Genomic DNA, 112,386 nt, shown 5'->3' with positions numbered 1-112,386 from the left:
TGGCGCTCAAGCTGTTCAGCGGCATCGAGAAGTTCGAGATCATGGCCATCCCGCTGTTCATCCTGGCCGGTAACTTCCTGACCCACGGCGGCGTAGCCAAGCGCATGATCAAGTTCGCCACCAGCCTGATCGGCCACTGGCACGGCGGCCTGGCGCTGGCCGGCATCATCGCGTGCGCCATGTTCGCGCTGGTGTGCGGCTCGTCGGTGGCGACGGTGGTGGCGATCGGCTCCATCATCCTGCCGGCCATGGTCAAGCAGGGCTATCCGAAGCGCTTCGGCGCCGGCGTCATCATCACAGCCGGTTCGCTGGGCATTCTGATGCTGCCGTCGATCCCGAAAGTGATCTACGCCATTTCAACCAACACCTCGATCGGCGCGCTGTTCCTGGCCGGCCTGTTCCCCGGCATCCTGCTGACGGTGATGCTGTGCACCACCACCTGGGTGCTGGCCAAAAAGAACGGCTATCCGCGCATGCGCAAAGCCACCTGGGGCGAGCGCCTCAAGGCGTTCAAGGACAGCGTGTGGGGCTTGATGCTGGTGGTGATCATCATCGGCGGCATCACCAAGGGCATCTTCACGCCGACCGAGGCGGCGGCGATGAGCGCGGTGTATTCCTTCATCATTTCGGTGTTCGTCTACAAGGACATGCCGCTGAAGAAGACGCCGGAAGTGCTGAAGAAGTCGGCCAGCCTGAGCGCGATGCTGTTGTACATCATCACCAACGCCGTGCTGTTCTCCTTCCTGATGGCGCACGAGAACATCCCGCAGGCGATGGCGGACTGGATCCTGGCCAAGGACCTGGGCCAGGCCGGCTTCCTGTTCTTCACCAACATCCTGCTGCTGTTGGCCGGTAACGTGATGGAGCCGTCGTCCATCATCCTGGTGATGGCGCCGATCCTGCACCCGGCCGCGATCCGCCTGGGCATCGACGCCGTCCACTTCGGCATCATGATCGACGCCAACATGGAAGTGGGCCTGTGCCACCCGCCGGTCGGCCTGAACCTGTACGTGGCCAGCGGCATCTCGAAGATGAGCATCTCCGAACTGACCGTGGCCGTGATGCCGTGGCTGTTGACGATGTTGGTGTTCCTGGTGATCGTCACCTACTGGCCGGGACTGTCGCTGTGGCTGCCGAAAGCGATGGGCCTGATGTAACACCAGCCCCGCACGGCGGCATGCAAGGGACGGACCCCGTACGGGGTCCGTCCCTGCCTGGCCCTGCGGGGTAACGCCAGAGCTCAATCAGCACAAAAAAGCCCCGTGTGGTCTTGGCGCACACGGGGCTTTTTTTCGTTTAAAACGAGCTAAATTATTTAGCTGCTTCCTTGTTGATCGCCGAGATCAGGTCCTTGCCGATACGGCCCTCCATATCCTTCTGCACCGGCAGCAGCGCCTTGCGCCACTCGGCCTGCTCCTTCACGCTGAGCGTGTAGATATCGGTCTTGCCGGCCTTCCTGATAGCCTCCAGCGCCTGGTCGTTGTCGCGCTGGGAGATGGCTTTTTCAAACGTGGTCGCCTCCTTCATCGCCCTTTCCAGCGCGGTGCGGATGTCGGCCGGCAGGCCATCCCAGAACTTCTTGTTGACGATGACCGCATAACCCAGGTAACCGTGATTCGACACGGTCACATACTTCTGCACCTCGTGCATCTTCTGGGTATACATATTCGACGGCGGATTCTCGGTGCCGTCGACCACGCCGGTCTGCAGCGCCTGGTACACCTCGGAGAAGGCCAGCACCTGCGGGTTCGCACCCAGCGCGCGCATCTGCGCGTCCAGCACCTTGGACGACTGGATACGCATCTTCAGTCCTTTGAAATCGGCCACGCTATGCAGCGGCTTGTTGGCCGACATGAGCTTGAAGCCATTGTCCCAGAACGCCAGGCCGGTGATCCCCTTCGGTTCCAACTTCTTCATCAGGCCCTTGCCGATTTCGCCTTCGGTGACGTTATACAGCGCAGTCTTCGACGGGAAGATATACGGCAGGTCGAACGCCTCGAACTCCTTCACGCCCAGCGGGCCGAATTTGGCCAGCGACGGCGCCAGCATCTGCACGGCGCCCAGCTGCAGCGCTTCCAGTTCTTCCTTGTCCTTGTACAGCTGACTATTTGGATAGACTTCGACCTTGACGCGGCCGTTGGTCGCCTTCTCGGCCAACTGCTTGAAACGCTCCGCGGCCTGACCCTTCGGAGTATCGGTGGCGACCACGTGGCTGAATTTGATGACGATAGGTGCCTGAGCATAGGCGTTACAGCTCAGAGCAACGCTCAGGGCCAGTAGAACAGCTTTCAATTTCATGAAGTCTCCAGAAGGGAATTAAAATACGCTATTGTTCTAGTTTGACCGATTCTTACCAATAGTGGCAAGGGTATCAACTGTGGAAAACCACAATGGCGCCGCCACTCCAAGGCCTTACCCTGAGCGTCCATGACAGCCACACCAGTCCAGATCCCGCCGCGCCGCGCCCATTACAGCTCATCGCTGCGCTGGCTGCTGCCCATCCTGCTGGTGCTGTTCTTTCTGGCGATCTTGATCTGGCTGCCATGGCAGGCGCGCCAGATGGAAAGCAACGAGCGCCAGGAACAGCTGATCGCCGACACCTTGTGGGTCGAGCAAACCATCCGCTTCCAGCTGGGCCGCGACGAGGAAAGCCTGCGCGGCCTGGGCGCCGAGATCAGCGCCGGCCGGCTGCGGCCGGAGCAGGTGCACGATCGCCTGGCGCGTCTGCTGAAGAACGGCCACGAGCTGCTGCGCGTGATCTGGCTGCGGCCGGACGGCACGCTGGCCGCCAGCAGCGATCCGCAAGCGACGCGGGTCGAACTGTCGGAAGCTTCCAAGGCGACCATGGAGCTGGCCCGCAAGACCCGCCACGCCACATACACCCAACCGGAAGCGCAAACGCCCAATCTGTCGGCCGCTCCCGCCGCGGTGCTGATGGACTACCATGTGCCGCTGTTCCGCGGCGACGAATACATCGGCGACCTGGTGGCCACCTACCAAACCAGCGCGCTGCTGGAAGAGATGGTGCCGTGGTGGTTCGCGCAGGACAACCAGGTCTCGCTGATCGACCGCGACGACAAGGTGCTGGCGCGCCGCGCCGCCGCCGGCCCTGGCCACGGCGTCTACACCCACAAGCGCGCGCTGGACCTGCCCGGCGCCACGGTCACGCTGGTGACGGACAGCGTCAAGAGCGAACCGCAGCTGCTGCCCAACCTGCTGGTCGGCTCGGTGATCCTGCTGTCGCTGGGATTGTTATGGAGCCTGCTGGCGTTGTGGGGCCACATCTCGCGGCGGCTGGAGGCCGAAGGCGCGCTGCGCCAGCAGATGTCGTTCCGCACCGCGATGGAAAACTCGCTGGTCACCGGCCTGCGCGCGCGCGACCTGGAAGGCCGCATCACCTACGTCAACCCGGCGTTCTGCCAGATCGTCGGCTACCCGGCCGAGGAGCTGGTCGGCATGCTGCCGCCCATGCCCTACTGGGCGCCGGAAGCGATGTCCGAATACCAGACCCGTTTCGCCTCGGTCCTGGCGGGCAAGGTCACGCCGCAGTTCGAAACCATCTTCCAGCGGCCCGACGGCGAGCGCGTGCCGGTGCTGATCTTCGAAGCGCCGCTGGTCGACAAGGACGGCAACCAGACCGGCTGGATGGGATCGATCCTCGACATCTCGGACCGCAAGCGCATCGAGGAGCTGAACCGCCAGCAGCACGAAAAGCTGCAGGCCAGCGCGCGCCTGGCGACGATGGGCGAGATCTCGTCGATGCTGGCGCATGAGCTGAACCAGCCGCTGGCCGCCATCTCCAGCTACACCACCGGCGCGCTCAATGTGCTGGCACGCGCCGACAGCAGCGGCGCGGCGGTCGATTGCGGCATCCTCAAGCCGGCGCTGGAACAGGCCAGCGCGCAGGCGCAGCGGGCCGGCCAGATCATCCGCAGCGTGCACGAATTCGTCAAGAAGAGCGAACCGCAGCGGCAGGAGATCGGCATCGCCTCGCTATTGGACGGCATCAGCGCGCTGATCGAGCTGCAGGCGCGCCAGGCCTACGTGTCCTTCAACGCCAGCATCCCGGCCGACCTGCCGCCGGTGCGCGCCGACCGCGTGATGATCGAGCAGGTGCTGCTCAACCTGACCCGCAACGCCATCGAAGCGATGGCGCACATACCGCCGCAGCGACGCATGCTCAACGTGGTGGCGGCGTATGATGCGACCAGCGCGCAGGTCAGCGTGGCGGTGATCGACCAGGGGCACGGCATACCGGAGGACGTGGCGCAGCGCTTGTTCTCGCCGTTCTTCTCGACCAAGGCGGAAGGCATGGGCATGGGGCTCAACATCTGCCGCACCGCGATAGAATTCCACGGCGGCTCGCTGACCCACAGCGCCAATCCGCAAGGCGGAACCATATTTACCTTCGTGCTGCCGGCGGTACTGGCGACAGCAGAACAGGAGACTTGAAGAATGCTGCATATCGTCGATGATGAAGCGGTCGTGCGCGACTCCCTCACCTGGCTGGCCACGTCGCGCGGCATCCCCACGCGCGCGTACGACTCGGCGCTGAAGCTGCTGACGCACACCGAGGCCGGCCAGTTCGACGCCGACGGCGACTGCGTGCTGCTCGACGTGCGCATGCCGGACATGAACGGCGTGGCCGCATTCGATCAGCTATCCACGCGCGGCCTGACGCAGCGCATGCCGGTGATCTTCCTGACCGGTCACGGCGACGTGCCGATGGCGGTGGACGCGCTCAAGCGCGGCGCCTTCGACTTTTTCGAGAAGCCCTTCAACGACAACCAGCTGATGGACCGCGTGCAGGAAGCGCTGGCCAACTCGCGCCAGGCCGGCGCGATGGCGGCGGTGCACGCGCGCCTGGCCACGCTGTCGGCACGCGAGCGCGAAGTGCTGGACCTTATTTTGGCGGGGAAGATGAACAAGGTGGTGGCGGACCAGCTGGGCATCAGCATGCGCACCGTCGAAGTCCACCGCGCCCACATCTTCGACAAGATGCAGGTCAAAACCGCCGTCGAGCTCGCTGGCTTGCTAAAATAAAACCGGGGTCAAGTCTGACATTCGGACACGAGCTCTACCGTAGAAGGCTTTTACGGTAGAGCTCGTGTCCGAATGTCAGACTTGACCCCAGCTGTTTATTGCGCGGCGATCCACTCGTCCACTACCTGCTCCAGCACCGGCAGCGGCACGTTGCCGGTTTCTAGCACCACGTTGTGGAAGGCCTTGATCGAGAACTTGTCGCCCAGCGCTTTTTGCGCCTTGGCGCGCAGGTCGAGGATGCGCATCATGCCGATCTTGTAGGCGCAAGCCTGCCCCGGCATCGCCACGTAGCGCTCCACCTCCGCAGCAGGGATGCCGTAGTCTATGCCCTGCTGGCGCGTCCACTTCATCGCATGCAGGCCCGTGTCCACCACCAGCCGGCGTGCACGGAACAGTTCCGCGTCCAGCTGACCCAGATGGCCGACTACGTCGCCGTCGTACCAATTGTTCTCCGCCGCCAGCTGCTCCGCATACAGCGCCCAGCCTTCGCCGTACGCCGAACCCACCGCGAACACGCGGTCGCGCCGGTAGCGCGGCAGCTTGTCGTTCTCCTGCTGTAGCGCGACCTGGAAGTGGTGGCCCGGCACGCCCTCGTGATACACCAGCGTGCGGATGCCGACAATGCGGAACTCAGGCCCCGGCATCGGCGCCCAGAAGATACCCGGCCGCGTGCCGTCCTTGGCCGGTCCGGTGTAGTGCGCCGCCGCGGTCTTCTCGGTGAACGGCGGCTCGCGCTTGACCACCACCGGCGCTTTCGGCGTGACGTCGAACAGCTCCTTCGCGCGCGCTTCCGCATCGCGCAGCACGCCGTCGTAGCGGACCAGCAGCGCCGGGCGCGGATCGGCATCCTTCGGCTGCGAGTCCTTCTCCAGCTGCGCCATGCGCTCCTTGATGCTGCCGTTGGTATAGCCCAGCGACACCAGCAAACCATCCATCTCCTTCTCGATGCGCGCCACTTCCTGCAGGCCGATGTTGTGGATCTGTTCCGGCGTGTAGTCGGTGGAGGTCATCTGCTTGAGCAGCAGCGCGTAGGCCTTGTCGCCATGGGGCAGGCGCCACAGGCCGGCGTCGTTGGTGGTGCGCGGCAGCTGGTCCTGCAGCATCGCGCGGGCGCGCTGGAACGCAGGGATAATCGATTGCTTGACGATGGCTTCAGCCGCCGCCGCAAACCTGGCCTGCTGTTCCGGCGACACGTCCTGCAAGCCGCTCATGCGCTGCTTCAGCGTCGCGACGAAGACATTGTTCTCCGGCGCGCCGTCGAGGAAGCGGTCCAGCTGCCCGATCGAGGATTGCGTCAGGAAGGTCGGCATCACAATACCGTGCCTCGCAGCGCCGCGCGCCTGCACGATGCCGGTATCCATCTTGCCGGCCACCGCCTTCAGGCGAACCAGATAGTTCTCCACGTCGCGCTGGTTGCGGATCGGGTGCGTCTGCGTCAGGAAGTTCACCAGCTGCACATGCAGGCCGCCGAACTGGTTGAACACGAAGTTGTAGTCCATGTAGGGCCAGGCATCCACGGTGCCGCGCAAATTCCAGGCGATGCTGGCGGCGCTGGCGCGCTGCTGCGACGTCAGCGCCTGCTGGTCGATCTTCGCCAGCTGCGCCAGCGCGGTCTTGGCGGCGGCCACTTCGCCGGCGCGGTAGACGATGGTATTGGGCGTGAGCTTGCGGTCCAGTCTATCCTGCTCCTTGGCGCTGAAGTACTGCTTCTGCGTGGCCTGTTCAGGATCGTTGCGCACCTTGGCGTTGGCGACCTTGTCGGCCCAGTCATCGAAGCTGACGCCATGCGCGGCCAGCGTGAAGGACGCGCCGGCAAGCAGCGAGATGAATCTGGTTGAAGTATGCATGGACGTGGGCCTTTTAAAAGAACCGCACGAGTGTAGCGCAGTTCAAGCGTGGCAGGCCAGCGCCCATTCGACGTGCTCGCGCACCAGTTCCGACGGGTGCTCGCGGCGCGCCGTCAGCGCCGCCACGATGGCCGCATCGCCTTTGGCGCCGGCCGCCGCCGCGTTGCCCAGGCCGACCGCGATATTGCGCAGCCAGCGCTCGTGGCCGATGCGGCGTATCGGGCTGCCCTCCATCTTGCGGTTGAATTCGTCCTCGGTCCAGGCGAATAGTTCGACCATCGATGCGCTGCCCAAGCCGTGGCGCTCGTCGAAGTCCGGCAGCACCGCGCGCTGCGCGAACTTGTTCCACGGGCAGGCGGTCTGGCAATCGTCGCAACCGTAGACGCGGTTGCCGATCAGCGGCCGCATCTCCACCGGGATCGCGCTTTTCAGTTCGATCGTCAGGTAGGACACGCAACGCCGCGCGTCCAGCCGCCCCGGTCCGAGGATGGCCTGGGTCGGGCAGATATCGATACACGCCGAGCACTGGCCGCAATGCCGGCCGGTCGGCTCGTCGACCGGCAGCGGCAGGTCGACCAGGAACTCGCCCATGAAGAACATCGACCCGGCGGTACGCGACAGCAGCAAGGTGTGCTTGCCGCGCCATCCCAGGCCGGCCTTCTCGGCCAGCGGCAGCTCCATCACCGGCGCCGAATCGGTGAAGACGCGGTAGCCGAATTCCCCGATCTCCGCCTTCACCTTGTCGGCCAGCTGCTGCAGGCGCGCGCGCAGCACCTTGTGGTAGTCCCTGCCCCTCGCATAGACCGAGATCACGGCGGCGCCGGGATCGGCCAGCCGGGCCGCCTCCCGCAAGCGCCAGTCGTTGTCGCCCCCCGTTTCCGTGTCCCTCGGCAGATAGTCCATGCGGGCGCTGATCACCCGCACCGTGCCCGGCACCAGCTCTGCAGGACGGGCGCGCATCATGCCGTGGGTGGCCATATAGTCCATTTCGCCGTGCATGCCGGCGTCCAGCCACGCCTGCAGGCCCGCCTCGGCATGACTGAGGTCGATGTCGGTGATGCGGATTTCGGCGAAGCCCAGCTCCACACCCCAGCGCTTGATGCTGAGGGCAAGTTCGGCTAAATTGGTTACTGGCAGGGACATCGGTAGCAGGTGGCGGTTACAATGGCTGGCGATCCAACCAACACGACATTCTAATTGATGCAGCACTTCCAAGCCCATCTCCATGACGAAGCCGGCACCGCCGCCCTGGGCACGGCCCTGGCGCGCGCCCTGGCGCCCGGCCTGGTGATCTACCTGCACGGCGACCTGGGGGCCGGCAAGACCGCCCTCACCCGCTCCCTGCTGCACGCCGCCGGCCACGTGGGCACGGTCAAAAGTCCAACCTACACCTTGTCCGAACCGTATGCGATACAGCTCGACGGCCGCAGCGTCAGCGTGATCCATTTCGACCTGTACCGCATGGGCAGCCCGGAGGAATTCCTTGACGCCGGCTTCCGCGAAGACTTCAACGGCGACAACATCTGCATCGTCGAATGGCCCGAAAAGGCCGACCGCGTGCTGCCTGCCGCCGATATCAACCTGTTTCTGACTGTGGCCGGCAACGGCCGTGATGTAGAATTGCAGGCGTCCACCGCACTGGGTAACTCATGCCTTCAACGCCTCAAATTCGCCCCGAACATGTGAACAAGGGCGTAAAAAGCCCGCCTGTTTCGCGCCGCACCGTCCTCAAGGCCGGCGCCACGCTGCTGCTGTCCGTGGTGGCGCCGATCCGTGCCTACGCCGCGCAAATCCTGGCGGTGCGGGTCTGGCCGGCGGAGGACTACACCCGCGTCACGCTGGAAAACGACGCCGCGCTCAAGGCCACCCACTTCATCGTCAAGGACCCGGAGCGCATGGTGGTCGACATCGAAGGCCTGGAACTGAACCCGACGCTCAAAAGCCTGGTCGCCAAGATCCAGTCCAACGACCCGTACATCAAGCAGGTGCGCGTGGGCCAGAACCGGCCCAACGTGGTGCGCCTGGTGTTCGACCTGAAGGAAGAAATCACGCCGCAGGTGTTCACGCTGGCCCCGGCCGGCAACTACAAGCACCGCCTGATCTTCGACCTGTATCCGGTCAAGCCGGTCGACCCGATCGCCGCGATGATCGAAAAAGGCGACTGGTCGGGCGATGGCAAACTGCCGCCGTCCAGCGCGGCCGCCACCGGCAGCGCGCCCAAGGGCGACATGCCGCCGCTGAAGCCGGCCGAAGCCGACGCCCTCGCCACCGCGCCGCAAACGCCGCTGGAAGCGCTCAAGCCCAACACCAAGGCCGAGCCGCGCGCGGAGCAGGCCCACGCCCCTGAAAAAACCGACAAGAACGGCAAGCTGATACGCATGCTGACCGTGGTGCTGGACCCAGGCCACGGCGGCGAAGACCCCGGCGCGTCGGGCAAGAACGGCAGCCGCGAGAAGGACATCGTGCTGGCCATCGCCAAGCGTCTGAAGGACAAGATCGAGGAATTCCCGAACATGCGCGTGATGCTCACGCGCGACGCCGACTACTTCGTCCCGCTCGGCACCCGCGTCGACAAGGCCCGCAAGGTGCAGGCCGACCTGTTCGTCTCCATCCACGCGGACGCCTTCGTGCAGCCGACCGCGCGCGGCTCGTCGGTGTTCGTGCTGTCGGAAAAAGGCGCCAGCTCGTCGGCGGCGCGCTGGCTGGCGGACAAGGAAAACCTGGCCGACACCATCGGCGGCGTCAACGTCAAGACCCAGGACCGCCAGCTGGCCAGCGTGCTGCTGGACCTGTCGACCACGGCGCAGATCAACGATTCGCTCCGGCTGGGCAAATCGGTGCTGGGCGAGATCGGCGGCATCAACCGCCTGCACAAAGGCTCGGTCGAGCAGGCCGGCTTCGCGGTGCTGAAGGCGCCGGACATTCCGTCGATCCTGATCGAGACCGCCTTCATCTCCAACCCGGAAGAGGAAGCCAAGCTGCTCGACGACGGCTACCAGAACCAATTGGCCGATGCCATCGTCAAGGGCATACGGCGTTATTTCGCGAAGAACCCACCGCTGGCAAAGAACCGGCTGACATAACTAAAACGGACGAGACATGGCTGTAGTACTCAACACGGAATACGGCGCACTGCCGGCAGTACAGATCACAGCGGCCGACGGCAGCCAGGCGACGGTGTCGCTGTTCGGCGCCCACCTGCTGTCATGGAAAACCGGCGATGGCAAGGAGCGGCTGTTCGTCAGTTCGCAGACGCCGCTCGACGGCAGCAAGGCCATACGCGGCGGCGTGCCGGTGATCTTCCCGCAGTTTAATGTGCGCGGCCCCGGCCTGCGCCACGGCTTCGCCCGCGTCAGCACCTGGCGCCTGACCGGCAGCGGCGGCGACGGCGGCCAGTCCTTCCTCGAATTCAGTCTGAATCAGGACGACCTGGCGCCCGAACACGCGCAAGCCTGGCCGCACGCCTTCGAACTGACGCTGCGCTTCACCCTGCACGGCGACTCGCTCGATGCGCAATTGAAGGTGCATAACAGCGGCGCGCAGGAGTTCCCGTTCGGCGTCGCGCTGCACACCTATTACGACGTCGGCCAGCTGGCGGCGACCAGCATCAGCGGCCTGCAGCACATGCGCTGCACCGACCATCACCAGGAAACGCTGACGCAGCAGCACCCGGCGCTGCACTTCACCGAGAAGCTGGACCGCCTCTACCAGTCCACGCCGACGCTGACGCTGAACACGGCCAACGCCACGCTGCGCCTGGAGCAGCAAGGCTACGACAACTGGGTGGTGTGGAATCCCGGCCAGGACGACGCCAAGGCGCTGGTGGACCTGGCCGATGACGAGTACCTGCGCTTCGTCTGCATCGAACCGGCGCGCATCGATCAGCAGCAGCTGGCCGCCGGCGCCACGTGGACCGGCAACCATCGCATCACGGCAGACTAACTGCCAACCCCGCGTGCCTGAGCGATACGCATGCCGTACCGCTTAGGGGTCAGACCCCGCATGGGGTCTGACCCCGGCTGGCCGTGCGGGGTAAATGCACGCGCATTAGTTGGACTCTTTGACGATGCGGCCGGAACCCGGCTGGATAGGCCGCGCATTCAAGGGATAAAGGCGGCTGAACAGCGCCATCTGCGCCGGCGAGGCCTGCACCGGCTCCTTCATCACCAGCCACAACACGCCCTCGGAACACGGCGGCGTGGTCAGCGAACCCATAAAGGTGAAGTAGTCGCGGCGCGCCGGAATCAGGTCCAGCGGATCGAGCACGGTCGACGGCGCCAGCGTTTCCAGCTTCTCCAGCGGCAGGTTGTTCCACACCGTCTGGATCACCGGCTGCGGCTTGCCGCGCTCCAGCAGCAGCGCCAGCACGGCCAGCTTGCCCTCGCCATCCTTGTGCACCAGGTGCATCACCATCTCATAACCCTTGCCGTTGATGCGCTCCTCCGACGGCCGGTGGAAGTGGAACTGGATCAGCTCATACATCCGGTTGTTCACCGTGATGAAGTTACCGCCGCCGACCATGACCTGCACCGTATGGCCGTTGTCGGTCACGTTGAACGAGGAAGGATGGTAGTCGAAGGTGATCTGTTCCAGCTCGACCTTCATGCCGTCGCGGATATCGATCGGCGACTGGCGGTTGCCGGTGCTGCACTTGGCCCACTCGGGATTGATCTTGCCCCAGTTGGCCGGGCCGTCCTCGCCCTCGTAGGACCAGTGGTTGCTGTACACCTTGGGCACGACCGGCGCGGCGGCGGCGACCTTTTTGGCCCTGGCCGCCGCGGCGGCGCGGGCCTGCTGGTTGGCGCGCATGATGGCCAGGCGGGCCGCGATCTTGGCCGACAGGTCGGACTCCGCCTCGGCCTCGCGTTCGCGCTCGGAGAGCTTGCGGGGCGGCGTGGAACCGCCGGATGCGGAGGCGCTGGAAGACCCAGGACTGCTCGGACGGATCGACGCAATCGCCCCCGCAGCGCCACCCACCGAGGATTTCGTCGATGGCGAAATCAGCGGATCGTTTGCAGCGCTGGCGGTCGCGAGGACGCAGCAGCAGGCAATCAGGGTGAGGAGAGGTCGCATGTGTATCCAGGAAGAAAAGAATTACACACTGGTATACGGATGCATTTGGGCAAAACTTGAGCGGGCCGGACCTCTCTGTAGAACTTTATTTACAAATCATCACGCTCAGCGGCCCAGCATGCGGCGCGACAGCTTCCACATGCCACCCAGCGCCATCGGCACCACGGCCACGCCGACGCCGAACAGCACGATCTCGGTCAGGTGTTCGCGCACGATGGCGATATTGCCGAAGAAGTAGCCGGCCGTGGTCAGCAGCGCCACCCACAGCGTGGCGCCGGTGACGTTGTACATCTGGAAACGGACATGGGTCATGTCCGACACACCGGCCACGAACGGCGCGAAGGTGCGCACCACCGGCACGAAACGCGCCAGCACGATGGTCTTGCCGCCGTGTTTTTCAAAGAAATCGTGGGTGCGGCGCAGCGCGTCCTTGTTGAGCCAGCGGTAATCGTGGGTGAACACGCGCTGCCCGATGGCCTCGCCTATCCAGTAATTAAGGGTGTTGCCGGTGACGGCCGCCGTGATCAGCAGCAGCATCAGCAGGAACAGATTCATCTCGCCCAGCGCGCACAGGGCGCCGGCAATGAAGAGCAGCGTATCGCCGGGGAAGAAGAACAGCACCACCAGCCCGGTTTCGCAGAAGATGATCGCGAACAGCACAGCGTAGACCAAGGTTCCGTATTGCTGAATCAGCACTTCCAGTGTTTTGTCGACATGAAGGATCATGTCAAAAAATTGCATAAAATCCATATTCTTCCCATAAAGTCTGCGCCGGAATCATACACCACCCTTGCCCCGGTCGCGGAAGTTTCCAGACCGATGCCATCCAGTTTACAATCCCCCGAGCGCCCGCAACAAGCAGGCGCGACCAACCAAGGAGATAATGGATGTCCCTGACCCACCCGTTCCGCGCCCTTCCCCTCTCCGCCCTGGCGATCAGCCTGGCCACTTTGGCGCATGCCGCCGACCTGCCTGTCAAACCCAGCGCCGGCGACATCGTCAAGCTATCCAAGCCGTCCGACTGGCGTCCGCTGGACCCGAACAACACCTTGTACATGGAGCTGCCCACCGGCCGCGTGGTGATCGAGCTGGCACCGGATTTCGCGCCGCAGAACATCGCCAACATCAAGACCATGGTCAAGGAGCGGTATTTCGACGGCCTGGCCATGCTGCGCTCGCAGGATAACTACGTGGCGCAGTGGGGCGACCCGAACGCCGAGACCACGCCCAAGTCGCTGGGATCGGCCAAGGCCAAGGTGGCGGGCGAGTTCACGGTGCCGATGGCGAACGACAAGCACTTCGTGCGCCAGCCGGACGCGGACGGCTACGCGCCGCAGATCGGCCATTCGAACGGCTTCCCGGTCGGCCGCGATCCCAAGGCCAAGACCACTTGGCTGGCGCATTGCTATGGCACGGTCGGCGTGGGCCGCGACAACGACACCGACAGCGGCAACGGCGCCGAGCTGTATGCCGTCACCGGCAACGCGCCGCGCCATCTGGACCGCAATATCACGGTGGTGGGCCGGGTGGTATCGGGCATGCAGCTGCTGGCGGGGCTGCCGCGCGGCGGCGAGGCGATGGGCTTCTATGGCGCCAGCGAGACCCGCCTGCCGATCAAATCGGTGCGGCTGGAGGCGGAAGTGCCGGAGGCGGAACGCAGCCACCTGGAAGTGATGCGCAGCGATGCTCCTATTTACAAGGACGTGATCGACGCGGCGCGCAACCGTGGCGGCCCGTGGAACAAATTCACGCCGCATTACGTTGAGCTGTGCAATGCGCCGATTCCCGTGCGCGAGCATCCAAAGGACTGAACGGCCGTCGTTCCCGCGAAAGCGGGAATCCATGCTGAGTTGACTGGCCGGCGTTCTATGGGTTCCCGCTTTCGCGGGAACGACGGCTGGTGGGCGGTTATAATCTCATGATGAACGCGCCCGACACTTCCCCCCGCACGCCCCGACCCATCCAGGCCCTGCCTGACCAGCTGATTTCGCAGATCGCCGCCGGCGAGGTGGTCGAACGGCCGTCCGCCGTGGTCAAGGAGCTGCTGGAAAACGCGCTCGACGCCGGTTCCACCCAGATCACCGTGCGGCTGGAGGAAGGCGGCGTCAAACGCATCGCCATCACCGACAACGGCCGCGGCATCCCGCCCGAACAAATGCCGCTCGCGCTGGCGCGCCATGCCACTTCCAAGATCGCCTCGCTGGACGACCTGGAAAACGTCGGCACGCTGGGCTTCCGCGGCGAGGCACTGGCCTCGATCGCCTCGGTGGCCGCCGTCACGCTGACCTCGCGCACCGCCGACGCCGCCCACGCATGGGAAATCGTCGGCTCGCACAACGGCACGGTGGCGCCATCGTCCGGCGCCCAGGGCACCACGGTCGACGTGCAGGACCTGTACTTCAACACGCCGGCGCGCCGCAAGTTCCTCAAATCCGAGCAGACCGAATTCGGCCACTGCGCCGAAGTCGTGCGCCGCATCGCGCTGGCGCGGCCGGACGTGTCGTTCTCGCTCAGCCACAACGGCCGCACCATCGACCACTGGAACGTCAGCGAGATGGCCAAGCGCAGCGCCCACATCCTCGGCGACGGCTTTGCCGAGGCGCGCCTGCCGATCGACGAAAGCGCCGGCCCGCTGCGCCTGCACGGCTACGCCGGCCTGCCGACCGCCTCCAAGGCGCGCGCCGACGGCCAGTTCTTCTACGTGAACGGCCGCTTCGTGCGCGACAAGGTGCTGGTCCACGCCGTCAAGGCGGCCTACCAGGACGTGCTGCACGGCGACCGCTTCCCTTCCTACGTGCTGGCGCTCGACCTCGATCCTGCGCTGGTGGACGTCAACGTCCACCCGTCGAAGATCGAAGTGCGCTTCCGCGACAGCCGCGCGGTGCACCAGTTTGTGTTCCATGCGGTGCAGCGCGCGCTGGCGCAGACCTCGGCCACCGCGCACGGCAGCGTGCCGTCGCCGCTGCCGGCGGCCGAAAGCCTGGGCAGCTCGACCTGGCGCGGCGAGCAGACTTCGTTCGGGCCGTTGCTGGCGCCGGACTACGCACCGACTTTCTCGCCATCGCCATTCGGCTCGCGCGACGGCGGCGGCGCTAGCGGCGCAGGCAATGCGGGCGCAGGCTTCGGCGCGCCGCGCTTCGGCAGCGGCACGGAAGGCGGCGTCGCCCAGAGCACGGAAAAATACGGTGCCCTGTTCGGCGGCTCCGGCCCCGTCACCGGCTACCGCGCCGAATCGGACATGGCGCTGCCGCAGGCCAGCCCGTTCACCGTCTCCCCTGCCGCGATGGCACAGGAAGAGTTCCCGCTCGGCTTCGCGCTGGCGCAGCTGCACGGCATCTACATCCTGGCGCAGAACAACAAGGGCTTGGTGCTGGTCGACATGCACGCCGCGCACGAGCGCATCCTGTACGAACAACTGAAGACAGCATTGGACAGCCGCGTCGCCGGCGAGGAGATGCAGGTGCAGCCGCTGCTGATCCCCGTCACCTTCTACGCCGACGCGATCGAAGTGGGCACCGCCACCGAACACCAGGAGACCTTGCAGGCATTGGGCTTCGACATCGCCGCGCTGTCGCCGACCACGCTGGCGGTGCGCTCGGTGCCGGTGCTGCTGAAGAACGCCGACGCCCAGACGCTGGCGCGCGACGTGCTGCGCGACGTGCGCGAATTCGGTGGCTCACGGGTGCTGATCGAGCGCCAGAACGAGCTGCTCGGCACACTGGCCTGCCACACGGCGGTGCGCGCCAACCGCATCCTGTCGACGCAGGAGATGAACGCGCTGCTGCGCCAGATGGAAATCACCGAACGCGCCGACCAGTGCAACCACGGCCGCCCGACCTGGGTGCAGGTGGAAATCGGCGCGCTCGACAAGCTGTTCCTGCGCGGTCAATAAGATGAGCACTCACGCTTCAAAACCGCTGGCGGTCGCCATCATGGGGCCTACGGCGTCGGGCAAGACGGCGTCCGCGCTGGCGATTGCGCAGCGCATTCCGTCGGAGATCATCTCGGTCGATTCCGCGCTGGTGTATCGCGGCATGGACATCGGCACCGCCAAGCCCACACGCGAAGAACGCGCCGCCGCGCCGCATCACCTGATCGACATCATCGATCCGCTCGATTCGTATTCGGTAGCGCAGTTCCGCAACGATACGCTGCGGCTGGTCGACGAGATCGTCGCGCGCGGCAAGCTGCCGCTGCTGGTGGGCGGCACCATGTTGTACTTCAAAGGACTGGCCGACGGCCTCGATGACCTGCCCGGTGCCGACCCGGCACTGCGCGCGGAACTGGAAGACGAAGCGGCCCGCGTCGGCTGGCCGGCCATGCACGCCAAGCTGGCCTTGCTCGATCCCGAAACCGCCGCGCGCCTGGCACCGGCGGATGCGCAACGCATCCAGCGCGCGCTGGAGATCTGCGCCCTGAGCGGCAAGCCCATGTCGGAGCTGCTGGCGTTGAAGGAAAAGACCGAGCTGCCGTTCGAGCTGCTGTCATTCGCGCTGGAGCCGTCGGACCGCGCCGTGCTGCACGAGCGCATCGCGCGCCGCTTCGACATCATGCTGGAAGAGACGCCTGACGGTAACCTGATCACCGAAGTGGAAGTGCTGCGTCGGCGTGGCGATCTGCATCCCGGCCTGCCGTCGATGCGCTGCGTCGGGTACAGGCAGGCGTGGGAATACCTGGACGACACCATCGACTACAAGACGATGCGCGAGACCGGCATCATCGCCACGCGCCAGTTGGCCAAGCGCCAGCTGACGTGGCTGCGCTCCATGCCGGAGCGCGTGGTGCTCGACTGCCTGGGTGCCGATCCGGCCAGCGCGATGCTGGCGCAGATCGCCGAGAAGCTGGGTTGAGGTTTTACCCCGCACCCCCAAGCGGGGTCGGACCCCGCGGGGTCCGACCCCTAAGTGGTATCGCGCGCGCCTCGCAAAAAGCTTGCGGGGTTGACTACGCTTTCGGCGGCGCCGAATCCATATAAATAATTTCCCACAAATGGCCGTCGAGGTCCTGGAAACCGTGGCCGTACATGAAGCCATGATCCTGCGGCTCCTTGTAGGCGCTGCCGCCGGCCTCGATGGCCTTGGCAACCATGGACGTGACCTGGTCGCGCGATTCCACCTGCAGGCACACCAGCACTTCAGTTGAGGTGCGGGCATCGCAGATCGGCTTCGGTGTGAAGCTCTTGAAGCGCTCCTCGACCAGCAACATGACGAAGATATTCTCCGCCACGATCATGCAGGTGGCGCCCTCGTCGGTGTACTGCTGATTGAAGGAGTAACCCAGATGCGTGAAGAACCTGACCGAGGCCGCCAGGTCGCGCACGGGCAGGTTCACAAAGATATTGGTCGCCATATTGTCTCCGTTAGAAAAATGCTCACATCCAGCGAAACAGCATACCAATTTGACTATCTTTTGGCGACGCGATTCAAAATTTTCAAAAAAATTTCGGAACCATCGTTGACAGCTTAGGCTCCAACCCCCATAATGCTGGGCGTTGCAGGTGATATAGCTCAGTTGGTTAGAGCACAGCATTCATAATGCTGGGGTCGGTGGTTCAAGTCCACCTATCACCACCAAGAATTCGGAAGCCGTTGACCCGCAAGGTTCAACGGCTTTTTCATTCTGTATTCCCCATCAGGGAGACAGTTCGATGAAGCTGTGGCGCGATCTTGGCAAGGTCTTAATCGTGGCGGCGGTGTTTGCCGTCTGTTTCGACATGCTCGCCAAAGTCATTGGCTCTGACTCGCCCTGGCTCGGGCTGCTGCTGATGTTCTACTTCATGGCACTCGCCAACTTGGCAGGACCTTTGTTTGCGGTCCGAATACCCAAGGCGCTTCGGTCAGTGAATCCCGAGAACCGCGCCTATCGCTGGTTCGGAGTGCCCGCTTTCGGCGCGCTTGTCCGGAGCACACCTCTTCGTTATCTCAACGGTTCCGTTTATCTTGCAGACGGGCGGCGCAGTATCGCCACATTGAGTCGCCGTGCGGAGTTTTCGGAGGCCATCCATTTCTGGGCTGCGGTCTGGTTTACGCCATACATTGCATACACCCTGTTCCGTGGCCTGTATCTTGAAGCAGTGCTGTTTTTAATGGTGCAGCTTATCGTCAACGTCTACCCCATCCTGCACCTGCGCATCGTTCGCGCGCGGCTGGGCCGGATCAACCGCAATGGCATACCTCTTGCATAGTCATTCATGCGCTCTCGCCCACTCCCCAACAGGATCACGCCGACCATGACAATGACCTCTGCATATCACCTCCCCGCCCTGCTGCTTGCCGCAGCCCTTGCCAGCCCGGCCGCCTCCGCCTCCGCTCCCCACCCCGTAAAAGTTATGTTGATCAGCATGTTCTCGCAAGAAGCGGCGGTCTGGACCGACAAGCTCAAGCTCGACCAGTCCATTCCGGTGCCGGGCCTGTCGCCGTCCTATCCGGCGGTGCGCTGCAACCGCGACGATGTCTGCCAGCTGACCACGGACATGGGCAAGGCCAACGCGGCCGCCTCGGTCGCGGCGCTGGTGCACAGTGGCTTGTTCGACCTGAGGCAAAGTTACTTCATCGTCGCCGGAGTCGCCGGCGTCGATCCGGCCCGGGGCACGATCGGCACGGCGGCGTGGGCGCGCTACCTGGTGGACTCTGACCTGGCTTGGGAGGTGGACGCGCGCGAACGCCCCGCCGGCTGGTCGACCGGCTATCTGGGCATCGGCGCCAAGACGCCCGGCGTCAAGCCGGCGCCGGGCTATGGTACCGAGGTGTACCGGCTCAACGAAGGCCTGTTGAACAAGGCGCTGGCGCTGTCGCGCGGCGCGACGCTGGCCGACTCCGCCAAGGCACAGTCCTACCGCGCCCAGTACCCGTCCGCGCCCGCGAACCAGGCGCCGCAGGTGACGCAGTGCGACTCGATGACCAGCAATAACTGGTTCCATGGCGATCTGCTCGGGCAGCGCGCGCGGGACTGGTTCGCGCTCCTCACCGACCAGCAGGGCAGCTACTGCATGAGCTCACAGGAAGACAACGCGACCTACACCGCCTTGCTGCGCGGTGCCGAAGCCGGGCTGCTCGATCCGCAGCGGGTGGCCGTGCTGCGCACCGCGTCCAACTTCGACCGTCCGCATCCGGGCCAGACACCGCTGGCATCGCTGACCACCGATGCGGGCGGCTTTCCGCTGGCGCTGCAGAACCTGTACCGCGCGGCGCACCCGCTGGTGCAGGACATCGTCCAGCACTGGCCGGACTGGCGGGGCGGCGCGCCGCTGGCCCGGCCCGCGCGCGGCACTTCGCAACGCGCGCGCTTTGCTCCGAAGGTGGTGATCATCAATATGTTCGCCGGCGAAGCCGCGCCCTTCATCAGCGGCCTAGGGCTGAAGACCGAGCATCCGGTGCCGGGGCTGTCCGCGCGCTATCCGGCGCTGCGCTGCGACCGCGATGACGTCTGCCAGGTCACCACCGACATGGGCTACAGCAACGCCGCCTCCAGCGTCGCCGCCCTGCTCTACGCCAGCGGCTTCGACCTGCGCCACACCTATTTCATCATCGCGGGGATCGCCGGCATCAATCCCAAGCTGGGCACCGTCGGTTCGACAACGTGGGCCGACTACGCGGTGGACTTCTCGCTGCTGCACGAGATCGACGCGCGGGAAATGCCGCCGGAATGGACGAGCGGCTACTTCGGCATCCACACCAGCGCGCCGGACCAAAAGCCCGCACTGGACTACCGGACCGAAGTCTTCCAGCTCAACCCCGAGCTGGTGACACGCGCCTACCAACTCTCCAGGAACGTCGCGCTCGGCGATTCCGCCGCCGCCGTCGCCTACCGCGCCAACTTCGGCACGGCCCCGGCCAACCAGCCGCCCGCTGTGCTGCGCTGTGACACGGCGTCGACCGACACCTGGTTCGGCGGCGCCGCGCTGTCCAGCCGCGCCGAGACCTGGTCCGCGCTGCTCACCGACGGCAAGGCCTCGTACTGCACCGCCCAGCAGGAGGACAACTCGACGCTCGAAGTGCTGCGGCGCGGCCAGGCCGCCGGGAAGGTGGATTTCAAGCGCGTGCTGATCCTGCGCGCCGGCTCCGACGTCGACCGCCCGCATCCGGGGCAGAGCGACAGCGACGCGCTACTGAACTATACGCAGCAAGGCGGCTTCGCACCCGCTGCGGCCAACCTCGCGCTGACCGCCCGTCCGGTCATCCAGAACATCATCGGCAACTGGGCCGGGTGGAAGCGCGGGGTGCCGGGTCACTGATCCTTCAGCTGGCGATCGCTCATTTGCCGGCAGCGGCCGGCAGCGCGGCAGGCGGGCGTTCGGCGCCGTAGGTCTTGACCAGGTAGTCCACCATGTCGGGAATGTCGGCGTCCGCGAAGGTGGCGCCGAACGGCTTCTTCATCTTCTTCACCGTGGCCTCCCAATAGGCGCGCGGCGATGCCGGCGGTTGCGACTGGATGTAGTGCACCGAGTGACACAGCATGCAGTTGTTCTGGACCAGCGCATAACCCGGCAGCGTGCTGGGTTTGAACAGCGCAGTCTCCGGCGGCAGGTTGATGTCGAGCGCGAACGCGGAGGAGGCCATCATCAGGCCGGCGGCAAGCAGGGAACGGATCATCATGGGGCTCTCCTTAAATCGCGACGATGCGCGTCGATTCGACCACATTGCGCATGTAGCCGGGCGGGTTCCACAAGGCGCCGGCAGGCTGCCCCTGGCCGATGCGGTTGACCGCGCGCACCATCAGCTGGTGGCTGCCCTTCTGCTTGGGCGTGAACGCCACGCTCCATTCGCGGAACGAGTACCTGCCCAGGTCCTTGCCGAGTTGCGCGGCCTGCCAGTTCCTGCCGCCGTCCGACGAGAAGGCCACCTCGTTCACGCCGTAGCCGCCGTCGAAGGCGATGCCGCGCACCACCGTCTGCTGTCCCATCTTGACGTGCGCGCCCTCGGTCAGGCTGGTGATGAAGGAGCGCACATTCATGCGGTTGATCGGCACGGTCTTGGCCGGCGCCTTGCCCGGCTCGGTGCAGGCGCATTGGTTGTCCGGGATGCGGTAGGCGGTGCTCATCCAGAAGCCGTCGAATGCCTTGTCGGTCACGGTGATGTCGGACAGGTGCTTAACCCAGTAGGTGCCGTAGTAGCCGGGCACGATCAGGCGCAGCGGATAGCCGTTCAACATCGGCAGGTCGGCGCCGTTCATCTGCCAGGCCAGCATGACTTCACCGTCCATCGCGTGATCGAGGTTGAGCGCCTTGACGAAATCGGGGCCGTCGCCGAGCGGCGGCGTATCGAGGCCGTTGAACGCCACCTGCACCGAGCCGGCCTTCACGCCCGCCTTCTCCAGCACCTTGCGCAGCGGGACGCCGGTCCAGCGCGCGTTGCCCATGGCGCCGTTCGACAGCTGGCCGCCATTGGCGCGCGGCTCGAAATGGCCACGGCTGTTGCCGGAGCACTGGACCACGGCGACCAGTTCGGTCGCATCGGCCATTTGGCGCAGGTCGGACAGCGACAGCTCCAGCGGCGTATTGACGTTGCCGCCGACGCGCAGGCGATACGCTTGCGGATCGATGGAGGTCGGGATGCCGCTCCAGTGGTAGCGCACGAAGAAGGCGTCGTTCGGCGTGATCGCCGATTCGTTGAAGACGCTGAATGGCGTTTCCAGCTGCGGCGGACGGGCGGTGAGCAGGATCAAAGGCCGCTTCTGCGGATAGGCGACCAGTTCGCGCTCGCCGTTCTCGAACGGCAGCGCGACGCGGGCCGGCTCCGCCGCCAGCGCCCCCAGCACCGGGTTGCCGAGTGCGGCCGCGGCGCCAATGGTGCCGGCCTGTCGCAGGAAGGAACGGCGCCTCAACGCCTCCGCCGTCAATACAAACGCTTTAGTCGCCATGCTGGTCTCCGTTGATGTTGTAAAGTCAGACATGCCAATAATGCCACAAATCGTCAGCGCCGCGCCAACCCGCCGGGGGCGGCCTGGGCGCCCTTGCCCGCGACCGCCAGCTGGCGGTACTGGGTCGGCGTGACGCCGGTGGTGGCCTTGAACTGGCGGGTGAAGGCGGAATGGTCGCCGTAGCCGCAGGCCTGGGCGATTTCCGCCACGCTGGCGGGGCCCTTCAGCAAACGCGAGGCGGCGTCGACGCGGGTCTGGATGATCATCTGGCGTGGCGTCAGGTGGAAGATGCGCAGGAAGTAGCGCTCGATCTGCGCCACCGACATGTGGGCCGTGCGCGCCAGTTCGGCCAGCTGCAGGGGCTGGCCGTATTCCTGGTGGATCAGGTTCACCGCCGCCGCCACCTTGCGGTAGGCCGGGTTCTTCTTGTCCGCCATCGCCAGGTCGCGCGACACGCCGGTCAGGCCGACGATGCGGCCGTCGGTGTCGCGCAGCGCGGTCTTGCGCGTCAGGCACCAGCCGGGATCGCGGTTGGGATACAGGTGCAGTTCCAGCTGGTCCTCGATATCGCTGCCGCCGGCCAGCACCGCCATGTCCTGCGCCAGGTAGGTCTGGCCGAACGGCCGCGCGAACACCTCGGCCGGGGTGCGCCCGATCAGCGCCGATTTGTGCCGCTGGCCACAGCGCTGCGCCAGCGTCTGATTGACCACCACATAGCGGCACTCGACGTCCTTGACGAAGAAAACCACGTCCGGCAGCGCGTCGAACAGCGCTTCGGAGAAGAAGGGGTCGGCGATGTCCATGCCCAGGGCGCGGCGGGCGTCGTCGTGAGGGGGTTCTTTATGCATGAAGGCGATTGTGCCAGCGGCGCCGGGCGGCGTCTCCTGTTTTATCGCCATTGTGCAGATTTCGTCATCGATCATGCGCAGGGCGTGCAAGACAACGGGCCCCGGGAAGCCTAAGATTTGAGCATGAAAAACATCTCCATCATCGACTCCCACACCGGCGGCGAACCGACCCGCCTGGTGACCGACGGCGGCCCGGAACTGGGCCAAGGCCCGCTCAGCGAGCGGCTCGCCCTGCTGAAACGCCAGCACGACCGCTTCCGCTCCGCCGTGGTGTGCGAGCCACGCGGCTCGGACGTGCTGGTGGGTGCGCTGCTGTGCCAGCCCTACGAGGCCGATTGTGCCGCAGGCGTCATCTTCTTTAACAACGTCGGCTACCTCGGCATGTGCGGTCATGGCACCATCGGCCTGGTCGCGTCGCTGGCGTTCATGGGCCGCATCGGCGCCGGCCGCCACCGCATCGATACGCCGGTGGGCGTGGTGGAGGCGGAGCTGCACGCGGACGGCAGCGTCACGGTGGACAACGTGGCCTCGTATCGCAGCCAGACCCAGGTCACCGTCGAGGTGCCGGGCCACGGCCCGGTCACCGGCGACGTGGCGTGGGGCGGCAACTGGTTCTTCCTGGTTTCCGGTCATGGATTGGAACTGGGGGTTGGTAACGTCGAAGCGCTGACGGCCTACACCGTGGCCGTCAGCGCCGCGCTGGAAAAGGCCGGCATCACCGGCGACGGCGGCGCGCTGATCGACCATATCGAACTGTTCGCGCCATCGCGCACCGGCGCCGACAGCCAGAGCTTCGTGCTTTGCCCAGGCAAGGCCTACGACCGTTCGCCTTGCGGCACCGGCACCAGCGCCAAGCTGGCCTGCCTGGCGGCCGACGGCAAGCTGGCCGAGGGCGAACTGTGGAAGCAGGAAAGCGTGATCGGCAGCGTGTTCGAAGCGTCGTACCGCTATCGCGGCGAACAGCTGGTCCCCAGCATCCGTGGCCGCGCGTGGGTGAACTCCCAGGCGCAGCTGATCCTCGATCCGACCGATCCTTTCGTATGGGGCATCCGGTGAACACGAACGACGTGATCGTCATCGGCGCCGGCATCGTCGGTGCTGCCTGTGCGGATGCGCTCAGCCAGCGCGGCCTGCAGGTGCTGGTGATCGAACAGGACATGCCCGGCGGCGGCGCCACCGCGGCCGGCATGGGACACCTGGTGGTCATGGACGACAACCCGGCGGAGCTGGCGTTGTCGGCGTATTCGGTCTCCTTGTGGAATTCGCTGGTGGGCGACCTGCCGCAGCGCCACGAGTACAGCCGCTGCGGCACCATCTGGGTCGCCGCGGACGAGGAAGAAATGGCAGCGGCGCGCACCAAGGCCGACACGCTGTCCGCCTACGGCATCGCCTGCGAGCTGCTGGCGCCTGCCGCGCTGTATGCGCGTGAGCCGCAGTTGCGCACCGGCCTGGCCGGCGGCCTGCTGGTCTCCGGCGATGGCCTGGTTTATCCGCCCAAGAGCGCGCGCCTCCTGCTGGACCGTGCGATCCGCCGTGGCGCCGCCACGCTGCGCGGCAGCGTCGCCGCCATCGAGGACAACGGCGTGCTGCTGGCCGACGGCGCGCGCCATCAGGCACAGCACGTGGTGCTGGCCGCCGGCACGCGTTCGGCCATCCTGCTGCCGGAACTGCCGGTGCAGCCGAAAAAAGGACATATCGCCATCACCGACCGCTATCCCGGCTTTGTCCACCACCAGCTGGTGGAACTGGGATACATCAAAAGCGCCCACGCCGCCAGCGGCGATTCGGTCGCGTTCAATTTGCAGCCCCGTCCTACCGGACAAGTACTGATCGGCTCCTCCCGCCAGTTCGACACAATCGATCTGGCGGTGGAGCCGGCCATGCTGCAACGCATGCTGCGTCATGCCGCCGCGTTCACGCCAGCCCTGGCGCAACTGAACGTGCTGCGCTGCTGGACCGGCTTGCGTGCCGCCACGCCGGACGGCTTGCCGCTGATCGGCCCCCATGCCGCGCGGCGCGGACTGTGGCTGGCGACCGGACATGAAGGATTGGGTATCACCACCTCGCTGGCGACGGCGCAACTGCTGGCCGGCCAGATGACGGGCGACAGCACGCGCATCCCCGCCGCCCCCTATTTACCGGGACGCTTCAATGACTGACGTCGTCCTCAATATCAACGGCCACGACGTCCATGTGGCGCAAGGCGTCAGCGTGGCCGCGGCGATCGCCATGGCCGGCAGCGCCGTCACACGGCGCTCGGTTCGCGGCGCGGCGCGCGCGCCCTTGTGCGGCATGGGCGTCTGCCAGGAATGCCGCGTCACCATCGACGGCCGCATGCATCAATTGTCGTGCCAGACGCTGTGCGCCGACGGCATGCGCGTAACCACCGGCGAGGCCCGGTCATGAGCCGCTATGACGTACTGGTGATCGGCGCCGGACCGGCCGGACTGGCTGCCGCGCACGCCGCCGTTGCGCACGGCGCGCAGGTCGGCCTGGTCGACGACAATCCGCTGGCCGGCGGCCAGATCTGGCGCGGCGGCCCGGAACAGCAGCAGGATCAGCGGGCGCAAAGAATGTGGAGCGAGCTGCGCGCCGCGCCCAACCTGACCTGCCTGCCGCAGACGCGCGTGCTGTACGCGCCGGCGCCGCAACAACTGCAGGCGCAAACGCCGTCGTCGTCGGCCACGCTGCATTACGAAAAACTGATACTGGCCACCGGCGCGCGCGAACGGTTGTTGCCCTTCCCCGGCTGGACGCTGCCCGGCGTGACCGGCGCCGGCGGCCTGCAGGCGCTGGCCAAGGGCGGCTATCCGGTACAGGGCAAGCGCGTGGTGGTGGCGGGCAGCGGCCCGCTGCTGCTGGCGGTGGCTGCGACGCTGCGCGCCAAAGGTGCGGAGATCGCCGCCATCATCGAGCAGGCGCCTTTGCCGGCGTTGGTGCGCTTCGGCTTCGGCCTGCTGGCGACGCCCTCCAAGGTGGTGCAGGCGCTGCAACTGGCAGCGCAACTAGGCGGTATCCCGTATCTGCGCGGCAGCCATGTGCACTCGGCGCTGGGCGACGGCACGCTGCAATCGATCCTGATCCGGCGTGACGGCGCGCGCGAGCTGGAGGCGCTGCAATGCGACTACCTGGCCTGCGGCTACGGCCTGCTGCCCAACGTCGAACTGGCGCTGGCGCTGGGCTGCGTCACCGCGTCGAACAACAGGCAGACGACGGTGCTGGTGGACGATGAACAGCTGACCTCCGTGCCCGGCGTGTACTGCGCGGGCGAAGGCACGGGCATCGGCGGCGTCGACCTGGCGCTGGCGGAGGGTTGCATCGCCGGCCTGTCGGCCACCCGCCAGCACGCCGCCGCGCGGCATCTGTACGACGAACGCGCGCGCTGGAAAAAATTCGCGGCAAGGCTGGAGCGCGCGTTTGCGCTGCGGCCGGAACTACTGGCGCTGGCCGGCGACGACACCATCGTCTGCCGCTGCGAAGACGTCTGCCACGGCGAGCTGCGCACCCACACCAGCTGGCGCAGCGCCAAGCTGCAGACGCGCTGCGGCATGGGGCCGTGCCAGGGACGCATCTGCGGCGGCGCCACGGAACTGCTGTACGGCTGGCGGCCGGACGCGGTGCGCATGCCGATCTCGCCGGCCCGCATCGCCAGCATCATCGACGATTGATCCACCCTTTAACACAACACCGATTCATCACAAGGAGAACAGCATGGCAGCAGCAAAATGGGAAGGGGTATTCCCCGCAGTAACCACCAAGTTCAAGGAGAACGAGGATCTCGACCACGCCGAAATGGAGAAGCACTTTTCCTTCCAGATCGACAGCGGCGTGCACGCGCTGCTGACCTGCGGCTCGCTGGGTGAAGCCAGCACACTGTCGTTCGACGAGAAGCTGGCCGTCACCAAGACCGCGCTCAACGTCGCCGCCGGCCGCGTGCCGGTGCTGGTCAACGTCAGCGAAACGCGCACCGCCACCGCCTGCCGCTTCGTCGAAAAGGCGCACGAGATGGGCGTGCAGGGCCTGATGGTGATGCCGTCGGTGCTGTACGCGGCCGACTCGCGCGAGGCGATGGACAACCTGCGCGTGATCGCCAAGGCGGCGCAGCTGCCGATCATGGTCTACAACAATCCGGTCTCCTACAAGGTCGACCTGACGCCGGAAGACTTCAAGGAACTGGCCGATTGCGAATGGATCGTCGCGATCAAGGAATCGACCGACAACGTGCGCCGCATCACCGACCTGCGCAACGCCGTCGGCCACCGCTACCAGCTGTTCATGGGCGTGGACGATCTGTCGTTCGAAGGCCTGGCGGTGGGCGCGGACGGCCTGCTGGCCGGCCTGGTGGTGGCCTTCCCGAAAGAGACGGTGGCGCTGTACAAGCTGATGAAAGCCAAGCGCTGGGACGAGGCGCTCAAGCTGTACCAGTGGTTCATGCCGCTGATGCACCTGGACGTATCGACCAAGCTGGTACAGAACCTGAAGCTGGTGGAAACGCTGGCCGGCGTCGGCAACGAGTACGTGCGCCGTCCGCGCCAGCCGCTGCAAGGCGCCGACCGCGCCCGCGTCACGGCCGTGGTCCAGCAGGCGCTGGCCAACCGTCCTGACGTCAGCACGCTGTTCTAAAAACCTGCGGGGGTCAAGTCTGACATTCGGACACGAGCTCTGCTGTAGCTGCGGCTACAGCAGAGCTCGTGTCCGAATGTCAGACTTGACCCCCGGTTTTTTTGATGGTCGAGCCGCGCAGGATCAGCTGCGGTTCGATCATCGTGGTGGCGGGGGCGGGCTTGCCGTCGATGGCGGCGATCAGCTTTTCCATCGCGGCCACGCCCATGCGCTCGCTCTGCAGGTCCACCGTGGTCAGCGCCGGCGAGGTGTAGCGGCCGTACTCAATGTTGTCGAAGCCCGCTACCGATATCTGCTCCGGCAGCTTGAAACCCAGCGCCTGCGCCGCCTTCATGAAGCCCAGCGCCATCAGGTCGTTGTAGCAGATCAGCGCGTCCGGGTGCTCGGCGCCCAGCATGATGGACGAGCTGACGCGCTCCCCTTCGGCCGCGGTCGGCGCGCCGGCTTCATACACGCTCAGTTCCAGGTCATGCGCGGCCAGGCAGGCGCGGATGCCGCCCAGGCGCTCCTCGTCGCGCCGCGAGCGCGGAAAGCTCAGGTAGCCCAGGCGCTTGTGCCCCAGCGAGACCAGGTGCCGCGCCAGCATGTAGGCGCCGCGGTGGTCGTCGCTGATCACCCACGGGATCTCCAGCCGCGACAGGCGGCCGAAATATACCAGCGGTTTGCCCAGCTCCATCACCCAGTCCATCTCCGATTCCAGCATGCGCGAGAACATGATGATGCCGTCCACCCGGCGGCTCAGCGCCTCCAGCAAGGGCCGTTCGCGGTCCGGGTTTTCCTCGGTGTCGACCAGCAGCAGCGTGTAGCCGTGCGCCAGCGCGACGCGGTTGGCGCCCTTGACGATGCTGGTGAAGTGCGGGTTGGCCACGTCCAGCACCGACAGGCCGATGCTCTTGGTGCGGCCGGTGATCATCGACGCCGCCAGCGGATTGGAACGGTAGCCCAGCCGGGCGATGACTTCCTTGATGGTCGCTTCCACCGCCGGCGAGAAACGCTGCGCGCCGTTGACGAACTTCGATACGGTGGCGGTCGAGACGCCGGCTGCGGCGGCGACGTCCCGTATGGTTGCTACATTTTTTTTCATGTTCTGATCGTCGGAGATGCGTGGCCGCCGGTGCTTCGGCGGCGCCAAAGGACAATCTTAGCATGTCGGCATCTGTCGGCCACCCGATCACAGGTCGGTGATTTCCTTGTGGCGCGGGACCAGCGCCTTCATCACACACCACGCCACCAGGTAGGCCAGCGCGCAGATGCCGAACATGATCATGTAGCCGGTGCGGATGTCGTTGACCGATTTGTAGTAGTCGAACACCCAGCCGCCCAGTTTGGTCAGCAGCACGCCGCCGATGCCGCCGGCCATGCCGCCGATGCCGATCACCGAGGCCACCGATTTTTGCGGGAACATGTCGGACACGGTGGTGAAGATGTTGGCCGACCATGCCTGGTGCGCCGAGGCGCCGACGCCGATCAGCAGCACCGGCACCCAGAAGCTGATCGCGCCCAGCGGCTGCGCCAGCAGCACCACCAGCGGGAAGAAGGCGATCACCAGCATGGCTTTCATGCGGCCGTCGTAGGGCGCGTGGCCGCGCGCCATGAAGTAGCTGGGGAACCAGCCGCCGCCGATCGAGCCTATCATGGTCATGCTGTACAGGACCGCCAGCGGCACCACGATGGCCTCGCCCTTCATGCCGTATTGCGCCGACAAATAGGTGGGCAGCCAGAACAGGAAGAACCACCACACGCCGTCGGTCATGAATTTGCCGAAGGCGAAGGCCCAGGTCTGGCGATACTTCAGCAGCTGGAACCACGAGACTTTCTTCGCCGCCGCCGGCGCCTCGACCGCCACCGCCGGCTGGTCGCTGCGGATGTAGGCCAGTTCCCGCGCCGACAGGCGCTTCTGGCGGTCCGGCTTGTCGTACAGCGTGATCCACACGCTCATCCAGATGAAACCCAGCATGCCGATCATGACGAAGGCGGCCTGCCAGCCCCAGATGCCGGCGATCAGCGGCACGCAGATCGGCGCCAGGATGGCGCCGACGTTGGCGCCGGAGTTGAAGATGCCGGTGGCGAAGGAGCGCTCCTTCTTCGGGAAGTATTCGGCGGTGGCCTTGATCGCGGCCGGGAAGTTGCCGGCCTCGCCGACCGCCAGCACGGCGCGCGAGATCATGAAGCCGAGGATGGACGGCGCGGCGACGATGCCGAAGGCGCCCAGCAACACGCCCACGCCCTGCCCCATCGGCACCGAAAAGGCGTGCAGCAGCGCGCCCAGCGACCAGACCGTGATGGCCACCACGTAGGCGGCCTTGGTGCCGATCTTGTCGACCACGCGGCCGGCGAACAGCATCGAGATGGCGTAGACGAACTGGAAGGCGGCGGCGATGTTGGCGTAGTCGGTGTTGCTCCAGCCGAATTCCCTGGACAGGTCGGGCGCCAGCAAGCTCAGGACCTGGCGGTCCAGGTAGTTGACGGTGGTGGCAAAAAACAACAGCGCACAGATGGTCCAGCGGTATTTACCGACGGTGGCTCCCGCCGCTTGCGCGTTTACAGGCTCGCTCAGGTTCATGGCATCACTCTATTCTGGTTTTGGGTGATGATCTCTCGGTCTCCACGAGATCATTCTAGTCGTAAGTCATCGTACAACTATAAAACGCGATAGGCAAGCGGAAAGATGCGGATATTCAAGGGATTACGCCATCGCGGCGGTCCGGCACTGCGGCCGCCGCGATGGCGTTGTATGATGACATTAAATGCAATTATGCCGTTTTGGCGGTGCCGCCCTTGGCCAGCAGCAGCGCCACCAGGCTGATCAGCGCGGCGCCGGACAGGTAGTAGCCGACGTATTGCAGGCCGTAGTTGGTGGCCAGCCAGGTGGCCGCGTACGGCGCCAGCGAGGCGCCCAGGATGCCGGCCAGGTTGAACGTCAGCGAGGCGCCGGTGTAGCGCACCTCGGCCGGGAACAGCTCGGACAGGATGGTGCCCAGCGGGCCGTAGGTCATGCCCATCAGGCCCAGGCCCAGCGACAGGAAGACGGTCACCAGCATGCTGTTGCCGGAACCGAACATCGGCGCCATCGTCAGGCCGAACACGGCGATCGCGGCCGACACCCAGATCAGCGTGATGCGGCGGCCGTAGCGGTCGGCCCACAGCGCGGCCACGGGGATGGTCAGGCCGAAGAAGACCACGGCGAACAGCTGCTGGATCAGGAAGTCCTTGCGGCTGAACTTGAGCGCGCTGGTGCCCCAGCTGAGCGCGAACACCGTCATCAGGTAGAACAGCACGAAGGTGGCCAGCGCGATCAGGGTGCCCAGCACCAGCACGCGGCGATGGTCGCGCCATACGGTCACCACCGGCACCTTGACGCGCTCGTTCTTGTCCAGCACCTTCTGGAAGTCCGGCGTTTCATGGATCTTCAGGCGGATGTACAGGCCGACAATCACCAGCAGCGAGCTCGACAGGAACGGGATGCGCCAGCCGTAGCTGAAGAACTCGGCGTCGCTCAGGGTCTGGCTCAACAGCAGGAAGATGCTGCCCGACAGGAAGAAGCCGATCGGCGCGCCCAGCTGCGGGAACATGCCGTACCAGGCGCGCTTGCCCGGTGGCGCGTTCTCGGTGGCCAGCAGCACCGCCCCGCCCCACTCGCCGCCCAGGCCCAGGCCCTGGCCGAAGCGGCACAGCGCCAGCAGCGCCGGCGCCAGCGTGCCGATCGAGGCGTAGGTCGGCAGCGCGCCGATCACCACGGTCGACAGGCCCATGGTCAGCAGCGCCGCCACCAGCGTGGCCTTGCGGCCGATGCGGTCGCCGAAGTGGCCGAACACGGCCGAGCCGACCGGCCGCGCGAAGAAGGCGATGGCGAAGGTGGCCAGCGATTGCAGCGTGGCGGCAGCCGGGTCGCTGGCGGGGAAGAACAGCTTGGGGAACACCAGCACGGCCGCGGTGGCGTAGATGTAGAAATCGAAAAATTCAATGGTGGTGCCGATCAGGCTGGCAAACAGCACGGTGGCCGGGGAATTGGCCTTGGGCGATCCGGGGTGAGACTGGCTCATGCTTGAAGCTCCTGCGGGTGGATGGTGCGGCTCATCATACACACCCCCCTTGCCCGCTGCCAAGCAGATAAGCTTGTTCCCTAGGTATCGATTTGCGCAAAGGCAACGCTGATCGGGCCGGCGTGCAGCGGCCGCACCAGGCGCGCCACCTCCTGGCCGTCGCGCAGGAAGATCAGCGTCGGCCACAGCTTGACGCGGTAGGAGCGGCCCAGCGCGCGGCCGGGGCCGTCCTCGACCTTGTAGTGGCGCACGCCGTCGTGGCCGACGAAGGCCTGGGCCAGCGGCGCCTGCGCGGCCATGCAGTGGCCGCACCAGTTGGCGCCGAACTCCAGCAGCGTGGCGCCGGCCAGGGCGTCGATGGTGGCGCGGTCGGGCGCGCCTGGCAGGTAGATTTTTTCCATGGCGTCAGGGTCTGGTGTGGGATTTGAGCCCGGCGCAGGGGTCGGGACGGGACTGTGGCGCCACGGTGTAGACCGCGTCGTAGCGGCCGGCGCCATCCGCGCCTTCCAGATAGCCTTCGCTGCGCACCGTCAGCGCCGGCGCCAGCTCGTTGATCCAGCGCGGCACGCCGATGTCCTTGCGCACATGGCCGTTGCCGGCGATGAGCACCACGTCGCGCGGCAGCTGGTCGCGCACGATCTTGGCCATCCAGATGTCGCGCGACACCTGGGCGTTGATCATGCCGTCGACCATCATCTCCGGCAGCATATTGCAGTGGCCGGCGAGGATTTCCTTGTACTGGCCGCCGCGCACGTCGGCCGGCAGCGGCTGGTCCAGATGGTAGTCGCGCACGCTTTGCGGATCGAAGGTGGAGGCGATGCCGTCGCGCACCACGCGCGAGGCGTCCGCGCGCGACAGGTTGCCGGCGATCAGCGGCAACTGGTAGGTCAGCGCCAGCTGGATCACCGGGTAATAGAGTTGCCAGTTCCAGCTGCCGGCGCCGGCCACGCGGATCACGCACTGGGCGTCCAGGCAGCCTTTCTGGGCCTTGCTCAGCACGTCCTGGTTTTCGCGGTCGAACTGCTCCATGACGATGGCCGGACGCCAGCCGGCCTCGACCCGCTGGCGCAGCAGCTCGTAGCGCAGCCTGTGGCCGGCGGCATTGTCGTGCACCTCGCCCAGCAGCAACACCTGCGGATGGGGGCCGGCCGGCGCCGGCGCGGCCGCGGTGGCTGCCCCGGTGCCCTTGCCGCCGCTGGCGCAGCCGGCCAGCAAGGCCAATGCCGCCGCCATGCCCGGCCATCCCAGTTTGCCGCCATATGTGGAAATCATCTGCCTCCTGCCCTATGCAAATCAAATTATTGTTTGTGAAATTGAAATCATGCACACCACTGGCAACTTGCAACAATCGTTGTTGCGGCGCACTAATTGATTGCCCATAGAAAAATATCAATGGCAATATGTTACCAAATATGGTTTAATACGAACCTGTCGAGCACGGTTGAAGTTACTTTCGATCTTAGCTTAATGTATATGCTTTAATGTAGCCTTAACGTCCAGCGTATGCGGCATAGCCAGGGGAGCACTGTGAAGAAGTTGACTTTTATAACAACATTATTGCTGGTCCTCGGGATGGCCGGAGCCGCTCAGGCTCAGACCGCCAGTCCGAAAAACAGCAAAGTCGCGACTGCAGCAATTGTACTCGCCCATTGCGATGCCCGCAGCGCCACGCCGTGCGGCATCGATAGCTCCGTGCCGGCGGAGAAGGCCGCTTCGGATCGCGATCCGGAAGCGCTGGTCAATAACACCCCGCCAAACCAGCAAGCGATCGACCCGGTGGCCGAAGTGCCGGAACCGCGGACCTTCCTGATGTTGATGCTGGGCCTGGTAATTCTGGGCTTTGCTACGCGCAGCGGCAGCGCCTCGGACAAGTTTAGCGACTAAGCCAAGGCCGTCCGCTACAGACCGCACACCGCATGGATGTTGGTGATCGCCACACCATGCAGGATGGCGCGGACTACGCAGGAAAGTTTCTGCACCCCGTCCTCGGTGCCCAGCACCGCAAAGATCGCCACCGCCAGCGCCACGCCGATCAAAATCACCAAACCCTTGAGTGTGTCCTTGTCCATGGCGGCATTCTAGCGTGGCGCCGGAGGCCTAGGCAACGGCGGCGTCCAGCGTATAGTCGAAATCGTAGTAATGCTTGCCGTCCTCGATGCGGATGGCCAGGCTGCCGCTCAGGCCGGCCAGCTCGCCGCTGCCGGAATCGACCACCACCGCCACAGTCAGGCTGGGCACGCCGCGCCGCATGATGCCGGTATGCTGCAGCAGGAAGCTGCCGCGCCGCCCTTCCAGCGTACCCCGCACTTTCTCCATCGCCACGTAGGCGCCGGAGCCCAGCTCGCGGTCCATATAGGCCAGCATTTCGCCGGCGCCGGCGGCGTCCAGCGCGCCGTGGTACTGCTTATCCAGCGACATGCGGCCGACGCCGCTCTCGGCCGCCACGGCCGACATGGTTTCGGGCGCCATCTTGACGTTGAATTCACCGCTGACTTTGGGCATGGCCGGCCTTTCAATTCTGGTGGAGACGGGCATCCGCCTGCAGCGCGGCCGGATCGTCGACCGGCGTCACGCACGGCATGCGCAGCACGAAGCTGGCGCCCTGCCCCAGGATGCTCGATACGGTAATGGTGCCGCCAAACTGCTTGGCCATCAAGTTGAACACGATATTGAGTCCGAGCCCGGTGCCGCCCTGCCCGCGCCGGGTGGTGACGAAGGGATCGAACACCTTGTCCAGCATGTCCGGCGGGATGCCCTTGCCATTGTCCACCACCTGCATCTCGATCCAGTCGCCCTGCTGCGCCACGCCGATGGTGATGCGGCCCTCGTCGCCCGGATCGAAGGCGTGCTCGACGCAGTTGAGCGTCAGGTTGGTGATGACCTGGGCCAGCGCGCCCGGGTAGCTGTCGAGCATGATGTCCGGCGGACAGGCGATGCTGACGGTGATGCGGGTCTTCTTCAGCTTGGGCTGCAGGCTGGACACCACCTCGTTGATGTAGTCGCGCAGTTCGAAACGGCGGCGCGCCTCGCTGACCTGATCCACCGCGATCTGCTTGAAGCTGTGGATCAGGTGGGCCGCGCGGTAGGCGTTGTTCATGATCAGGCGGGTGCTCTCGGCCGCCGTCTCCAGATAGCGCATGATGTCGGACTTCTTGATATTGCCGCTGGCGACGGACTGGTGCACCTTCTCGGTGGCCTCCATCAGCACCGAGGCGCTGGTCAGCGCGATGCCGACCGGGGTGTTGATCTCGTGGGCGACGCCGGCCACCAGGCCGCCCAGCGAGGCCAGCCGCTCGGCCTGCAGCAGCGATTCCTGCGTGCGGCGCAGGTCGTCGAGCGCCTTGGCGGTGGCCTGGGCCGATTTGCGGGCCTCGTCCTCGGCCTCGCGGATGCGCTGGATATTTGATTTGACCTTGCGCTGGATGGCGTTGAAGCCGCGGATCACCTCGCCCAGCTCGTCGTGCCGGCTGTCGGGCAGCTCCTCGACCTCGTCGCTGCCGCGCGTGGCCAGGTCGAACAGGCCGTCGCGCAGGCGCTTGAGGGGATCGAACACGATGCGCAGCGACAGCGCCAGCGCCGCCACCAAAATCAGGTCCAGCAGCAGCACCTCGGTGACCTTGCGGCGCACTTCGGCGGCCAGGGTGGCGTCGATCTGCGCGCGGCTGAAGTTGACCACCACGCGGCCGACGATGACCGGCTTGAGCGAGGCGCCGGCCGCGCCGGAATCGCGGTAGGCCAGGTCGGCCACCACCGGCGAACCGCCGACCGCGGCGTCGTTCTCGATCGAGCTGACGCTGCCGTTTTCATGGCGCAGCTTGCCGGAGAACAGGCCGACCGAGGTGTCGTAGACGCGGATCGAGACCAGCTCCGGCGGCAGCATCTCGGCGGCGACGATGTTGTCGACCTTGGCCTTGTCCAGGTCCCACAGCGCCGACGGCAGGCTGGTTTGCAGCCGGGTCAGCACGCCCTGGCGCAGCCGCTGGCTGCTCACTTCCAGCTCGTGGCCGAGGCTGTACTGGGCGTATGTGCCGGAAATGCCCAACACCAGGGTCACGATGACCACGAAAAGCAGCGTCAAGCGGCCTTGGATACCAAACATCGACCAACCTCCGTGCATTGATGGAATTGACGGCAACGTCCCAATGTACGGTATGGCATGAGACTTGGCAAGTTATGGTCCCATCCCCACGCCGGGGCGGCAGACTTTGCTTGCCCGCAATGGTAAGATCGGACTATGTAGACGAGGCGGCAAACCGGGAGGGCACCATGACAGGCAATTATCATCAACTGACGCTGGCGGAGGTACGGCCGGGCATGGTCCTGTCGGACGTGCTGCTGGACGTGCAGGGCCACGTGCTGCTGCCGCAAGGCACGGTGCTGACCGAAGCCATGCTGGCGCTGATGCCGCGCCATGGCATCGCCATCCTGCCCATCCTGAAAGAAGACGTGTCGCCGGAAGTGGCGCAGGCCACGCTGGAACACCATGCGGCGCGCATCGCCCACCTGTTCCGCAAAAACGACGCCGACAGCGACGATGACTGGGCAACCTCGCTGCTGCGCCGCTTCGTATCGGACTTCCGCCTGGGCTTACCGGAGACCCCCGAGCATGAGTAATACCCTGAGTTACGACGACGTCGTCCGCACGCTGGACGACCTGCCTTCGCTGCCGGCGGTGGTGATGGAGCTGCTCAACAGCATAGACCAGGACGATGTCGACATCTCCGTGCTGGCCAGGAAGGTCTCCTACGACCAGGCGCTGACGGCCAAGACGCTGCGGCTGGCCAACTCCTCGCTGTACGGCTTGCAGGTCAAGGTGACCACCATCCAGCAGGCAATCACCTACCTGGGCTTCCAGACCACGCGCAACCTGATCACGGCGGCCGCCGTCACCGGCTGCTTTGCCGAGGGCCATTGCCCCGGCTTCGACCACAAGGCCTTCTGGCGCCATTCGATCGCCACCGCCGCCTGCGCCAAGGTGCTGGCGCGGCAAATGCGCTTCAACCAGGACTACGCCTTCACGGCGGGCCTGCTGCACGATATCGGCCGGCTGGTGCTGGTGTCCTGCTTCCCTAACCAGTACTCGGAAACCCTGGCCTACCGCGCAGCCCACGACGCCTATCTGCTGGACGCGGAGCGCACCGTGCTGGGCGTCGACCATATCGACGCCGGGCTGGCCCTGGCTGAGCACTGGAATTTTTCCGATACGATGCGGCTGGCCATCGGCGGCCACCACGACCCGGAAGCGCCGGGCGCAGGATTCCTGGCGGCCATCATCCATGTGGCCGACGCCATCGTGCACGCGCTCGATCTGGCGCAGGTGCAGGACGATCTGGTCCCGCCCGTTTCCACCGTGGCCTGGACTGCGCTGGGCCTCGATGAAGAAATCTATCTGCAATTGTTCCGCGAGACGGAACTGCAATATGAAGAAATTTCGATGGTGCTGTTGAGTTGAGCGAGCGCCCTGCCGGCCGGTTTGAAATCAAGCCCGGCGACGGCAGGTGCAAGCATGCGGGCGCATTAGTGACGCGCGTAGTTTCCGGCCTCGGCCTTTTCGGTACGCTCTTCCGGCTTCGGACGGCCCTGGGCGTCGGACAGGCGGTACTTGGTGCGGCGGTCGCCCATCAAGTCGCGCAGGTCGCGGATGCTCATGCCGGTCACTTCGTGCATGCGGATCAGCAGCGAGGCGCCGACCGGCAAGCGGTGGTGGCGGATCTTGCTGATGACCGGCGGCGCGACTTCCAGCAGGCGCGACAGCGCGGCGTCGTTTTTCAATTGCATCTTGCCGAGCAAGATATCCAGGAGATGGTTGGGGTTGTAGCTTTCCTGGGAAGCGAGAGCGTGATGTACCATGATTTTCCTCGTTGGTTGGGTGAATGAAGTGTGCGGGCCCGAACTTAAGGGCAACTTAGATTCCTTTGACTAAGGTTCCCGGCCCCGCTGATTGCCTTTCGTGCAAGATTATTCTATGCTTAAAAGGGCTTGTTTCCGCCGCTTTCCGTCGAGCGAAGATTGTTCGACATCAATCACTGGCTAGAAACCTTAGCAACAATGCTATTTCATCACATGGGGCTGGAGGGTGTCGCACGCAAGAACTTGTAGGAAACTGTTACACAAAGCAAGTTCGTCTTTACAGGCGGAGGGCGGGGGTAAATCAGGCGCTGGTATCGATGTGGCGGCCCAGGGTTTTCTCGCTCTGGCGGCGATCCTGTTCGGCGTGTTTGTCGGCCGCCTGGGCGGCGCGCCGTTGCAGGGTGGTGGCGTCGTCGCTGGCCTGGGCGCGGGTGCGCTGGGTGTCGGTATTCTTTTCCACCCGGGTCTGCACCGCGCGCTCGGCGACGTTGCTGCGCTGTTCGCGCGCGACGCTCTCGGCAGAGCTCGCCTGTTGGGCGCGCTGCTGATCGCGGTTGGCACGGGTCTCGCGCTGGTTGGCCGCCTGCACGCTGTCGAGCGGGGTGCTGATGCGCGAGGACGAAATCGCATTGGCCGCCATGAAACCCTCCAATAGGAATTGCCGGCAGGCTACTCTTTCACTGTAGAAGCTCAGGTGCCTGAAATCAAGCCCTATCGCGTCTGGCGGCGGCAAATTACGTTAAACTATTGCCTGTGCCGGCACTGCCGGCCTCTCTGATAAAGCATCCCATTGAAAACCAAAACCCCAGTCCAGCCGCACTACTTTGTTCCGGAACCGCTCGATAACGCGCGTCTGGCCCATCTGTGCGGCCCCCTCGACGAAAACCTGCGCCAGATTTCCGCCGCGCTGGACGTCACCATTTTCCGTCGCGGCGAGAAGTTCATCGTCAGCGGCCACAACGCCGAACGGGCGGTGCAGATCCTCGAACAGTTCTACGCGGTCGCCAACAAGATCGTGCCGATCGAGGAGGTGCAGCTGGCCCTGGTGGAACAGCGCGCCGGCCTGGCCGCGGCCGTCAGCGCCGCGCCGTCCGCGCCGGACCAGCCGCGCGTGGTCGAGGCGCCGTTTGTCGAGCCGGACATCAACAGCCCGATCCTCAAGACCCGCCGCGCCGACCTGCGCGGCCGCACGCCGCACCAGATCCGCTACCTGCGCAACATCCTGGAGCACGACATCAGCTTCGGCGTCGGCCCGGCCGGCACCGGCAAAACCTATCTGGCGGTGGCCTGCGCGGTCGACGCGCTCGAACGCGACGCTGTCAAGCGCATCATCCTGACCCGTCCGGCCGTCGAGGCGGGCGAGCGCCTGGGCTTCCTGCCGGGCGACCTGGCGCAAAAGGTCGATCCTTACCTGCGTCCGCTGTACGACGCGCTGTACGACCTGCTGGGCTTTGACCGCACGCAGAAGATGTTCGAGAAGCAGGTGATCGAGATCGCGCCGCTGGCCTATATGCGCGGCCGCACCTTGAACCACGCCTTCGTCATCCTGGACGAGGCCCAGAACACCACCGTCGAGCAGATGAAGATGTTCCTGACCCGCATCGGCTTCGGCAGCAAGGCCGTGGTCACCGGCGACGTCACCCAGGTCGACCTGCACAAGAGCCAGAAGAGCGGCCTGGTCGACGCCATCCAGGTGTTGAAAGAGGTGCGCGGCATCGCCTTCAGCCATTTCAACAGCGAGGACGTGGTGCGTCACCCGCTGGTGGCGCGCATCGTCGACGCCTACGAAACGGCGCACAACCACGAAGCGGAAATCGCTCCCCTCCTCAAAGCCACGGCCCTCAAAAATGTCCGCAAAAAATAAACTGACGCTGTCGGTGCAATATCCCGACGCCCGCCTGCAGGAATCCATCACCCGTCCCAAGATCCGCCGCTGGGTGCAGGCCGCGCTGTTCGCACCGGCCGAGCTGACGATACGCTTTGTCGACGCCGGGGAAGGCCGCACCCTGAACCGCGACTACCGCGACAAGGACTACGCCACCAACGTGCTGACCTTCGCCTACAACGAAGGCGAAGAGTTGCCGGACGACGCGCCGACCCAGGCCGACATCATCCTCTGCACCGACGTGCTGGAACAGGAAGCGGCCGAGCAAAAGAAAACCGTGGAAGAACACGCCGCCCACCTGATCGTCCACGGCGTGCTGCACGCCCAGGGCTACGACCACATGGACGACGAGGAAGCGGCCGAAATGGAAGGCATCGAGACCGAGATCCTGGCCGGCCTCGGCTACGCCGATCCCTACGCCGACTGAGCGGCAGGCGCTGCCTTTTTGACAAAAAAGGCTATGCCACCCCATTTCGTGTATCCTATACCCCTTCGAAACAACGGCTCACGCCTCCTATGCAAGAGCACTCTAGTGGCGTCAAGACTGACGCCAAACCCCATCGGTCGCTGTTTGAACGCCTGACCGCACTGATTTCCCCCGAGCCAGAGAACCGCGCGGAACTGCTCGAAGTTCTGCACGACGCCCACGAACGCAACCTGATCGATGCCGACGCCCTGTCGATGATCGAAGGCGTGTTCCAGGTGTCGGACCTGTCCGCCCGCGACATCATGATCCCGCGCTCGCAGATGGACGTCATCGACATCTCCAAGCCGATCGAGGAATGGCTGCCGCAGGTGCTGGCCACCGCCCACTCGCGCTTCCCCGCCATCGAAGGCGAGCGCGACAAGGTGATCGGCATCCTGCTGGCCAAGGACCTGCTGCGCTACTACGCCGAGGAATCGTTCGACGTGCGCGACATGCTGCGCCCCGCCATCTTCATCCCCGAATCGAAACGCCTGAACGTGCTGCTGCGCGACTTCCGCGCCAACCACAACCACATGGCCATCGTGGTCGACGAGTACAGCGGCGTGGCCGGCCTGATCACCATCGAGGACGTGCTGGAGCAGATCGTCGGCGACATCGAGGACGAGTACGACTTCGACGAGGAAGAAGACAACATCCTGTCGATCAAGGAGGGCGTGCACGGCCCGCGCTGGCGCATCAAGGCGCTGACCGAGATCGAACAATTCAACGAGGAACTCGACACCGCGCTGCCGGACGACGACGTCGACACCATCGGCGGCCTGGTCGCCAAGCACCTGGCGCGCATGCCGCACAAGGGCGACGTGTTCGACATGGACGGCCTGCGCTTCGAAGTGCTGCGCGCCGACGCCCGCCAGATCCACGTGCTGCTGGTGGAAAAGCTGCCGCCCGCCGCCGAAGCCGGCGACGACGCCTGATGCGCTTTCGCCGCGCCAATCCGAACGATCCGCCGAAGCCGCAACGCTCCACCCGCGGCCGCATGACCATCACCGCCGTGGCCGGCGCGCTGTGCGTGTTCGCCTTCGCGCCGTTCGGCTGGTGGCCGCTGGAGATCCTCGGCCTGGCGACCTTGTTCTACCAGGTGCTGCGCAGCAGCGACGTCAAGGCCGCCGGCCTGATCGGCTGGGCCTTCGGCTTCGGCTGGACCGCCGCCGGCGTCCACTGGCTCTACGTTTCCCTTCACACCTACGGCGGCATGCCGGCGCCGCTGGCGGCCACCGCCGTGCTGCTGCTGGCCTGGGCCATGGGCTTCTACGTGGCGCTGGCGATGGGCGGCGCGGCCTGGCTGCGCAAGCGCTGGGCGCTGCCGCTGCCAGCCGCCAACCTGCTGGTGCTGCCGGCCATGTGGTCGCTGTTCGAATGGATACGGGGATGGCTGTTCACCGGTTTCCCGTGGCTGTCGGCCGGCTACGCCCACAACCACAGCCCGCTGGCCGGCTTCGCGCCGCTGATCGGTATGTACGGCCTGGGCTGGCTGGCGGCGGTGATCGCCGGCGCCCTGCTGTTGCTGCTGCACCGCACCCGCCTGCGTGCGGCCGCGCTGATCGTCGCCATTCCGGTGGCCGGCGTCGCGCTGGGCTTGCTGCACTGGACCTACCCGGAAGGCAAGCCAATCTCGGTGCGCCTGCTGCAAGGGAACATCCCGCAGGACGAGAAATTCAACGGCGCCCATGTGATGGCGGCGCTCAAGCTGTACCAGGACGCCATCACGGCCGCCCCGGCGGACCTGATCGCCACGCCAGAGACGGCCATCGTCATGCTGCCGCAGCAGCTGCCGCCGGACTATTTGCCCGGCATCGCCCAGTTCCTGAACAAGACCAACAGCAACCTGATCCTGGGCATCCCGCTGGCCGACAGCCAGACCGCCTATTTCAACAGCGTGATCGGCATTCCGTCGCGCCTGGGGTCGAGCTACTACCGCTACGACAAGCACCACCTGGTGCCGTACGGCGAGTTCATTCCGTTCGGCTTCCGCTGGTTCGTCAACCTGATGTCGATCCCGCTGGGCGACCAGACCAGCGGCCGCGACATCCAGCCCTCGTTCGCGATCAAGGACCAGCGCGTGCTGCCCAACATCTGCTACGAAGACTTGTTCGGCGAAGAGATCGCCGACCAGCTGAACAACCCGGCACAGGGCCAGAAACCGGCCACCATGCTGCTCAACGTCTCGAACCTGGCCTGGTTTGGCGACACCATCGCCATCCCCCAGCATCTGCAGATCTCGCAGATGCGCACGCTGGAGACCGGCCGCCCGATGCTGCGGGCGACCAACACCGGCGCCACCGCCATCATCAATGGCGACGGCAAGGTGGTCCAGCAGCTGCCCGTCAACACCTATGGCGCGCTGGCGGCCTCGGTGCAGGGCATGGCCGGCAGCACCCCGTATATCCTGTGGGGGAACAAGCTGTTCCTGGTGCTGGCAGCACTGTCGCTGGCCGGCGCCTGGTTTGGGGCCCGGCGCGCAAAAAACCAGCCTAAAGCCGCTTAATCTCTACAGGCTCCCTGTAAAACCCGCTAAAATTGCCCCTTTAGCGAAACTGCAACCGCGCGCCTCCGGGCTGCGCCACCGACCAAACAAGATGCTGACATTTCAACAAATTATTCTGACCTTGCAAACCTACTGGGACAAGCAAGGCTGCGCCCTGCTCCAGCCCTACGACATGGAAGTGGGCGCCGGCACCTTCCACACCGGCACCTTCCTGCGCGCGATCGGCCCGGAGCCCTGGCGCGCGGCCTACGTGCAGCCATCGCGCCGCCCGAAGGATGGCCGCTACGGCGAGAACCCTAACCGCGGCCAGCACTACTACCAGTACCAGGTGGTGATGAAGCCGGCGCCGGAAAACATCCTGGACCTGTACCTGGGTTCGCTGGAAGCGCTGGGCCTGGACCTGAAGCAGAACGATGTCCGCTTCGTCGAGGACGACTGGGAATCGCCGACCCTGGGCGCCTGGGGCCTGGGTTGGGAAGTCTGGCTGAACGGCATGGAAGTGACGCAGTTTACCTACTTCCAGCAAGTCGGCGGCCTCGATTGCAAGCCGGTGCTGGGCGAGATCACCTACGGCATCGAGCGTCTGGCGATGTACCTGCAGGGCGTCGAGAATATGTATGACCTGGTGTGGACCACCTGGGAAGAAAACGGCGAGACGAAAACGCTGAAGTACGGCGACGTCTTCCACCAGAACGAAGTGGAACAGTCGGCCTACAACTTCGAACACTCGAACACCGAGCTGCTGTTCGTCCAGTTCAACAACCACGAATCGGAAGCCAAGCGCCTGATCGAGCTGCAACTGACCCTGCCTGCGTATGAGCAGATCATGAAGGCTTCGCACAGCTTCAACCTGCTGGACGCGCGCGGCGCCATCTCCGTGACCGAACGCGCCGCCTACATCGGCCGCGTGCGCGCCCTGTCGCGCCTGGTCGCGCAAGCCTACTACGATTCGCGTGAACGCCTGGGCTTCCCTATGGCACCCGCCGCCGCTGTCGCCGCCGCTGAATAAACTGTATAAATAATATGACTCAAACTCTGCTCATCGAACTGCTGACCGAAGAACTGCCGCCGAAGGCGCTCGCCAAACTGGGCAAGGCTTTCGCGGACGGCATCGTCAACGGCCTGAAATCGCGCGACTTCCTGGAAGCCGACAGCGTCACCACCTCGTTCGCCTCGCCGCGCCGCCTGGCCGTCTCCATCACCAAGGTGCGCGCCACCTCGCCGGACAAGTCGATCCGCGAAAAAGTGCTGCCGGTGTCGGTGGCGCTGGACGCCGCCGGCAACGGCACGCCGCCGCTGGCCAAGAAACTGGCCGCGCTGGGCTTCCCCAACCTGACCGTGGCCGATCTGGAACGCGCGCAGGACGGCAAGGCCGAAAGCTTCTTCTACACCTACACCGCGGCCGGCAGCGCGCTGCAAGCCGGCCTGCAGGCCGCGCTGGAAGACTCGGTCGCCAAGCTGCCGATTCCTAAAGTGATGAGCTACCAGCGTCCGGACGGCGCCACCGTGCAGTTCGTGCGTCCGGCCCACAGCCTGGTCGCGCTGCATGGCGCCACCGTGCTGCCACTGACCCTGCTGGGACTGACCGCGTCGAACGTCAGCGAAGGCCACCGCTTCCTGACCGCTCCCGGACAGCGCATGATCACCATCGCCAACGCCGACAGCTACGCCGCCACCCTGGCAACCGAAGGCAAGGTACTGGCCAGCGTCGAAGACCGCAAAGAGAAAATCCGCGCCGAACTGCTGGCCAAGGCCGGCGCCGACCAGGTGCTGATGCCTGAAGCCCTGCTGGACGAAGTGGCCGCGCTGGTCGAATGGCCAGTGGTCTACGAGTGCAAGTTCGAGGAAGAGTTCCTGGCCGTGCCGCAGGAATGCCTGATCCTGACCATGCAGACCAACCAGAAATACTTCGCGCTGACCGACACCAACGGCAAGCTGCGCTCGCGCTTCCTGATCGTCTCCAACATCGCCACCGCCACGCCGACCGCCATCATCGACGGCAACGAGCGCGTGGTGCGTCCGCGCCTGTCCGACGCCAAGTTCTTCTTCGAGCAGGACAAGAAGAAGACGCTGGAATCGCGCCTGCCGCTGCTGGAAAAAATCGTCTACCACAACAAGCTGGGCACCCAGGCCGCACGCGGCGAACGCGTGGCCGCGCTGGCCGCCTTCATCGCCGGCGCCATCGGCGGCGACGCCGCGCTGGCCACCCGCGCCGCCAGGCTGTCGAAGGCCGACCTGGTCACCGAGATGGTCGGCGAGTTCCCTGAGCTGCAAGGCATCATGGGTACCTACTACGCCCGCAACGACGGCGAGCCGGAAGATGTGGCGCTGGCCGCGTCCGAGCACTACCAGCCACGCTTCGCCGGCGATGCCCTGCCGTCCACCGTCACCGGCACCGCCGTGGCGCTGGCCGACAAGCTCGAAACCCTGGTCGGCATCTGGGCCATCGGCCTGGCGCCCACAGGCGACAAGGACCCGTTCGCGCTGCGCCGCCACGCGCTGGGCGTGCTGCGCATGCTGATCGAGAAGCGCCTGCCGCTGTCGATCTCCGGCCTGCTGTCGCATGCCGCGCAGCTGTTCGCCTCCGTGGCGGGCTTCAAGGATCCGTCGGCAGATGTCTACACCTTCATGATCGACCGCCTGCGCGGCATCCTGCGTGAGCGTGGCTTCTCGCCTAACGAAATCGAGGCAGTCGTGGCGCAAAACCCGGACCGCCTGGACGACATCGTGCAGCGCCTGGAGGCCGTGCAAGCCTTCGCCGCGCTGCCGGAATCGGCCTCGCTGGCCGCCGCCAACAAGCGCATCACCAACATCCTGAAGAAGAACGAGGAAGCGCTGGCCGCCGCTGGCAACAGCGGCGTCAACGTCGCGCTGCTGCAGGACGCCGCCGAGAAGAACCTCAACGCCGCCGTGGTGCGGGTGCTGCCGGAAATCGACGCCGCCTTCAATAAGGGCGATTTCGCCGGCACGCTAAAAACGCTGGCGCAGCTGCGCGAGGAAGTCGACGCCTTCTTCAACGACGTGATGGTGATGGCCGAGGATGTCGCCCTGCGCAACAACCGCCTGGCCTTACTCTCTTCGCTGCACGGCATGATGAACCGCGTGGCCGACATTTCGAAGCTGGCGGCCTAAATGGGTGGGCCGTCCATGAAACTGATCATCCTCGATCGCGACGGCGTCATCAACCACGACTCGCCGGACTTCATCAAGTCGCCGGCCGAGTGGATCCCGGTGCCCGGCTCGCTCGAAGCGATCGCCCGCCTGAACCAGGCGGGTTATCGCGTGGTGGTGGCGTCGAACCAGTCGGGCATCGCGCGCGAGTTCTTCGACATGTCGGTCCTGAACGCGATCCACCAGAAGATGCACAACCTGGCGCAGCAAGTGGGCGCCAGCATCGACGCCATCTTCTTCTGCCCGCACGCCGCGGCCGACAGCTGCGATTGCCGCAAGCCGAAGCCGGGCATGTTCACGGAAATCTCGCAGCGCTATAAAATCAGCCTGAAAGGCGTGCCGACCGTCGGCGATTCGCTGCGCGATTTGCAGGCCGGCTATGTCAGCGGCTGCGTGCCCTACCTGGTCCTGACCGGCAAGGGCGAGAAAACCCAGGCCACCGGCGGACTGCCGCCCGGCACCATGGTGTTCCCCGACCTCGCCGCGATGGTCAACCACCTGCTGAAAACCAGCGCCCCGCCGGCGCTGCACATCGTTAGCTAAACAGTTTTTGGAGTCTGCATTGGGTCATCCCGTCTTGTTTCTGCGTTCCCTGATTTTCACCATCGTCATGGTGGTATCGACCATCGTCTGGGCCTGCGTATGCCTGCTGGCCGCACCGCTGCCGTACAACCAGCGCTTCTACATCACCGGACGCTGGAACGTGTTCATGATCTGGTGCCTCAAGGTCATCTGCGGCATCCGCTACCAAATCAAGGGCGCCGAGAACTTCCCGGATGCGCCGGCCATCGTGCTGTCGAAGCACCAGTCGGCATGGGAGACCATCTTCCTGCTGCCTAACATGCCACGTCCGCTGGTGTTCGTGTTCAAGAAGGAGATCCTGTACATCCCCTTCTTCGGCTGGGCGATGGCGCTGCTGCGCATGATCCCGATCGACCGCAAGCAGGGCAAGTACGCCTTCCAGGACGTGGTCCGCCACGGCAAGCGCCGCCTGGCCGACGGCCAATGGATTATCATGTTCCCGGAAGGGACCCGCATCCCGGTCGGCAAGGCCGGCAAGTACAAGAGCGGCGGCACGCGGCTGGCCATCGAGACCGGCGCGGTGGTTGTACCGATCGCGCACAACTCCGGCGAGTGCTGGCCAAAAAATTCTTTCATCAAGCGGCCCGGCCTTGTTACAGTATCGATAGGCAAACCGATTTCGCCGGAAGGCCAGACCCCGGACAGCATGATGCAACAGGTGGAAAATTGGATAGAATCAGAAATGCGCGTCATTTCGCCCCACGCCTACAACGCTGGCTAGATGATCTAGCCACGCTGGTGAAGCCGGCGTCGCCGCAAGACGACGCCAGCCAACTGGACCTGTTCGGACGGGAGGCGCAGTCGCAGGCTTCCGTCAAGCCGGTGTACACCGCACCCGTATGGTCGATTCCGACCTCGCCCACCTCGAATACCCCTCCTCCCGTTTCGCCCTACGTCGCACCGCCGCAGACCGCCGTGCCGGTCAAGCCGCGCGCGCAAACGCCGCCGCCGTCGGACCAGATCCCCAAGCGCCAGCTGCTGGTGGGCGATTTTGTACTCGAATATTCGCTGCGCCGTTCGACCCGCCACTCGATCGGCTTCATGATCGACGACGACGGCCTACGTGTGACCGCGCCCAAGCGCATCAGCATCGCCGAAATCGACAACGCCATCCGCACCAAGCAGCACTGGATACTGAGCAAGCTAAAAGAGCGCCGCGAACGCCGCGCCGCGCGGCTGGAGAAGCCGCCGGTGGAATGGGTGGACGGCGCGCAGCTGCCCTACCTGGGTGCCGACATCACGCTGCGGTTGCTGGTGGGCGGACGCAATCGCAGCAGCTACAACCCGGCCACACGCGAGCTGTCCATGGTGCTGGTGCCCGGCGCCACCGAGACCCTGCTCAAGGAGCGCGTGAAGGCCTGGTACCAGCAGGAGGCCAAGGTGCTGTTCGAGCAGCGGCTCGACATATTTGCGGAGCGGCTGGGGGTACGCTATCACTCGTTCGGCCTGTCGTCGGCCGGCACGCGCTGGGGCTCGTGCACGGTGGACCGCAAGATCCGCCTGAACTGGAAGCTGATCCACTTCTCGCAGCCGCTGATCGACTACGTGATCGCGCACGAGTTGTCGCACATCCTGGAGATGAACCATAGCGCGCAGTTCTGGAGCACGGTGGGCCTGATCTATCCCGAATACGAGGAAGCCAAGAACCTGCTGCGCAAGCGCGCGCAGGAGCTGCCGGTGCTGTTCCCCTGATATCGTAGGAATCTACAAAGGCCGAACCTATGAGTTCAAATGGAAGTGTCGACTTGCTCACCCGCGTGATTAAGGAAAAGCACGCGGTTCTTATGCAATCCGCGCACGACCTAATATTAGATATCGCTGGGGACGATCTCGCCACCAAGAAAAATTCAGCCGAACTTGTACGCGCCGGAGCAATAGCATTACGAGGACTGCTAGCCCAAAATGACGTACCAAGCTGGCTCAACAACTTAATCAGTGTTCGCTTTGCATAAAAAAGTTCAGGAGGAAATGGAGCAGAGAATTGGCTCTGAAGTCAAACCTCTTGCAAGCAAAACCTCATTTCCATTCCTTACCTACGACCAAGCTGGGCGTACACCTTCTCTCTCGGTGATCGCATATTCGACGAACGTTCAAGCTTGACCGTTATGAGTCCCGACGTGTGTGGATGAGCCGCACGATTTCCATTACTTGCAACTTCGGCCGAACCCGATATACCAACACAATTTGATCCGCGACGCGAAATTCAAACGTTCCCTTTATTCGGCCTTTGTGGCCCAGCGTCGGAAAGTCAGCAAGCAGCTCTGCTGCTCGCCCAATTTTCCTATCCGTCGAGATCGCGCCTTGAATGCTACGCGACTCAATGAAATCGAATAAGCGTTCCCTGTCCCGCACTGCACGAGCCGTCCAGTGCGCGATCATGGGTCAGACCTTGGAAAGCTTCTTTAACAGCTCGGCGCGTCGCGCCGCGAATTTTTCCTCTACAACTGAATGGGGAATGCTCGGACCAGGATCGTCCAGCGCCTCCTGCACTTGCTGGCGAAACCACGCATTATGTTCTTCGTTTTTTTGAGCCTCACGCAGTCTCTCTGCAACCGCAGGATCATTGCTGGTCCGGTCAAGTTTCCCAACGTCGACCAAGAAGTAAGGTATTCCATGATCGCGAAGATAATCGTCCAAGGCCTCCAGCGTCGCAAATATTCGCAAACTACCATCGTCTGCAGCGAGTGCCTTCGCTGTTCTGCCATGATGAACGACCAGATGCCATCCTTCTTTCAAACCGTATGCGCGCGCCACTCGAGATTTTTGCGCCGCCAACAATTCCATCAATCCGGTTTGATCTATGGGCTTGAACGTCGTCTCCATACTGCCTCCACACGATGGTATTCATCGGTCTTTGAGTATAGCAAGATGCTCTGGTTTCAACCCGATTCGCGTCAATACCAATTCGCCTGTTCGATCGACGCGCACGAGAAGCAGGCCTTATTCCTAAAGGCATCCAGGTAAGTGGTATCGCGCCCGACCAAAACCAGTTGACGTTTCCACAACGCCGCCGTACCGTGTCACGATGGACACCTTACAAAAATTCAGCCGCACCACCATCGTTCTGCACTGGCTGGTGGCAGCCACCATCATTGGCCTGATCGCGCTCGGCATCTACATGGTCGAGACGGAATCCTGGCATCTGTACGACATCCACAAATCGATAGGCCTGCTGGCGTTCGTGGCGATCCTGGCGCGGCTGGCCTGGCGTTGGCGCAACGGGCTGCCTCAGCCGGTGCGCCCGATGTCGCGGCTGGAGCATGTGACCGCCGTGGCGGCGCATGTGGTGCTGCTGATCCTGACCGTCGTGCTGCCCCTGACCGGCATGCTCTATTCCGGCGCCAGCGGCCATGGCTTCGGCGTCTTCGACTGGCAGATTTTCCCCAGCCACGAAGTCGCCGGCCAGGCCGTGCCGCTCAGCGCCCGCTGGTCCGACATCGGCCAGACGATGCACGGTTTCCTCGGCTATCTGCTGCTGACGCTGATTGTGCTGCACGCCGCCGCCGCGCTCAAACATCATCTGCTCGACAAGGACGCTACCCTGAAGCGCATGCTGGGCCGGCCGCCCGAGTCAACATAAAGACAAATCAGTTATCCGTTCCTCAAATATCCTTCATTTCATAATAAAAGTTGCCGCACGGCATTTATCGTGATAACTTGTGCTGCACTGCCGCATAAAGGATAAATCTGATGCAACAAACCATGAAAAAGAAGACCGGCCTGGTCTTGGGTGGAGGCGCGCCGAACTCGCCTCTGATCGCCGGCGCGCTGGCTGCCTTCCTCGACCAGGAAGTCGAATTCGACGTGATTTCCGCCTCGGGAGCGGGTGTTCTGATGGGCTTGCTGTACGCGGCGCCACTGGAAGGCTCGCCCCGCGCAGCGCTGAAACGCTGGGCCGATACCGGCGTCTCCGACAGCATCTACAAGATGATGCCGGTGAATTACAAGATCTTCCACAAACCAGGCCAGGAGGCGGACGCCTTCCGCAACGCCTTCGCGCCAACCAACAGCCATCCGGTGTTTGGTGCGATGCAAAATGTTTTCGGCCAGGTGCCGTGGACCGATTGGACCCAGTTGTTAATGTCGACCATGTCGCCGTCCAACCTGTCCGCCAAGAGCCTGGGTTTGTGCGCGCACGCGCCGTTCCTGGAAGGCGCGGTCGATTTCTCCGCCATCGCCAGCATGAAGCCGGAGTTCTACATCAACGCCTACAACCTGAACCAGCATCGCATGACGATCTGGAACAAGCACGAAATCAAGGCCGAACATGTGCGCGCCGCGCTGTCCTTCCCCTTCCTGTATGCGCCGACTGAAATCGACGGCGAGGACTACATCGAAGGCGCCGCACTGGAGACGCTGAACTTCGATCCCTTCATCGAAGGCAAAGGCGATCATCACGACACCGACACACTGATCGTGCTCGACATCCTCGGCGACGAACGCCTGCTGCGCAAGCCGCGCAACCTGTACGACGCCTGGGTCGGTTCGATGATCACGCCGCTGGTGAAGATTTCGCAGAACCAGATCCGCCTGTTCGAGCTGGAACACAACACCGACCGCAAGACCGGCCTGCCGAAACGCCGCCTGCTCAAGCTGGAGTTGATGGCCGCCGTGCCGGACGACCATATGCCGAACACGATGGACTGGTCGACCTCGAACATGCAATTCCTGTTCGATATCGGCTACAAGGCGGCGACGCGCTTCTGCCGCCAGCACTCCACCGTGCTGCGTTACGCTGAAGAGACGGAACTGGCGGGTTAAAGCGCCACGCCGCTTCGTCATTCCCGCGCAAGCGGGAATCCATGCCGAGGCTATGAGCAGGCGACGTATGGGTTCCCGCTTGCGCGGGAACGACGGGAATCCTAGGTCTTGATCAACGCAGGCAACAGTGCCAGCGTGCGGCGCGTGGCACCGCGATGCTGGTTGGCGAAGGCCAGCGCGTTGCGGCCCATCGCCGCGCGCGCCGCTTCGTCGTTCAGCAAACGCCCTGCGACGGACATCAGCTCCGCCGCATCGGCCACGCGTTGCGCGCCACCGGCCGCCAGCGCATCTTCCGTCACCAGCGCGAAATTGAAGGTGTGAGGTCCGATCAGCACCGGCTTGCCCAACGCCGCCGGCTCGATCAGGTTCTGGCCACCCAAGGGCAGCAGGCTGCCGCCGACGAAGGCCACATCGCAGGCCGCGTAGTAGGCGAACATCTCGCCCATCGAATCGCCCAGCAGCACATCGACAAAACCCGGCAGCACGGCATCGCCGCCGTCCAGCGCCAGCTTGCTGCGGCGCTGCAGGTTCAGGCCATGGGCGCCGACCATCTTCTCCACTTCATCGAAGCGCTGCGGATGACGCGGCACGATCAGCAGCAATACCTTGGCCGGCAACGCGGCACGCTCGCGGCGGAAGGCATCGAGTATCAGCTCCTCCTCGCCCTCGCGCGTGCTGGCGCACAGCAGCACCGGCCGGCCGCCGATCACGCCGCGCAGCGCCGTGCCGATGGCCAGCGCCGCATCGGGCACCACCACGTCGAACTTGATGCTGCCGGTGATCTCGACGCGCTGCACACCCAGCGAGCGCACGCGCTGCGCATCGGCCTCGGTCTGCGCGGCGACCAGCGAGATGCCGCGCGCGGCGTCCACCAGCAAGGCCCCGAAACGGCGCGACCTGCGCAGCGAGCGCTCCGACAAGCGGGCATTGGCCAGCACCACCGGCACGCCACGCTTGCCGCACACGGCGATCAGGTTCGGCCACACCTCGGTCTCCATCAGGATGCAGGCCGCAGGCTTGAAATGTTTGATGAAGCTGTCCACCATCGTCGCCGTGTCATACGGCAGATACGATTGCACCAGTCGCGCGCCATGTCTGGCGAACAGCGTCTTGCCGGTGGCGCGGCCGGTCGGCGTCATGTGGGTGAGGACGATGCGGCTGTGCGGATACTCGGCCAGCAGGGCGTCGATCAAGGGCTCGGCGGCGCGCGTCTCGCCCACCGACACGGCGTGTACCCACAGCGTTTGTACAGAGGAGGAGGCGCCGCTGTAAAAGCCCAGCCGCTCGCCCCAATGCTGGCGATAGCCCGGCTCCTTGCGGCCGCGCAGCCACAAGCGGGTCAGCACCAGCGGCAAGGCCAGCCACCACATCACGGAATAGAAAATACGCATAGTTATGCGAGCAGGCTGCGGGCCGCGGACAGCACTTCGGCCACCGACGGCGGCGCGCCGCGATCGCCCAGGTTGATGATGCGCGGCGACCAGTTGCCTTCGGTTTTCCAGCGCGGCGAATCGGCGTAGATCTCCACCGTCGGCCGCACGAAGGCAGCAGCGATATGGGTCAGTCCCGTATCGACGCCGATCACCAGGCCGGCGTGACGCGCCAGCAGCATCGCATCGGCCATCGACAATTTAGGCAGCACGCGCGCGTTCGGCAAGCCGGCGGCCAGCACTTCGGCCTCGGCCTTTTCCTTCGGCGAGCCCCAGGGCAGCAGGATGGGCATGGGCGCCAGTTCGCGACCCAGCGCGATCCAGTTCTCCGGCGCCCACTTCTTCGGATCGCGCGCGGTGCCGTGGAAGTAGACGGCGTAAGGCCCGGCCGGCATCCAGTCCGGACGCGGCTCGCTGGCCGAGACTTCCGGCAGGCCGAAATCGGCCGGCGTGTCGACCGCGTAGCCCAGCGCCGCGCCGGCCACCAGGCGGCCGCGCGCCACCGCGTGCGTGCGCGGATCGGTCGGTATACTCAGGTTGTGGAAGATGCGCGAGATGCCCTCGTAGCCGGAGCCTTCGCTGCCATTGGCCAGGCCGACCTTGCGGCCGCCCTTCACCACCCGGGCCGCGCCCATGATGATGCCGGTCTTGAGCAATCCCTGCGTATCGAATACATAGTCGTACTGCTGCTGGCGCAGCGTACGGAAGAAGCCCTTGATCTCGGCGCGCGTCTCCGGCTTGCCGAGACTCTTGCGCCAGCGCCGCAGCGCAAACGGAATGATGGTGCGCACGCGCGCGTTGAGCCGCACCAGGCTGACGTAGCCCTCCTCCACCACCCAGTCGATGTTCGCGTCCGGGAAATGGCGGGCGATATCGGCCACCATCGGCAGGTTGTGCAGCACGTCGCCCAGCGAGGAGACGCGCACCAGCAAAATGTTCAGCGGCTTGCGACCGCCCGCTTGCGCCGTCATGCGCTTAGAACGGCAGTTCCGCGTCCGGCTTGGCAGCCAGGATCACGCTTTTGAACTGGCCCTGGATGCGCGCCAGCGCGGCCGGCGTTTCGGCCTCGAAGCGCATCACGATCACCGGCGTGGTGTTGGACGAACGCGCCAGGCCGAAGCCGTCTTCGTATTCCACGCGCAGGCCGTCGATGGTGATGATCTGCGCGTTGCCGGGGAACCTGGCGTCGCTGCGCAGCTTGTCCATGACGATGACGTTCTCGCCTTCGCTCAGGTGCAGGTGCAGCTCGGGCGTGCTGTCCGATTGCGGCAGCGAGTTCAGCAGCTTGGACGGATCGGCTTCGCGGGTCAGGATCTCCAGCAGGCGGGCGCCGGAATACAGGCCGTCGTCGAAACCGTACCAGCGGTCCTTGAAGAAGATGTGGCCGCTCATCTCGCCGCCCAGCGGGGCGCCGGTCTCGCGCAGCTTGGCCTTGACCAGCGAGTGGCCGGTCTTGTACATCAGCGGCACGCCGCCGTGCTTGCTGATCCACGGCGCCAGGTGGCGGGTGCACTTGACGTCGTACAGGATCTGCTCGCCTGGATGGCGGCTCAGCACGTCGGCCGCGAACAGCATCATCTGGCGGTCCGGGTAAATGATCTGGCCATCCTTGGTGACCACGCCCAGGCGGTCGCCGTCGCCGTCGAAGGCGATGCCCAGCTCGGCGTCGGTCTCCTGCAGGCAGCGGATCAGGTCCTGCAGGTTTTCCGGATGCGCTGGATCGGGATGGTGGTTAGGGAAATTGCCGTCCACTTCGCAGAACAGTTCGATCACTTCGCAACCCATGCCGCGGAACAGGTCGCCGGCGAACGCGCCGGCCACGCCGTTGCCGCAGTCCACCGCGATCTTGATCGGACGCGCCAGCTTGACGTCGCCGATGATGCGCTCCAGGTACTGCGCGCGGATGTCGTGGGTGCTGTACGCGCCCTTGGCCGCCGCCGACGAGCCGTCATGGTCGACGATGCGCTGGTACAGCGCGGTGATGGCCTCGCCGTGGATCGCCTCGCCGGCCAGCACCATCTTGAAGCCGTTGTAGTCCGGCGGATTGTGGCTGCCGGTGACCATGATGCCGGACGCGGCGCCCAGCACATTGGTGCCGAAATACACCATCGGCGTGGCCACCACGCCCAGGTCGATCACATCCACACCGGCCGCTTGCAGGCCTTCGGCCAGCGCTGCCGTCAGCACCGGGCCGGACAGGCGGCCGTCGCGGCCGATCACGACTTTCTTTTCGCCCTTGGCCAGCGCGGCCTGGCCGAAGGCCTGGCCGATCTGGCGCGCGACGCCCGCATCCAGGGTTTTATCGATGATGCCGCGGATGTCGTAAGCCTTGAAGATCGTTTTAGATAAAGAGACCATAGTGTGGGAATGTAGTTGCGAGGAGGGTTGAAGCCGGCGGCCGGCCTATCCGGCCGCCGGGTGATCGAAGTGCCAGCAGTTTAAACCTTTAAGCCGGCGATGTCTTTACCGGCTTCCAGCCATTCCTTGACCCATTTCGGCTGGCGGCCGCGGCCGGTCCATAACTGGGTGGGGTCGGCCGGATTGCGGTAACGCGGCGCCACATTGCCGGTCTTGGCGCGCACGCTGCCGCCGCCGCCGACCAGGTCTTTCAAGGGCACGCCCACGCTTTGCGCAATAGCCAGTATCTGTTCGCGCGCCTTGGCCAGGTCCTGGCTTTCGCGCTGCTTTAATTCGCGTTTAACTTGTTCCTGCAGATTCCGCAAATCCGCGGAGGACATATTCGACAGATCCATTGGGGTATTCCTTTTAAGTGAGGTGATATAAAGCCCGGCGGGAATATATTACATCAACATAAAAAAGTCAGGTTTTCTTATGGCGTATCATCCAGCGCGGGGCTTTAAAGCGGACGATGCGGACATATATCCAGATGTAACTGCCAATAAATAAAATACAGCAAACCATTAATGCCCAGGTATAGCGCCACAATACCGTGGCCGGTATCACCGCCATCAGCGAAAACAACCAGAGATACGGCGACGTCATCGAATTGCGGCGTATCAGCGCGCGCGCCTCTTTGCGGCCAACCGCCCATTGCACGATGCGGCGGAAGATCAGGCTATGCAAATGGATGCCGTCCGGCATGGCAGGCGACTTTCCACGGACAAACATGCGTCGATAAACGGAAAACAGGGTTTCAAAGGTCGGATAGATCAACAGCAGCGCCGCGTACCAGGTGGAAACTTGCGGATTGCGCATTACCAGCAGCAAGGCCAGTTCGCCCAGCATGAAGCCGATGAAATACGCGCCGCCGTCGCCCAGGAAGATCATGCCGACCGGGTAATTCCAGATCAGGAAGCCGGCCGTGGCGCCCGCCACCATCAGCGCCGCGATCAGCACGAACATATCGTTGACCTGCAAGGCCACATAACCCAGCGACAACAGCATGCAGATGCACACCACGCTGGCCAGGCCGTTGAAACCGTCGATGATATTGACCGCGTTGGCGATGCCGGCCACTGCCAGCACCGTCAGCGGCAGGGTCAGCCAGATGTATTGCAGCGGCCAGGCGGAAAACGCCCAGTCGATGCGGTCGACGCGGGCGTCAAGCAGGAAGTAGCCGAGCGCGGCGGCGGCCATGGTCAGCACCAGGCGGCGCGCGGCGCTGACGCGGCCGGTGTAATCCTCGACGATGCCGCCGACAAACGCCACCGAGGAACAGGCCAATAGCGACATCAGCCAATGCGTCATGGCCGGCACCCGCCAAATGGAAATGAAAGAACTCAGCGCCACCGATAAGAATATCGATAAGCCGCCAATCCGGGCGACATGGTGGGCGTGCACTTTTTGCACACCCATGAAATCGGAATCGAGCGCGGGACCGTGCAATCTCGCTTCTTTAATCACCAGCAGGGTTAGCAGCGCGGAAGCGACAAAGCTCAGTAAAAAGGAAAACATATTTTTCTATACAAAATTACCGGACGCGCTAACCGATAAGGATGGACTATACGCTAACTCGCGATTGTACCGGATTAAGCGAGGCGGTCCTGAATTGATAGCCGGTAATAGCCGCTTGGCGTCAAACATTAGAGAGTTTTGCAACGCCGGGCGTGAAAAAATATGACGACGGGCATGCCGGCGCGCTACCAGGGCGCGTCGGCATGATAACAGCAGCATATGGCGAGGGTGAAAAAGCTTACGAAACGATACAACTAGCGCTCAGCGCATGCACAGGTGCAAGGCCTCTTTCCAGTCCGGCAAGCGGCAGAAGCGCGCCATCAGGCGCTCGGACGACATCACCGAGAACTGCGGGCGCTTGGCCGGCACCGGATATTCGGCGCTGGTGATCGGCAGCACGCGGCACTCCAGCCCTGCCGCCTCGACGATGGCCCGGGTGAAGTCGAACCAGGTGGTCTGGCCCTGCGCGCTCAGGTGGTACACGCCGCTGTTCTGCACCCACCACTCGCGTCCGCCCGCGTGGGCCTGCGACAGCACCAGCGCGGTGGTGTCGGCGATGGTGCGGCTCCAGGTCGGCGCGCCGTGCTGGTCGGCCACCACGCGCAGTTCGTCGCGCTCCTTGGCCAGGCGCAGCATGGTCAGCAGGAAGTTCTTGCCGCGCGTGCCGTACACCCAGCTGGTGCGGAAGATCAGGTGCGGAATGCCGGCCGCCGCGATGGCTTGCTCGCCAGCCAGCTTGCTGGCGCCGTAGACGTTGAGCGGTCCGGTGGCGTCGTCCTCCTTCCGCGCCGACGGCTGGCTGCCGTCGAACACGTAGTCGGTCGAGTAGTGCACCATGGCCGCGCCCAGCAGCTTCGCTTCCTGCGCCATCAGGGCCGGCGCCTCGGCGTTGACGCGGTGCGCCAGCTCCGGCTCGCTCTCGGCCTTGTCGACCGCCGTGTAGGCGGCCGGATTGACGATCAGCCCCGGCTTTTCGCGGCGGATCACGTCGCGCACCTGGTCCAGGTCGGACAAATCCATCACATTGCGGTCCACCGCCACCACTTCGCCTATGCCTTGCAGGCTGCGCACCAGTTCGTATCCGACCTGGCCGGTACTGCCGGTCAGCAGGATTTTCATGCGAACACCTCGGCGTCGGCCAGCAGCACGGCGGCCTGGTCTTTACCGGACAGCAGCGGCGCCGCGTCCAGCGCCGGCCACTCGATGCCGATGGCCGGGTCGTTCCACAGCACCGAGCGCTCGTGCTCGGGCGCCCAATAGTCGGTGGTCTTGTAGAGGAATTCGGCGGCGTCGCTGGTGACCACGAAACCGTGCGCGAAGCCCGGCGGTATCCACAGCTGCTTCTTGTTCTCGGCCGACAGTTCGATGCCATACCACTGGCCGAAGGTGGCCGAGCTCTTGCGCATGTCGACGGCGACGTCGAACACGCTGCCGACGGTGGCGCGCACCAGCTTGCCCTGCGCCTGCTGGATCTGGTAGTGCAGGCCGCGCAGCACGCCCTTGGCCGAGCGCGAATGGTTGTCCTGCACGAAGGGCAGGTGGACGCCGGTCAGCTCGGCGAAACGGCGGGCGTTGAAGCTCTCGTAGAAAAAGCCGCGGTCGTCGCCGAACACGCGCGGCTCCAGCACCAGCAAGCCTTCCAGCGGGGTAGCAATCACATTCATCGTGGAATGACCTTATCTTCAAGAATCTGCAGCAGGTACTGGCCGTAGTTGTTTTTCTTCAGCGGCTCGGCCAGCTTGCGCAGCTGGGCGGCGTCGATATAACCCTTGCGGTAGGCGATCTCTTCCGGGCAAGCCACTTTCAGGCCCTGGCGCTTTTCAATGGTGGCGATGAACTGCGACGCATCGAGCAGCGAATCGTGGGTGCCGGTGTCCAGCCAGGCCATGCCGCGCCCCATCACCTCGACGTTGAGCTTCCGCCGTTCCAGGTAGACGCGGTTGACGTCGGTAATTTCCAGCTCGCCGCGCGCGGACGGCTTGATGCTGGCGGCGATGTCGCACACCTGGTTATCGTAGAAATACAGGCCGGTGACGGCGTAGTTGGACTTCGGTTTGAGCGGCTTTTCCTCGATCGACACCGCGGTGCGGTCGTCGTCGAACTCGACCACGCCATAGCGCTCCGGGTCCTGCACGTGGTAGGCGAACACGGTGGCGCCCTCGGTCTGCTCGGTGGCGTGGCGCAGCAGCGCGTCGAGGTCGTTGCCGTAGTAGATGTTATCGCCGAGGATCAGCGCGGACGGCGAATCGCCGACGAATTCCTTGCCGATGATGAAGGCCTGCGCCAGGCCGTCCGGCGATGGCTGCACCGCGTAGCTGATGCTGATGCCCCACTGGCTGCCGTCGCCCAGCAGGTCCTGGAAGCGCGGCGTGTCCTGCGGCGTCGAGATCAGCAGGATCTCGGTCATGCCGGCCAACATCAGCACCGTCAGCGGATGATAGATCATTGGCTTGTCGTAGATCGGCAGCAGCTGCTTGGAGACGCTCCTCGTCACTGGATACAGACGGGTGCCGGAACCACCTGCCAGGATAATGCCTTTGCGGTTAGGGATGCTCATTGCTGGCCTTCGCGGTTAAAGTAATTGGTTTCCACCCACTTGGCGTAGCTGCCCGACTGCACGTCGGCCACCCAGGCCTGGTTGTCCAGGTACCACTGCACGGTCTTGGCAATGCCGGTCTGGAAGGTCTCGGCCGGTTTCCAGCCCAGTTCGCGCTCCAGCTTGCGGGCGTCGATGGCGTAGCGGCGGTCGTGGCCGGGACGGTCCTTGACGTAGGTGATCTGCGCGCGGTAGCTGGCGCCGTCCGCCTTCGGCTTGAGCTGGTCGAGCATGTCGCACAGCGTGTGCACCACGTCCAGGTTGGCCATCTCGTTCCAGCCGCCGACGTTGTAGGTCTCGCCCAGGCGGCCCGCCTCCAGCACGCGGCGGATCGCCGCGCAGTGGTCGCTGACGTACAGCCAGTCGCGCACCTGCTGGCCGTCGCCGTAGATCGGCAGCGGCTTACCCGCCTGCGCGTTGGCGATGATCAGCGGGATCAGTTTTTCCGGGAAGTGATACGGGCCGTAGTTGTTGGAGCAGTTGGTGGTCAGCGTCGGCAGGCCGTAGGTGTGGTGGTAGGAACGCACCAGGTGGTCGGAGGCGGCCTTGGATGCCGAGTACGGGCTGTTGGGCGCGAACGCGGTGGTCTCGCTGAAGGGCGCATCGTCCGGTCCCAGCGTGCCGTAGACCTCGTCGGTGGACACGTGCAGGAAGCGGAACGCGGCCTTCTCCTGGTCCGGCAGCGCCGACCAGTAGGCGCGCGCCGCTTCGAGCAGGCTGAAGGTGCCGTTGATGTTGGTGTTGATGAATTCGCCTGGGCCGAGGATGGAGCGGTCCACATGACTCTCGGCGGCGAAGTGCACCACCGCGCGTGGCTTGTGCTGCTGGAACAGGGCCAGCACCTGCGCCTGGTCGCAGATGTCGCCGCGCACGAAGATGTGACGCGGGTCCTGCTTCAGCGACGCCAGATTGTTCAGATTGCCCGCGTAGGTGAGTTTATCGAAATTGACTACCGGTTCATTGCTTTGAGCCAACCAGTCCAGTACAAAATTGGAACCTATAAAACCAGCACCACCCGTCACAAAAATCATTTAGTATCCCGTTGAGCAAGTTAATTGAGCAATGTCTCAATTTTATGTGATCTTGCGCTCGCTTGTGAGAAAAATCGTTCGCGTGCAGGACCTTTTTGGCGATATTTTACGGACGACTAAAGGCAAACACGTCAAACAATGAGAACCTATCTGGTTGGCGACCTTCAAGGTTGCCATGAACAAACACTTTCCCTGCTTGAGAGCATCAACGCCGACGCCGAACGGCGCGAACCCGGCGTCGAGCACCGCATCTTTTTCGCCGGCGACTTGATCAATCGCGGCCCGGATTCGCTGGCCACGCTGCGCCATGTGCGCGCGCTGGCGATGGGCAGCGGCGGCCGCATCGACAGCGTGCTCGGCAATCACGACCTGCACTTGCTGGCGGTGGCCTACGGCATCCGGCCCGAGCACAAGTCCGACACCCTGGCCGAGATCCTGCACGCGCCCGACCGCGACGAGCTGATCGACTGGCTGCGGCGCCGTCCGCTGGCCATCCACACCCAGGGCCACCTGCTGGTGCATGCCGGCCTGCTGCCGCAATGGACGGTGGCGCAGGCGATGGCGCTGGCCGGCGAGGTGCAGCAGATGCTGCGCGGCCCCGGCCTGGCCGAGTTCCTGGCCGAGATGTATGGCAACCTGCCCGATCGGTGGAGCGACGATCTGCACGGCGCGGACCGGCTGCGCTGCATCATCAACGCGATGACGCGGCTGCGCTTCTGCAGCGCCGACGGCGTGATGGATTTCAAGATGAAGGAAAGCGGCAAGGCGGAAGCGGGATCGGGCCTGATGCCGTGGTTCGAGGTGCCGGGCCGGCGCAGCCGCAAGGAGACGGTGGCGTTCGGCCACTGGTCGGCGCTGGGGCTGGTGCTGAAGCCGCATTTGATCGGGCTCGACAGCGGCTGCGTATGGGGCGGCCAGCTGTCCGCCGTGTGCCTGGAAGACCGCAGCCTGCTGCAGGTGCAGTGCCCGGAGTTCCAGCAACACAGCGGCAAGAAATAACCCGCGCATCGTCATTCCCGCGCAGGCGGGAATCCATACTGAGCAAGATGGGATGCGCTGCATGGATTCCCGCCTGCGCGGGAAGTCATTTCCCCTGGGAGGGGAAATGACAGCTCAGCTGACGCCCAGCGCGGCGGCGACGGCCTGGTGCGTGGCCTCGGCCAGCTCGCGGCGGTGCGCGCCGATGCTGTCGATGGCCGGCAGGATCGTCAGCCTGGCCTTCACCGGCGGCCCGTTCAGGATCAGCATGATGCTCTCGGCGAAGCTGGTCTCGCCGATGAAATCCACCGACGGATGCGAAGCGCCCGACGGCTCGCGGTATGACAGCGCGATCGCCTGCACCGGCACCCTGGCGTCGATCGCCGCCTCGAACAGGTTGGCGTGGAAGGGCAGCAGGCTGCCCTGCGCCGCCGTGGTGCCCTCCGGGAAGAAGGCCACGCGCTCGCCGCGCTCCAGGCTGTGCACCAGTCCCTTGAAGATGTGCCGCAGGTCGCGCCGGTTGCCGCGCGCGATGAAGACCGTGCCGGCCTTCTCCGCCAGCCAGCCGGCCAGCGGCCACGAGCGGATCTCGGCCTTGGCCACGAAATGGCTCGGATGCAGGCTGTGGATAACGAAGATGTCCAGCCACGACACGTGGTTGGCCACCACCATCGCCCGCTCCAGCAGGGGCACGCCGGCGCCCTGCTCCACCGTCACATTGCACATCGCCAGCAGCCGGGTCGACCAGCGGCGGATGTGGCCGTTACGCTTTTCCTGCCCGATCCACGGGAACACCGTGGCGCAGATCGTCATCCCCAGCAGCACATGCAACAACACCCGCACCAGGCGGAAGATCATCGAAAGCTTCATGCCAAGCGATCAGCTGCGCTGGTAGGCGACGTGCCCCGCCACGATGGTGGCGCGGACCTGCCCGGCCAGGTTGTAGCCGAGGAAAGGCGTGTGCTTGCCCTGGCTGGCCAGCGCCGACGCTTCCACCGTCCAGCGCGCCTCGGGATCGAACAGGCAGACGTCGGCCGCGGCGCCAACCGACAGCGTGCCGGCGTCCAGCCCGGCCACGCGGGCCGCGTCGGACGTGATGCGCGCCAGCGCGCGCGCCAGCGGACGCACGGCGCCCGTGTCCTGGGTGGCGGCGTAGTCGTCGGCCCATTTCAGCGCCAGCGACAGCAGCAGTTCCAGGCCGGTGGCGCCGGGCGAGGCTTCGCCGAACGGCAGCAGCTTCTCGTCGTCGTCGACCGGCGTGTGGTCCGAGCACAGCGCGTCGATGGTGCCGTCCAGCAGGCCGAGGCGGATGGCGTCGCGGTCGCGCTGGCTGCGGAACGGCGGCGTCACGCGCGCGTTCGAATCGAAGAAGCCGATGTCGGCGTCGGTCAGGTGGATGTGGTGGGCGCCGACGTCGCAGGTGACCGGCAAGCCCTCCTTCTTGGCGTCGCGCACCAGCTGCAGGCCGGCCGCCGACGACATGCGGCACAGGTGCACGCGGGCGCCGGTCGAGCGCATCAGCTCGAAGATGGTGTGCAGCGCGATGGTCTCCGACATCACCGGCACGCCGGACAGGCCCAGGCGCGAGGCCAGCGGGCCGCTGGCCGCGATGCCGCCACGGCCGATGTGCGCGTCCTGCGGCCGCAGCCACACGGTGTAGTTGAAGGTCTTGGCGTACTGCATGGCGCGCAGCAGCACATTGGTGTCCTCGATCGGCTCCTCCGCCTGCGCGAAGCCGATGCAGCCGGCCTCGGTCAGCTCGGCCATCTCGGTCAGCGCCTTGCCCTTGAGGCCGACGGTCAGCGCGCCCAGCGGGTGCACATTGGCCTGGTTCAGCGTCTTGGCGCGGTGCTTGAGCATCTCGACCAGGCCCGGCTCGTCGAGCACCGGATCGGTGTCGGGCGGGCAGATCAGGCTGGTCACGCCGCCTTGCATGGCGGCCTGCATTTCCGATTCCAGCGTGGCCTTGTATTCGTAGCCGGGCTCGCGCAGGCGCGCCGACAAATCGACCAGGCCGGGCGCGACGATCAGGCCGGTCGCGTCGATGGTCTGGTCGGCCGCGAAGCCGGCCGGCGCGCTGCCCACCGCCAGCACCTTGCCGTCGGCGATATAAAGGTCTTGCTTGCCGTCGATGCCGTTGGCCGGATCGATCAGGTGGCCGTTTTTAATGTGTAGTTTCATGCCTGCGTTCATCCCTGCGTCCCCGCCACTATGCTCATCACCGCCATCCGTACCGCGATCCCGAAAGTCACCTGCGGCAGTATCACCGCCTGCGGACCGTCCGCCACCGCCGAGTCGATCTCGACGCCGCGGTTCATCGGGCCCGGGTGCATGACGATCGCGTCCGGCTTGGCCAGCGCCAGCCGTTCCGGCGTCAGGCCGTAGCTCTTGAAGTATTCCTGCGCCGACGGCAGCAGCGCGCCGCTCATGCGCTCGTTCTGCAGGCGCAGCATGATGATCACGTCGACGCCCTTCAAGCCCTCTTCCATATTGGTGAAGGTGCGCACGCCCATCTGCTCCAGGCCACCCGGCAGCAGGGTGTGCGGGCCGATGGCGCGCACTTCCGGCACGCCCAGCGTGGTCAGCGCGTGGATGTCGGAACGCGCCACGCGGCTGTGCAGGATGTCGCCGACGATGGCCACCGTCAGGTTGGTGAAGTCCTTCTTGTAGTGGCGGATGGTGTACATGTCCAGCAGGCCCTGGGTCGGATGCGCGTGGCGGCCGTCGCCGGCGTTGACCACGTGCACATGCGACTGCCTGGTGTCGTGCAGGTGCTTGGCGATCAGGTAGGGCGCGCCCGACTGCGCGTGGCGCACCACGAACATGTCGGCGTGCATGGCCGACAGGTTGTCGATGGTGTCGAGCAGCGACTCGCCCTTGCTGGCCGACGAGGCCTGGATGTTCAGGTTGATCACGTCGGCCGACAGGCGCTTGGAGGCGATCTCGAAGGTGGTGCGGGTGCGCGTGGAGTTCTCGAAGAACAGGTTGAACACCGACTTGCCGCGCATCAGCGGGACCTTCTTGACGTCGCGGTCGGAGATGCCGACGAACGACGAGGCGGTGTCCAGGATGTGGTTGACGATGGACTTCGGCAGCCCCTCGATCGACAGCAAGTGCTGGAGCTCGCCGTGTTTGTTCAGTTGCGGATTGAGCATGGTCTTATTCTATGGTTAGCGTAAATTTTCCATCGTCGGCGCGCTTGAGCACCAGCGCCTGCCCCTGCGGCACCTGCACGTGGGCGGCAACGAAATCGGCCGCCACCGGCAGCTGGCGCTCGCCGCGGTCGACCAGCGCGGCCAGCATGATGCGCGCCGGGCGGCCGTAGTCGAACAGCTCGTTGATCGCGGCGCGCGTGGTGCGGCCGGTGTACAGCACGTCGTCCACCAGCAGGATGGTGGCGGCCGCCACCTCGAAGCTGATGTTGGTCGGCTTGACGTCGGCCGGCAGGCCCTTCTTGGCGTAGTCGTCGCGGTAGAAGGACACGTCCAGCACGCCGCAGCGGGCGGACAGGCCGAGGTCGGCCGCGAGGCGCTCGGCGATCCAGGCGCCGCCGGAGTGGATGCCGACGATGGCGACATCGGCCACGCCGGCCAGGCCGGCTTTGACGTCGGCCAGCAGGGTCGCGTACAGCGCTTCGGCGTCGAGTTGGTTGGGGTTCAGTGTGGACATGGGATTTAGTGGGTGTCGAAATATTGTTGCAGGATGATGGCGGCGGCGCGGTCGTCGATGACTTCGCCGCGCCTGGCGGCAATCACGGCCGAGGAATAGCGCTCGTCGACCAGCTCCACCGGCAGGCTGAAGCGGCCATGCAATTGATTGGCGAACTTGCGCGCGCGCGCGGTCATCTCGTGCTCGGCGCCGTCGGGATGCATGGGCAGGCCGACCACCAGCCGCGCCGGCTTCCACTCGTCCAGCAGCGCCTGTATATCGGCAAAACGGGTGGCGTTGTCGACGGCGTTGATGACCTTGACCGGTTCGGCCTGGCGGATCATGGTATTGCCCATGGCCACGCCGATGCGCTTGACGCCGAAATCGAATGCGAAGATGGTCTCGATGGTCACGGCGTGCATGTCACCTTATGCATGCCCGGCCTCCGAGGTCAGCATCAGCGGATCGATGCCCAGCAGGCGCATGGCGGCCGTGTAACGTTCCTCGATCGGCAGATTGAACAGGATGTCGGGGTCGGCGCCCACGGTCAGCCAGCCGTTGCGGCTGATCTCGTCCTCCAGCTGGCCGGGGCTCCAGCCCGAATAGCCGATCGACACCAGCATGCGCGGCGGACCGTCGCCGGCGGCCACGGCCTCCAGCACATCGATCGAGGTGGTGAAGGCCACGTCCTTGGTCACCGTCAGCGACGACGAATAGCGGGTGCCCGGCGTGTGCAGCACGAAGCCGCGGTCGTCCTGCACCGGGCCGCCGAACATGATGGGGGCGTCGACGTCGACATTGGACTCCAGCTTGAGGTCGATGCGCTCGAACAGCACCTCCATCGTCATGTCGGTGGGTTTGTTGATGACCACGCCCAGCACGCCGTTTTCGTTGTGCTCGCACACATACACCACGGTCCCGCCAAACACCGGATCTTGCATGGAAGGCATTGCAATCAGGAAATGATCCGCCAGATTCAGGGCAGCGGCCCCGGTGGCGGGGGTTTCCAGGAGATCGCCGGTTTCCTGCAGCAGGCCGGGTACAGGGAGAGTTTTGCCGATTTTGCTTTTCTTCATATGCGTGTTCTTTCTGTGCTGCTGACAATTACTGTAGTATTCGCGCGGCTAGCAACTCTGTCTAAACGATAGTTTACACTGAATTGCGGATGCGGCCATGTTTGCGTTCCTCCGACCGATTGACACAGACTCAATGAAACCAAATTCCTCCCTGGTCTGGCTGCGCCGCGATTTGCGGGTTTTCGACCATGCCGCCCTGCACCAGGCCCTGCAGGACAGCAACCGGGTGTATTGCGTTTTCATCTACGACACCACCATCCTGGCCGGCCTGCCGCGGCGCGACCGGCGGGTCGACTTCATCCACGCCAGCATCGCCGAAGTGGCGGCCGAACTGCGGCAGCTGGGCGGCCACCTGATCGTGCGCCACACCGATCCTGCCGTCGCCATCCCGACCCTGGCCGCCGAGCTGGGCGTGGACGCGGTCTTCTGCAACCACGATTATGAACCCCGGGCCATCGCCCGCGACGCCGCCGTGGCGCAGGCGCTGCGCGCCGGCGGCCGCCAGTTCTTCAGCTGCAAAGACCAGGTGATCTTTGAAAAAAGCGAGGTGCTGTCGCAGACCGGCGGCGTGTTCTCGGTGTTCACGCCCTACAAGAACGCCTGGCTGAAGAAGCTGGAAGCGGACCCGTCGGTGCTGGCGCCCCGCCACGTCGAAGCGCACGCGGCACGGCTGGCGCCGCCGCCGGCCCAGGCCACGGCGCTGCCGACGCTGGCCGAGCTCGGCTTCGAGCCCAGCAACCTGGCCGACTTGAAGATCCCCACCGGCATGTCCGGCGCGGCGCAGCTGTGGGAAGACTTCCTGCCCCGCATCGCCAGCTACAAGGACGCCCGCGACTATCCGGCCGTGAAGGGGCCGTCCTATCTGTCCCTGCATTTCCGCTTCGGCACGCTGTCGGTACGGCACCTGGTGCGCGCCGTGCTCGACCTGATGGCGCGCGGCGCCGGCGGCGAAGGCGCGCCGGTGTGGCTGGCGGAATTGATCTGGCGCGAGTTCTACGCCATGATCCTGTTCCACAACCCGCACGTGGTGGGCGGCGCCTACAAGCCGGCCTACGACGCCATCGCGTGGGAGACCGGCCCGCAGGCCGACGAACTGTTCGCGGCCTGGTGCCAAGGCCGCACCGGCTACCCGCTGGTGGACGCCGCCATGGCCCAGCTGAACCAGACCGGCTATATGCACAACCGCCTGCGCATGGTGACGGCCTGCTTCCTGATCAAGGACCTGGGCATCGACTGGCGCCGCGGCGAGGCCTATTTCGCGCAGCACCTGAACGACTTCGATCTGGCCTCCAACAACGGCGGCTGGCAGTGGGCGTCGTCGTCGGGCTGCGACGCCCAGCCCTACTTCCGCATCTTCAACCCGGTCACGCAATCGGAAAAGTTCGACGGCACGGGCAAGTTCATCCGCCGCTACCTGCCGCAGCTCAAGGATCTGGGCGACAAGGAAATCCACGCGCCGTGGCTGGTGCCGCGCATGCTACCGCTGGACTACCCCGCACCCATCGTCATGCACGACGAAGCGCGCCAGCGCACGCTGGCGCGCTACGCGGTGGTGAAGAAAACTGACTAAGCCCCACCGCGTCATTCCCGCGCAGGCGGGAATCCATACTGAGCTGGCTCAGGTGGGGCCGCATGGATTCCCGCTTTCGCGGGCGGCGGCGCATTTGTGAGCGATTTGTGGGACGCTCCCGACGACACTGGGCACACCAGGACTGCAACAAACAGGCCTGACGTCACCATTCCCCATGTCCACAGGAGTTCCCATGTTGCAAGTACCAACCGCCCCAACCCCGCTGCTTGGTTCCATCGTCTGCACGCCCGCCGTGGCCGCCATCGGCGACAGCGTCTGCGTCGAAGTCAAGGCGCCGAACGGCCAGTCCTACGATAACAACGAAAGCGGCAACATCAGCATCAACGGCGTGCCCGGTTCCAAGCAGTACCTGGTGTGGAACCGCGCCGGCAAGAAGACCATCAACGTCACCGCCGGCAAGCGCGGCGCCATCGAGAAGCTCAAGGCCGAAGTCCAGATCAACGCCCCCGCCGACGGCAAGCAGCCGCCGATGCTGACGGTGCGCAGCGCGCCGCACAATCCGACCACGATGATACTGACGGTGCAGAACGCGCCCGAACGCCGCACCCAGGGCACGCCGCGCCCGCGCATCGAAATCAAGCCGCGCACGCCTTCAGCGCCGACCGTGCCGGTCGGCCCCATCGTGCCGCGCAAGACGGCGATGAGCGCGCTGACCATCCCCGCGCGCGACGCCGCCAGCCATCCGATCCTGGTGGCGACTGCGCCGCCGCGCATGGCCATCAACGCCGGCGGCGGCGCCACGGCCGCCGTCTACAACTGGCAGCTGGGCGCGGTGGCACTGGGCAGCACCCACCCCACCCTGCAGCACGATTTCGCCGCGCAGCTCGACCCCAACCACCCGCACACGGTGTTCCACGTGCAGGTGACGGTGCAGCAGCCGGGCGACGCGCCGCGCGTGATCCAGCGCAGCGTCAGCGTGGCCAATCCCTACTTCCTGGCGCGCCAGCGCGGCGTGCTGCAGCCGCCGGTCGATAGCAGCGACTTCAGCGCACAGTTCATTGACGGCAGCTTCCGCGCCAGCTTCGTGGTGCGCAATCCCGAAGCCAGCAACCTGACGCTGAGCAGCATGCAGCTGGAGCTGGCCTATGAAGACGGCCCGCGCGAATTCGAGCTGCGTCCCGCCGTCGCCAGCGCCATCGTGCTCAAGGCCCAGGCCAGCACCCGCATCGACGTCGCGATCCCGAAAGCGCAAGTACCGCAGCAGGCCATGGCCTTCAGCGTGCATTACAAGGGCACGGCGCCGAACGGCCTGCCGGTGCGCGTCAGCGCCCACTTCGACGTGCCGCAGCACATGAACAAGAAGCTGCTGGTCAACGCCAACGCGCAAGCCCTGCTGAGCGACCTGGCCAGCCGCCAGCTGGTCGCCAATCCGGGTTCGATCACGCTGGAGGAAGTGACGCGCCTGAGCAGCTACGGCATGCTGCCGGCCGCCACCTCGTCGGCGCTGCAAGTGAGCGCGGGGCGCGTGCCGGCCGCGCTGGCCAGCGCGCTGCAACCGCTGCAGACGCTGACGGCGATGGACATGCACGTGGCGCCGCCGTTCCCGGTCGAGGACCAGGAATGCGATCCATGGAATCTGCCGGACCATATCCCCGACGGCATGTTCTGCATGCCGACGCAGGAGAAGCGCTGGATGCAGATGCCGCCGCGCTTCATGAATGCCAAGAAGGGCGACTTGATCCTCAACCCCAGCAACAGCAGCCTGATCTCCACCGTGCTGCAGACGGTGACGCCGCCGCAGCGCTATTCGCACTCCGGCATCATGACCCGCAACCGCGACGAGATCACCCACTCCACCGCCTCGGAAGACCGGCTGATCGAATTCATCGGCGGCGACGGCGCCCGTCCCGACGTGCTCAAATACCTGTGGCCGGGCGTGCTCACGCAGACCGTCGAACACGCGGTCGACGGCGAGGACATGATCGATCCCGAGACCGGCAAGCGCCATTCGATCGCCGGCTTCGCCACCATCGAATCGAAGATGGACCTGGGCGGCGTGGCGCCGGAGATCGTGCCGGCCATGGTGGTCAAGCCCGATCCGCTGAAGGAAACGCTGGAGATCCGCCAGACGCTGCACGGCATCGCCGATTTCGCCGCCCAGCAGGCCGGCAAGAGCCACTACCGCTTCTACTGCTACACCAAGCCCGCCATCGGCCTGACGGACAAGGCGCCGGCCAGCGCCAAGTGGGCCGCCAACACCTTCCCGACGGTGTGCTCGTCGCTGCTGTGGATGTCGATCCGCCAGTCGGGCGTGCCGATGGAAGGCGGCATGCTGGAGCAGAGCGACCTGGCCGCCGGCGCGCAGATCGTGCAGTCGACGCCGGACGGCCTGTACGTCTACCAGTCCGACGAGCGCATCGCCGCCGGCGAGATCCTATACTCGAAGATCCACGAGATGGTGCTGGAGAGCGCCGGCTGGGCCGGCAATCTGCTGACCGACGCCGCCGACGACACCGCCAACCAGATGCTCAACGCCTTCGCCTCCGACTGGTGCGAGACCGACGCCAAGGACTCCGACGCCTGGCGCCAGACCGGCGACGCCGAAGCGGTCAGCCCCGCCAACCTGTGCTTCTTCGACGCGCCGTTGTACGGCTATTGCGAGCCGCTGATCTACCGGCCGGCGCGCTGGGAGGAAGTGACCATCTACAAATGGAAGAAGGTGGCGCAGACCGGCACGCTGCACGGCGTGGTGCACTACCAGGGCAAGCCGGCGCCCGGCGTCAGCGTGCAGCTGTCGCAGAACCAGTTCACCCACAGCGCCGCCGACGGCAGCTTCACGCTGACCGGCGTACCGGTGGGCAGCGTGGTGGTCACGGCCGACAAACAGGAGCTGCATGGCGACGCGACGGTGACGGTGGCGGCCAACCAGAGCGCCAACGTGACGGTGAACCTGAACGACCCTCCGCACTGGTTCCGCCGCATGACCATCGACGGCTGGATGGCGACCACCGACTATGAATTCGCCGCCGCGGCCTATCCGCACAGCGTCGGCGATTTCTACAACATCGCCGAGCTGAGTCCTTCGTCGACCACTCATGTGGTGAAGGTGTTCGACCAGGTGGCCGACGATGCGATGGGTCGCCTGATCCTGACGCTGGACCTGCTGGCCAACGACGTCATCCAGGTCAAGGCCACGCTGCGCTGCTACGACGAAGGCTACGCCGACGGCGACAACTACCAGGAAGGCCACCTGGCGCCGTTCACCGTGGGACCGGGCAAGACCGGCACCTGGTGGATGTTCGTCGACGGCGACAACTACGCCGAGGCGCACTTCACGCTGACCAACAAGGTCGATCCGGTGTAAGCGCGTCGTTCCCGCGCAGGCGGGAACCCATAGAGCGCGTCCGAAGCCGGCGCAGCATGGGTTCCCGCCTGCGCGGGAACGACAAGCCTCCTTGCAGCACGATAGTTGTCGAAATAAAAGATTTGTTCTTTTTATAATCAGATTTAAACTAGCGGTTCCTGCGCAGTCCGCTTCAAGGAACCGCCATCATGGCCTCACTTGCCAAGACCTCCCGCCCCGTCGCCCGCCTGATCGGCCGCCACAATGCCGTGCAGGCCATGCTCGATTCCCCCGCCACGCTGACCTGGATCGCCGCGCCGGCCGGCTCCGGCAAGACCAGCCTGGGGCTGGAATTCTGCCAGGCCGCCGGCCCCACTGTTGCGTGGTTGCGACTGGACGAAGCCGACATCGACCCGGCCAGCTTCCTGCTCTACTTCGAACAGGCGATCGCCAACGGCGGCGTGGCGCCGGGCTGGCAGCCGCCGCCGCTGCTGCGCGAACACCTGCCGGCGCTGCACGGCTACCTGCGGCTGTACGTGCGCACGCTGGGCGCGGCACTGGCGCCGGCCAGCTGCATCGTCATGGACGACGCCCACCGCTGCCAGGACGCGCCCTTCTTCCGCCAGTTCCTCGACACGCTGGCCACCGAACTGCCGCCGGCCAGCAAAGTCGTGGTGCTCAGCCGCGCGCTGCCGCCGGCCGCCTGCGCGCGCCTGCTGGCGCACGGCGACATGCATGAACTGGACGGCGCGGCGCTGGCCTTCACCCGCGACGAAACCGAAATCCTGCTCAATGTGCTGGGCATCAGCCATGCCGACAGCGTCGCCGACAGTGTCTACAGCTTCACGCGCGGCTGGGCCGCCGGCATCGCGCTGGTGGCCTCGTGGCTCAAGCGCCGCCCCGGCGCCGCGCTGGCGGCGGAAGACGTGCTGTCGGAAGCGATGGTGGGCTACCTGGCCGAGGAAGTGTTCAGCGCCTATAGCGACGAGGAACGCGCCACGCTGCTGGCGGTATGCTGGCTGCCGCACTTCAGCGGCGCCTGGGCGGCCGCGCTGTCCGGCGCGCCGCACGCGGCCGACATCGTGGCGCGGCTGGCCGCGCAGGGAGCGCTGATCTACGAATACCCAGGCCGCCAGTACGCGCTGCACCCGTTGTTCCAGGGCTTCCTGCGCAAATGGGCCACCACCCGCACCGACCAGGCGCAGCGCCACGCCTGGATCGCCGGCTGCGTCGACGTCCTGCTGGCCGACGGCAGCGGCGACGCCGCCATCAAGCTGGCACTGGAACACGGCATGCCCGAACGCGCGGCCGGCCTGATCGAATCGCGCGCCGAAGCGATGCTGGCCAGTGCCCGCCACACCACGCTGGCGCGCTGGATCGACGCCCTGCCCGAAGCCCATCGCAGCCCGTGGCACTACTACTGGCTGGGCCTTGCCGTGTTCATGAGCGACACCGCGCGCGCCCGCGCCGCGCTGCTCAAGGCGCTGCAGGCGTTCACGGAACAGAACCGGCCGATGCACCGCTTCCTGGCGCTGAGCGCCATCATCAGTTCCTACTTCTTCGACGGCGCCGCCGAGCAGCCGCTGCGCGCCTTCCTGCAGCAGCACGTGGATCCGTCGGAAGACTACGACCAGCTGCCCGATCCCGGCCTGAAAGCCCATCTGACGCACAGCATGTGGAGCGGCTTGTTCATGACCGATCCCGGCCACCAGGACATGGATCTGTGGGAGCAGCGCGCGCTGGAAGTGCTGCGCCAGCCGGCCGATCCCACGCTGAAGGTGCGGCTGGGCGCGATGCTGGGCCAGCACTACTACCAGTCCGGCCGCTACGCCGCCCTGCGCTCGGTGCGCGTGCTGCAGGATGCGTTGCCGGAAGCGGCCACGCTGCCGCCGTATGCGCGCTACCTGTCGCACCTGGTGCAGTTGTACGACGCGCTGGCAGGCATGGACCACGCCCGCATCGACGCCGTCTTCGCCGCCTGCCGCGCCAGTTCGGAAAGCAGCGGCATCCGCATCATGGACGCCCACTACGTGCTGCTGTACGCGGCCGCCTTGCTGCTGCGCGGAGAGCTCGACAAAGCTGCCGCCGCCATCGCCGACGTGGCGGCGCAAACGCCGCCGCAGCACCACAACCTGGTGGCCCATCTCCAGCTGACGCAAACCTGGCTGGCCAGCTGCCGCGGCGACGGCCAAGGCGCGCTGGCGCACGCCCGCCTGGCGCACGAGGCGGCGCTGCGTTTCGGCAGCGTGCCCTACGAGGTCTACGCACAGGCGGCCAGTTGCGTCGCCTGGACGCTGCTGGACCGCGAACGCTGCGCCGTCGAAACCGTCGCGCTGCGCCAGCATGGCCGCGACTACACATCACCACTGGCGGCAACCCTGGCCGACCTGCTGGAAGCGTGGCTGTTCATCACCGACGCCGACGGCAAGGCGCAAGCGCTGCAGCAGCTGCAGCGCGCGCATCCGGCGCAGCTGCTGCTGGCGCAGGACAAGCTGCGCCGCGCGCTGAACCATATCGCCTCGCAGGGCGGCGGCTACCTGACCTTCGCCACGCCGCACATCCTGCAACCGCTGTGCGCGCACGCGCTGGCGGCCGGCATCATCCCCGGCGCGGCCAATATGCTGGTGCGCGCCTGGCGCCTTGCACCGCCGGAAGACGCCGGCGACAACTGGCCATGGCCGGTGCAGGTGCGCAGCTTCGGCGGCTTCGAGCTGCGCATCGACGGCCAGCCACTGCGCTCGCAAGGCAAATCCAAGCACCGCCAGCTCGACGTCCTGAAACTGATCGCAGCCCACGCACCATTGAGCATCCCGCTGGAACGCGCCGCCGAGCTGCTCTGGCCGGACGCCGACGGCGACACCGCGCGCCACGCGCTGGAAACCACGCTGTCCCGGTTGCGCGCTACAGTGGGCGCGGGCTGCATAGTGCTGGAACAGGGGGCGCTGTCGCTGGCGCCGCAGCAGTGCTGGAGCGATACCGCGACGCTGGACCGGCTGCTGCCGCGCCTGCAAACGCTGACGCAGGAATGGGCCGCCGCAGGCGTGGCCGCCCAGGCCTCGCATGAAGCCGCACTGCTGGTTGCGGCCACGCAGGCACTGTCCTTGTATCGGGGAGAACTGCTGCTCGGGGAAAGCGCGCCGTGGTTGCTGGCGCGGCGCGAACTGTGGCGCGGCAAACTGGCGCGCGTACTGGGCGACGCCGGGCGCCAACTGGCCCGTGCCGGCAATACGGCCGCCGCCGCGCAGTTGCTGGAGCGGGCGCTGGAAGCCGACCCGTACAACAAGGCGCTGAGCGCGGACCTGATGCGCATGCACCTGGACGGCGCGGCTTTCGAACAAGGACTGGCGGCCTACCGGCGCTATCAGCGCATGGCATTGAGCGCGCTGGGCGCACCGGTGGCGCAGGACATCGAAGCGCTGGCGCAGCAGCTGATGGCCGGTGCCGCGCAGTCCAGCCCTGCCCACTTCGCGGGCAAGGCCGGGCCGACACGCACTACATGATGTACTTCAGATGCTGGGCCGGGATGCCCATGGCCTTGGCCAGTTCGGGATTGGCGCGTATCTGCTGCTCCACGCCCTCCATCGCCGGCACCTCGTGCACATCCAGCCGCCCACGCTGCACTTCGGCCGCTCCGGCTTCGGTGCGGCGCGTGACCTTCTGCATGTCCGGCGACAGGCGCAGCACCACGCCGCCGTGATCGCGGGTGGCGTTGAGCAGCGTGCCGCTTTGGTCCTTGTGCACAGCCAGGCCGGTGTAGCCAGCGTCGCGCAGCAGTGCGCAGATGTCATCGACCAGTTTTTGATCCTTATCCATTTTCATTTTCCTTTCAAGCCAAGAGCAGGCCAAGCGCAGCGTCGCTGCTGGCGTTTTGTACGAAGGCGCCGGCGGCTTTGGTGCCATTACCGGGCAAGAAGTAAGCCTTGGAGAACTGAACGCTGGCGATGGCCGACGTCAGTTGCGGCAGCAGGTTCTGCACCTCCTTGCGCACCGCCGGCATGGCGGCCTTGAGCGCGTCGGAAGCGGGACCTGCACAGAACGGCGAGCCGCCCTCGAACGAGAACCAGGTGCCGTCGACCGTCACATGCAGGTGCTTCTGGCTGTCGAGGAAGACGAACAGGAACACCGAGATGGTGCCGTCAATATCGCTGCAGAACCACGGCGTCTCGATATGGAAATCGAAATTGACCTTGGCTAGCATGTCGAAAGGTTTGTGCGCGCCCGGCGACTGGGCAAAGTAAGGAACGCTGATCCACGGCGTGCCCTGCACGCGCAGGCCGCTGGTGAGCGAGGCGCCGGCGGCGATCAGCTGCTTGGCGACCATGCCGACGTTGGCGTTGGTGTTAATCAGCTTGCCGAGATCGACCAGGTTTTCGCCGCTGGGGCGGTGGACCACGAACACGCCGCTGCCCGGAGGCGATTCGGTGAACAGCTGGTCCGCCGCGCTCACGGCGTTCTGGCCGACAAAGACGCCGTTGAAAAACCCTTGTATGAATGAGTATGTGCTGGTGACTGACATGATGCTTTCTTCCTGTAGATAAAGCGCCGCCGATGGAATATCGGTGACCGCTGGAAGAACGTTAATCTTGCCCGACCCACAAATGACTTGCAAATACCCGCTTGGCAAACGGCAACCTCGCGCGCCCTGCGGGGAAGCGGAGGTAGACTATATCGACCAACCATTTGAGGAGGATGACGATGAATAAGAACACGATCTGCCTGTGGTATGACCATGACGCGGAAGAAGCCGCGCACTTCTATGCCCGCACTTTTCCGGACAGCGCAGTCGGCAAGGTGCATCGCGCGCCATCCGATTTCCCCGGCGGTAAAGCGGATAGCGTGTTGACAGTCGAGTTCACGGTGTGCGGCATTCCGTGCATCGGCCTGAACGGCGGAAAAGCCTTCACGCACAGCCCCGCGTTCTCGTTCCAGATCGCCACCGACGACCAGGCCGAAACCGACAAGTACTGGAACGCGGTAGTCAACAACGGCGGCTCGGAAAGCGCGTGCGGCTGGTGCCGGGACCGGTGGGGCTTGTCATGGCAGATCACGCCGCGCGTGCTGACCGATGCCATGGCCCAGGGCGGCGACGTCGCCAAGCGCGCGTTCGAGGCGATGATGAAGATGGGTAAGATCGACGTGGCCAAGATCGAAGCGGCGGTGCGCGAAACGTCCTGACCCCGCCGTCATGATTTCAACAGCCCCTCGATCGCGTCCAGCAGCACCGGCTCCTGGAATGGTTTGCCGAAGTAGGCGTTCACGCCCAGTTGCAGCGCGTAGTTGCGGTGCTTGTCGGCGCTGCGGGAGGTGATCATGATGATGGGGATATCCCTGGTGCGCTCGTCGCCGCGCACGTTGCGGGTCAGGTCGAAACCATCCATGCGCGGCATCTCGATATCGACCAGCATCAGGTCCGGCGTGGCGCCTTGCAGCTGCTCCAGCGCGTCGACGCCGTCCTTGGCCAGCACCACGTTGTAGCCTTCGCGCTCCAGCAGGCGCTGGGTCACGCGTCGCACCGTCATCGAATCGTCCACCACCATGATGGAACGGCCAAGCGGGCGCGGTGCAGGGCTGTCACCGGCGGCTTGCGCATAGTGCTGCCTCATCTCGGGATGATGCGCCAGGTGCTGCGCCAGCGCCACCGGATTCAGGATCAGGACGATGTCTCCCGAACCGAGCACCGTCGCACCGGCGATGCCCGCCATGCGCGCCAGCTGCGGGCCGATGTTCTTGATGACGACCTCGCGATTACCCAGCACCTCATCGACGCGCACAGCCAGCCGCTCGTTACCGTTCTTGAGCATCATCACCGGTGCGGAACGCTGCGCCAGCGGTTGCGCCGCCGCGTCGCCCAGCAAGACGGGCAGGTAGTGCAGCGCGGCGTGCAGGCCATGCACCGGCACGTAGCCGTTGTGGTGCGCCTCGATCAGCGCGGCTTCCTTCATTTGCAGCACCTGTTCCACCAGGATGGACGGCAGCGCGTAGGTCTTGCCGCCGGCAACCAGCAGCACCACCTGCGTGACCGCCAGCGTCAATGGCAGGTGGATGGTGAAGCGCGTGCCCTTGCCGCGCTCCGAGAAGGTGTCGACGCGGCCGCCCAGCGCCTGCGCTTCGGACTGCACGATGTCCATGCCGACGCCGCGGCCGGACAGCTCGGTCAACGATTCGGCGGTGGAGAAGCCGGGTTCGAAAATCAGGTCGGCGATCTGGGCGTCGGTGACCTCTTCATCTTCGTGCAGCAGGCCGTTGCTGATTGCCTTGGCGCGGATGCGTTCCAGATCGAGGCCGGCGCCATCGTCGGTGAATTCAATGACGACTTCATTGCCCTGCTGCGTCACCTGCACCAGCAGTTCGCCGGTTTCGCTCTTGCCGGCTTCGCCGCGGGCGGCACGGCTTTCCACGCCGTGGGCGATGGCGTTGCGCAGCAGATGCTCGAATGGCGCGACCATGCGCTCCAACACGCTGCGGTCGACCTCCACCGCGCCGCCGCGAATATCCAGGTTGACACGCTTGTCGACTTCCTTGGCACTCTGGCGGGCGACACGGAACAGGCGCTCGGAGATGCTGGCGAATGGCACCATGCGCACCCGCATCAGGTCACGTTGCAGGTCGCGCGTGAGGCGCGCTTGCAGTACCAGATCGTCGCCGGCGTTGTCGACGCTGCGGGTCAGGCTCTCGTGGAAGGAGGCGACGTCGTTGACGCTTTCCGCCATCATGCGGGTCAGCTCCTGCAGGCGCGTGAAGCGGTCGAATTCGAGCGGGTCGAATTCGCGTTCGCTGGAAATCGACATGCGCGAGGCGATCTGCGATTCGGCCTGCATCTCGACTTCGCGCAGCTGGCGGCGCAGGCGGGTGAGGTTTTCGGAGAAGTCGAACAACGAGGCGCGCAGCGTTTCGACCTCGTTCTCCAGCTTGGAGCGGGAGATCGATACTTCACCGGCCTGGTTCACCAGACGGTCAAGGATGTCGGCTCGCACGCGGACCAGCGGTGACTTGACGCTCGATTGCGGCTCGTCGGCTGGCGCATGTGCGGCTGGCGCGACTGGGCTGTCGATGGTGCCCGTGGTGACGCTGGTGGAGCCGTCGATGTTGGCTTCCCCTGCCTCCATGCTGGCGACATCGACCGCAAGGTCGGCGGCAAGGTCGCCGGCGCTGGCGGCTTGCTGCAGGGCGTCCGGGTGCTGGAGCTGTTCGAACAGCAGTAGCGCGTGGTCGTAGTGGGCCAGCAGTTCGTCGAACGCTTGCGGCGTGGCGGAACCGGCGTGCACCATGTTTTCAATGTGCGTTTCGATTTCGTGGGCGTGCTGGCCGAGGCGCATCGCACCGGCCATGCGCGCGCTGCCCTTTACGGTGTGCAGGAGGCGCAGCAGGCTTTGGGCGTGCGCGGTGTCGGCGGGGCTGTGCTGCCAGGCGCGCAATGCCTCGCCTACTTGCGGCAGCAGGTCCGCGCCCTCCTCCAGGAAGACCGGCAGCAGGTCGGCGTCCAGTTCGTCGTTGAAGATGGCTGGCGCGGCGGTCAGGATTTCAGGTTCGGCCGGTGGCAGTTCGAGGATCTCGGCTTCGAGCTCCGGCTCCGGCTCTGGCGTCGGTTCGACGGCATGGACGAGCTGCGGCTCCGGTTCTGGCGCGGAGACAGGCGGCTCGGGCTCGGGCTCGGGCTCGGGCTCCGGTTCCGGTTCCGGTTCCGGCTCCGGTTCTGGCTCTGGCTCTGGCTCTGGCTCTGGCTCTGGCTCTGGCTCTGGCTCGGGCTCCAGCGCGGCCACCGGCGGCGCAGGTTCAGGCTCCTGGACCTGCGGCTCGGCTATCTTGAGCGGCGGCTCGGCGAAGGCGTCGTCAAACGCGGCGTTGAACAGATCGTCGATGCTGTCGTCTGTCCGCGCCTCGGCTTTTTTCGGCGCTTCCGCCACCGCTGGGGCATCTGATTCCAGCACGCTTCCGCTGATCGCCTCATACGTCTCGCGGAACAGCCTGTCCATCATCGACTCCGCCGGCGCTGGCGCCGCAGTCGTGATGTCGTGCATCGTCTCCGCGACCAGGTCATCCAGGCGCGCCTCGATGGCGTTGCTGGCCGCAGGTGGAGTAGCTTCCAGCTCTGCGCGCAAGTCGTGCAGCGCGGTGACCAGCTCCGGCTGTGCGGACGGCATATCGCCCGCAGCAAAACTTTGCAGCATCTGGCGTATGCGCTCTATCGTAAAGTCCAGCAGATCATGCTGCACCTGGTCCAGATGCGGCGCGGGCGGCAGCAGCGCCTGGAGCGTGGACTCCAGCGCCAGCGCCAGCTCACGCAAGGCCTTGAAGCCCACCGTGCCCGAAGTGCCGGCCAGTGTGTGCGACGCCTGCAGCGCCTCCGCATTGACAGGCCGGCGCGGCTCGTGACGCCACTCGCCAAAGTCCTGCGTCAGCAGCCGAACCAATTCGTCCGTCTCGTGCAGATAGATGTTGTACAGCGGCAGAGGGATTTCCAGCTCGCCGATATGCTTGACGTTGTCGTCGCGCGGCACGGCTGGCGTGATGGTCGGGAATTCGATCACATTGCCGGTAGCGACAAACGCAGGTGGCGCGGTCGGCTCCACCACCGGCGGTACATCGGCCACCGGCGCTTCCTCGATTACGGCAACCGCAGGCGCCGGCGACGGATCGATCGCGAAATCGGCGCCATCCTGCACGCGCACGGCCGCAGCGACCAGCGCATCCGCATTGCGCGCCGAAACGCCGGAGGCCACCAACTCGGCCACCCAGGCGCCCATCTGCCGAGCCGCCTCGTTGAGCAGGTCGAACAAGGCATCCGTGGCGGGCCGCGCCTCCGCCAGCCACACATTCATCACCCGCTCGATGCCATGCGCCGCATCGGCAAACTGGTTCAGGCCCACCATCCGTCCGCTGCCCTTCAGCGTATGGAAGGAACGCCGCAGCATGGTCAGGTTCTCCTCGCTGCCCGACTCCGCGCGCGGCTTGGCCAGCGTCGCATCGACGAACTTCAGCACATCCTGCGCCTCGGAGATGAATATATCGAGCAGCTCGGCCTCGACCGCCGCGTCGCTGCTGGCCGGCGCCGGCGCTTGCACCGGCATGGCCACAGGCGCCGGTGCCGGTACCTGCTCGTCCAGCACCGGAATCGACTCCGATGCCGCCATCTTCTTGAACGGCACCGAACGGAACGTGCCATGCTCCGCGTCGAACGCAAAGCGCTCGCGCGCGCCGGCCGCGTTCTGCGCCAGCATATCGACAAAGAAGCCCAGCGCACCGACGTTCTGCGCGATATCGTCCAGCGCCTTCGGCTCCAGCGACGGATCGCCCTCGCCTGCCGCCAGCCCATGCACGGCCGCCTTGACATGCTGCGCCGCCCGCGTCGCGCCTTCCTGGTCGAGGATCGCCAGCGCACCCTGCAACTGGTGCAGCACCGGGTCCAGCTCCACCAGCGACGGCCGTTTCGAAGGATCGATGTAATACTCGTCGAGCACCTTCTCCACCTGCCGCAGGCCGGTCTTCATTTCCATCGCCAGCGCGACGACGGTGTCGTCCTGCTGCATCTGCTGCGCCAGGCCGCTCTGCCATTGCGCGGGCTCCGGCGGCGTATCGCCGGCCACCAGCGCCAGCAGGCGCGCGCCTATCGTGTCGGCGTGCGCGGCGAAATCGTCGGGCAGGTGGCGGATCTGCTCCAGCCCATGTTCGGCGAACAGCAGCGCGGTGGCCATCTCCAGCGCCAGCTCCTCGCTGCGACCGGCGGAGATGGCGGTGTGCGCCACATCGGCCAGCTGCCGCAGCAGCACGCTCAACGCCGGCATCTCCAGCTGATCGCAAGCCTCGGCCACCTCGCCCAGCGCGCTGCCGAAAGCCGCATCCAGCGCCGGATCGATTTCCGCTCCGGCCAGCCGGTCCCAGTTGGCCTTCGCTTTCGCCATGCCGGCCTTGGCGCGCTCCAGCGCGTCGAGGTCGATCTGGCCGTAGCGGCGGCGTTCGTAGTCGGCCGGCACCAGGCCGTCGAGCGCAAACACGCGGCGCAGGCGCTGCGCGGTTTCGGAGGCCGACGCGGGGCCTGCGGCGGCGATGAAGAACAAGGCATCGCGCAGCATCGCGTCCGGCTGCGCCGCAGTGCCCTGGCTCAGGCGGCGTATCTGCAAATTGATCATGCCGAACAGCTGCTTGACGTACAAGCCGCCCGCCAGCTCGCCATTGGCCACCATTTCGGCAAAGGCCTGCATCGCCAGCCAGAAGGTGCGCGCCTTGGCATCCTGCTGCACGGCGGCGACCAGCCTCACGGCCTCCAGCAACGCGGCGGCGTGCTCCTGCTGCTGCGCCGGGTCGGTGCTCTTCAGATAAGGCAGCAGCGATTTCTCGAAGCGCTGACGGTAGGCCGTGTAATCGGCCGCAGGGACCTCGTCGGCCGCCGACAGCTCGGCGCTGCGCGACAGGTCGGGATAGAACAGGTCCGCCGGGTGGATGCGCTCAGCGCCAAGCATCTCCTGCACCGCGCGATAGTAGGGGAACAGCCTGGCCGGCTGCGACGGCGCGCCTTCCAGCAGCTCCTGCAAATACTCGACCAACGCCTGATACAACTCCGCCAGCGTCTGCGCATGGTCGGTGCTGCATTTGAGCGTGCCGGCCTTGAAGCGGTCCAGCGCCTCCTCCGCCACCTGCGTCATCAGGCCGACGCCGTCCACGTCCACCATCATCAGCGCGCCGTGCGCCTGGTGCAGATGCGACTTGGCGTGCTGCAGCTGGGTCGCCTGATCTTCCGGCGCCCGGCCGCCCGCTTCGAACAGGGCGGTCTTCGAGCGTGCCAGCGACTCGCGGATTTCCACCATTACCCACGACAAGGGGCCGGTATCGAACTGCGGTTGCTGTGGATTCGGAAAATCAGTTGTGGTCATGCTTGCCTCGGCCTTTCAATGATGGGCGGTTCAGGACGCGATACGGAATCGCGCCACCGAGTTTTTCAATTCCTGCGCCAGCACTGACAGCTTATGAATCGATTGTGCGGTTTGTTGGGTGCCGTCCTGCGTCTGCTCGGTCACCGTCAAAATGTGTTGGATGTTCTGCGCCACGCCGGTCGCCGAGGTGGCCTGCTGGCCGGTCGCCATCGAGATGCCGGAGATCAGCTCGGCCAGGCGGTTCGACACCTGCGAGATGTCGTTCAGCGCCGCGCCGGCCGCGTCGGACAGGCGCGCCCCTTCGACCACACCCTGCGTCGACTTCTCCATTGCCGCCACGGCGTCGTGGGTGTCGGTCTGAATGGTGCGCACCAGCGCGCCGATCTGCTTGGCCGCTTCGGCCGAGCGTTCCGCCAGGCGCTGCACCTCTTCCGCCACCACCGAGAAGCCGCGCCCCGCCTCGCCGGCCGATGCGGCCTGGATCGCCGCGTTCAGTGCCAGCACGTTGGTCTGTTCGGTAATGTCGGAAATCAGTTCGGTGATCTCGCCGATCTCCTGCGACGATTCGCCCAGGCGCTTGATGCGCTTGGAGGTATCCTGGATCTGCTCGCGGATCTCGTGCATGCCCTTGATGGCGTTTTCCACCGCCGTCGCGCCCTGCTGCGCCGCCGCCACCGACTGCCGCGCCACGTCGGCCGATTCGCTGGCGGAGCGCGAGACGTCGGTAATTTCGTTCGCCATCTTCACCACCGTGGCCGACGCATCCTGGATCTCGCGCGACTGCTGCTGCGATGCCAGCAGCAGGTCGCTGGAGATGCTCTGCGCGTGGGTGGAGGCCTTGGTCACCTGCTCGGCGGTGGCGGTCACGCGGCCCACCAGGCCGCGCAGCTCCTCGACCGTGTAGTTGACCGAGTCGGCGATGGCGCCGGTGATGTCCTCGGACACCGTGGCCTGCACCGTCAAGTCGCCGTCCGCCACTTCCTGCAGCTCGTTCATCAGGCGCAGAATCGCCGCCTGGTTCTGGTCGTTCATGGCCTTGGCTTCTTCCTCCTTGCGCTGCGATTGCTGGCGCATGGTTTCCGCTTCCTGGCGGCGGCGGTCGGCGCCGCGGGTGCGGTTGTACGAATCGACCAGCAGCACGCGGCCGATGGCCGCCGCCGAGAGCAGCGTCAACATGCCGCCGGCCACCATCAGCCAGAAGGTCATGCCGAGCGAATCCTGGTCCTGACGATAGGCCTGCTGCAAGACCGACAGGCGCTGGCGCAGCGCTTCGTTGTCGGTGAAGATCAGCTGCTCCGCGCCCTTGGCAGCGCTGAATTTATCCAGCTTGTCGAGAATGCCGGTAACCAGCTTCTGGTATTCCTCGAATTCGGTCTTCAGGACCATGAACTTCTCGCGCAGGTCCGGCTCGCGCACGGCGGCCAATCCCAGCGGTGCGCTGCCGTTGAGGAAGCCGTCGACGGTATTGCGGAACACGGTGGTATCGCGCCCCAGCTGGAACGCGCTCTCCGACTTGATGCCGCCACCGACCAGGAATTCGCCGGCGCTGCGGCTCATGCGCTGGGTCAGCATGGTCAGCTTGCCGAGTGCAGCGATCTCGCGCGCCGAACCGCCGCGCTGCACCTTGAGCGCGGAGATCTCCTCGGTGTGGTTCAGCAGGCCGGGCGACATGGCGTTGAGCTTTTGCAGCGTCTTTTCGACATCGCTCAGGTCCGCCTTCAGCAGAAGGATGGTGTTGGCCGCCTTGTCCGTCTGGTTCCACTGCTTGCGCGCTGCCGCGACGACCGGCGCCAGCGACGAAATCGGCTCGCCGATCTCGCGGCCCTGATAGCGGCCGCCGCGCGTCATCAGCACAAAGTCGTTGTTCAGTTCATTGCGGCTTTCCTCCAGCTGGCGGAAGCCCTCTACGCTGCCCTGCACCGCGTTCGGCGTGGCCTTGCCGATGCGCTGCGAGTGCATCAGCGCATCGCTGGCGACCTGGGTCTGGGTCGAGCGGTTGGCGCTGTGGATGGTGTTCAGGGCGACAAACAAGGCGCTCAACAGCAGGCTGACCGCCAGCGCCGTCGACAGGATGCTCAACTGGCGCTGCGCCGGCAGGTGGCCGATCAGCGGCAGCTTGAAGCCGGCGCCCGCTTCGGCCGCGACGACCGGCGCGGCGCCACGCCTGCCCAGCGCATCGCGCAGGCGCAGCGGGGCGGCGCTATCGCCGCTATCGGCCTGGCTGGTGTCAGCGGCCGGCGGCTCCGCTACGGCGGCGGTGTGCAAGAACTGCGAATCGCCCGCTTCGCCGAATTCTGAATTCGCTGCCAAGTCCTGGCCGGCATTCCGGTTGCCACGCGATAAAAACCCCATCTTGAAAGCCATTACACCCTCTCCGGATTAGTTGCGACCTACACCAGTATGCCGCCCTTACAAACCAACTTGCAGAAAACGCGATTCGCGCACCAGCTGCGCCAGGTCGATGCGGGTCCATTGCTGGCCCTCGCCGTCGGTGAAATGCTGGCCGCTCCAAGCAGGTCCGCCATCGGCCGGCGCTTCCACGGCCTGCATGTCGGCCAGCTTGCGCAGGCCCAGCACGCGCTCGGCCAGCAGCGCGCAATTGAAGCCCAGTGCGGGGGCGAATGTGATCAAACGGCTGTCGGCGGCGGCGGTGTCGCCGGCGGCCTGGCCCTGGTAGCGCGCCAGGTCGATCACGCCGGTCAGGTTGCCCCGTATATTGGCCAGGCCGTGATACCACTCCTGCGTCAGCGGCACCGGCGTGACCGGCTGCAGCGGCACGATCTCGCTAATCTGCGTCAGATCAAGCAGGCAAAGACGGCCACCTATCAGCACGCCGAGTTCGCGGCCGCCGACTGCGGCGCCGGATTTGGCGGCCTGCATGCGCTCGAGCAGCTGTACCTGGTACTGGCGCAGGCGGCTGCGGCGTTCCGGGCCGGCCGGTGTGGATGGGGTATCGGACGTCTGGCTGCTCATCGTTTAGCCGAGGGCGGCGATTTTGGCCAGCAGCTCGGCCGCGTCGACCGGCTTGACCAGGTAGTCGCGCGCGCCCTGGCGCAGGCCCCAGATACGGTCGGTCTCCTGGTTCTTGCTGGAGCAGATAATCACCGGCACGTCCTGCAGCTCGGGATCGCGGGCGATCGCGCGCGTCACCTGGAAGCCGTTCGCGCCGGGCATGACCACGTCCATCAGGATCAGCTGCGGTTTGTCGGCCTTGATCCTGACCAGCGCCTCCTCGCCGTTTTCTGCGGTGGAGACGGAAAAACCGTTCTTGACCAGGATGTCGGTCAGGTAGTAGCGCTCCGTGGGCGAATCGTCGACGATCAGAATTCTTTGTATTGCCATGGTATTCCCCTGAAGCTTATTTATTCTTGTGTGGAGACGGCGCCGCCGGTGTGCTCGCGCACCGCGGCCAGCAGGCTGTCTTTGGTAAAAGGTTTGGTGAGGTAGGCGGCCGAGCCGACCATGGCACCGCGCGCGCGGTCGAACAGGCCGTCCTTGGAGGACAGCATCAGCACTGGCGTGGCGTGGAATTTGGCGCTCTTCTTGATCAGCGCGCAGGTCTGGTAGCCGTCGAGGCGCGGCATCAGGATGTCGCAGAAGACCAGCGCCGGATGATGGTCGTTGATCTTGGCCAGCGCGTCGAATCCATCCTCGGCCAGCACCACCTGGTAGCCAGCCTGGGTCAGGAAGATCTCGGCCGAACGACGTATCGTGCTGCTATCGTCGATCACCATGATTTTCAGGGCATTAGCGTGCGGCGTGGTCGTCGTCATAGTCGGTTCGCTGGTATGGTGGCTACACCATAGCATAGGCGGGAGGCGACTGGCGCGATACTAGTAAAGAGCCAGCCCTCCGACGCAGGGTATCAGATGGCTACCATCTCGAAATCGTCCTTGCGGGCGCCGCATTCCGGGCAGCTCCAGTTCATCGGCACGTCGGCCCAGCGGGTGCCGGCGGCGATGCCTTCGTCCGGCAAGCCGGCCTGCTCGTCATAGATCCAGCCACAGATCAGGCACATCCAGGTCTGGAACTCCTGCGTTGTTTCATTGCTACTCACGTTCTGCCACCCTTCAATCAAGTAAAATGCTGAATTAGGTATCTTAATCTACCCGCCGTGCAAAACCAAACTTCTCCTCTCATATTAAGCTTCGGCGCCGCCGATCCGGTTGGCGCGATCGGTGTCCAGGCCGACCTGGCAGCATTTTCCGCCCTCTCCTGCACCGGCCTGGCGGTGACCACCGCGTTGCTGATCGGCGACAGTGCCCGCGTCGAAGACGCGCAGGACATCGATCCCGACTGGGTGTCCGACCAGGCCCGCGTGGTCCTGGAGGACATGACGATGGCCGCCTTCAAGGTCGGCGCGCTGACCAACGTCGAACAGGTGGCCGCCATCGCCGAGATCCTGTCCGACTATCCCGATGCGCCGCTGATCCTCGACCCGTTCAGCTCCCGCCTGCCCGATCCGGCCGACGCCGACGAAGTCGAGGAACTGCTGACGGCCTTGCGCCAGCTGCTGGTGCCGCAGGCCACGCTGCTGATGCTGTCGCAGGTGGAGCTGGGCCGGCTGGCCGAAACCTGGCGCGAAGGCGCCGAGGACACCATGGAATCGGATGTCGAGCACCTGCTGGCCCTGGGCTGCGAGTTCGTGCTCGTCACCGGCACCCAGGCCGGCACGCCGCAGGGGGAAGCGGCCGCGCCGAACACGCTGGCCAACACCCTGTTCGGCACCGACGGCGTGATCAGCCACGACGCCTGGCAGCATATGCCCGGCCCCTTCCTGGGCGCCGGCGGCACGCTGTCGGCGGCGATCACCGCCTTCATGGCGCGCGGCAGCGACGTGCCGGAAGCGGTGAAGGCGGCCCAGGAATACACCATCGGCGCGCTGGCGCATGCGCAGCGCTACGGCATGGGCAAGTTCATACCCAACCGTTTTTTCCACATGCAGCGGGCTTTACCAACTTGATATTGAAGATGCCATCATGACCACGACTTCCAAAAACGACCAGCTATTCGAACGCGCCCAGAAAACCACGCCCGGCGGCGTCAACTCGCCGGTGCGCGCCTTCCGCTCGGTGGGTGGCACGCCGCGCTTCATCACCCGCGCCGAAGGCCCGTACTTCTGGGACGCGGACGACAAGCGCTACATCGACTACATCGGTTCCTGGGGCCCGGCCATCGTCGGCCACGCGCATCCGGTGGTGGTGAAGGCGGTGCAGGAAGCGGCCGCGCGCGGACTGTCGTTCGGCGCGCCGACCGAGGGCGAGATCCTGATGGCCGAAGAAATCTGCCGCCTGGTGCCGTCGATCGAACAAGTGCGCCTGGTCTCGTCGGGCACCGAGGCGACCATGAGCGCGCTGCGCCTGGCGCGCGGCGCCACGGGCCGCGACAAGATCATCAAGTTCGAAGGCTGCTACCACGGCCACGCGGATTCGCTGCTGGTCAAGGCGGGCAGCGGCCTGCTCACCTTCGGCAATCCGACGTCGGCCGGCGTGCCGGAGGACTTCGTCAAGCACACGCTGGTGCTGGACTATAACAACGTGCAGCAGCTGGAAGAGGCCTTCGCCTCGTTCGGCGACGAAATCGCCTGCGTGATCGTCGAGCCGGTGGCCGGCAATATGAACCTGATCAAGGCCAGCGAGGCGTTCTTGAAATCCATGCGCGCGCTGTGCACCAAGCACGGCGCGGTGCTGATCTTCGACGAGGTGATGTGCGGCTTCCGCGTGGCGCTGGGCGGCGCGCAGCAGCTGTACGGCATCAAGCCGGACCTGACGGCGCTGGGCAAGGTGATCGGCGGCGGCCTGCCGGTGGCGGCCTTCGGCGGCAGCGCTGAGCTGATGAGCAAGATGGCGCCGCTGGGCGCCGTGTACCAGGCCGGCACCTTGTCGGGCAATCCGGTGGCGGTGGCGGCGGGCATGACGACCCTGAAGATCATCCAGGAGCCGGGCTTCTACGAGAAATTGAGCGCGACCGCCGCGCGGCTTGCGGCCGGTTTGACCAAGGCGGCCAGGGATGCGGGCATCGTGTTCTGCGCCGACTCGGTGGGCGGCATGTTCGGCTTGTACTTCAGCGAGACGCCGCCGAACAACTACGCCGAGATGATGGCCGGCGACCGCGCGCGCTTTAATGTGTTCTTCCACGCGATGCTGGACGAAGGCGTGTACTTCGCGCCGGCCGCGTTCGAGGCGGGCTTCGTCTCGGCGCAGCACAGCGACGCGGTGATCGACGAGACCATCGCCGCCGCCGCCCGCGTGTTCAAAAAACTCGCGGCTTAACAGTCGTTCCCGCGAAAGCGGGAACCCATGCTGAGCACGCAGTGCATGGACTCCCGCCTGCGCGGGAGTGACGAATCAGGTTTCGTCTTCCTCGTCCTCTTCGGACAGCTGGATCACGCCGGTGTTGAAGTTGTATTCGAACAGGTCGCCGTAGCGGCCCCACTCGATGGCCACGCGCAGTGCGCGTTCCGCCTCTTCTTCGCTGAGCGTGAAGCGCAGCAGCTTGAGGAACAGATCCTCCGGCAGGTCGCCCGACTTGTCCTGTTCCAGCCCGTGGCAGATGTAGGCGATCAGCGGCACATGCTCCAGCAGCTGCTTGCCGAAGATCTCCTGGCGGTCGGTGTTGTTGGCCGCCGCGTACCTGCCGCCCAAATCGGTCAGCAGGATGTCGCCGTTGGTCAGGTAGGCAAAGCCCAGCAGGATCAAGCCGTTCAATACTTCCAGCAGCTCGGCGTCGGTCAGCTCCGTTTCTTCGGCCAGCTGCGGCAGGTCGGCGCGGCCGGAGAACGGTTCTTCGGACAGCAGCTCCACGATACCTTCCATGTGCGCGATATCGGCCTGCGGCAGACGGTCGCCCAACTGCAGCTTGACCTCCTTCTCGCTGATCAAGCCGCGGCGGCCGGCGCCGGCGGTCATCAGCTCATACACCTTGTCGATCAGCTGGCGCACTTCCGGCCCTTCGGCCTTGCGCGGCTGCGGCAGCGAGATCGGCAACTCGGCGCGCACGCGGCCAGGATCGCTGGCGAAGATCAGCACGCGGTCGGCCATCATCACCGCTTCCTCGATGTTGTGCGACACCACCAGGATGGCCTTGGTCGGGATCTGGCCGGACTGCCACAACTCCAGGATCTCTTCGCGCAGGCGCTCGCCGGTCAGCACGTCCAGCGCGGAAAACGCCTCGTCCATCAGCAGCACTTCGGGCTCCATCACCAGCGCGCGGGCGATGCCGACGCGCTGGCGCATGCCGCCCGACAGCTCGCGCGGCAGCGCGCCCTCGAAGCCGGACAGGCCGATCAGCTCAATCACCTTTTCGGCGCGGCGCGCCCGTTCCTCGGCCGGCATGCCTTGCGCCTCCAGCCCCAGCTCGACGTTCTTCTGCACCGTCAGCCACGGGAACAGCGCGAACGACTGGAACACCATGCGGATACCGCGCGCCGTGCCGTACAGCGGCATGCCGCGATACAGCACCTGGCCCTCGTCGGCCTGGATCAGCCCCGCCATGATGCGCAGCATGGTCGATTTGCCGGAACCCGATTGGCCCAGCAGCGCGACGATCTCGCCTTCATGCAGCGTGAAGTCCACGCCTTCCAGCACCGCGCGCGCGGAGCCGTCGGCGCCGCGGAAATGCTTGCCGACCGATTTCAATTCGACGATAGGAGTACTCATAATTCGATCTCAATACTAGAAATGCAGCCGGCTCTCGGCCATGGTGTACAGGCGGCGCCAAACGAAGTGGTTGAAGCCCATGACGAAGATGCACATGACGCCTATGCCCAGCGCGATGCGCGGGAAGTCGCCGGCGGTGGTCATCTCCTGGATGTAGCTGCCGATGCCGTGCGCCTTCAGCGTGGTCGGGCCCCAGCTGACGTATTCTGCCACGATACTGGCGTTCCACGAGCCGCCGGTGGCGGTGATGGCGCCGGTGACGAAGCTGGGGAAGATCGCCGGCAGCAGGTAGCGCCGCCATTTGAGCCAGCCGGTCAGGCCGAAGTTCTTGGCGGCGTGACGCAGCTCGGTCGGAATGGTGGAGGCGCCGGCGATCACGTTGAACAGCAAATACCATTGCGTCCCGAGGATCATCAGCGGCGACAGCCAGATGTCCGGGTTCAGGTGGAAGCGCACGATCAGCACCACCGCCACCGGGAACACCAGGTTGGTCGGGAAGGCCGCCAGGAACTGCGCCACCGCCTGCGTGCGCGAGGCCCAGCGCGGGTTCATGCCGATCCACACGCCGACCGGCACCCACACCAGCGCGGCCAGCGCCAGCAGCAGGATCACGCGCGTCAGCGTGTACAGGCCAAGCACGAACACATGGCCCACTTCGGCCCAGCCGACTTCCGTGCTGATGAAGTGGCCCAGGCTCCACAGGGCGTAGAACACCACGGCGGCGATCACCGCGTCCCACACGCGCTGCGGCACCAGCGACGGCTGGTCGCGGCGGGCGCGGATCGAGGTGCCGTCATGGCCCAGGCGGAACAGGGCGATGGAGCGCGACAGCAGGTTGCCGAACCATTCGACCACGGCCTGCGTGCGCTCGGTGCGGCGCAGCCAGGTGAGCAGCCACGATTGCTGGGCGGTGTCGCTGCCGGTTTCCTCGAAGCGGAACTTGTCGGCCCAGGCCAGCAAGGGACGGAAGAACATCTGGTCGTACATCAGCACCCCGACCAGCATGGCGCCGATGGCCCAGCCGATGGCGCCCATGTCGCTCTTGGCGATGGCCAGGGCGATATAGGAACCGATGCCGGGCAGCTTGATGTCCTGGCCGGAGACGGAAATCGCTTCCGACGCCACCACGAAGAACCAGCCGCCCGACATCGACATCATCATGTTCCACAACAGGCCGGGCATGGCGAACGGCAGCTCCAGGCGCCAGAAACGCTGCCAGCCCGATAGCTGGAACACGCTCGCCGCTTCCGACAATTCGGCCGGCACGGTGCGAAATCCCTGGTAGGCGGAGAACGCCATGTTCCAGGCCTGCGAGGTGAAGATGGCGAAGATCGCCGCGCACTCCACCCCCAGCAGGCTGCCGGGGAAGAAGGCGATGAAGGCGGTGACGGTGATCGACAGGAAGCCCAGGATGGGGATCGATTGCAGGATGTCGAGCATCGGCACCAGCACTTTTTCTGCCAGCTTGTATTTGGTGGTGAGGGCGGCGAACACGCAGCTGAACACCACCGACGCGCCCAGCGCGATGAACATGCGCAGCGTGGTGCGCAGCAGGTAGTAAGGCAGGTAGGTCGGGTCCAGCGACAACGGCAGCGTCTGGCCCACCTCGTATGGACGGACCATTTGCTGGCTGCCGTAGGCCAGCAGGACGAACAACGCCAACACGATGGGCAGCAATGCCCAGTCCCAGCGATTACCGCCAGCCTCAACCACCTGACGGGGGAAAAATTGCCGTTTTTTGTTCATTGTCTTGTGCTTTCTTCGGCCAGAATAACCGATGCGAGTGACCGGAGAGTGACACAGGCGGCCATTCTAAAGGATAACTTATGTGAAATTAATTACGATCGTGAAAGTTGGTGACTATTTAAGGCCCTTGTAGGGAGCATAATTGTGTGATCGGATTAATATTGTGCGTTATGAAATTGATTGCTGAAAAACGGTCCAGGACCGACAAATACGATGTGCTGCGTTTTGTGCGCAACAACGGCAGCTGCACCGACACGGTGATGCCGCGCCAGGGCATCCTGCCGCACGACCTGTTGCACTATGTGGTGGAATCGGCCTTGCCGCTGCGGCACGGCTTCCTCAGCCGGCTGGCACGCGGCGCCGATGCGCAGTTCGTCATGGAGGCGGTGCACGACGCGGCCAACAAGGATGTGGAGACCGAGGCGGTGCAGGCGGAGGCGATCGTCGAGGGTTTGCAGGCGCAGTTGTGGTCCGGCGCGTTCGACGAGGAAGCCTTCCTGGCTGGCGCCGCCTCGGCCTGCACGGCGCGCGACAAGCAGCCGTTCGACTTCAGCAAGGTCGGCATCGACATCAAGGCGGCGCTGTACGACCGCGCGCTGTCGCTGAACGAAAAATGGATTACGGCCCCCTACTTCAGCACCCTGTCGCTGGAGTTCAGCCCGCAGCCGGTGTAACGCCTACTTCAACCACCCGCGACGGCGGAAGTACCAGAACGGCGCGATGGCGCTGGTGATCATCAGCACGATGGCGAACGGGTAGCCGAGCTGCCATTCCAGTTCCGGCAGCCACTTGAAGTTCATGCCGTAGATCGAGGCGATCAGGGTCGGCGGCAGGAAGGCCACGCTGGCCACCGAGAAGATCTTGATGATCTTGTTCTGGTTGATGTTGATGAAGCCGACCGTGGCGTCCATCAGGAAGTTGATCTTGTCGAACAGGAAGGACGTGTGGCCGTCCAGCGATTCGATGTCCCGCAGAATCTGGCGCGCCTCCTCGAACTGCTCCGAATTCAACAGCCGTCCGCGCATCAGGAAGCTGACCGCGCGCCGCGTGTCCATCATGTTGCGGCGGATGCGGCCGTTCAAGTCTTCCTCATGCGCGATGGCGTTCAGCGCGGCCGCCGCGTCCTGGTCGGTGAACTCTTTCTGCAGCACGCGGCCGCTGACTTCTTCCAGGTTCTGGTAGATGCCTTCCAGCGCGTCGGCCGAGTATTCGGCGTCGGTCGCGTACAGGTCCAGCAGCACGTCCATGTAGTCGGCGATCGAGCCCGGCCGCGAGCGCGCGCGCATGCGCACCAGGCGGAACACCGGCAGATCGTCGGTGTGCACCGAGAACAGCATCTTGCGCGCCAGGATGAAGGCCACCGTGACGATGCGCGACGGGCCGTCCTCTTCTTCCAGCAAAAAGTCGGTGCGCAGGTGCAGGTCGCCGTTTTCCGCTTCGTAGTAGCGGGCCGACGCTTCGATGTCCTTGACCTCGTCCTCGCCCGGCAAGGTCACGCCGTAGATGGCCTTGACCCATGCGCGTTCGTCGTCCGTCGGGTCGGTCAGGTCGACCCAGACCGGCTCGACCTTTTCCAGGTCCTCGCGACTGTCGATGGGCACCTGGTTGAGCCGGCCATTCTGGAGAACGAAAACATTAATCATGGGTACGCGAGCCTTCTGGAAACAGCGCAAGTGTACCCGCAAAGGCCCCAGCGAGGCCAGCCTGCCATGCGCTATTTCAGCCTAGCGGGTCGCTTTTTCGATCATTTTATCGGTGGCCGACTGCGGGGCCGAGTCCGCCGGGTCCGGCTTGGGCACTTTGGGCGCTTCGATGCCGCGTGTGTCGATCGCCTTGACCACCTTGCCGTCCTTGCAGTCCACGTCCGACAGCACGGTTTTGCCGTCGATGACGCACTTGCGCAGCACCCCGGCCGGCACCGCCGGCGCGGCCGCCGCGGCAGCCGACGATGCCGAGGCCGCTGCCGACGCGGCCGGCGGCGCCTGCCCGGTCAGCTTGGCCAGCCCTTCGGCGAAGAAGTTGCGCTCATGGCGGGCCGACATCAAAAACGCCATTGCTATCGCCGCCAGCGTAGCCATGATGATGGCCACCTGTATCAATCCGAGTCCACGCTGCTTGCTTAACATCGCTGCCTCCTAAGGTAACTCCGCCGATCCCATGCGGCGCAGGATCACGCCCGTACGCCGCGCCAGATAGCCCGAATCCCTGTGCTTGTCGAAGAAGCGCGGATTGGGCAACATCACCGCCAGCCTGGCCGCCTGGGCCGCGCCCAGGTTGGCCGCGCTGACGCCGTAGTAATGCCGCGCCGCCGCCTCGGCGCCGAACGTGCCGGTGCCGAACTCCACCACGTTCAGGTAGATTTCGAAGATGCGCTCCTTGTCCATCAAGGTTTCCAGCATGTAGGTGATGATCAGCTCCTGCCCCTTGCGCACATAGCTGCGCGAGCCGGACAGGAACAGATTCTTGGCCAGTTGCTGGGTGATGGTCGATCCGCCCGACACTACCTTGTGCTTCTTGTTGTTCTTCTCGTAGGCCTTTTGCAGCGCATCCCAGTCGACGCCCTCGTGCTCGGAGAAGTTGGCGTCCTCGGAAGCGATGATGGCGCGCTTGAGGTTGTTCGAGATGCGGCCGTACGGCACCCACATCTGCTGGATGTTGGCGTCCGGGTTCTTCTCGCGCAGCGCCGCGCGCTGCTCGCGCATGAAGCTGGTCGTCGACGGATTATGGTCGACCCACCACCAGATCTGCAGGAAGAAGTACAGCTGCACGGCCAGGAACAGCAGTATCGGCAGGATGAAGATCCACTTCACCCAGCGCCATTTGCCCGCCTTGGCCGCACTCACAGTTTGGCCCGCAGCGATTGCAGCACGTCCGCCGTGGCCGGCTGCACGCCGCGCCACAGGCTGAACGCCTCGGCGGCCTGCTCGACCAGCATGCCCAGGCCGTCGCGCAAGCGTGCGCCGTGCTGGCCCGCGAACTGCAAGAATACCGTGGGGGAGGCTCCGTACATCATATCCAAAGCCAGCGCGCCGGGCGCGAACACCGACGGCGACACCGGCGGCAACTCGGCGCTCAGGCTCGCCGAGGTGGCGTTGATGACGATGTCGAACGCGCCCTCAACGTCGCTGTAACCAGAGGCCGAGACCACGCCCTCGCCGCCCAGCGCGGCAAACTGCTCGGCCAGCGCCTCGGCCGTGGCCACGGTGCGGTTGGCGATGACCAGCTGGGCCGGGCGATGCTCCAGGATGGGCAGCACCACGCCGCGCGCGGCGCCGCCGGCGCCCAGCAGCAGCACGCGCTTGCCGGTGATCTGCACGCCGGCATTGTTGACGATGTCCGCCACCAGTCCCGCGCCATCGGTGTTGTCGCCAACGATGCCGTCCTCGGTGAAGTGCAGCGTGTTGACGGCGCCGGCCGCGCGGGCGCGGATGGTCAGCGCCTGCGCCACCTTCACCGCGTCCAGCTTGAACGGCACGGTGACGTTGGCGCCTTTGCCGCCCTCGGCGATGAAGGCTTGCACGGCGGCGGCAAAGCCATCCACCGGCGCCAGCCGTTTTTCGTAAGTGAGTTCCTGCCCGGTCTGGGCCGCGAACGCGGCATGGATCTCGGGTGATTTGCTATGGGCAATCGGATTGCCGAATACGCAGTAGCGGTCCATCAACGTCCTCCGCCGCTTAAGTCGGCTTGTAGTTTGTCTTCGCGGGTGAATTTGAAAGTCGTGACGATCACCCACAGATCGTCCTTGTCATTGGACAGCATGTTCGGCGGGAACTTGCCGAACGGCGCGGCGCGGCGCACGATGTTCATCGCGGCGTCGTCCAGCGCCTGGTTGCCGGAGCTGCGATCAACCTTGATGCCGCCGTCCTTTTCGTAGATCGTGCCATCCTGAAATACCGGGATCGACAGCACCAGCTGGCCATACAGCTTGCGGCCGTTAGCCTGCGGGAAGTTCAGCGTACCGATGTCTTCGATGCGCTTCTGGATCGCTTTGTAGTACATCGCGTAGCCAACGCCGCGCGTGCTCGGCGTGATGAAGGTCTTCTTGGGACGCTTGTTCTGGTCGTCGATGGTTTCGCTGATCTCGGCGGCGCGGCGGGCGATGGCCTTGCTGGCGTCCAGCAGGTCGGCACCGGTCGGCAGCGGATCGGGCTTGTTCTTTTCCGTCACCGGCGGCGCGGTGTACGGGGTCTGTTTGGCCGCTTGCGTCAGCAGATTCCTCTGCTGCTCTTCCAGCTCGGCGATGCGGCGCTTGGCGGCCTTGATGCTGTCGCCCGTTTCAATCTTGCGCATATCGGGCATGGGCGATTTGGAGCGGCCCTTGTCGACGTTGCCGCCGCCGTCCAGGTTGGCCTGGGCCAGCGCCTCGGCCTTCAACGGCGCCTTGCTGTGTTTGGCGTTAACCAGGATCACTTCCAGCCCCGGATCGGTGGCTTGCACCGGCGCCGGCTTGGGCGCGACAAAGTGCACCGCGAGCAGGGCGCCATGCGCCATCAGCGAGAGGCCGATGGCGATGTACAGCAAGCGATTTTCTTTGAAAGACTTCACGCGAGGCCGGGAGAGAAAAGTTAGGGCTGATTTTACGTCAAAGCAAGCGCGGGGCTGCGGGATTTTAAGCGGTCATTCCCGCGCAGGCGGGAATCCATAGAACGCCGATTTTCACGTTCAGTATGGATTCCCGCTTTCGCGGGAACGACGCTATTCGGCGGCCGGCTCCTCGGCGGCGGCCTCGACCGCCACTTCCGGCGCGTCGACCGCTTCTTCCGGCGCCTCCTCGTCCTCGTAGTCCAGCTCGGCATCGGCGGCCACCGTTTCGGTGGTCGGGATTTCCAGGATGCGCGCTTCGATGGTCAGGTCCACCTCGTCCCAGCGCAGGATGTCCAGCTTGACCTGGGCGCCGCGCGCCACCTGCGGCATGCCCGGCAAACGGATGATCAGCGGGATATCGACCAGGCGCAGCACCTCGTCCTTGAGCACCACGGCCTCGACCTGGCGCGCCTCCTGCTGGCCCAGCCAGCGCAGACACCAGTAGCGTTCCATGTTCGACTGATGATCGCCATACGCCGCATACGCCGCGTCGAACTGCGACACGATCGCGAACAGGTTGGCATCCTTGTGCTTGAAGTGCGCGACCAGCGGCGCGGTCACGCCGTGCTCGGCGCAGGCCAGGATCTGCCACTGGTTGACCAGGTCGGTATAGCGGCGCAGCGGCGAGGTGCTCCATGCATACTGGTCCACGCCCAGGCCCTGGTGCGGCGCCGCATGGGTCAGCATGCGCACCTGCATCTTGGCGGCCCAGCCGCCCACGCCCTGGCCCTGGCTGCGGTAAATGCCCGGCACGCCGTGGTCATGCATCAGCTTGCCCCAGGTGCTGTTGGCGAAGATCATCAGCTCGGCCACGATCTTGTCCAGCGGCGCGCCGCGCTTGCGGCGGCTGACCGTGACCACGTCGTCTTCCACGTAGAAGTTGAAGTCCACGCGGTTGTTCTGTTCCGGCTTGAGGCCGAAGCCTTCGCGCTTGACCATGCGCGCCGCTTCCAGCACCTGCGCCCATTGCCAGATCAGGCCCAGCGACTCCTTGTGCGGATAGTCGCCCACGCCGCTGGCCAGCGTTTCCTCGTTGACCAGGTCGTCGAGGTCGTTGTGGCGCAGGTTGTTCGCGATCGGCACCATCTCGGCGCGGGTCTCGGTGGCCAGCACCGACCAGTCGGCAGGGTTGAGCGTGGCGTACAGCGACAGCGCCGGGCAGGTCTTGCCCTCGGCCAGCGTGAACGCTTCGACGATGGCGTCCGGCAGCATGGTGATCTTATCGCCAGGCATGTAGACGGTGGACATGCGCGCGCGCGCCATCTTGTCGACCGCATCGTCCGGCTGTATGCCCAGGCCCGGCGCGGCGATGTGAATGCCGATCTTGACGTTGCCGTCGTCCAGCCTGGTGACGGAGAAGGCGTCGTCGATCTCGGTGGTGGTGACGTCGTCGATGGAGAACGCTTGCACGTTGGCCAGCGGCAGCTTGGTCGGCGTCACCGGCACCGGCACGTCCGGGAAGCCGGCGCCGCGCGGGAAGTTCTCGAACAGGAACTTGGCCATGTGCAGCGCCTTGGGCGACGCCACGCCGCCAGCCGCCAGCATCAGCCGCTGCGGATTGGTGTGCAGCTCGTTGCAGGCAGCTTCCAGCGCCTTGTATTCGATGGAGTTCTTGTCCGGCTTGAACAGCAGCTGCATGACCATGTTCTGCATCGAGGCCGGCAGCTTGTTGGCCTTCAACTCTTCAACGTACTCGGCCTGCACCAGCGCCTGCTGTTTCTTTTTCTCGATGCCGGCCTGCGCGGCGCGCAGCGATTGCTCGGGCGCGGCCTTGTAGCGGCCGCGCCCCTTCTTGTAGAAGTAGATCGGCGCCGAATGCAGGCTCAGGATCAGGCCGGCCGCTTCGGCCGGCAGCGGCGCGTGGCCGAAGTATTCCGCGCCCAGCTCGGCGAAACCGAATTCCTCTTCGCCCGCCACTTCCCACAGGAAGTCGAGGTCGATGTCGGCCGCGACCGCCTTGGCCTGTTCCATCAAATCCGTCGGCGACGGCTTCTCGTACTGCAGCAGCACGTCCTTGATCTTGACCTTGGTGCGCTTGCCGCTGGCCATTTCAACCTGATAGGCCTCGCCGGCTTGCGACATCATGGAGCCGACCTTGAAATCGCCGGATTCTTCGAAAAATAGATTCATTGCTAGCTTCTGTTCGTTGTTATTAGTTTCAATTCCAGCACGGAAGGCAGAAACACTTCCGTCACCAGCAGAGTACCCTGACGACGCCGATATAAACAGCGCCGTGCATATAAGATGAGTTCTTGCGGACCTTCCCGCCCTTGATCCAATTGCAGCGCCTGGCGCGCGCGCTGCGCCAGGGGATGCCCGTTCCGCAATCTTGCAAATTCCAAAACACCGCGCCGCACTTGCGGGTCGCCAAACAGGGTCGTGCCCAGCGAACGCTCGCCCAATGCGCTGAACAAGGGCCAGTCCGTGGCCGTGGCCGACATCGGCACCACCGTGTGCGCGAACACCACAGGCGTATTATCACACCGCAGCAGCACTTCCCTCTCCCAGACGCGGCCGGGCCTGTGCATGCCGATCGCCACCGCCTCGTCCGTCAGGCAGCGCGCGGTGGTCTGATGCAGGCACTGCACGCGGAAGGTGCGGCTATGATCCTTCAGCTTGGCGGTCAGCGAACCGTCGGCCGTCAGCCACTGGCGGTAGGCCGGCGGCGCATTCAGCGCCAGCACATGCGGCTGCCATTGCGTCTGCCGCAGCGAAGCGCCACGCACTGCGGCCGTCACTGATGCGCCTCGATACCGCAAAATTCCAGTACAGACTCCACATAATCGGCAAACTCGGAAATGCCATGGTCGCTGCCCTCGATCACATGCTGGCGCGCGCCCGCATAGTGCGCCACCATGTCGCGATAGTCCAGCACTTCGTCGCCGGTGGCGGCGATCAGGAAGTAACGCTCCTGGCGCGTGACCGGATTGACGGCCAATGCGCGCAGTTCCTCGATGTATTCCTGCTTGAACTCGAACGGCTCGTCGGAATGGTATTGCGTGGTCACGCCGACGTGCTGGTCCAGGTCCTTGAGCGGCACGATGGCCGGGTTCAGCAGCACCGCGCGGCAACCGATGCGCTCGGCCAGCCAAGTGGCGTAGTAGCCGCCCAGCGAGGAACCGACGATGGTCAGCTCACCGGCCGGAATGCCCTCTATTAAAGAGAGCGCCAATTCCATCGCCAGCCTGGGCGAGGCCGGCAGCTGCGGGCAGATGAACTGGTCCGACAAACCCAGCGCCGCCATACGCTCGCCCATCACGCGCGCCTTCATCGACTTGGGCGACGAGCGGAATCCGTGCAGGTAAAGAATCATCGCGCCAGCGCTTCCAGTATCTTGTTGTGCACGCCGCCGAAGCCGCCGTTGCTCATCACCAGGATCTGGTCGCCCGGCTGCGCGGCCTTGACGATGGCGGCGACCAGCACGTCGATGTCTTCATAGGCGCTGGCGACCGGCCCCAGCGGCGCCAGCGCGGCGCCCAGGCTCCAGCCCAGCGCCTGCTGGCTGCCGAAGCCGAACACCAGGTCGGCTTCGGACAGGCTGCCCGGCAGCGCATCCTTCATCGCGCCCAGCTTCATGGTGTTGGAGCGCGGCTCCAGCACGGCCAGGATGCGTGCGCTCTTGCCTATCTTCTGGCGCAGGCCGCCGACGGTGGTGGCGATCGCGGTCGGATGGTGGGCGAAATCGTCATAAACAGTAATATCGTTTACCACGCCGCGCACTTCCATGCGGCGCTTGACGTTCTCGAACGTGGCCAGCGACTTGGCCGCCTGCGCCACCGGCACGCCGACGTGGCGGGCGGCGGCAATCGCGGCCAACGCGTTGGCGCGGTTGTGCTTGCCGGTCAGGTTCCACTCGACATGGCCGGCCACTTCGCCGCCGAAGATCACGTCGAAGCTGCCGTCATCGTATTCGTTCATCGTCCAATCGGCGCCCTGCGCGCCGCCGAAGCCTTCCTTCTCGCTCCAGCAGCCGCGCTTGAGCACGCGCTGCAGCGCCGGCTCGTCGGCGTTGAACACGACGCGGCCGATGCCGGGCACGGTGCGCACCAGGTGATGGAACTGGGTTTCGATCGCGCCCAGATCGGGGAAGATGTCGGCATGATCGTATTCCAGGTTGTTCAGGATCGCGGTCTTGGCGTGGTAGTGCACAAACTTGCTGCGCTTGTCGAAGAAGGCGGTGTCGTACTCGTCGGCCTCGATGACGAAGAAGATAGAATCCTTGTCCCCTTGCATGCGGGCCGAGACGCCGAAGTTCATCGGCACGCCGCCGATCAGGAAGCCGGGCGCGTAACCGGCGTCTTCCAGTATCCAGGTCAGCATGGCCGAGGTGGTGGTCTTGCCGTGCGTGCCGGCCACGGCCAGTACCCACTTGTCCTTTAATATATGGTCGCCGATCCATTGCGGGCCGGAGACGAACGGCAGGCCGCGGTTCATGATCTCTTCGATCAGCGGATTGCCGCGCGAAACGACATTGCCGATCACGTACAGGTCGGGGTTAAGTTGCACCTGTTCCGGGCCAAAGCCCTGTATCAGTTCGATGCCCTGCGCTTCCAGCTGGGTGCTCATGGGCGGATACACGTTGGCGTCGCAGCCGGTCACGCGGTGGCCCGCCTCTTTTGCCAGGACTGCCAGGCCGCCCATGAAGGTGCCGCAAATACCGAGGATATGAATATGCATAGTGATCAAGACGACGAATGAATACGGGATTTTACCTGACCCGACGCCCTTTTCCCGGTTAAGAGTATTATCTCGTCCATGACGCCGAATGTTATCGAAGAAGTCCTGCTGCTGCGTGCGGAGATCGCCGCGGCCGCCGCACGCCTGATCGCCCAGGACGGCCACGACTACAACACGGCCAAGCGCAAGGCCGCCAAGCAGATCCTCGGCGACACCCAGCCGCCGCTGAACCTGCTGCCGGACAACGCCCAGATCGAGGCGGAAGTGCGGATCTACCAATCGCTATTCCATGCCGACACCCAGCCCGCCCGCCTGTTCCGGCTGCGCACGCTGGCGGTCGACATCATGGAGGGCCTTGCCGCCTTCCATCCCTACCTGACCGGCGCCGTCCTGAATGGCACGGCCGGCCCGCACGACGACATTCATTTGCAGCTGTTCGCCGACAGCGCCAAGGAAGTGGAAATCTTCCTGCTGAACCGTAATTTGCAAATCGACATCACCGAGACGCCGCACTTCAAGGGCCCGCGCCACGGCACGGTCGAGACCGTCAGCTTCATGTGGCACAAGGAAGGCGTACACGCCGCCTTGTATGAACTGGACGATTTGCGCGGCGCCGTCAAAACCCGCGGCGACGGCAAATTGATGCGCGCCGATCTCGCCGCCGTGCGCGCCCTACTAGTTAACAGTACTCACGAAAACCCAGACCAAGCTCAACCATGAATCAAAAACACCTCGCAGCCTATGTAGTTGTCGCTTTGCTATTCGCCGCATCCGGCGCCTACGTCGGCATGCATAAAAAAGACCAGGCGTCGCCGGTCGCCACGGCCCAGCCGGCCGGCATCACCGGTCCGGTGGACGCCTTATATAAGCAATCGCTGCCGGATGCAAAAGGCGTGTCGCAGTCGCTGGCCCAATACAAAGGCAAGGCCATGCTGGTCAATTTCTGGGCGCCGTGGTGCGGTCCCTGCGTGCAGGAGATGCCGGAGCTGTCGGCGCTGGCCGCCGGAGAAGAGGGCAAGAAGCTGCAAGTTATCGGAATCGGCATCGATTCACCGACAAATATCGCCGAATTTAGCGACAAGTTCAAAATCAGCTACCCGGTCTTCGTGGCCGGCATGGCCGGCACCGACCTCTCGCGCTCGTTCGGCAACGGCGGCGGCGGCCTTCCCTACACGGTGCTGATCGGCGCCGACGGTCAGGTCAAGAAGACCTATCTGGGCCGCCTGAAGTTTGACGAGCTGCGCAAGGACCTGGCAACTCTGTAAATAGTTTTACAAGTTTTTTTCTCTTGCCAATGCCGGCGGTTGGCGGCAAAATGCGGAACTTTCGCGGAAAACGGTCCTGAACCATGGCAAAAAACCTCCTACTGCTCAACGGTCCCAACCTGAATTTGCTGGGTAGCCGCGAGCCTGAGGTCTACGGCGCTAGCACTTTGGCCGACATCGAACACGCTGCCCAGGCACAAGCCCAGGCAGCGGGCGCGAGCTTGTCCTGCTTCCAGAGCAACCACGAAGGAGCGCTGATCGACCGCATCCATGCCGCCAGAGCGGAAGGCGTGGATGCCATCGTCATCAATCCGGGCGGCCTGACGCACACCAGCGTGGCCCTGCGCGACGCCCTGGCGGGCGTGGCGATACCGTTTGTTGAAGTGCATATTTCGAATATTTACCAGCGCGAGTCGTTTCGCCATCACTCATTTCTTAGCGCGATCGCTATAGGTACTATTTGCGGACTGGGTATCGAAGGATATCGGTTTGCCATCGACTTCGTCCTTAAAAGGCGATAATCTACGCGATCTGCGCGCAATTTCGCGCGGTCCCGCCCAAAAGGCGCTACCGCTCACACTTACATAACAAGACATTCCTGGGGGTTACATGGATTTACGCAAGCTGAAGACCTTGATTGATTTGGTCGCGGAATCGGATATCGCCGAACTCGAAGTGACCGAAGGCGAGAGCAAGGTACGCATCGTCAAGTCGTCCGCCATGCCGCAAAACCAGATGGTGATGATGCAGCCGCAAGGCATGCCGCAATACCACGCTGCCCCGGCCGCCGCACCGGCCGCCGCCGCTGCAGCGCCGGTTGCCGTCGCCGCCGAGCCGACCGGCCACGTGGTCAAGTCGCCGATGGTCGGCACCTTCTATCGTTCGTCCGCCCCTGGTTCGCCGGCGTTCGTCGAAGTTGGCGCCGTCGTCAAGGAAGGCGACACCCTGTGCATCATCGAAGCGATGAAGCTGCTGAACGAAATCGACGCCGACAAGTCCGGCACGATCACCCAGATCCTGGTCGAGAACGGCCAACCGGTCGAGTTCGGCCAGCCGCTGTTTGTGATAGGCTAAGACCGGCCTGCGCCCTCCCCTTCGGTGACGGGCGCGCCGGCTTGGTCCGCATTCCCTCCTCTACCTGATGTTACCGGCTTGCCGGTGCTCACAGACCTACGCGAACCTATCATGTTTGAAAAAATCCTCATTGCCAACCGTGGCGAAATCGCCCTCCGTATCCAGCGCGCATGCCGCGAGCTGGGCATCAAGACGGTTGTGGTCCACTCGGAAGCGGACAAAGACGCCAAATACGTGAAGTTGGCGGATGAATCGGTGTGTATCGGTCCTGCGCCGTCGACGCTCAGCTACCTGAACATGCCAGCCATCATCAGCGCCGCCGAAGTGACGGACGCCGAAGCGATCCACCCTGGCTACGGCTTCCTGTCGGAAAACGCCGACTTCGCCGAGCGCGTGGAAAAATCCGGCTTCGTCTTCATCGGTCCCCGCTCGGAATCGATCCGCATCATGGGCGACAAGGTCTCGGCCAAGCAAACCATGATCAAGGCCGGCGTGCCGTGCGTGCCAGGTTCGGAGGGCGCGTTGCCCGACGATCCCAAGGCGATCGTGCAAATTGCGCGCAAGGTCGGCTACCCTGTGATCATCAAGGCGGCCGGCGGCGGCGGTGGCCGCGGCATGCGCGTGGTGCATACCGAAGCCGCGCTGATCAACGCCGTGGCGATGACCAAGACCGAAGCCGGTAGCGCCTTCGGCAATCCGGAAGTCTATATGGAGAAGTACCTGGAAAATCCGCGTCACGTGGAAATCCAGATCCTCGCCGACGAACACAAGAACGCCGTCTGGCTGGGCGAACGCGACTGCTCGATGCAGCGCCGCCACCAGAAGGTCATCGAAGAGGCGCCAGCGCCGGGCATCCCGCGCAAGCTGATCGAAAAAGTGGGCGACCGCTGCGCCGAAGCCTGCCGCAAGATCGGCTACCGTGGCGCCGGCACCTTCGAGTTCCTGTACGAGAACGGCGAGTTCTACTTCATCGAGATGAACACCCGCGTGCAGGTGGAACACCCGGTCACCGAAATGATCACCGGCATCGACATCGTGCAGGAACAGATCCGCATCGCCGCCGGCGAGAAGCTGCGCTTCCGCCAGCGCGACGTGATGCTGTCCGGCCACGCGGTCGAGTGCCGCATCAACGCCGAAGACCCGTTCAAGTTCACGCCGTCGCCAGGCCGCATCACTTCCTGGCACGTGCCGGGCGGCCCGGGCATCCGCGTCGACTCGCACTCGTATGCGGGGTATTATGTACCGCCGCACTACGATTCGATGATCGGCAAGGTGATCGCCTACGGCGCCACCCGCGAGCAGGCGATCCGCCGCATGCAGATCGCGCTGTCGGAGATGGTGGTCGAGGGTATCCAGACCAACATCCCGCTGCACCGCGAGCTGATGGTCGACGCCCGCTTCATCGAAGGCGGCACCAACATCCATTATCTGGAGCAAAAACTGGCGGACATGCCAGACCTGCATAAACTGAGTTTAAGTAACAAGGCGCCACAATAATGAGCTGGACTGAAATCGTCATCGAAATCGCCCGCGACCACGCGGAAGCACTGTCGGAAGCCCTGATGGACGTGGGCGCGCTGTCGGTGTCCGTGGAAGACGCGGACGAAGGCACCGACGCGGAAAAACCGCTGTTCGGCGAGCCGGGCATGGAACCGACCGAGGCGGCGTGGGAACACAGCCGCGTGGTCGCCCTGACCAACGAAGACGACGACCAGGCCGTGATCGTGGCGGCCGCCGCCGGACAAATCGGCCTGGCCACGCTGCCCAAGTTCACCACCCGCAAGGTGGAGGAGCAGGACTGGGTGCGCCTGACCCAGTCGCAGTTCGCGCCCATCCATATCGGCAAGAACATCTGGGTCGTGCCGAGCTGGCACGAGGCGCCTGACGCCAACGGCCTGATCCTGAAACTGGATCCGGGCCTGGCCTTCGGCACCGGCAGCCATCCGACCACCCGTCTGTGCATGGAGTGGCTGGAAGCCAATCCGGCGCCGGGCAAGACCGTGCTCGACTACGGTTGCGGCTCCGGCATCCTGGCCATGGTGGCCAAGAAGGTCGGCGCCGGCGAAGTGGTCGGCGTGGACATCGATCCGCAGGCGATCGAATCGGCGGCCGACAATGCCGAGCGCAACAAGTGCGAGATCGAGTACTTCCTGCCGGACACCTTCGCCCAATCGAAGCATGCGACGCAGCGTTTCGACATCGTCGTCGCCAACATCCTGTCCAGTCCGCTCAAGCTGATGGCGCCCATGTTGTCGGGCCGCGTGGCCGATGGCGGCGCGCTGATCCTGTCGGGCGTGCTGGCACGCCAGGCCGAGGAAGTGGCGGCGGCCTACGCCCCGTTCATCAAGCTGGGCGTGTGGGCTGAGCAAGACGGCTGGGTGGCGCTGCACGGCCGCCTCGGCAGCGATGTGGTTCCTGCGGCGCGCTAACCACAGCAATGGCGCTCGCCACTAAATGCCCCCACTGCAACACGGTATTTCGGGTCGCCCATGACCAGTTGAAATTACGTGGGGGCATAGTGCGCTGTGGCTCCTGCAATGAAGTCTTCGACGGCAACGCGGCCCTGCTGGAGCCGCTTGCCGCAGCGCCCCCGGCGCCTGAATTCCGCACCGCCCCACTGCCCGCAAGCACGCCCTTCGACCAGAAGATGGCCGCGCTGGACACCCGCGCGGCCGAAGTGCTGGGCAGCGAAACCGCGGAACCCATTTACACGCTCGAGCTCGATACCGCGATGGACGCGGCCGACGCAGCCGTAACCATCGAGCAGGCCGATGCGCCCGCCGTGGTCGAGCCCGAATCACCGGCCGACGCCGGCCAGCCATACGATGACGGCCGCTACGACGACGAACCGCTCGCCGCCAGCCCCCTGTCGCTGCCAGCAGAGCCGCCCAGCCTGCCGCCCGCAGTGGAAGAAGCGCTGGACCTCGATCTGGACGTGGAGCCTGAACCTGACCCCGAGCCCGAGCCCGAGTCTGCCGTAGCCGCGGCACAGGAACCGCAGTGGGATGCCGAACCCAACGCCGATACCGATCCGCTCGAAAACGCGCTCAGCATCGAAGCCATGTCGGACCAGGAACTGGAGGCCGCGCTGGCGGCCGAACTGGCCGTCATCGAGCAGGACTCCGCCGAGCCTGGCAGCGAGCCCGCGCCCGCATCCTTCACCTCCATGCTGGCCGACCAGCGCATCGAGCCGACGCTGGACGCGCTGCCGGCCGACGCCATCGCCGCCGCGCCCGTCAGCGAGGCCGCGCGCTTCAACGAACTCGAGGAGGTGGACGAGGAAGCGCTGGTGCACCTGTCCTCCGCCGGCCTGGCCGAAGCCCAGGCCCAGGCCGTCCACACCCACGCGCTGCTGCCGGACCAGCCCGCCGACGAAGACCTCCCGGCCGCCGAGGACGAGGCCGAAGAACCCGGCTTCATCAAGCGCGAGCGCCGCCGCCAGAAGTTCGGCCGGGCCACGACCATCGCCATGAGCCTGGGCTCGCTGCTGCTGCTGGCGACCCTGGCGGCCCAGGGCCTGACCACCTTCCGCAACCAGATCGCCGCCGCGCTGCCGCCGCTCAAGCCGGCGCTGACCGCCGCCTGCACCGCGCTCGGCTGCAAGATCGAACTGCCGGCGCAGATCGACGACCTCGGCATCGAACAGGGCGAGCTGCAGACCCTGAGCGAGACCACCTTCTCCTTCACCACCCAGCTGCGCAACCAGAGCGCCACCGCCCAGGCCTGGCCGCATATCGAGCTGGTGCTGGACGACGCCAGCGACAAGGCCGTGTTGCGCCGCGTGTTCACGCCGCGCGAATACCTGGGCGCCGACGTCGCGCTGGACAAAGGCTTCGCCCCGCACACCGAACAATCTGTCAAACTGTACTTCGAATTAAAGCAGCTGAAAGCATCCGGCTATCACATCGCAGTCTTCTATCCTTAAAGATCTATCATGACCCAGACCTCTTTGATTTGCGGCTCGATCGCTATCGACACCATCCTGCAATTCCCCGGCCGCTTCGACAGCATCCTGCTGGCCGACCAGCTGCACAAGGTCAACGTCTCCTTCCTGGCGCCGACCATGCGTACCGAGTTCGGCGGCTGCGCGCCCAACATCGCCTACAACCTGAAAATGCTGGGCGGCGACCCGCGCATCGTCGGCGTCATGGGCCAGGACAATGCCGCCTACATGGAGCGCTTCCGCAAGCTCGGCCTGTCCACCGACAACATCCTGATCAAGCCGGAAGCCTACAACGCCCAGTGCTTCGTCACCGCCGACGAAGACAACAACCAGATCAACGCCTTCCACCCCGGCGCCATGTCGTACGCGCATGAGAACCAGGTCGCCAAGGCCGGTCCGGCCGCGCTCGCCATCATCTCGCCGGACGGCCACCTGGGCATGAAGCAGCACGCCGCCGACCTGGCCAAGCTGCAGATCCCGTTCATCTTCGATCCGGGCCAGCAGCTGCCGATGTTCAAGGGCGACGAGCTGATCGAGTTCATCAACCAGGCCACCTACGTCACCACCAACGACTACGAGATCGAACTGCTGATGGACCGCACCGGCCTGACCGTGCCGGACATCGCCGGCCGCCTGGAAGCGCTGATCATCACCCGCGGCGAAAAGGGTTCGGAAATTTACACCGGCGGCCAGCGCATCGAGATCCCGGCCGTGCCGGTGGCCGAGGCGATCGACCCGACCGGCTGCGGCGACGCCTACCGCGCCGGCCTGATATTCGGCATCACCAACGGCTGGAAATGGGAAACCACGGGCCGCCTGGCCAGCCTGCTGGGCGCGATCAAGATCGCCAGCAAGGGCGCGCAGAACCACAAGCTGACGGCCGCCGAGATCGCCGACCGCTTCGAAGCCGCCTTCGGCTACCGCTACTAACCCGCACGGCGCTCAGAGGGGTCTGACCCCGTACGGGGTCCGACCCCAGCCTCACCGGGTTGGAACGCCGCTCAATCGCGCCGTGAATGCAAAAGGGCAGACCTCAACGGTCTGCCCTTTGCTTTGGGGGTTAGGCCGCTCAGCGTCCGCTGAACAGCATGCCCAGCACCAGCAGTGCGATCTGCAGCAGGATCAGCGCCACCAGCAGCGACAAGTCCAGGTTGCCGACCAGCGGCACCACACGGCGGATCGGCCGCAGCAGCGGCTCGTTGAGCGCGCGCACGAACGGCGCCAGCGGCGCATGCGGGTTCACCCAGCTGAAGATCGCCTCGATCACCAGCAAGGCCATGAAGCCGTACAGTATCCATTCCAGGAAACGCTGGAAGGCCATCAGCAGCACCAGCGGCGTGGTCCAGCCGGCCAGGTACATCACCGAGGTGGCCAGCAGTACGATCAGGAACGCCCCGATCAGGCTGGCCCAGTCATAGCCGCCCACGCCGGGCACGATGCGGCGCAGCGGGCGCACCAGCCAGTCCGACAGCTGGAACGTAAATTGGGCCACCGATGCCGGTGGGCGGACACGGATCGCCTGCATCCAGAAACGCAACAATAAAGCCCCGCCCAACAGCGTGGCGATGGCGTCGACAATCAACTTAACGATACTAAGCACGAGTCCCCTCCAAAAAAAAACCGCTGTGTGATTGTCTCACACAGCGGCCCATTGCCTCAGCAGGCATCCAAGCTATTTAATTAGCTAGGACGGGTGCTGGTTGGGAACGGCCATGCTGCGGCCGGTGCCAACACGGTTTTTGCTGCAGGCGCTGCGGCCGGAGCTGGAGCGGCTGGCTTGGCGACAGCTTCCTTCTTCGGTGCGGCGACCTTTTTCGGGGCAGCTTTTTTCGCGGCTGGCTTGGCGGCAGGAGCGGCGGCTGCCACTACTGGCGCTGCGGCCGGAGCGGCTACCGGTTTAGCGGCGGCCTTCTTGGCGACTGGCTTTTTAGCAGCTGGCTTGGCAGCTGCTTTAACCGGCTTTTTTGCTGCTGGCTTAGCCGCTGCCTTTGCAGCCGGTTTGGCTGCTGCTTTTACCGCTGGTTTTTTGGCGACAGCTTTTTTGGCTGCTGGCTTGGCTGCGACTTTTTTCGCTGCTGGTTTAGCGGCTACTTTTTTCGCTGCTGGCTTGGCTGCTGCTTTTTTCGCTGCTGGTTTAGCGGCGGCTTTTTTAGCGGCTGGCTTGGCGGCGGCTTTGGCGACGACTTTTTTAGCTGCTGGCTTGGCGGCGACTTTCTTCGCTGCTGGCTTGGCTGCTACTTTTTTCGCTGCTGGTTTCGCTGCTGCTTTGGCGACGACTTTTTTCGCTGCTGGTTTAGCGGCTACTTTTTTCGCTGCTGGCTTGGCTGCTGCTTTTTTTGCTGCTGGTTTAGCGGCTGGCTTGGCTGCGGCTTTTTTAGCGACTGGCTTGGCGACAGCTTTTTTCACTGCTGGTTTAGCTGCTGCTTTTGCTGCTGGCTTGGCTGCTGGTTTAGCGGCGGCCTTTTTCGCGACTGGCTTGGCAGCGGCTTTTTTCACAGCTGGTTTAGCGGCTGGTTTAGCGGCAGCTTTGGCTGCTGGCTTGGCGGCGGCTTTCGCTGCGACAGGCTTCTTCGCTGGGGCGGCGGCTTTCGCGGCCGGTTTCTTTGCTGCTGGTTTCTTTGCGGCTGTTGCCATTTTTAGTTCTCCTTCATCGGGGATGGGAAAAATTCATTACAAGATTTAAACCCGTCCGGCCCGGAATTAGGCCAGGCGAATTATTCATCGGCACAAACGAACGACGGTTTGCGCTAATGAATTCGGCACCAGCTGAACTGCTGCAACCCCTCACGAGTGCAGCACTTCAGCCATCAACCTGGTCGCCGTCCGTGGCCGGAAGGCGCTCAGGTACAAATCTTGTTGCGACGTTTTGCGGGTGGTCGGGCGTGCACTCAGCTCCAGGGACCTACGTCGCAGCCCAACACGGTTTTCGTTTTCAAACAAAAAACCGCCCAGCCTGAACCTAATCAGGCGAGACGGCTAAACAAAAACGGTATGGTCTTGTGCATATCTGTGTGAATCTGTATCCCGTATCGCGATCATTTCTGCGGCGTGTGCGTCGTCAAATTTCGGCACACTTTAAAACACGCATTTTCAATCTCGTAAAGTACACGAAAACCTTGTCGGTGCGCAACCAGCACGATAGATATTCGCGCGCTTTTTTTCGCGTTAAGCGCTTCAACTCACATGCGCATGCCGATTCCGCGTGCCCGCTTGCGTCGTCGCGCCGCGATGTGCGCGCTCAATCGAGTTCGAAAAAACCTTCGCGGTGTCGCGCGAAAAAGGAGCGCTTCAAAGCGCGCCTTATGGCGCCTGGGTTTCTGCGACATCGCCGCCACCGGCGAAAAAATCCGCACCATCCGCTTCCGAATTCGAGAGCGCTTGCGCATCGCTTGCGCGCCGCCGCTACTCACTGTTTTAATTTCGTCGCGATTATGAGACACAGTGCGGCGAATGGCAAGCACAATACTGCGGTGCGCGCGGACGGCACGCGCGCGCGACGCGGCGCGTGATCGCCCACCGCTCATTTCTGCTCATCGTTTTTCGCGGCGACACAGGCAGACCTTCATGCCGGCGGAGACGCGCTTCATCAAGCGTGACAGGGTGCGCCGGTGGACGCACTAGGCACGGCCATCGGCTCGGCGACGATATTCTTGCGCATGTGGCCGACGGCGTCCGCCATCTATCGCGGCCGGACTTCGTCACATCCGCTTCACGCACACGCCGGCTTGCCGTACCACCGGAGCGCTACAGCGTCGTCGATCGTATGGTCGCAGTTGGCCTCGCGGGCCAACCGGTACGTTTGTTTACGCTATTAGATAGCTGCAGCGGATCGCTGCTGCGCTATGAGCCTGCCGGCATAGCCGTCATTGACATGAGACGCGGGCTGCGCATCATCGACATGCGAACCCGGAACCTTAGTCCAAGGAGCCGAATAAAACTCCTCGCTGAGTCAAGCGCTCTCTCGCTTCCTCAAGCGCCATACGCAGCTTGCGCTCCAGTTCTGCCTTGGGAGGCAGCTCAGTCCAGTATTCGGCCACAGTGATGCCATCCCTATGCATCTGAAGCAGTTCTATTTGCTCATGACTGGCTTCCGCACACAAAATCAATCCAATGGGTGACTCCTCGCCAGAATGGCGCTCGTGCTTGTCCAGCCACTTAAGATACAACTCCATCTGTCCTTTATGAGAAGCTTTGAAGCGCCCAAGTTTGAGTTCAATGGCTACCAGGCGACGGAGGCGTCGATGGAAAAACAAGAGATCAAGATGGAAATCCTCGGCATCTATCACCATGCGTTTGTTCCTCTCTACAAAAGCAAAGCCCCTTCCCAACTCAAGAATAAAGGCCTCCAACTGGAACAGGATTGCGGCCTCCAGGTCGGCTTCATCATAGCCCCGACGTAAGCCAAGAAAATCAAGAAAATATGGGTCCTTGAAGACGACGGCGGATGTGGCCTCGGTGCGAGGCTCCTCCGCCGGTGGGAGTCGTGATGCGGCGATTTCGCTTCGCTCATAGCTTTTCCGCTCAATTTGCCGACGAAGCTCGCGTACACTCCACCCTTCCGCGATACTTTGCTGCGCGTAGTACCATCGGGCAGCCTCCTCCTTTACTGGCAGCAGCTGCAAAAAATGAGTCCAACTCAAATGTCGCATCAGCGATGCGACATTTTCCAAGTCAGGAAAGGCTTGTACAAACTGCACCATACGGCGAAGATTCTGCACCTCGAAGCCACGACCGAACTCATTTGCCAGCTTCTGCCCTAAGCGGGTCATTATCTGGGCTCCATATCGAGCCCGCTTGCCAGCCAGTACTTGGCACAGCAAACGCTGCCCCACAGTCCAATATAAACGGCTCAGTTCTGCGTTAACGTCGCTGGATAAACGCTGACGGCTGGACTCTATAAGGGCACGCAACTCCGCATGGAGGACCTCCAGGCCGGATATCGACGTCAAATTGGCTCTGCTCATGACTGCACCGCCATGCCATCATCAAGCAGTCAGAATATGCGTATGCGGGAACAGCAATGCCATCAAAAAGCAAAAAGCCTGGCAATTGCCAGGCTTTTTGAGTGACGCTCTACAGCCAGCGTAACGATCAGTCCCAGTTCAGCGCGCCACCGGTCTGGTATTCGATGACGCGGGTCTCGAAGAAGTTGCGTTCCTTCTTCAGGTCGATCATCTCGCTCATCCATGGGAACGGGTTGTCTTCCTGCTCGAACAGCGTCTCCAGGCCGATCTGGGTGGCGCGGCGGTTGGCGATGAAGCGCAGGTAGCCCTTGAACATGGTGGCGTTCAGGCCCAGCACGCCGCGCGGCATGGTGTCCTCGGCGTAGGCGTACTCCAGGTCCACCGCCTTCAGGAACAGCTGCTTGATCTCTTCCTTGAACGCCGGCGTCCACAGCAGCGGGTTTTCCATCTTGATCGTGTTGATCAGATCGATGCCGAAGTTGCAATGCATCGACTCGTCGCGCAGGATGTACTGGTACTGCTCGGCGGCGCCCATCATCTTGTTCTGGCGGCCCAGCGCCAGGATCTGGGTGAAGCCGACGTAGAAGAACAGGCCTTCCATCAGGCAGGCAAACACGATCAGGGACTTCAGCAGCTGCTGGTCGCTGTGCACGGTGCCGGTGGTGAAAGCCGGGTCGGTCAGCGTGTTGATGAACGGGATCAGGAACTCGTCCTTGTCGCGGATCGACTTCACCTCGTTGTAGGCGTTGAAGATCTCCGCCTCGTCCAGGCCCAGCGACTCGACGATGTACTGGTAGGCGTGGGTGTGGATCGCCTCTTCGAAGGCCTGGCGCAGCAGGTACTGGCGGCACTCGGGGGCAGTGATGTGGCGGTAGGTGCCCAGCACGATGTTGTTGGCGGCCAGCGAGTCGGCGGTGACGAAGAAGCCCAGGTTGCGCTTGACCAGACGGCGCTCGTCCTCGGTCAGGCCGTTCGGGTTCTTCCACAGCTCGATATCGCGCTGCATGTTCACTTCCTGCGGCATCCAGTGGTTGGCGCAGCCGGCCAGGTATTTGTCCCACGCCCATTTGTACTTGAACGGCACCAGCTGGTTGACGTCGGTCTTGCCGTTGATGATGCGCTTGTCGTCGGCATTGACGCGACGCGCGACTTGCTCGGCGTTGGCTTCGCCGGTGGCCAGTGCGGCTTGGTTGACTGCAGCTTGTGATGCGGCCGGTGCGGCCTCTTCGTCCCAGGACAGCGACATGATGGTTTTCCTCTGAATTCTATGTATATATATTAGTACCATTGTCATTCCCGCGCAGGCGGGAATCCATGCTGAGCGAGCTACTCGCCTCAGCATGGGTCCCCGCTTTCGCGGGGACGACACGTTAACTTATTGGCAGGCTTCGCATTCCTCGAAACCGTCGTCGCCCGGACGCAGGTAGCAGGCAGCGCCGTCGGCTTCGGCTTGCGCCACCGACGATGCCGATGCCGCCGAACCGGCCAGGGCCGGCGCCGCCG

Annotated in this window: 107 protein-coding genes, 1 tRNA gene and 1 pseudogene (2 of these 109 cut by a window edge); 49 read left to right on the top strand and 60 right to left on the bottom strand. The window is 64.7% G+C overall.

What is annotated here, in order from left to right; genetic code table 11:
- A protein-coding gene (locus ACEN9O_RS13655) for a TRAP transporter large permease (protein WP_495618066.1) crosses the window boundary here: on the top strand, positions 1–1,157 show its 3' portion. 232 nt of this gene lie to the left of the window's left edge; 1,157 of the gene's 1,389 nt are visible here — the last part of the coding sequence; its start codon lies off the left edge, out of view; its stop codon occupies positions 1,155–1,157.
- A gap of 154 nt (positions 1,158–1,311) precedes the next feature.
- Here the strand turns inward: ACEN9O_RS13655 and ACEN9O_RS13650 are convergent, their stop codons facing one another.
- Positions 1,312–2,298 carry a TRAP transporter substrate-binding protein gene (locus tag ACEN9O_RS13650; RefSeq protein WP_495618065.1) on the bottom strand — a complete coding sequence of 329 codons (987 nt, stop codon included), beginning with the start codon at positions 2,296–2,298 and terminating at the stop codon, positions 1,312–1,314.
- Between the two features lie 129 nt (positions 2,299–2,427).
- Here ACEN9O_RS13650 and ACEN9O_RS13645 point away from each other — a divergent pair, with 129 nt between their 5' ends.
- Together ACEN9O_RS13645 and ACEN9O_RS13640 are read left to right on the top strand one after the other, a co-directional pair.
- The gene (locus tag ACEN9O_RS13645) at positions 2,428–4,452 is read left to right on the top strand and encodes a two-component system sensor histidine kinase NtrB (protein ID WP_495618064.1); all 2,025 of its coding nucleotides are present in this window, start codon (positions 2,428–2,430) and stop codon (positions 4,450–4,452) included.
- Between the two features lie 3 nt (positions 4,453–4,455).
- A complete protein-coding gene (locus ACEN9O_RS13640; RefSeq protein ID WP_495618063.1) occupies positions 4,456–5,043 on the top strand; it encodes a response regulator transcription factor in 588 nt (195 codons plus the stop codon).
- A 95-nt stretch (positions 5,044–5,138) separates the two neighbouring features.
- Here the strand turns inward: ACEN9O_RS13640 and ACEN9O_RS13635 are convergent, their stop codons facing one another.
- Both ACEN9O_RS13635 and queG read right to left on the bottom strand, forming a co-directional pair.
- Complete coding sequence (locus ACEN9O_RS13635; protein WP_495618062.1) at positions 5,139–6,890, bottom strand: DUF885 domain-containing protein; 1,752 nt, start codon at positions 6,888–6,890, stop codon at positions 5,139–5,141.
- A 42-nt stretch (positions 6,891–6,932) separates the two neighbouring features.
- A complete protein-coding gene (gene queG / locus ACEN9O_RS13630; protein WP_495618061.1) occupies positions 6,933–8,033 on the bottom strand; it encodes a tRNA epoxyqueuosine(34) reductase QueG in 1,101 nt (366 codons plus the stop codon).
- Between the two features lie 57 nt (positions 8,034–8,090).
- On the opposite strand from queG, the gene tsaE reads away from it, so the two are divergent.
- Genes tsaE through ACEN9O_RS13615 form a run of 3 tightly spaced genes read left to right on the top strand, consistent with a single transcriptional unit; the run spans position 8,091 to position 10,832 of the window.
- On the top strand, positions 8,091–8,576 hold the full coding sequence (tsaE, locus tag ACEN9O_RS13625) for a tRNA (adenosine(37)-N6)-threonylcarbamoyltransferase complex ATPase subunit type 1 TsaE (protein WP_495618060.1): 486 nt from the start codon (positions 8,091–8,093) through the stop codon (positions 8,574–8,576).
- Complete coding sequence (locus tag ACEN9O_RS13620) at positions 8,540–9,973, top strand: N-acetylmuramoyl-L-alanine amidase (RefSeq protein WP_495618059.1); 1,434 nt, start codon at positions 8,540–8,542, stop codon at positions 9,971–9,973. The genes tsaE and ACEN9O_RS13620 overlap by 37 nt, the downstream gene beginning before the upstream one ends.
- A gap of 16 nt (positions 9,974–9,989) precedes the next feature.
- Positions 9,990–10,832 carry a D-hexose-6-phosphate mutarotase gene (locus tag ACEN9O_RS13615; RefSeq protein ID WP_495618058.1) on the top strand — a complete coding sequence of 281 codons (843 nt, stop codon included), beginning with the start codon at positions 9,990–9,992 and terminating at the stop codon, positions 10,830–10,832.
- A 105-nt stretch (positions 10,833–10,937) separates the two neighbouring features.
- On the opposite strand, the gene ACEN9O_RS13610 is transcribed toward ACEN9O_RS13615, so the two are convergent.
- Together ACEN9O_RS13610 and ACEN9O_RS13605 are read right to left on the bottom strand one after the other, a co-directional pair.
- A complete protein-coding gene (locus tag ACEN9O_RS13610) occupies positions 10,938–11,963 on the bottom strand; it encodes a carbonic anhydrase (RefSeq protein WP_495618057.1) in 1,026 nt (341 codons plus the stop codon).
- Between the two features lie 105 nt (positions 11,964–12,068).
- Positions 12,069–12,713 (bottom strand): VTT domain-containing protein, encoded by a 645-nt coding sequence (locus ACEN9O_RS13605; RefSeq protein ID WP_495618056.1) that lies wholly within the window; start codon positions 12,711–12,713, stop codon positions 12,069–12,071.
- A 137-nt stretch (positions 12,714–12,850) separates the two neighbouring features.
- Here ACEN9O_RS13605 and ACEN9O_RS13600 point away from each other — a divergent pair, with 137 nt between their 5' ends.
- The 3 genes from ACEN9O_RS13600 (at position 12,851) to miaA (ending at position 16,813) form a co-directional block, all read left to right on the top strand.
- Positions 12,851–13,774, top strand: coding sequence for a peptidylprolyl isomerase (locus ACEN9O_RS13600; protein WP_495618055.1), 924 nt, complete (start codon positions 12,851–12,853; stop codon positions 13,772–13,774).
- A gap of 110 nt (positions 13,775–13,884) precedes the next feature.
- On the top strand, positions 13,885–15,855 hold the full coding sequence (gene mutL / locus ACEN9O_RS13595; protein WP_495618472.1) for a DNA mismatch repair endonuclease MutL: 1,971 nt from the start codon (positions 13,885–13,887) through the stop codon (positions 15,853–15,855).
- A gap of 1 nt (position 15,856) precedes the next feature.
- On the top strand, positions 15,857–16,813 hold the full coding sequence (miaA, locus tag ACEN9O_RS13590; protein WP_495618054.1) for a tRNA (adenosine(37)-N6)-dimethylallyltransferase MiaA: 957 nt from the start codon (positions 15,857–15,859) through the stop codon (positions 16,811–16,813).
- A 94-nt stretch (positions 16,814–16,907) separates the two neighbouring features.
- Here miaA and ACEN9O_RS13585 read toward each other — a convergent pair whose 3' ends face one another.
- Complete coding sequence (locus ACEN9O_RS13585; protein WP_495618053.1) at positions 16,908–17,312, bottom strand: VOC family protein; 405 nt, start codon at positions 17,310–17,312, stop codon at positions 16,908–16,910.
- A 147-nt stretch (positions 17,313–17,459) separates the two neighbouring features.
- Here ACEN9O_RS13585 and ACEN9O_RS13580 point away from each other — a divergent pair.
- The 4 genes and pseudogenes from ACEN9O_RS13580 (at position 17,460) to ACEN9O_RS13565 (ending at position 20,196) form a co-directional block, all read left to right on the top strand.
- Positions 17,460–17,536, top strand: a tRNA-Met gene (locus ACEN9O_RS13580).
- A 74-nt stretch (positions 17,537–17,610) separates the two neighbouring features.
- A complete protein-coding gene (locus ACEN9O_RS13575) occupies positions 17,611–18,147 on the top strand; it encodes a glycosyl-4,4'-diaponeurosporenoate acyltransferase CrtO family protein (RefSeq protein ID WP_495618052.1) in 537 nt (178 codons plus the stop codon).
- 51 nt (positions 18,148–18,198) lie between these two features.
- Positions 18,199–19,209, top strand: a pseudogene (locus ACEN9O_RS13570) (purine-nucleoside phosphorylase); the annotation flags it as partial.
- A gap of 51 nt (positions 19,210–19,260) precedes the next feature.
- Entirely contained in the window at positions 19,261–20,196 is a 936-nt protein-coding gene (locus ACEN9O_RS13565) for a purine-nucleoside phosphorylase (RefSeq protein ID WP_495618471.1), read from the top strand.
- A gap of 19 nt (positions 20,197–20,215) precedes the next feature.
- On the opposite strand, the gene sorB is transcribed toward ACEN9O_RS13565, so the two are convergent.
- From sorB to ACEN9O_RS13550, 3 genes are read right to left on the bottom strand one after another with little or no spacing between them, the layout of a single operon-like run.
- A complete protein-coding gene (sorB, locus tag ACEN9O_RS13560) occupies positions 20,216–20,557 on the bottom strand; it encodes a SorB family sulfite dehydrogenase c-type cytochrome subunit (protein ID WP_495618051.1) in 342 nt (113 codons plus the stop codon).
- Positions 20,558–20,567: 10 nt separating this feature from the next.
- Positions 20,568–21,821: a SorA family sulfite dehydrogenase catalytic subunit gene (gene sorA / locus ACEN9O_RS13555; RefSeq protein ID WP_495618050.1), complete on the bottom strand. Its 1,254-nt coding sequence runs from the start codon at positions 21,819–21,821 to the stop codon at positions 20,568–20,570.
- Positions 21,822–21,874: 53 nt separating this feature from the next.
- The gene (locus tag ACEN9O_RS13550) at positions 21,875–22,744 is read right to left on the bottom strand and encodes a helix-turn-helix domain-containing protein (protein ID WP_495618049.1); all 870 of its coding nucleotides are present in this window, start codon (positions 22,742–22,744) and stop codon (positions 21,875–21,877) included.
- 48 nt (positions 22,745–22,792) lie between these two features.
- Here ACEN9O_RS13550 and ACEN9O_RS13545 point away from each other — a divergent pair, with 48 nt between their 5' ends.
- From ACEN9O_RS13545 to ACEN9O_RS13525, 5 genes are read left to right on the top strand one after another with little or no spacing between them, the layout of a single operon-like run.
- A complete protein-coding gene (locus ACEN9O_RS13545; RefSeq protein ID WP_495618048.1) occupies positions 22,793–23,725 on the top strand; it encodes a 4-hydroxyproline epimerase in 933 nt (310 codons plus the stop codon).
- Positions 23,710–24,828: an NAD(P)/FAD-dependent oxidoreductase gene (locus ACEN9O_RS13540; RefSeq protein ID WP_495618047.1), complete on the top strand. Its 1,119-nt coding sequence runs from the start codon at positions 23,710–23,712 to the stop codon at positions 24,826–24,828. Before ACEN9O_RS13545 ends, ACEN9O_RS13540 begins: the two co-directional genes overlap by 16 nt.
- On the top strand, positions 24,821–25,075 hold the full coding sequence (locus ACEN9O_RS13535) for a 2Fe-2S iron-sulfur cluster-binding protein (protein WP_495618046.1): 255 nt from the start codon (positions 24,821–24,823) through the stop codon (positions 25,073–25,075). The genes ACEN9O_RS13540 and ACEN9O_RS13535 overlap by 8 nt, the downstream gene beginning before the upstream one ends.
- Positions 25,072–26,337: an FAD-dependent oxidoreductase gene (locus tag ACEN9O_RS13530; RefSeq protein ID WP_495618045.1), complete on the top strand. Its 1,266-nt coding sequence runs from the start codon at positions 25,072–25,074 to the stop codon at positions 26,335–26,337. The genes ACEN9O_RS13535 and ACEN9O_RS13530 overlap by 4 nt, the downstream gene beginning before the upstream one ends.
- A 43-nt stretch (positions 26,338–26,380) precedes the next feature.
- A complete protein-coding gene (locus ACEN9O_RS13525) occupies positions 26,381–27,292 on the top strand; it encodes a dihydrodipicolinate synthase family protein (protein WP_495618044.1) in 912 nt (303 codons plus the stop codon).
- Positions 27,293–27,371: 79 nt separating this feature from the next.
- Here ACEN9O_RS13525 and ACEN9O_RS13520 read toward each other — a convergent pair whose 3' ends face one another.
- The 5 genes from ACEN9O_RS13520 to ACEN9O_RS13500 all read right to left on the bottom strand — a co-directional run bounded on the left by ACEN9O_RS13520 (position 27,372) and on the right by ACEN9O_RS13500 (position 32,607).
- The gene (locus ACEN9O_RS13520) at positions 27,372–28,376 is read right to left on the bottom strand and encodes a LacI family DNA-binding transcriptional regulator (RefSeq protein ID WP_495618043.1); all 1,005 of its coding nucleotides are present in this window, start codon (positions 28,374–28,376) and stop codon (positions 27,372–27,374) included.
- An 87-nt stretch (positions 28,377–28,463) separates the two neighbouring features.
- Positions 28,464–29,855, bottom strand: coding sequence for an MFS transporter (locus tag ACEN9O_RS13515; protein WP_495618042.1), 1,392 nt, complete (start codon positions 29,853–29,855; stop codon positions 28,464–28,466).
- 190 nt (positions 29,856–30,045) lie between these two features.
- Positions 30,046–31,335, bottom strand: coding sequence for an MFS transporter (locus ACEN9O_RS13510; RefSeq protein WP_495618041.1), 1,290 nt, complete (start codon positions 31,333–31,335; stop codon positions 30,046–30,048).
- Positions 31,336–31,415: 80 nt separating this feature from the next.
- A complete protein-coding gene (locus ACEN9O_RS13505) occupies positions 31,416–31,736 on the bottom strand; it encodes a thioredoxin family protein (protein ID WP_495618040.1) in 321 nt (106 codons plus the stop codon).
- Positions 31,737–31,740: 4 nt separating this feature from the next.
- Positions 31,741–32,607 carry a ChaN family lipoprotein gene (locus ACEN9O_RS13500; RefSeq protein WP_495618039.1) on the bottom strand — a complete coding sequence of 289 codons (867 nt, stop codon included), beginning with the start codon at positions 32,605–32,607 and terminating at the stop codon, positions 31,741–31,743.
- 255 nt (positions 32,608–32,862) lie between these two features.
- On the opposite strand from ACEN9O_RS13500, the gene ACEN9O_RS13495 reads away from it, so the two are divergent.
- Positions 32,863–33,219: a PEP-CTERM sorting domain-containing protein gene (locus ACEN9O_RS13495; protein WP_495618038.1), complete on the top strand. Its 357-nt coding sequence runs from the start codon at positions 32,863–32,865 to the stop codon at positions 33,217–33,219.
- Positions 33,220–33,233: 14 nt separating this feature from the next.
- On the opposite strand, the gene ACEN9O_RS13490 is transcribed toward ACEN9O_RS13495, so the two are convergent.
- From ACEN9O_RS13490 to ACEN9O_RS13480, 3 genes are read right to left on the bottom strand one after another with little or no spacing between them, the layout of a single operon-like run.
- On the bottom strand, positions 33,234–33,404 hold the full coding sequence (locus ACEN9O_RS13490; RefSeq protein ID WP_495618037.1) for a hypothetical protein: 171 nt from the start codon (positions 33,402–33,404) through the stop codon (positions 33,234–33,236).
- Between the two features lie 28 nt (positions 33,405–33,432).
- Positions 33,433–33,837 (bottom strand): DUF3224 domain-containing protein, encoded by a 405-nt coding sequence (locus ACEN9O_RS13485; RefSeq protein WP_495618036.1) that lies wholly within the window; start codon positions 33,835–33,837, stop codon positions 33,433–33,435.
- Positions 33,838–33,847: 10 nt separating this feature from the next.
- On the bottom strand, positions 33,848–35,434 hold the full coding sequence (locus tag ACEN9O_RS13480) for a sensor histidine kinase (RefSeq protein WP_495618035.1): 1,587 nt from the start codon (positions 35,432–35,434) through the stop codon (positions 33,848–33,850).
- A 167-nt stretch (positions 35,435–35,601) separates the two neighbouring features.
- On the opposite strand from ACEN9O_RS13480, the gene ACEN9O_RS13475 reads away from it, so the two are divergent.
- Positions 35,602–35,949 (top strand): hypothetical protein, encoded by a 348-nt coding sequence (locus ACEN9O_RS13475; RefSeq protein WP_495618034.1) that lies wholly within the window; start codon positions 35,602–35,604, stop codon positions 35,947–35,949.
- Positions 35,942–36,787, top strand: coding sequence for an HDOD domain-containing protein (locus ACEN9O_RS13470; RefSeq protein ID WP_495618033.1), 846 nt, complete (start codon positions 35,942–35,944; stop codon positions 36,785–36,787). Before ACEN9O_RS13475 ends, ACEN9O_RS13470 begins: the two co-directional genes overlap by 8 nt.
- A gap of 65 nt (positions 36,788–36,852) precedes the next feature.
- Here ACEN9O_RS13470 and ACEN9O_RS13465 read toward each other — a convergent pair whose 3' ends face one another.
- Together ACEN9O_RS13465 and ACEN9O_RS13460 are read right to left on the bottom strand one after the other, a co-directional pair.
- A complete protein-coding gene (locus ACEN9O_RS13465; RefSeq protein WP_495618032.1) occupies positions 36,853–37,185 on the bottom strand; it encodes a hypothetical protein in 333 nt (110 codons plus the stop codon).
- Positions 37,186–37,486: 301 nt separating this feature from the next.
- On the bottom strand, positions 37,487–37,825 hold the full coding sequence (locus ACEN9O_RS13460) for a hypothetical protein (RefSeq protein WP_495618031.1): 339 nt from the start codon (positions 37,823–37,825) through the stop codon (positions 37,487–37,489).
- Positions 37,826–37,975: 150 nt separating this feature from the next.
- On the opposite strand from ACEN9O_RS13460, the gene ACEN9O_RS13455 reads away from it, so the two are divergent.
- The 9 genes from ACEN9O_RS13455 to ACEN9O_RS13415 all read left to right on the top strand — a co-directional run bounded on the left by ACEN9O_RS13455 (position 37,976) and on the right by ACEN9O_RS13415 (position 47,487).
- Positions 37,976–39,049 carry a PhoH family protein gene (locus ACEN9O_RS13455; protein ID WP_495618030.1) on the top strand — a complete coding sequence of 358 codons (1,074 nt, stop codon included), beginning with the start codon at positions 37,976–37,978 and terminating at the stop codon, positions 39,047–39,049.
- Positions 39,033–39,497 carry an rRNA maturation RNase YbeY gene (ybeY, locus tag ACEN9O_RS13450; protein ID WP_495618029.1) on the top strand — a complete coding sequence of 155 codons (465 nt, stop codon included), beginning with the start codon at positions 39,033–39,035 and terminating at the stop codon, positions 39,495–39,497. Before ACEN9O_RS13455 ends, ybeY begins: the two co-directional genes overlap by 17 nt.
- A gap of 89 nt (positions 39,498–39,586) precedes the next feature.
- Complete coding sequence (locus ACEN9O_RS13445; protein WP_495618028.1) at positions 39,587–40,471, top strand: CorC family transporter; 885 nt, start codon at positions 39,587–39,589, stop codon at positions 40,469–40,471.
- Entirely contained in the window at positions 40,471–42,042 is a 1,572-nt protein-coding gene (gene lnt / locus ACEN9O_RS13440) for an apolipoprotein N-acyltransferase (RefSeq protein ID WP_495618027.1), read from the top strand. The genes ACEN9O_RS13445 and lnt overlap by 1 nt, the downstream gene beginning before the upstream one ends.
- Positions 42,043–42,133: 91 nt before the next feature.
- Positions 42,134–43,051, top strand: a complete 918-nt coding sequence (gene glyQ / locus ACEN9O_RS13435; RefSeq protein ID WP_495618026.1) for a glycine--tRNA ligase subunit alpha — start codon at positions 42,134–42,136, stop codon at positions 43,049–43,051.
- A 14-nt stretch (positions 43,052–43,065) separates the two neighbouring features.
- Positions 43,066–45,174: a glycine--tRNA ligase subunit beta gene (glyS, locus tag ACEN9O_RS13430; RefSeq protein WP_495618025.1), complete on the top strand. Its 2,109-nt coding sequence runs from the start codon at positions 43,066–43,068 to the stop codon at positions 45,172–45,174.
- A 15-nt stretch (positions 45,175–45,189) separates the two neighbouring features.
- Complete coding sequence (gmhB, locus tag ACEN9O_RS13425) at positions 45,190–45,756, top strand: D-glycero-beta-D-manno-heptose 1,7-bisphosphate 7-phosphatase (RefSeq protein WP_495618024.1); 567 nt, start codon at positions 45,190–45,192, stop codon at positions 45,754–45,756.
- Between the two features lie 67 nt (positions 45,757–45,823).
- On the top strand, positions 45,824–46,516 hold the full coding sequence (locus tag ACEN9O_RS13420; protein WP_495618470.1) for a lysophospholipid acyltransferase family protein: 693 nt from the start codon (positions 45,824–45,826) through the stop codon (positions 46,514–46,516).
- Positions 46,517–46,533: 17 nt separating this feature from the next.
- On the top strand, positions 46,534–47,487 hold the full coding sequence (locus tag ACEN9O_RS13415; protein WP_495618023.1) for a M48 family metallopeptidase: 954 nt from the start codon (positions 46,534–46,536) through the stop codon (positions 47,485–47,487).
- 411 nt (positions 47,488–47,898) lie between these two features.
- Here the strand turns inward: ACEN9O_RS13415 and ACEN9O_RS13410 are convergent, their stop codons facing one another.
- Positions 47,899–48,174, bottom strand: coding sequence for a type II toxin-antitoxin system RelE/ParE family toxin (locus ACEN9O_RS13410; protein WP_495618022.1), 276 nt, complete (start codon positions 48,172–48,174; stop codon positions 47,899–47,901).
- 3 nt (positions 48,175–48,177) lie between these two features.
- Entirely contained in the window at positions 48,178–48,618 is a 441-nt protein-coding gene (locus ACEN9O_RS13405) for an antitoxin PaaA2 family protein (protein WP_495618021.1), read from the bottom strand.
- A gap of 202 nt (positions 48,619–48,820) precedes the next feature.
- On the opposite strand from ACEN9O_RS13405, the gene ACEN9O_RS13400 reads away from it, so the two are divergent.
- Positions 48,821–49,375 carry a cytochrome b gene (locus ACEN9O_RS13400; protein WP_495618020.1) on the top strand — a complete coding sequence of 185 codons (555 nt, stop codon included), beginning with the start codon at positions 48,821–48,823 and terminating at the stop codon, positions 49,373–49,375.
- A 110-nt stretch (positions 49,376–49,485) separates the two neighbouring features.
- Positions 49,486–50,556: a patatin-like phospholipase family protein gene (locus tag ACEN9O_RS13395; RefSeq protein WP_495618019.1), complete on the top strand. Its 1,071-nt coding sequence runs from the start codon at positions 49,486–49,488 to the stop codon at positions 50,554–50,556.
- Between the two features lie 101 nt (positions 50,557–50,657).
- On the opposite strand, the gene waaA is transcribed toward ACEN9O_RS13395, so the two are convergent.
- The 9 genes from waaA to rfbB all read right to left on the bottom strand — a co-directional run bounded on the left by waaA (position 50,658) and on the right by rfbB (position 59,528).
- Entirely contained in the window at positions 50,658–51,947 is a 1,290-nt protein-coding gene (gene waaA, locus ACEN9O_RS13390) for a lipid IV(A) 3-deoxy-D-manno-octulosonic acid transferase (protein ID WP_495618018.1), read from the bottom strand.
- Between the two features lie 2 nt (positions 51,948–51,949).
- Entirely contained in the window at positions 51,950–52,957 is a 1,008-nt protein-coding gene (waaC, locus tag ACEN9O_RS13385; protein ID WP_495618017.1) for a lipopolysaccharide heptosyltransferase I, read from the bottom strand.
- 4 nt (positions 52,958–52,961) lie between these two features.
- A complete protein-coding gene (locus ACEN9O_RS13380; protein WP_495618016.1) occupies positions 52,962–54,344 on the bottom strand; it encodes a phosphomannomutase/phosphoglucomutase in 1,383 nt (460 codons plus the stop codon).
- Positions 54,345–54,424: 80 nt separating this feature from the next.
- Positions 54,425–54,739: an H-NS histone family protein gene (locus tag ACEN9O_RS13375; protein ID WP_495618015.1), complete on the bottom strand. Its 315-nt coding sequence runs from the start codon at positions 54,737–54,739 to the stop codon at positions 54,425–54,427.
- Between the two features lie 67 nt (positions 54,740–54,806).
- Positions 54,807–55,901, bottom strand: a complete 1,095-nt coding sequence (locus ACEN9O_RS13370; protein ID WP_495618014.1) for an MraY family glycosyltransferase — start codon at positions 55,899–55,901, stop codon at positions 54,807–54,809.
- Positions 55,902–56,162: 261 nt separating this feature from the next.
- Positions 56,163–57,020, bottom strand: a complete 858-nt coding sequence (rfbD, locus tag ACEN9O_RS13365; RefSeq protein WP_495618013.1) for a dTDP-4-dehydrorhamnose reductase — start codon at positions 57,018–57,020, stop codon at positions 56,163–56,165.
- Positions 57,017–57,565 (bottom strand): dTDP-4-dehydrorhamnose 3,5-epimerase, encoded by a 549-nt coding sequence (rfbC, locus tag ACEN9O_RS13360; RefSeq protein ID WP_495618012.1) that lies wholly within the window; start codon positions 57,563–57,565, stop codon positions 57,017–57,019. Before rfbC ends, rfbD begins: the two co-directional genes overlap by 4 nt.
- Positions 57,562–58,458, bottom strand: coding sequence for a glucose-1-phosphate thymidylyltransferase RfbA (gene rfbA, locus ACEN9O_RS13355; RefSeq protein WP_495618011.1), 897 nt, complete (start codon positions 58,456–58,458; stop codon positions 57,562–57,564). Before rfbA ends, rfbC begins: the two co-directional genes overlap by 4 nt.
- On the bottom strand, positions 58,455–59,528 hold the full coding sequence (gene rfbB / locus ACEN9O_RS13350; protein WP_495618010.1) for a dTDP-glucose 4,6-dehydratase: 1,074 nt from the start codon (positions 59,526–59,528) through the stop codon (positions 58,455–58,457). The genes rfbA and rfbB overlap by 4 nt, the downstream gene beginning before the upstream one ends.
- Before the next feature lie 138 nt (positions 59,529–59,666).
- On the opposite strand from rfbB, the gene ACEN9O_RS13345 reads away from it, so the two are divergent.
- Positions 59,667–60,527 carry a symmetrical bis(5'-nucleosyl)-tetraphosphatase gene (locus ACEN9O_RS13345; protein WP_495618009.1) on the top strand — a complete coding sequence of 287 codons (861 nt, stop codon included), beginning with the start codon at positions 59,667–59,669 and terminating at the stop codon, positions 60,525–60,527.
- 114 nt (positions 60,528–60,641) lie between these two features.
- On the opposite strand, the gene ACEN9O_RS13340 is transcribed toward ACEN9O_RS13345, so the two are convergent.
- From ACEN9O_RS13340 to ACEN9O_RS13315, 6 genes are read right to left on the bottom strand one after another with little or no spacing between them, the layout of a single operon-like run.
- The gene (locus ACEN9O_RS13340) at positions 60,642–61,376 is read right to left on the bottom strand and encodes a lysophospholipid acyltransferase family protein (RefSeq protein ID WP_495618008.1); all 735 of its coding nucleotides are present in this window, start codon (positions 61,374–61,376) and stop codon (positions 60,642–60,644) included.
- A 9-nt stretch (positions 61,377–61,385) separates the two neighbouring features.
- Entirely contained in the window at positions 61,386–62,687 is a 1,302-nt protein-coding gene (locus tag ACEN9O_RS13335; RefSeq protein ID WP_495618007.1) for a dihydroorotase, read from the bottom strand.
- Positions 62,688–62,695: 8 nt separating this feature from the next.
- The gene (locus ACEN9O_RS13330; protein ID WP_020701189.1) at positions 62,696–63,661 is read right to left on the bottom strand and encodes an aspartate carbamoyltransferase catalytic subunit; all 966 of its coding nucleotides are present in this window, start codon (positions 63,659–63,661) and stop codon (positions 62,696–62,698) included.
- A gap of 4 nt (positions 63,662–63,665) precedes the next feature.
- Positions 63,666–64,175, bottom strand: coding sequence for a bifunctional pyr operon transcriptional regulator/uracil phosphoribosyltransferase PyrR (gene pyrR, locus ACEN9O_RS13325; protein WP_495618006.1), 510 nt, complete (start codon positions 64,173–64,175; stop codon positions 63,666–63,668).
- Positions 64,176–64,180: 5 nt separating this feature from the next.
- Complete coding sequence (gene ruvX, locus ACEN9O_RS13320) at positions 64,181–64,576, bottom strand: Holliday junction resolvase RuvX (RefSeq protein WP_495618005.1); 396 nt, start codon at positions 64,574–64,576, stop codon at positions 64,181–64,183.
- A gap of 6 nt (positions 64,577–64,582) precedes the next feature.
- Positions 64,583–65,230: a YqgE/AlgH family protein gene (locus tag ACEN9O_RS13315; protein WP_495618004.1), complete on the bottom strand. Its 648-nt coding sequence runs from the start codon at positions 65,228–65,230 to the stop codon at positions 64,583–64,585.
- A gap of 133 nt (positions 65,231–65,363) precedes the next feature.
- Here ACEN9O_RS13315 and ACEN9O_RS13310 point away from each other — a divergent pair, with 133 nt between their 5' ends.
- From ACEN9O_RS13310 to ACEN9O_RS13300, 3 genes are all read left to right on the top strand, one after another.
- Positions 65,364–66,800, top strand: a complete 1,437-nt coding sequence (locus ACEN9O_RS13310) for a cryptochrome/photolyase family protein (RefSeq protein WP_495618003.1) — start codon at positions 65,364–65,366, stop codon at positions 66,798–66,800.
- Positions 66,801–66,993: 193 nt separating this feature from the next.
- On the top strand, positions 66,994–70,125 hold the full coding sequence (locus ACEN9O_RS13305; RefSeq protein ID WP_495618002.1) for a carboxypeptidase-like regulatory domain-containing protein: 3,132 nt from the start codon (positions 66,994–66,996) through the stop codon (positions 70,123–70,125).
- A gap of 188 nt (positions 70,126–70,313) precedes the next feature.
- Positions 70,314–73,604: an AfsR/SARP family transcriptional regulator gene (locus ACEN9O_RS13300; RefSeq protein ID WP_495618001.1), complete on the top strand. Its 3,291-nt coding sequence runs from the start codon at positions 70,314–70,316 to the stop codon at positions 73,602–73,604.
- Here ACEN9O_RS13300 and ACEN9O_RS13295 read toward each other — a convergent pair.
- Both ACEN9O_RS13295 and ACEN9O_RS13290 read right to left on the bottom strand, forming a co-directional pair.
- A complete protein-coding gene (locus ACEN9O_RS13295) occupies positions 73,597–73,917 on the bottom strand; it encodes a hypothetical protein (RefSeq protein ID WP_495618000.1) in 321 nt (106 codons plus the stop codon). The two genes, ACEN9O_RS13300 and ACEN9O_RS13295, sit on opposite strands and share 8 nt — an antisense overlap.
- A gap of 13 nt (positions 73,918–73,930) precedes the next feature.
- Positions 73,931–74,620 carry a hypothetical protein gene (locus ACEN9O_RS13290; protein WP_495617999.1) on the bottom strand — a complete coding sequence of 230 codons (690 nt, stop codon included), beginning with the start codon at positions 74,618–74,620 and terminating at the stop codon, positions 73,931–73,933.
- Positions 74,621–74,799: 179 nt separating this feature from the next.
- Between ACEN9O_RS13290 and ACEN9O_RS13285 the strand changes: the two genes are divergently transcribed.
- Positions 74,800–75,279, top strand: coding sequence for a VOC family protein (locus tag ACEN9O_RS13285; RefSeq protein ID WP_495617998.1), 480 nt, complete (start codon positions 74,800–74,802; stop codon positions 75,277–75,279).
- Positions 75,280–75,287: 8 nt separating this feature from the next.
- Here the strand turns inward: ACEN9O_RS13285 and ACEN9O_RS13280 are convergent, their stop codons facing one another.
- From ACEN9O_RS13280 to ACEN9O_RS13255, 6 genes are all read right to left on the bottom strand, one after another.
- Entirely contained in the window at positions 75,288–80,972 is a 5,685-nt protein-coding gene (locus ACEN9O_RS13280; protein ID WP_495617997.1) for a hybrid sensor histidine kinase/response regulator, read from the bottom strand.
- Positions 80,973–81,002: 30 nt separating this feature from the next.
- On the bottom strand, positions 81,003–83,336 hold the full coding sequence (locus tag ACEN9O_RS13275; RefSeq protein ID WP_495617996.1) for a methyl-accepting chemotaxis protein: 2,334 nt from the start codon (positions 83,334–83,336) through the stop codon (positions 81,003–81,005).
- Positions 83,337–83,381: 45 nt separating this feature from the next.
- Entirely contained in the window at positions 83,382–83,945 is a 564-nt protein-coding gene (locus ACEN9O_RS13270; RefSeq protein WP_495617995.1) for a chemotaxis protein CheW, read from the bottom strand.
- Positions 83,946–83,948: 3 nt separating this feature from the next.
- Positions 83,949–84,314, bottom strand: a complete 366-nt coding sequence (locus ACEN9O_RS13265; protein WP_495617994.1) for a response regulator — start codon at positions 84,312–84,314, stop codon at positions 83,949–83,951.
- Between the two features lie 20 nt (positions 84,315–84,334).
- Positions 84,335–84,745 carry a response regulator gene (locus ACEN9O_RS13260; protein ID WP_495617993.1) on the bottom strand — a complete coding sequence of 137 codons (411 nt, stop codon included), beginning with the start codon at positions 84,743–84,745 and terminating at the stop codon, positions 84,335–84,337.
- Between the two features lie 92 nt (positions 84,746–84,837).
- Complete coding sequence (locus ACEN9O_RS13255; RefSeq protein ID WP_301546346.1) at positions 84,838–85,029, bottom strand: rubredoxin; 192 nt, start codon at positions 85,027–85,029, stop codon at positions 84,838–84,840.
- 57 nt (positions 85,030–85,086) lie between these two features.
- Here ACEN9O_RS13255 and thiD point away from each other — a divergent pair, with 57 nt between their 5' ends.
- Both thiD and hemL read left to right on the top strand, forming a co-directional pair.
- On the top strand, positions 85,087–85,935 hold the full coding sequence (thiD, locus tag ACEN9O_RS13250) for a bifunctional hydroxymethylpyrimidine kinase/phosphomethylpyrimidine kinase (protein ID WP_495617992.1): 849 nt from the start codon (positions 85,087–85,089) through the stop codon (positions 85,933–85,935).
- A gap of 16 nt (positions 85,936–85,951) precedes the next feature.
- Complete coding sequence (hemL, locus tag ACEN9O_RS13245) at positions 85,952–87,244, top strand: glutamate-1-semialdehyde 2,1-aminomutase (protein ID WP_495617991.1); 1,293 nt, start codon at positions 85,952–85,954, stop codon at positions 87,242–87,244.
- Between the two features lie 75 nt (positions 87,245–87,319).
- On the opposite strand, the gene ACEN9O_RS13240 is transcribed toward hemL, so the two are convergent.
- Both ACEN9O_RS13240 and ACEN9O_RS13235 read right to left on the bottom strand, forming a co-directional pair.
- The gene (locus ACEN9O_RS13240) at positions 87,320–88,630 is read right to left on the bottom strand and encodes an ABC transporter ATP-binding protein (protein ID WP_495617990.1); all 1,311 of its coding nucleotides are present in this window, start codon (positions 88,628–88,630) and stop codon (positions 87,320–87,322) included.
- Positions 88,631–88,645: 15 nt separating this feature from the next.
- Positions 88,646–90,376 carry an ABC transporter permease gene (locus ACEN9O_RS13235; RefSeq protein ID WP_495617989.1) on the bottom strand — a complete coding sequence of 577 codons (1,731 nt, stop codon included), beginning with the start codon at positions 90,374–90,376 and terminating at the stop codon, positions 88,646–88,648.
- Between the two features lie 170 nt (positions 90,377–90,546).
- Between ACEN9O_RS13235 and ACEN9O_RS13230 the strand changes: the two genes are divergently transcribed.
- The gene (locus ACEN9O_RS13230) at positions 90,547–91,050 is read left to right on the top strand and encodes a hypothetical protein (RefSeq protein ID WP_495617988.1); all 504 of its coding nucleotides are present in this window, start codon (positions 90,547–90,549) and stop codon (positions 91,048–91,050) included.
- A 3-nt stretch (positions 91,051–91,053) separates the two neighbouring features.
- Here ACEN9O_RS13230 and corA read toward each other — a convergent pair whose 3' ends face one another.
- The 9 genes from corA to mpl all read right to left on the bottom strand — a co-directional run bounded on the left by corA (position 91,054) and on the right by mpl (position 99,637).
- Positions 91,054–92,019 carry a magnesium/cobalt transporter CorA gene (corA, locus tag ACEN9O_RS13225; protein ID WP_495617987.1) on the bottom strand — a complete coding sequence of 322 codons (966 nt, stop codon included), beginning with the start codon at positions 92,017–92,019 and terminating at the stop codon, positions 91,054–91,056.
- An 81-nt stretch (positions 92,020–92,100) separates the two neighbouring features.
- Positions 92,101–92,502 (bottom strand): DUF4124 domain-containing protein, encoded by a 402-nt coding sequence (locus ACEN9O_RS13220; protein WP_495617986.1) that lies wholly within the window; start codon positions 92,500–92,502, stop codon positions 92,101–92,103.
- Positions 92,503–92,511: 9 nt separating this feature from the next.
- Complete coding sequence (gene mtgA / locus ACEN9O_RS13215) at positions 92,512–93,219, bottom strand: monofunctional biosynthetic peptidoglycan transglycosylase (RefSeq protein ID WP_495617985.1); 708 nt, start codon at positions 93,217–93,219, stop codon at positions 92,512–92,514.
- Positions 93,216–94,034 carry a shikimate dehydrogenase gene (aroE, locus tag ACEN9O_RS13210; protein WP_495617984.1) on the bottom strand — a complete coding sequence of 273 codons (819 nt, stop codon included), beginning with the start codon at positions 94,032–94,034 and terminating at the stop codon, positions 93,216–93,218. Before aroE ends, mtgA begins: the two co-directional genes overlap by 4 nt.
- The gene (locus ACEN9O_RS13205; protein WP_495618469.1) at positions 94,034–94,867 is read right to left on the bottom strand and encodes an energy transducer TonB family protein; all 834 of its coding nucleotides are present in this window, start codon (positions 94,865–94,867) and stop codon (positions 94,034–94,036) included. Before ACEN9O_RS13205 ends, aroE begins: the two co-directional genes overlap by 1 nt.
- 204 nt (positions 94,868–95,071) lie before the next feature.
- Positions 95,072–97,090: a ribonuclease catalytic domain-containing protein gene (locus ACEN9O_RS13200; protein WP_495617983.1), complete on the bottom strand. Its 2,019-nt coding sequence runs from the start codon at positions 97,088–97,090 to the stop codon at positions 95,072–95,074.
- A gap of 2 nt (positions 97,091–97,092) precedes the next feature.
- Positions 97,093–97,698 carry a chorismate--pyruvate lyase family protein gene (locus tag ACEN9O_RS13195; RefSeq protein ID WP_495617982.1) on the bottom strand — a complete coding sequence of 202 codons (606 nt, stop codon included), beginning with the start codon at positions 97,696–97,698 and terminating at the stop codon, positions 97,093–97,095.
- Positions 97,695–98,273 carry a YqiA/YcfP family alpha/beta fold hydrolase gene (locus ACEN9O_RS13190; RefSeq protein ID WP_495617981.1) on the bottom strand — a complete coding sequence of 193 codons (579 nt, stop codon included), beginning with the start codon at positions 98,271–98,273 and terminating at the stop codon, positions 97,695–97,697. The genes ACEN9O_RS13195 and ACEN9O_RS13190 overlap by 4 nt, the downstream gene beginning before the upstream one ends.
- Positions 98,270–99,637: a UDP-N-acetylmuramate:L-alanyl-gamma-D-glutamyl-meso-diaminopimelate ligase gene (gene mpl / locus ACEN9O_RS13185; RefSeq protein ID WP_495617980.1), complete on the bottom strand. Its 1,368-nt coding sequence runs from the start codon at positions 99,635–99,637 to the stop codon at positions 98,270–98,272. The genes ACEN9O_RS13190 and mpl overlap by 4 nt, the downstream gene beginning before the upstream one ends.
- 78 nt (positions 99,638–99,715) lie before the next feature.
- Here mpl and ACEN9O_RS13180 point away from each other — a divergent pair, with 78 nt between their 5' ends.
- The 8 genes from ACEN9O_RS13180 to ACEN9O_RS13145 all read left to right on the top strand — a co-directional run bounded on the left by ACEN9O_RS13180 (position 99,716) and on the right by ACEN9O_RS13145 (position 106,849).
- Positions 99,716–100,357 (top strand): hypothetical protein, encoded by a 642-nt coding sequence (locus tag ACEN9O_RS13180; protein ID WP_495617979.1) that lies wholly within the window; start codon positions 99,716–99,718, stop codon positions 100,355–100,357.
- Positions 100,354–100,902: a TlpA family protein disulfide reductase gene (locus ACEN9O_RS13175; protein WP_495617978.1), complete on the top strand. Its 549-nt coding sequence runs from the start codon at positions 100,354–100,356 to the stop codon at positions 100,900–100,902. The genes ACEN9O_RS13180 and ACEN9O_RS13175 overlap by 4 nt, the downstream gene beginning before the upstream one ends.
- 83 nt (positions 100,903–100,985) lie before the next feature.
- Positions 100,986–101,423: a type II 3-dehydroquinate dehydratase gene (aroQ, locus tag ACEN9O_RS13170; RefSeq protein ID WP_492927768.1), complete on the top strand. Its 438-nt coding sequence runs from the start codon at positions 100,986–100,988 to the stop codon at positions 101,421–101,423.
- Between the two features lie 88 nt (positions 101,424–101,511).
- Positions 101,512–101,976 (top strand): acetyl-CoA carboxylase biotin carboxyl carrier protein, encoded by a 465-nt coding sequence (gene accB, locus ACEN9O_RS13165; RefSeq protein ID WP_495617977.1) that lies wholly within the window; start codon positions 101,512–101,514, stop codon positions 101,974–101,976.
- Positions 101,977–102,087: 111 nt separating this feature from the next.
- The gene (gene accC / locus ACEN9O_RS13160; RefSeq protein WP_495617976.1) at positions 102,088–103,473 is read left to right on the top strand and encodes an acetyl-CoA carboxylase biotin carboxylase subunit; all 1,386 of its coding nucleotides are present in this window, start codon (positions 102,088–102,090) and stop codon (positions 103,471–103,473) included.
- Complete coding sequence (prmA, locus tag ACEN9O_RS13155) at positions 103,473–104,405, top strand: 50S ribosomal protein L11 methyltransferase (protein ID WP_495617975.1); 933 nt, start codon at positions 103,473–103,475, stop codon at positions 104,403–104,405. The genes accC and prmA overlap by 1 nt, the downstream gene beginning before the upstream one ends.
- An 8-nt stretch (positions 104,406–104,413) precedes the next feature.
- On the top strand, positions 104,414–105,901 hold the full coding sequence (locus ACEN9O_RS13150; RefSeq protein ID WP_495617974.1) for a DUF3426 domain-containing protein: 1,488 nt from the start codon (positions 104,414–104,416) through the stop codon (positions 105,899–105,901).
- 9 nt (positions 105,902–105,910) lie between these two features.
- On the top strand, positions 105,911–106,849 hold the full coding sequence (locus ACEN9O_RS13145) for a carbohydrate kinase family protein (RefSeq protein WP_495617973.1): 939 nt from the start codon (positions 105,911–105,913) through the stop codon (positions 106,847–106,849).
- 139 nt (positions 106,850–106,988) lie between these two features.
- Here the strand turns inward: ACEN9O_RS13145 and ACEN9O_RS13140 are convergent, their stop codons facing one another.
- Together ACEN9O_RS13140 and ACEN9O_RS13135 are read right to left on the bottom strand one after the other, a co-directional pair.
- Complete coding sequence (locus ACEN9O_RS13140) at positions 106,989–107,519, bottom strand: YggT family protein (RefSeq protein WP_301546345.1); 531 nt, start codon at positions 107,517–107,519, stop codon at positions 106,989–106,991.
- Between the two features lie 80 nt (positions 107,520–107,599).
- Positions 107,600–108,415 carry a hypothetical protein gene (locus tag ACEN9O_RS13135; RefSeq protein ID WP_495617972.1) on the bottom strand — a complete coding sequence of 272 codons (816 nt, stop codon included), beginning with the start codon at positions 108,413–108,415 and terminating at the stop codon, positions 107,600–107,602.
- On the opposite strand from ACEN9O_RS13135, the gene ACEN9O_RS13130 reads away from it, so the two are divergent.
- A complete protein-coding gene (locus tag ACEN9O_RS13130) occupies positions 108,396–108,602 on the top strand; it encodes a hypothetical protein (RefSeq protein WP_495617971.1) in 207 nt (68 codons plus the stop codon). The genes ACEN9O_RS13135 and ACEN9O_RS13130 overlap by 20 nt on opposite strands.
- 1,231 nt (positions 108,603–109,833) lie before the next feature.
- On the opposite strand, the gene ACEN9O_RS13125 is transcribed toward ACEN9O_RS13130, so the two are convergent.
- The 3 genes from ACEN9O_RS13125 to ACEN9O_RS13115 all read right to left on the bottom strand — a co-directional run.
- Positions 109,834–110,883 (bottom strand): PDDEXK nuclease domain-containing protein, encoded by a 1,050-nt coding sequence (locus tag ACEN9O_RS13125; protein ID WP_495617970.1) that lies wholly within the window; start codon positions 110,881–110,883, stop codon positions 109,834–109,836.
- Positions 110,884–111,010: 127 nt separating this feature from the next.
- Positions 111,011–112,129: a ribonucleotide-diphosphate reductase subunit beta gene (locus ACEN9O_RS13120; protein WP_495617969.1), complete on the bottom strand. Its 1,119-nt coding sequence runs from the start codon at positions 112,127–112,129 to the stop codon at positions 111,011–111,013.
- Positions 112,130–112,258: 129 nt separating this feature from the next.
- Positions 112,259–112,386 carry the final stretch of a ribonucleoside-diphosphate reductase subunit alpha gene (locus ACEN9O_RS13115; RefSeq protein WP_495617968.1) on the bottom strand. 2,827 nt of this gene lie beyond the right edge of the window, so only the last 128 of its 2,955 coding nucleotides appear in the window; the start codon falls outside the window, past its right edge; it ends in the stop codon at positions 112,259–112,261.

The organism is Duganella sp. Dugasp78, assembly GCF_059491455.1.
Note: the sequence above shows the minus strand (reverse complement) of the source record. Positions and strands in the feature narration are given on the sequence as shown.

Bases quoted from the DNA above. Each gene is read 5' to 3' on its own strand.
- ACEN9O_RS13650 (WP_495618065.1), bottom strand. From the start codon at position 2,298: ATGAAATTGAAAGCTGTTCTACTGGCCCTGAGCGTTGCTCTGAGCTGT.
- ACEN9O_RS13645 (WP_495618064.1), top strand. From the start codon at position 2,428: ATGACAGCCACACCAGTCCAGATCCCGCCGCGCCGCGCCCATTACAGC.
- ACEN9O_RS13640 (WP_495618063.1), top strand. From the start codon at position 4,456: ATGCTGCATATCGTCGATGATGAAGCGGTCGTGCGCGACTCCCTCACC.
- ACEN9O_RS13635 (WP_495618062.1), bottom strand. From the start codon at position 6,890: ATGCATACTTCAACCAGATTCATCTCGCTGCTTGCCGGCGCGTCCTTC.
- queG (WP_495618061.1), bottom strand. From the start codon at position 8,033: ATGTCCCTGCCAGTAACCAATTTAGCCGAACTTGCCCTCAGCATCAAG.
- tsaE (WP_495618060.1), top strand. From the start codon at position 8,091: ATGCAGCACTTCCAAGCCCATCTCCATGACGAAGCCGGCACCGCCGCC.
- ACEN9O_RS13620 (WP_495618059.1), top strand. From the start codon at position 8,540: ATGCCTTCAACGCCTCAAATTCGCCCCGAACATGTGAACAAGGGCGTA.
- ACEN9O_RS13615 (WP_495618058.1), top strand. From the start codon at position 9,990: ATGGCTGTAGTACTCAACACGGAATACGGCGCACTGCCGGCAGTACAG.
- ACEN9O_RS13610 (WP_495618057.1), bottom strand. From the start codon at position 11,963: ATGCGACCTCTCCTCACCCTGATTGCCTGCTGCTGCGTCCTCGCGACC.
- ACEN9O_RS13605 (WP_495618056.1), bottom strand. From the start codon at position 12,713: ATGGATTTTATGCAATTTTTTGACATGATCCTTCATGTCGACAAAACA.
- ACEN9O_RS13600 (WP_495618055.1), top strand. From the start codon at position 12,851: ATGTCCCTGACCCACCCGTTCCGCGCCCTTCCCCTCTCCGCCCTGGCG.
- mutL (WP_495618472.1), top strand. From the start codon at position 13,885: ATGAACGCGCCCGACACTTCCCCCCGCACGCCCCGACCCATCCAGGCC.
- miaA (WP_495618054.1), top strand. From the start codon at position 15,857: ATGAGCACTCACGCTTCAAAACCGCTGGCGGTCGCCATCATGGGGCCT.
- ACEN9O_RS13585 (WP_495618053.1), bottom strand. From the start codon at position 17,312: ATGGCGACCAATATCTTTGTGAACCTGCCCGTGCGCGACCTGGCGGCC.
- ACEN9O_RS13575 (WP_495618052.1), top strand. From the start codon at position 17,611: ATGAAGCTGTGGCGCGATCTTGGCAAGGTCTTAATCGTGGCGGCGGTG.
- sorB (WP_495618051.1), bottom strand. From the start codon at position 20,557: ATGATGATCCGTTCCCTGCTTGCCGCCGGCCTGATGATGGCCTCCTCC.
- sorA (WP_495618050.1), bottom strand. From the start codon at position 21,821: ATGGCGACTAAAGCGTTTGTATTGACGGCGGAGGCGTTGAGGCGCCGT.
- ACEN9O_RS13550 (WP_495618049.1), bottom strand. From the start codon at position 22,744: ATGATCGATGACGAAATCTGCACAATGGCGATAAAACAGGAGACGCCG.
- ACEN9O_RS13545 (WP_495618048.1), top strand. From the start codon at position 22,793: ATGAAAAACATCTCCATCATCGACTCCCACACCGGCGGCGAACCGACC.
- ACEN9O_RS13540 (WP_495618047.1), top strand. From the start codon at position 23,710: ATGGGGCATCCGGTGAACACGAACGACGTGATCGTCATCGGCGCCGGC.
- ACEN9O_RS13535 (WP_495618046.1), top strand. From the start codon at position 24,821: ATGACTGACGTCGTCCTCAATATCAACGGCCACGACGTCCATGTGGCG.
- ACEN9O_RS13530 (WP_495618045.1), top strand. From the start codon at position 25,072: ATGAGCCGCTATGACGTACTGGTGATCGGCGCCGGACCGGCCGGACTG.
- ACEN9O_RS13525 (WP_495618044.1), top strand. From the start codon at position 26,381: ATGGCAGCAGCAAAATGGGAAGGGGTATTCCCCGCAGTAACCACCAAG.
- ACEN9O_RS13520 (WP_495618043.1), bottom strand. From the start codon at position 28,376: ATGAAAAAAAATGTAGCAACCATACGGGACGTCGCCGCCGCAGCCGGC.
- ACEN9O_RS13515 (WP_495618042.1), bottom strand. From the start codon at position 29,855: ATGAACCTGAGCGAGCCTGTAAACGCGCAAGCGGCGGGAGCCACCGTC.
- ACEN9O_RS13510 (WP_495618041.1), bottom strand. From the start codon at position 31,335: ATGAGCCAGTCTCACCCCGGATCGCCCAAGGCCAATTCCCCGGCCACC.
- ACEN9O_RS13505 (WP_495618040.1), bottom strand. From the start codon at position 31,736: ATGGAAAAAATCTACCTGCCAGGCGCGCCCGACCGCGCCACCATCGAC.
- ACEN9O_RS13500 (WP_495618039.1), bottom strand. From the start codon at position 32,607: ATGATTTCCACATATGGCGGCAAACTGGGATGGCCGGGCATGGCGGCG.
- ACEN9O_RS13490 (WP_495618037.1), bottom strand. From the start codon at position 33,404: ATGGACAAGGACACACTCAAGGGTTTGGTGATTTTGATCGGCGTGGCG.
- ACEN9O_RS13485 (WP_495618036.1), bottom strand. From the start codon at position 33,837: ATGCCCAAAGTCAGCGGTGAATTCAACGTCAAGATGGCGCCCGAAACC.
- ACEN9O_RS13480 (WP_495618035.1), bottom strand. From the start codon at position 35,434: ATGTTTGGTATCCAAGGCCGCTTGACGCTGCTTTTCGTGGTCATCGTG.
- ACEN9O_RS13475 (WP_495618034.1), top strand. From the start codon at position 35,602: ATGACAGGCAATTATCATCAACTGACGCTGGCGGAGGTACGGCCGGGC.
- ACEN9O_RS13470 (WP_495618033.1), top strand. From the start codon at position 35,942: ATGAGTAATACCCTGAGTTACGACGACGTCGTCCGCACGCTGGACGAC.
- ACEN9O_RS13465 (WP_495618032.1), bottom strand. From the start codon at position 37,185: ATGGTACATCACGCTCTCGCTTCCCAGGAAAGCTACAACCCCAACCAT.
- ACEN9O_RS13460 (WP_495618031.1), bottom strand. From the start codon at position 37,825: ATGGCGGCCAATGCGATTTCGTCCTCGCGCATCAGCACCCCGCTCGAC.
- ybeY (WP_495618029.1), top strand. From the start codon at position 39,033: ATGTCCGCAAAAAATAAACTGACGCTGTCGGTGCAATATCCCGACGCC.
- ACEN9O_RS13445 (WP_495618028.1), top strand. From the start codon at position 39,587: ATGCAAGAGCACTCTAGTGGCGTCAAGACTGACGCCAAACCCCATCGG.
- lnt (WP_495618027.1), top strand. From the start codon at position 40,471: ATGCGCTTTCGCCGCGCCAATCCGAACGATCCGCCGAAGCCGCAACGC.
- glyQ (WP_495618026.1), top strand. From the start codon at position 42,134: ATGCTGACATTTCAACAAATTATTCTGACCTTGCAAACCTACTGGGAC.
- glyS (WP_495618025.1), top strand. From the start codon at position 43,066: ATGACTCAAACTCTGCTCATCGAACTGCTGACCGAAGAACTGCCGCCG.
- gmhB (WP_495618024.1), top strand. From the start codon at position 45,190: ATGAAACTGATCATCCTCGATCGCGACGGCGTCATCAACCACGACTCG.
- ACEN9O_RS13420 (WP_495618470.1), top strand. From the start codon at position 45,824: ATGGTGGTATCGACCATCGTCTGGGCCTGCGTATGCCTGCTGGCCGCA.
- ACEN9O_RS13410 (WP_495618022.1), bottom strand. From the start codon at position 48,174: ATGATCGCGCACTGGACGGCTCGTGCAGTGCGGGACAGGGAACGCTTA.
- ACEN9O_RS13405 (WP_495618021.1), bottom strand. From the start codon at position 48,618: ATGGAGACGACGTTCAAGCCCATAGATCAAACCGGATTGATGGAATTG.
- ACEN9O_RS13400 (WP_495618020.1), top strand. From the start codon at position 48,821: ATGGACACCTTACAAAAATTCAGCCGCACCACCATCGTTCTGCACTGG.
- ACEN9O_RS13395 (WP_495618019.1), top strand. From the start codon at position 49,486: ATGCAACAAACCATGAAAAAGAAGACCGGCCTGGTCTTGGGTGGAGGC.
- waaA (WP_495618018.1), bottom strand. From the start codon at position 51,947: ATGCGTATTTTCTATTCCGTGATGTGGTGGCTGGCCTTGCCGCTGGTG.
- waaC (WP_495618017.1), bottom strand. From the start codon at position 52,957: ATGACGGCGCAAGCGGGCGGTCGCAAGCCGCTGAACATTTTGCTGGTG.
- ACEN9O_RS13380 (WP_495618016.1), bottom strand. From the start codon at position 54,344: ATGGTCTCTTTATCTAAAACGATCTTCAAGGCTTACGACATCCGCGGC.
- ACEN9O_RS13375 (WP_495618015.1), bottom strand. From the start codon at position 54,739: ATGGATCTGTCGAATATGTCCTCCGCGGATTTGCGGAATCTGCAGGAA.
- ACEN9O_RS13370 (WP_495618014.1), bottom strand. From the start codon at position 55,901: ATGTTTTCCTTTTTACTGAGCTTTGTCGCTTCCGCGCTGCTAACCCTG.
- rfbD (WP_495618013.1), bottom strand. From the start codon at position 57,020: ATGAAAATCCTGCTGACCGGCAGTACCGGCCAGGTCGGATACGAACTG.
- rfbC (WP_495618012.1), bottom strand. From the start codon at position 57,565: ATGAATGTGATTGCTACCCCGCTGGAAGGCTTGCTGGTGCTGGAGCCG.
- rfbA (WP_495618011.1), bottom strand. From the start codon at position 58,458: ATGAGCATCCCTAACCGCAAAGGCATTATCCTGGCAGGTGGTTCCGGC.
- rfbB (WP_495618010.1), bottom strand. From the start codon at position 59,528: ATGATTTTTGTGACGGGTGGTGCTGGTTTTATAGGTTCCAATTTTGTA.
- ACEN9O_RS13345 (WP_495618009.1), top strand. From the start codon at position 59,667: ATGAGAACCTATCTGGTTGGCGACCTTCAAGGTTGCCATGAACAAACA.
- ACEN9O_RS13340 (WP_495618008.1), bottom strand. From the start codon at position 61,376: ATGAAGCTTTCGATGATCTTCCGCCTGGTGCGGGTGTTGTTGCATGTG.
- ACEN9O_RS13335 (WP_495618007.1), bottom strand. From the start codon at position 62,687: ATGAAACTACACATTAAAAACGGCCACCTGATCGATCCGGCCAACGGC.
- ACEN9O_RS13330 (WP_020701189.1), bottom strand. From the start codon at position 63,661: ATGCTCAATCCGCAACTGAACAAACACGGCGAGCTCCAGCACTTGCTG.
- pyrR (WP_495618006.1), bottom strand. From the start codon at position 64,175: ATGTCCACACTGAACCCCAACCAACTCGACGCCGAAGCGCTGTACGCG.
- ruvX (WP_495618005.1), bottom strand. From the start codon at position 64,576: ATGCACGCCGTGACCATCGAGACCATCTTCGCATTCGATTTCGGCGTC.
- ACEN9O_RS13315 (WP_495618004.1), bottom strand. From the start codon at position 65,230: ATGAAGAAAAGCAAAATCGGCAAAACTCTCCCTGTACCCGGCCTGCTG.
- ACEN9O_RS13310 (WP_495618003.1), top strand. From the start codon at position 65,364: ATGAAACCAAATTCCTCCCTGGTCTGGCTGCGCCGCGATTTGCGGGTT.
- ACEN9O_RS13305 (WP_495618002.1), top strand. From the start codon at position 66,994: ATGTTGCAAGTACCAACCGCCCCAACCCCGCTGCTTGGTTCCATCGTC.
- ACEN9O_RS13300 (WP_495618001.1), top strand. From the start codon at position 70,314: ATGGCCTCACTTGCCAAGACCTCCCGCCCCGTCGCCCGCCTGATCGGC.
- ACEN9O_RS13295 (WP_495618000.1), bottom strand. From the start codon at position 73,917: ATGGATAAGGATCAAAAACTGGTCGATGACATCTGCGCACTGCTGCGC.
- ACEN9O_RS13290 (WP_495617999.1), bottom strand. From the start codon at position 74,620: ATGTCAGTCACCAGCACATACTCATTCATACAAGGGTTTTTCAACGGC.
- ACEN9O_RS13285 (WP_495617998.1), top strand. From the start codon at position 74,800: ATGAATAAGAACACGATCTGCCTGTGGTATGACCATGACGCGGAAGAA.
- ACEN9O_RS13280 (WP_495617997.1), bottom strand. From the start codon at position 80,972: ATGACCACAACTGATTTTCCGAATCCACAGCAACCGCAGTTCGATACC.
- ACEN9O_RS13275 (WP_495617996.1), bottom strand. From the start codon at position 83,336: ATGGCTTTCAAGATGGGGTTTTTATCGCGTGGCAACCGGAATGCCGGC.
- ACEN9O_RS13270 (WP_495617995.1), bottom strand. From the start codon at position 83,945: ATGAGCAGCCAGACGTCCGATACCCCATCCACACCGGCCGGCCCGGAA.
- ACEN9O_RS13265 (WP_495617994.1), bottom strand. From the start codon at position 84,314: ATGGCAATACAAAGAATTCTGATCGTCGACGATTCGCCCACGGAGCGC.
- ACEN9O_RS13260 (WP_495617993.1), bottom strand. From the start codon at position 84,745: ATGACGACGACCACGCCGCACGCTAATGCCCTGAAAATCATGGTGATC.
- hemL (WP_495617991.1), top strand. From the start codon at position 85,952: ATGACCACGACTTCCAAAAACGACCAGCTATTCGAACGCGCCCAGAAA.
- ACEN9O_RS13240 (WP_495617990.1), bottom strand. From the start codon at position 88,630: ATGAGTACTCCTATCGTCGAATTGAAATCGGTCGGCAAGCATTTCCGC.
- ACEN9O_RS13235 (WP_495617989.1), bottom strand. From the start codon at position 90,376: ATGAACAAAAAACGGCAATTTTTCCCCCGTCAGGTGGTTGAGGCTGGC.
- ACEN9O_RS13230 (WP_495617988.1), top strand. From the start codon at position 90,547: ATGAAATTGATTGCTGAAAAACGGTCCAGGACCGACAAATACGATGTG.
- corA (WP_495617987.1), bottom strand. From the start codon at position 92,019: ATGATTAATGTTTTCGTTCTCCAGAATGGCCGGCTCAACCAGGTGCCC.
- ACEN9O_RS13220 (WP_495617986.1), bottom strand. From the start codon at position 92,502: ATGTTAAGCAAGCAGCGTGGACTCGGATTGATACAGGTGGCCATCATC.
- aroE (WP_495617984.1), bottom strand. From the start codon at position 94,034: ATGGACCGCTACTGCGTATTCGGCAATCCGATTGCCCATAGCAAATCA.
- ACEN9O_RS13205 (WP_495618469.1), bottom strand. From the start codon at position 94,867: ATGGCGCATGGCGCCCTGCTCGCGGTGCACTTTGTCGCGCCCAAGCCG.
- ACEN9O_RS13200 (WP_495617983.1), bottom strand. From the start codon at position 97,090: ATGAATCTATTTTTCGAAGAATCCGGCGATTTCAAGGTCGGCTCCATG.
- ACEN9O_RS13190 (WP_495617981.1), bottom strand. From the start codon at position 98,273: ATGATTCTTTACCTGCACGGATTCCGCTCGTCGCCCAAGTCGATGAAG.
- mpl (WP_495617980.1), bottom strand. From the start codon at position 99,637: ATGCATATTCATATCCTCGGTATTTGCGGCACCTTCATGGGCGGCCTG.
- ACEN9O_RS13180 (WP_495617979.1), top strand. From the start codon at position 99,716: ATGACGCCGAATGTTATCGAAGAAGTCCTGCTGCTGCGTGCGGAGATC.
- ACEN9O_RS13175 (WP_495617978.1), top strand. From the start codon at position 100,354: ATGAATCAAAAACACCTCGCAGCCTATGTAGTTGTCGCTTTGCTATTC.
- aroQ (WP_492927768.1), top strand. From the start codon at position 100,986: ATGGCAAAAAACCTCCTACTGCTCAACGGTCCCAACCTGAATTTGCTG.
- accB (WP_495617977.1), top strand. From the start codon at position 101,512: ATGGATTTACGCAAGCTGAAGACCTTGATTGATTTGGTCGCGGAATCG.
- accC (WP_495617976.1), top strand. From the start codon at position 102,088: ATGTTTGAAAAAATCCTCATTGCCAACCGTGGCGAAATCGCCCTCCGT.
- prmA (WP_495617975.1), top strand. From the start codon at position 103,473: ATGAGCTGGACTGAAATCGTCATCGAAATCGCCCGCGACCACGCGGAA.
- ACEN9O_RS13150 (WP_495617974.1), top strand. From the start codon at position 104,414: ATGGCGCTCGCCACTAAATGCCCCCACTGCAACACGGTATTTCGGGTC.
- ACEN9O_RS13145 (WP_495617973.1), top strand. From the start codon at position 105,911: ATGACCCAGACCTCTTTGATTTGCGGCTCGATCGCTATCGACACCATC.
- ACEN9O_RS13125 (WP_495617970.1), bottom strand. From the start codon at position 110,883: ATGAGCAGAGCCAATTTGACGTCGATATCCGGCCTGGAGGTCCTCCAT.
- ACEN9O_RS13120 (WP_495617969.1), bottom strand. From the start codon at position 112,129: ATGTCGCTGTCCTGGGACGAAGAGGCCGCACCGGCCGCATCACAAGCT.